We start from the raw sequence: 115343 nt of genomic DNA on the forward strand, positions 1-115343 counted from the left end.
ATGCAGAGACCTGAAGTTGCCGTAGCATTTACAACATTTGATGTGACTTATCCGCAGTTTGAAGTGCTTGTAGATGAAGTGAAAGCAGCGCAGCTTGGTGTGAATGTTTCTGATGTATTAGGAGTGATGCAGGGATATTATGGAAGTATTCAGGCTTCTGATTTCAACAGATTCGGGAAATATTACAGAGTTTTGGTACAATCTACTCCAGAAACAAGACAGGATAAAGAATCCCTGAACGGTATTTTCGTGAAAAATAATTTAGGACAAATGGTTCCTATTAATACTTTGGTGAGCCTAAAGCAGGTAACCGGAGCTGAAGTCGTAGACCGTTTCAATCTTTTCAACTCATCAAATCTTACAGTAATGGCTGCTCCGGGTTACAGTACGGGACAGGCAATGGCTGCTGTAGAAGAAGTGAGCAAGCAGGTACTTCCTCCGGGATATACTTATGATTACAAAGGAATGAGCCGTGAAGAAGCAGGTTCAAGCTCACAGTCAGTAATGATTTTCGGACTGTGTATTGTGTTTGTATTCTTCCTGTTGTCTGCGCAATATGAAAGTTATATTCTCCCATTCGCAGTATTGATCGCTATTCCGGTAGGTTTATCAGGCGTTTTTGTGGGAATTACTTTTGCTGAATTATCCAATAATATTTACGTTCAGATTGCTTTGGTAATGTTGATTGGGCTTTTGGCGAAGAACGGTATTTTGATCGTAGAATTTGCTATTCAGAGACGTAGAGCTGGGAAAAGTCTTATTGCTTCTGCAGTTGAAGGCGCGAAGGCGCGTTTACGCCCGATTTTGATGACCTCTCTCGCATTCATTACCGGTTTGATTCCATTGATTTTTGTAGTAGGACCTTCTGCATTGGGTAACCATTCCATCGGGTATGCAGCGATTTCAGGGATGCTTTTCGGAACAATCTTAGGAATTTTCGTGGTACCTGTACTTTTTGTAATGTTCCAGGCTTTGCATGAAAAAATTAACGGAAGAGTAGTAACGGATGCAGATTGGGAATATTAATTCAAATGATTTTAACAATGAAAATTAAAAATATAGCATATATCATGTTCGTTTCAGGAGCAGCGGTTTCCTGTAAAGTTCAGAAGTATGAACAACCCAAGCTCAACATGCCTGAAGCTTTCAGAAGTGATAGCATTGTGGTGGAACAGAATGAAAATATTGCGAAGATCAGTTATAAAGACTTCTTCAAAGATCCTGTTCTGGTTGGATTGATTGATAAAGCAATGGTACAGAATAATGATCTGCAGGTTGCTTTAAAACAAATAGAATTTGCATCCCTTGCCTATACTCAAAGTAAGTGGGGAAATGTTCCTACTATTAATGCTACAGCAAACGGTAATATCAGCAGACCTTCTGATAACAGTATGAATGGAATGATGGCAGGGCAGTTTATGGGAAAAAGATACATGGAAGATTATACGGCAGCGCTTAATTTTTCATGGGAAGCAGATATCTGGGGAAAGATCAAAGGAAGAAAGGAGCAGGCACTGGCAGATTATCTTAAAACTCAGGAGGCTGCAAAAGCAGTGAAAACACAAGTGGTAGCGGCTGTTGTTCAGGGATATTATAACCTTTTGATGCTGGATACTCAACTGGAAATTACAAAATCGAATCTGACATATGCTGATAATACGTTGAAGTTTCTGGTAAAACAACAAGAGCTTGGATTGGCAACAGCTTTAGCAGTTCAGCAACAGGAAATCGTGAAAGATCAGATCCTGAAAACTATTCCGGCTATTGAAAGTTCTGTTGCTACACAGGAGAATGCTTTAAGTCTGTTAACAGGTTCTATGCCGGGAAAAATTGAAAGAAGTTCAAGTCTGAATAATGTTCAGTCTCCAGATCATATTTCAGCAGGAATTCCATCAGAATTGTTGAGCTACAGACCGGATATTAAAACGACTGAATTAGAAGTGAGAAAAAGTGCAGCGGCAATTCATGTTGCTAAAATGAGCATGTATCCTTCATTGAATATTACAGCTCAGGGTGGTGTGAATGCTTTTCAAATCAGTAAATGGTTCAGTGTTCCGGGGTCTCTTTTCGGAATGGCGGCAGGAGCTATTGCCCAACCAATTTTGAATGGAAAACAACTTAAAACTCAGTATGAACAGTCTAAAGTATTGGCAGATCAGGCTGAAATCAGCTTTAAGCAATCTGTTTTAAAAGCGGTAGGAGAAGTTTCTGATGCGTTGGTGCAGATTCAAAAACTGGAAGAACAGCAGAAAATTGCTGAAGGGTTGGTAGTAAAATCAGGTGAAGCTGTGAAGAAAGCTGATCTATTATTTAAATATAACTCAGCAACTTATGTGGAAGTGATTATGGCTCAAACCAATAAGCTTAATGCTGAATTGGAACTGGCTTCTCTGAAAGCTCAACGATTGAATGCAATAACTGCGCTGTACCGTTCCGTAGGTGGCGGGTGGCAATAAAGTAAAATTAAACCTGCTTCGTCTTTAATGATGCAGCAGGTTTTTAATCTTGATCACTATGAAGAATACAAATATACAGGAGGGTATCATTCTAATTCCGGATTTCAGCGGATTTACCGAATTTGTGTTCAATACCAAACTTTATACAGGAGAATATATTGTAAGACAACTACTATCTACGCTGATTGATGTGAATGATCAGTATTTTGAAATTTCTGAAATTGAAGGTGACGCCATTTTATTTTATCGTTATGATGAAAATCCGTCGTATGAGAGTATTTCAGATATGCTTTGGAAAATGAGAAACGCATTCAACAGAAAAATAAAAGAATTGAGTAAGAGCTTAAGTACAAAGATTGATTTATCTCTGAAGTTTATCGTTCATTATGGAGCATTTTCGCAGTATAATATCGGGAATTTCAGAAAGCTTTACGGGAAAACTATTGTAGAAGCACATCAGATGTTAAAAAATGGGTTGGCAGAACAGCCTTCCTATGCTTTGTACAGCAATTCTTTTTTAGAAAACAGTAATAATCAGGAAACTGAATCAGATAAGGATCAGCATCGTCTGTCGGAAGTAGGCATGATCCATTATTTTGAAAGTTTAAACTAGCATATTTTTTTTTTAATCCTTGTAAATTTGCTTTTTGCTAGCAGCCCGGGTGAGATCCGGGCTTTTTTTGTGAGTAATAGATGGTCTTGATATGTTAAAGTTTGAAAATTGTAAATAACTTTTTCAATTGATTTATTATATATGTTTTGGTTGTAAATGTATTTGTTTAGTTATTTTATCTTAATAATTGTTATATTTTTAAATTATCTCTAAAATTGATTTTTATAAAGTGTTAAAGCCTAATGGATTATTAAATCTTTTTTCTTTTTCCATGTAACAAAAACCAGTGTACAGTGGTCTTATTGGATAAACTATAACTTTCATGAAAATAATATTATTTCCAATAGCAGTATTAACGGGTTCTTTAGCATTTGCCCAGACTCAGGCTGTGAAAGACACTGTAAAAGGGAATACAAAAGAGATAGAAGCGGTTGCCATTGTAGCAAAAAAACCAACCGTAGAATCTAAGGTAGACAGAACTGTTTTTAACGTTGCAAACAGTGCGATTGTAGCTGGGAATACAACCTGGGATGTTTTGAGAATGACCCCATTGGTAAGTATTGATAATAATGATGCTGTAAAAGCAGAAGGGCAGACGGTAACAGTTTATATCAACGATAGAAAGTCTGTTTTTACGGGAAAAGAATTAAAAGAATATCTTAAAACAATCCCAGCCGATAACTTGTTGAAGATAGAGGTGATTACAAGCCCCTCTTCACGTTACGAAACTTCCGGCTCTGTTATTAATATCGTTCTGAAGAAAAGAGATGATGAAGGAATGAAAGGAAGTATCTCTCTGAATAACAGACAAAGTACAAAGAACTCACAATACACAAACTTTAACCTCAACTATCATAAGAAAGGCTTTACCCAGACTTTTATCGGAAGTTATGGGAATAATACCTATGTACAAAAAGGGGCTAAAAATATCAGATCTTATGATAAGTCCAATAAAGACAGCGATATTGAATATGAAACAGTAACAAAAAGTGAGAATCCATCGCTTTCTTCTACTTCAGAATTTGAACTTAATGATAAAAATAATGTAGGGCTTATTCTGGAATATTTCCAAAGCCGAAGTTTATCTTTATCTGAGACCAATTCAACCGAATATAAGAACGGAGGTTTTTTTGATTCATATCTTCAGACTCAGAATGAAGATGGATTTTATCGTAACCTTGGAACGAATGTCTTTTATAAATATTATGACAAGGAAAAAAACAGGATCCTTGATGTCAACCTGGGAACAAACTATTCCGGAAATGACAGCGATCAGCTGATCAATAAAACAACGTTGAAAAACGGGATTAAAGAAGTAGGGGTGACCAGTAATAATCAGATGCGTAATTATTATCTGAAGGTTGATTACACGCAGCCATTGGGGAAATCTGGAGGCACAATTGAAGTGGGAGCAAAAACTGAGTTCAATAATCACGCGATTCCTAATACATTATACGGTTACAGTGTGATTAATGAAGATCTTGATTACAAAGGATTGTCTACTAATGATAAATTTCATTATGAGGACAACATTACTTCGGTGTACGCCAACTATAGTAAAACGTTTTTCAAAAAACTGGAAACCCGTATCGGACTTCGATATGAATATACAGATCTGAGGGTAAGACAAGATGTTGCCGGAACAGAAAGAAAAGACGGCTATGGAACTTTTCTTCCTAATTTATTAATAAAATATAGCTTTTCAGATAAGTATGATGTGAGTTTAACGTACAACAGAAGTATCTGGAGACCATGGTATTCAGAGTTTAATCCTTTTGTAACACCATCTATTGATGGTACATATTCCAGAGGAAATATGGACTTGAATCCAAATCCTAATGACAGATTGTACCTGAAATTCGGAATTCTGAAAAAGTACTTTATCTCTGCAAGATACATGCATACCAATCAGGATTATTGGACCACTTTTGCTACAGAAAACGGACGAAATGTATTTTTACCGGGAAACTTTAACGGAAAAGTTGAAAAATACTACCTTTTTGCAAACACCAATCAGAATTTCCTGAAAAACAAATTGAATGTAAATGTTGGATTTGGATGGTATTATATCGATAATAAAGATTTTAATGAGAAGAATCAAATTGGAGGAAAAAGCTATATCAATTATTGGGGCGGATCTGCAAATGTTTCCTATTCGAATCTGTTCAATAAGAATATAAATATCAGTGCATGGATGGAAATTGCCAATCAGAACAATGGAAACTCCTATGCTAATAACACCAACGTATTTCATAATATTTCTGTGACTAAATTATTCCCTAAAACACAGATGGAAGCAAGCTTACAGCTGATGAACATCTTTAAAAGACCTTATGCTGACAATACAACATACAGTCAGGTGGGAACTTTCAGAGATTATCAGAAATGGGATTGGTACGGAGTAGCTGTTACTTTCGTGAAGCGTTTTGGAAACCAGAAGGTTAAAGAGAATACAAAAACGGATGTTGAGAAAAATGCTGGAGGAGCAAAATAGAAAGAATTTAAATCAGTAAAAAAACAGGTTTCAGGTTGAAGCCTGTTTTTTTGTTTTTGAGCTAAAGATTGGATGATTTTTTTAATAGATCGATCCGTACTGTTTTTTATGTAAGCAAATAAAAAAGCAGATTTCGAATAGAAACCTGCTTATAAATTCTACAAAATTAACGGATAGATTAGCTGATTGTCAAATAGTAATTTGCATCTTCATACTTCCAATTTCATCTTTATTATTTAAGGGTAAACTTCACCTTTGTTTTAATAGCATCAGAAGAATTTCCGATTTGAGCTTCAAAATCTCCCGGCTCTGCTACCCAGTCGTGTTTCTGAGCATCAAAGAAACTTAAAGCAGACTTGTCAATAGTAAATGTTACTTCTTTTGTTTCACCCGGATTTAAATATACTTTTTCAAAACCTTTCAATTCTTTAGAAGGGCGGGGAACAGATGATTTTAAATCACTGATGTAAAGCTGTGCCACTTCAGCTCCTGCTTTCTTTCCTGTATTTTTAACAGTTACCGTGAAAGTAATGGTATCGTTTTGTGATAATGTTGTTTTATCAGCTTTAGCTTTTCCAAATTCAAAAGTTGTATAACTTAATCCATGCCCGAAGCTGAAAAGAGGTTTAATGTTTTTGGTATCATGCCAACGGTAACCTACAAATATTCCTTCATTATAAGTAATATTGATCGGGTTTTTCTGGTCTTTTCCTTTTCCGGCAGCTAATTCATCTTTTTGTCCCGGATATTCACCAAGTTGATGTGCTGAATTATCCTCAAGTTTCACTGGGAACGTAAACGGAAGCTTTCCTGAAGGGTTGGCATCACCTGCTAAAACAGAAGCAATGGAATTTCCTGCTTCAGAACCAAGATACCATGCCTGTACTACAGTTGGAACGTCTTTGATCCAAGGCATTGCAATAGCATTCCCTGAAACTAAAACTACAGCAAGGTTTTTATTAGCTTTCGCAAGAGCAGAGATCACATTGTCCTGATTATATGGCAATCCATAGCTTTTTCTGTCGTTTCCTTCACTGTCCTGGAAGTCTGCTTTATTCAATCCGCCAACGAAGATAACGTAGTCAGATTTTTTTGCCAGTTCTACTGCTTCGTTTAATAGTTCAGCTTCAGAACGGGAGTCTTTTAAGTCCTGCCCGGATTTTACACCATTGTATTCACCGCCAATGTCTCCTACATATCCTCTTGCATATTGTACGTCAGATTGTTTTCCGAATCTGGATTTTATTCCGTCTAAAGGAAGAGTTTCGTATTTTACTTTTAATGAAGATGAACCTCCGCCAACAGTCATAATTTTAATGGCATTCTCTCCAATAACTGCTATTTTTTTAGCTTTATTAATGTCAATTGGAAGTACATTGTCTTGATTTTTCAATAAAACAATTCCTTCTTCACCGATTTGCTTGGCTACAGCTTTATGTTCTTCAGAAGCAATATTCCCAAAAGGTTTATTTCGGTTCATTGTCGTTTTATAAGCAAGACGAAGTAATCGGGTTACTTTGTCATCAAGTTCTTTGGTTCCTACTTTTCCTGCTTTGATCAGATCAAGATAAGGTTTTGCCAGATAATAATTATCATAGGCATTTTTAGTTCCGGCTGAAAGACCATTCGTCCATGATCCGAATTCAAGATCCAATCCGTTATGGATAGCCTGTTCTGTATTATTAACAGCTCCCCAATCGGAAACTACCACTCCTTTATAGTTCCATTCTTTTTTTAGAATATCATTTAAAAGGTATTGATTCTGGCTTGCATATTGTCCTTTATACAGATCGTAAGCTCCCATGATCGTCCATGAATCTCCTTCTGTGACAGCAGCTTTAAATGGGGGAAGATAAATTTCATAAAGAGTTCTGTCATCCACATTTACATTGCTGGTATGACGGAACATTTCCTGATTATTGAGGGCAAAATGTTTAACCGAAGTAGCGACCCCGTTAGATTGTACTCCTTTAATGTAAGGTACCACCATTTTCGAAGTCAGGTAAGGATCTTCGCCCATGTATTCGAAGTTTCTTCCGTTCAATGGAGTTCTGTAGATATTTACACCAGGTCCCAGAAGAATATCTTTCTTTCTGTAGCGTGCCTCTTCTCCTAATGCTTTACCATAATTCCATGACATTTTTTTATTCCATGTTGCAGATAAAGCGGTAAGGGCAGGGTAGGCGATGATAGAATCATTGGTCCATCCAGCTTGGTCCCATTCGTCCCACATTACTTCAGGACGTACCCCATGAGGACCGTCCGTTGTCCAGAATTCTGGGATTCCCAATCTTGGAACACCGGGAGAACTGAATTTTGACTGTGCGTGAAGCATTGCCACTTTCTCTTCCAGTGTCATTCTGGAAAGAGCATCCTGTATACGTTGTTCTACAGGTTTTGATTCATCTAAATAAACGGGAGTATTGGTCTGAGCCATATAAGAAACAGAAATAAGGGTGAATAACCTTACAATGGCGGTTTTCTTTAACATAATGCCTTTTTATTTGATTGAAAGCAAAAATAAGAAAATTTCTTTATTATCTCAAATTGAGAAAATAAATTTTAAAACATAAAAAAACTGCCTGCTAAATTGCTGACAGTTTGTTATTTATTGTTCGGTAGAAATGTGATTTTTAATATTTTAGATAAAAGGCGAAGAGATTTTATATGTTGATAGTCAATTTTACTTCGAAAAGAATTATCAATTTGAAGTGAAGGGATTATAACCCGTATCTCGTATCTCGAATCCCTCAAACTTTAATCCCACCCTTTTACTGCTCCTCCTTTAAACACTTCAAGAGCTTTCTTTTCCACCTCATCAGACTGATAAGCTTTTACGAAATTTTTTACTTTCTGACTGTTCTTATTATCCTGTCTTGATACAACAAGGTTAACGTAAGGAGAATCTTTATCTTCTTTGAAAATTCCCTGTTTTTCAGAATCCAATCCGGCTTGTGCAGCAAAATTATTATTGATAATTCCTACTACAACATCCCGGTCATCCAAAACTCTTGGGATCTGAGCTCCTTCAATTTCCATAATTTTCAGTTGTTTTGGATTTTCAACTATATCAGTCACTTTTGGAAGTAATCCGACTCCTGCTCTTAGTTTCAATAAACCGTTTTTCTGTAACAGAAGTAGGGAACGCCCACCATTGGTAGGGTCATTAGGAATAACAATAGTGCTTTCATTCTGAAGCTGGCTGATGTTCTGAATTTTCTTTGAATAGGCTACAATAGGATAAACGAATGTGTTTCCTACGACAGCAAGATGATAACCTCTTTGTTTGGATTGTTCAGTTAAATAAGGAGCATGTTGGAAAGCATTGACATCAATATCACCATTTACCAAAGCTTCATTAGGTACTACATAGTCATTGAAAGGAATCAGTTCCACTTCAAGGTTATACTTTTCCTTTGCAACTTTTTTGGCAACTTCAGCCACTTCCTGCTCCGGTCCGTATGTAATTCCGACTCTGATGAAATTCGGATCGTCTTTTCTCCCCGAACAGGCATTGAAAAGCAATACTCCGGCAGTTATTAAACCTAAAATCTTTATTTTTTTCATTCTATTCTTTTTAATAATATAGAGGGTACAAAACTCATTTGTTCACAGATTAATTATTCTAAAACTCTCAAACTTATCTATGGTCAAACCTTTTAGACAATCTGTCTCCCATAAACTGGATGATGAAAACCAAAAGAACAAGCAATATCAATACTGTATTCATGATGACAATATCATAACCAATATATCCGTACTGATACCCAACCTGTCCCAATCCGCCGGCACCCACAGCACCTCCCATTGCGGAATATCCAACCAAAGTGATCAGGGTAATAGTAGCATTATTAATTAATGAAGGAAGCGATTCCGGAAGCAATACTTTCCTGATAATCTGGAAAGGTGAAGCACCAAGAGCTCTTGCTGTTTCTATTAATCCGTGAGGGACTTCAATAAGGCTGTTCTCAACTAGTCTTGCAATAAAAGGAGCAGCTCCTACACTTAATGGAACCAATGCTGCATTTACTCCAATGGATGTTCCAGCTAAAACTCTTGTAAAAGGGATCATCCATACAATTAAAATGATGAACGGGATCGCCCGGAAAATATTAACGATAATAGATAATGTTCTGTGGTAGATTACATTTTCCAGCAGTTGTCCTTTTCTTGTTAAAAACAGCAGAATTCCTACCGGAAGCCCGAGGACAAATCCAAAAAATCCAGACACAAATGTCATATAAACCGTTTCCCAGGTTCCTTTTGCCAAAAGGGCAATTACCGTATCACTAAGCATATCCTTTTACTGTATTTTGAATTTTATTTTGATTAAAATAATAGATGGCTTTCTGGTTTTCCTCAGTTTCGCCTTGAAGTTGCAAAAGTAGTTTACCAAAATTAGAATTCCCAAAATATTCTACATCAGCTTTCAAAAGTTTGTATGGGATTTTATGTTCATTATATAACGCTGAAAGAATTTGTTCAACGCTTAAGTTTTCGTTAAGTTCTATTTCGACCAGTGGAAATAAACCATCCTGTGGTTCTTTCTGTAGTCTTTTATTAAGTTCCTGTGGCAGGGTCATGATATCTGAATTTATAAATTGTTGGATCACCGGATTTTCTCTGTCCGAAATGATCTCGCCTAAAGTTCCTTTTGCTAATAATTTTCCTTTGTCTATAACGGCAACATGGTTGCAGACCGCTTTGATGACTTCCATCTCATGGGTGATCAGAAGAATAGTAATACCAAGTCTTTCATTGATATCCTTCAGTAATTGTAAGATGGATTGTGTAGTAACCGGGTCAAGAGCACTCGTTGCTTCATCACAAAGCAGAAGATGAGGATCGTTGGCTAATGCCCTTGCAATGGCTACCCTCTGTTTCTGACCTCCGGAAAGACTTCTTGGATAATCATTGGCTTTATCTTCAAGACCTACAATTTTCAGTAATTCGTTGACCTTTTTATTAATTTGATCTTTGCTGCTATGATCCAGTTCCAGAGGAAGTGCTATATTATCAAAAACAGTACGGGAAGAAAGAAGATTGAAATGCTGGAAGATCATTCCTATTTTTTTACGTTCCTCAGCGAGTTGCTTGGAACTTAATTTGGTGAAATCCTTTCCATTGATAATTACCTGCCCTTCATCCGGTCTTTCCAATAGATTAACGGTACGGATCAAAGTACTTTTTCCTGCTCCTGAAAATCCTATAATTCCTACAATATCACCTTTGTCTATATTGAGACTCACCTGATCCAATGCTTTAAAAGCCTGTTTTTTCTGGTGGAATGTTTTTGATATGTTTCTGATTTCTATCATTCTGATGTTTTATACTATTTAAATAGGCTGATATCGTCTGCCTGTTTTGTTAAAAAATCTTTTCACTCTTCTGATTTTGACCTTAGACCGTTTCGAAAGTTTAAAGTATTTGGTAACATTTGTCAGAAGTACTCCCAGCAATATAACTGCCAAACCATATAGCTGACTACCATTGATACTTTGATTGGCTACAATCCACCCTGCAATAACCGTAACGATAGGGTTAATATAGGTATGGGTGCTTACCAATGCAGCGGGTTTCACGGACAACAGCCAAATGTACGACAAATACGCGACTATAGATCCAAAGAAGATCAAAAACAAGACACCCAGCCATGCTGATAATGGGATTACTGATACTGAAAAACCTGTCCATTCCTTTCTGAATAAAGAGATAAGAAATGATGCCAATCCTGCTACAATAAGCTGTTGTGCAATATTCATAAAAGTAGATTGTGATGCCGGATTTTTCTTGGAATATAAAGATCCTAAAACCCATGCAATAGAACTCAAACCTAATACTATAAAAGCTGTAATACGGAGATGACCGTCAGCAGCTGCATGTGCCGCATGTGAATTTACACTGCCTTTTAAAAATAATATGAGTCCTGTAAAACCAATGGCAAGCCCTATCGGAATAAATTTATCTGAAAAATAATACTTCCAGTTTTTTCTGTCAATAGCAATAAACCAAAAAGGACCGGTTGCTATACAGATAGCGGCTTCGGATGCCATCACATATTGTTCTCCCCACGCCACAAGCCCGGTTCCTCCCGTAAGAATAAGGATCCCTGTAATGGCGTTCTTCTTCCAGTTTATCAAAGAATTTGCTCTTTCTCCTTTAGAAAGAAGATATCCCATCATCAGAATGCCTGCTACCAGAAATCTCAATCCGGAAAGTATAAATGGTGGAAAACCTTTTAAGCCAAATGAAATAGCTAAAAACGTCATCCCCCATATTACATAGATGTTTGTAAATGCTAATGGAACTAACCATTTGTTTTTAGAATTGCTCATTTTTATTTTGTTTAATGTTGTTGGTTTTAATAAAAAAAGGCTCTACAACTTGGTAGGGCCTTATGAAAAGTATGTCATATTAAATGTAAGGTCACCCACAGTATTCTTGATGCACAGGCATACAAATAGCTTTCATCATATGTTTCATGATGTTTTTATTTGTTATATTATTCTTTGTTTCTGTGCTCATTTAGTTTTATTTTCTGAATACGCTTGCAAATATATAATATAATTTCAATTAGTCTACTAAAAACATAGACTTTTTAAAGATTAAATTATTGTTAATCATGTAATGTGTTTGTTTTCAGTAAATTGTGTATTTTGTTTTTTTCTTTTCTAATCAATTTAAAATTGTTACTTTTATTTTTAAGTATATTTTTTAATAAAAAAAGAGTTTTTGCTCTTTTATGAAAAAAAGAAAAAGATTTGAAATTTTTAGGAATTGTTTAATGGGGTGAATAAGGTTAATGTCTTTTGAAGTTTTAATTAAGAAAATATACCTGTTTGTGAATTAGAGATAATAAGGCATCTGAGATAAATCGGCATAAAATGATAGCGTATATTAATTGTCAATCATAAAAAATAAAGATCCCACTAGATAAATCTTTCTCTAATGTTAAAAATCGGGTAAGTATTATTTATTAAACTAGTTAAATGTGCACATTGTTTATGAGTAGTAATTTAGCATTAAAATTAAAGACATGGATAATAGAATATTAGGTCTGCATCATATTACTGCCATTGCAGACAATGCAAAAAGAAATTTAGATTTTTACACTCAGGTTTTAGGAGTGAGATTGGTAAAGAGAACTGTAAATTTTGACGATCCGGGAACCTATCATTTCTATTTTGGGAATGAAAATGGAACACCGGGAACTATTCTTACCTTCTTTCCCTGGGAAGGGATAGGGCAGGGGACTAACGGAAGCGGAATGGCTACTCATATTGGGTATTCAGTTCCTAAAGGAAGCTTAGAATTCTGGAAAAACAGATTAAATGGTTTCAATGTCAATGTAGAAGAAGGAGAGCTTTTTGGTGAGAAAATGATTTCATTTAAAGATCCTGACGGACTTCAGTTACAGTTTATAGAGTCCTCCAATGATGACAACCGAAAAGTATGGACAACCGATGATATCAAGGATGAAAATGCATTAAAAGGATTTCATAATGTAACTCTTACTTTGAGAAAAGCAGAGCCTACTATCAAAGTTCTGACAGATATTTTAGGCTATGATCTTCAAAAACAAGAAGCCGACAGATACAGATTGGCAACCAATGCTATTGATACAGCAAATATTATAGATATCATTGAGAATGATAAAATGCCAGCAGGAAGAAATGCAGCAGGAACCAATCATCACATTGCCTTCAGAGTGAAAGATGATAATATATTAATGGAGTACCGTGAAAAAGTATTATCCGCAGGATTGAATATTACTCCGAAGATCAACAGAGATTATTTCTATTCATTGTATTTCCGTGAACCGGGAGGTGTTTTGTTTGAAATTGCAACGGATAATCCGGGATTCACAGTGGATGAAGATTTGGCAGAATTAGGTGAAAATTTAAAATTACCTGCTCAGTATGAAGGGATGAGAGATAAAATAGAAGGTGTATTGCCGAAGTTATCATAGATCATTACCCTAGATTTAGAAAGATATTAATTTTGAAAAAAATAAAAAGATGGAAAGAACAGAAATCGTTTTAGAAGGAAGAAAAGGAGAAATTCAACTTTTCTCAGATGATCAGAAAGCCGGTAAAATGGATATTTCAGTCATTGGAAAAAAACTGACAGTATACCATACTGAAGTAAGCCCCGAATATGAAGGACAAGGCTTTGCTAAAATATTATTGGAAAGGCTGGTTTCCTATGCAAGAGAAAATGATCTGAAAATAGTACCGTTATGTCCTTTTGTGTATGCACAGTTCAAACATCATCCGGAAGAATATAACGATGTATGGTTAAAAGAATAATGCTAAGCAAATAAAAGTTTAAGGAGTGTAAAGGTAAACACGCTTATTGGTAAATTTACCTTTTCACCCTTTTGCTTTCTTAGTTTTATAACAATACCAATTAATAACAACCCTCATTATGAACCTTATAACAGGACTACATCACGTTACAGCAATCACTGGCAATGCTCAGGAAAATATAGACTTTTATACCGGAGTTTTAGGACTTCGTTTAGTGAAAAAAACGGTAAACTTTGATTATTCGGAAGCGTATCACTTTTATTTCGGAGATGAATATGGAACACCCGGAACAATCATGACAACTTTTCCGTATGGGAAAGATCTGATCAATGGAAGGCACGGGAAAGGAATGTTGAATACTACCGCTTTTTCAGTTTCTATTGATGCATTAGATTATTGGATGAGCCGTCTGGAACAATTTAATATCCCCTATAAACAACCTCAGCAAAGGTTTTCTGAAGATGTTTTCATCTATCTTGAAGATTTTGACGGATTGGGTCTTGAGCTTGTTTTTAATGATAAAGATGGAAGAAAGGGATACTATAACGGATATATTCCAAAAGACTACGCTTTAAAAGGAATCCATCATGTTGAAATTTGGCAGGATGCTTATGAAAGAACAGCAGCTCTTTTAATGACTCAGATGGATCATAAAGTTATTACTGAAAGCTCGGACCGCTTGAGATTAGGTACAGAAAATCTTCCGGGAAAATATGTAGACTTACTTTCTACTCCCAATGTGTTGAAAGGGCTTGCTGGCAGAGGTACCGTACATCATGTGGCTTTTGCAACTCCGGATGCAGAATCTCAGCTTAAAATGATTGAACGGTTAAATGTTTATGGATTGGAGCATACAGGAGTAAAAGACCGTAAATATTTTACTTCAGTATATTTTAAAGAACCAGGAGGTATTTTATTTGAGATTGCAACTTCAGGTCCAGGATTCGATGTAGATGAGGAAGCTGCATTTTTAGGAGAAGACCTGCAATTGCCTCAACAGTTTGAAGAGCAAAGAGAACACTTAATTTCTGTTCTTCCAAAAATAAATTATCCAACAGAAAAATTCAGATAGTAAATGAGTCATACTTTAAATATAAAAACAGCAGGAATACCATTAAAACAGGCAAAAAAAGCTTTGATTATGGTGCACGGACGAGGTGGAAGTGCTCAGGATATTTTGAGCATTTCCCAACATTTGAATGTAAATGATTATGCGGTATTGGCTCCACAAGCCTTGAATCATACCTGGTATCCATTGTCGTTTATGGCACCCGTAGATCAGAACGAACCATGGTTGTCATCAGCTCTTGAAATCATTGGTGAGACGGTTCAGGCTGTTACAGATGCAGGAATAGCTCCGGAGAATATTTATTTTTTCGGGTTTTCTCAAGGGGCATGTCTTGCTTTAGAGTTTTTAGTAAGAAATGCTCAGAAATTTGGTGGGGCAGTAGCTATTATTGGTGGTGTGATCGGTGATAAGATTAACCGTGAGAATTATAAAGGTGATTTTGCCGGAACTTCTGTCTTGTTAGCAACCAGTAATCCTGATTTCCATGTTCCTGTTGAAAGAGTATATGCTACAGCAAATATTCTAAAAGAGATGAACGCTGAGGTAACGGAGAAAGTATATGCCAATTTTGGGCACTTTATCAATGAGGAGGAAATACAACTTGCCAACTCAATCATATTTAAATAAATAGTCTAGCCTTGATCCGGAAAGATGTTACAAAAATAAAATTCTTAAGAAATGACAAAGTGTGCAGATAAATAAATCGTACAGTTTGTCATTCTGTAGAATCTAAAGAATACATTAATTAAAAAACAGAGATCATGAATATTACCCGTATTTTCAGTGATAAAGAAGGAGATACACATTTTGAAAGTATTAATATTCCACTTGTAGATCAAGGAGATATCGGATTTTTATCTGAAACTTTTGATGTTCAAAAACTACAGTTTCGAAAAGTCTCTGCAAATTACAATTATGATTTTCATTGTGCTCCTCAGATACAATATATTGTGCTCCTGGATGGCGGAGTGGAAATAGAAACTTCGTTGGGTATAAAAAAGAAATTCCAAACAGGTGAGATCCTTTTGGTAGAAGACATTACAGGGAAAGGACATAAAACAAAGAATCTGGAGAAAAAGGAAAGAACATCATTGTTTATTTATGTAAAAGATTAAATTTTATTAAACACTAAATATCTATTTTTCAATAATCAACTTTAAAACCATGCATGAGAAATTACTTTTAATTTTAGGATTATTATTAATCGTCATGATGCTGGTCATGCTGGCACAACGAATCAAAATTGCTTATCCTATTTTTCTGGTCCTGGCAGGATTGGGAATCAGTATGATTCCAGGGGTTCCGGTTTTAAAACTGGACCCTGATATTATATTTTTAATCTTTTTACCTCCACTATTATATGAAGCAGCTTGGTATACCTCCTGGAATGATTTCTGGAAATGGAAGCGCCCTATCGGCTTACTTGCTTTTGGATTGGTATTTCTAACGTCTTTAGTTGTAGCATATGTTTCCCAGGCTTTAATCCCGGGTTTTACTTTAGCATTAGGGTTTTTATTAGGTGGGATTGTGTCTCCTCCTGATGCTGTGGCAGCAACAACTGTACTGAAAGGTTTGAAAGTTCCAAAACGAACAATCGCCATATTGGAAGGAGAAAGTTTAATTAATGATGCTTCTTCATTAATTGTTTTCCGTTTTGCTTTAGCAGCTGTGATGACAGGTGTTTTTTCAATGCATGAAGCAACAGGACAGTTCTTTCTGGTAGCAGGAATGGGCATTGTGGTGGGAATTGTCGGAGCACATATTTTCTATGTGATTCATAGGTTTTTACCAACTACCCCGGCTATTGATGCGGCACTTACTGTAATGACACCTTACATTTTATTTCTTTCTGCCGAGCATTTCCACTTTTCAGGAGTAATGGCAGTGGTAAGTGGCGGATTGTTCATGTCTTTCCGTGCTCATGAGATTTTTAAAACAGGAACCACAAGAATCAATATGACAGGAGTCTGGAATACCCTGATATTTGTAATGAATGCTTTAGTATTTGTCTTAATAGGTCTTGAACTTCCTGATATTATCAATGGTTTAGGAGAAACTTCATTAATGCAGGGAATTAAATATGGTTTGATTATAAGCCTGATTGTGATTGTCGTTCGTTTGTTGTGGATTTATCCTGTTGCCCATATTCCAAGATGGATGAGTGCTAAGGCTCGTCGTGATGCTAGTCCGGGGTGGAAAAATCCATTGATTATCGGATGGGCAGGGATGAGAGGAGTAGTTTCTTTAGCAACAGCCCTTTCTATACCGGTTATGATGAATTCACAGACTGAATTTCCTATGAGAAACCTGATTATTTTTATCACATTTATCGTTATTTTTGTAACATTGGTTTTTCAGGGACTTACATTACCTTTGATCATTAAATTAACAAAAATTGGAGAGCTTGATCATGTTCTTCCTTCTCATGAACAACAAGCCGGAATTCAAATAAGACTTGATAAGCTGGCTGTCAACAGACTCAATCATGAATATGAAACCTCCATTACTACAAATAACCTGATAGAAAATCTTAAAAAAGCACTGGAAAATGATATCACACTTCATGAAAATCATTTAAATTCTGTAGAAATGTGTAGCAACAGACAAAGTGATATGAAAGAATATCAGAATATTATGCTTGATATTTTTGCATTGCAAAGAAAAGAACTGTTTAAGATGAAGCGGGAAAAGGTTTTCACTGATGATGAGATTCGTAAGGCAGAGTCGCAACTGGATTTGAATGAATTGAAAATAACAGGGAATAAACACCTGTAGAAAAAGTAAAAGTATATGAGTGCTAGTATTTTATTGAATGTCAGTCGGTCAATAGAAAACTGTACTCATATACTTTAAATATAACGCCTTAATTTTGAGCATAATGAAAACACTACATTTTTTAGTCTTAGGAAAGAATCAGGAAATTTTGGATGTCCTAAAAAGAATTATTGAAAATAATGAAGGCTGGACTGCGGAAATTCAGAGTGATGAAGAACAAAGCTATAGATATATCAAAGAGCAGAAGGTAGATATTGTACTTTTGAGCTCAGGGCTGGATGATCGGTTTGAAATAGACATTAAAGTATTTTGTGCTGATTTCGATAAGGATGTGAAGGTAATTGATCATTACGGAGGCGGAAGTGGACTTTTAAAGAATGAAGTTTACAGTCTTTTTCCTAATTTGCGGGAGTAAATTTTACTCCATGTTTGAAAATATCATTAAAAATATTACAAGGTTCGCCGCCATTACACCAGAAGAAGAAAATGTATTTACAGATTTACTGGTGTGTGAGAAATATCCCAAGAAAACAGTTCTATTAAAAGAAGGCGAAATATGTCAGTTTGAAGGCTATATTCATAAAGGATGTGTGAGAATGTACTGTCTGGACGATAATGGAACTGAAGTGACATTGCTGTTTGCCATTGAAGATTGGTGGATCAGCGATATTGCATCATTCCAGGATCAGAAACCTTCTAAAGTTTATATTGAAACGCTGGAAGACTCAGAAATTTATATGTTGAGCCCATCAACAAAAGAGCAGCTATTACATGAAATTCCCAAATTTGAAAGAGTTTTCAGAATGTTGGTTCAGAGAAACCTTACTACCTTTCAAAGTCGTCTCGTAGATACTATTTCTAAATCTGCCTCAGACCGATACTTAGAGTTCATTAAAGTATATCCTTCCATTCCCCAAAGAGTTGCACAATACTATATAGCTTCCTATTTAGGAGTTTCAAAAGAATTTGTAAGCACTATCAGAAAACGTCTTGCCTCAAAAGAAAAATAAGCTGATCATATTTTCATAGAAAGTAAAGATTCAATAGCATTAATAACTTTTTTAATGAACTGAACTTTTAAAACTCTCACAAAATAAAATCAGCAAAATCTGCGAGAGCAACATTTCGTCATTCATTAACTCCACAGAATAAAATTATTGATGCATCTATAGTCAATCTAAAGCTCATCATACACAATCTTATCGGAGATAAAATCTTTGCGTCTTACATCAGCTGCATTTAAAATAATCTTGCGCCTTCGCGATTTCTAACAACTTCAATTATTCAACATTTATTTTAAAATAAAGCAATTTATTAAACTAGTTAAATGTGTAACCATTCCCGTTGTTCTAAATTTGTCATATCAAAAACAAACAAATAACACTTGATATATGGACAGAAAAGATTTTTTAAAAAAAGGGTTACTCGGAACAGGAATGTTTGTAGCATCTGCTTCTCTGGGAAATACAATGAAAAACGAAATTGACGAGATTGAGCCATTAGAGCCCATTGGATATAATCATTTGCCTAATACAGAATCAAAAATTAAAGACAACTCTGTCATTCATAAAGCAGATTCAAGAGGGAAAGCAGATCATGGTTGGTTACTGAGCCAGCATACTTTTAGCTTTGCTAATTATCATAATCCGGAAAGAATGCATTTTGGAGTACTGAGAGTTTTGAATGATGACAGAGTAGAAGCAGGACGTGGTTTCGGAACCCATCCACATGACAATATGGAGATCATCAGTATTCCTTTGGAAGGTGATCTTGAGCATAAAGACAGCATGGGAAACACTGCCATCATCAAAAGTGGAGATATTCAGGTGATGAGTGCCGGAACAGGAATCATGCATAGTGAATTCAATAAAAACAGTGATCAGTTGGTGAAATTTCTACAGATTTGGGTATATCCGAAAAAAAGAAACGTAACGCCAAGATATGATCAGATTACTTTAGATAAAACAAAAAGCCAAAATAAATTTCTACAGATTCTTTCTCCAAATGCTGACGATGAAGGCGTATGGATTCATCAGGATGCATGGTTTCATCTGGGAACTTTTGATCAGGGACAGGAAATTAATTATCAGATCAGAAAAAAAGGAAATGGAGTTTATGCGTTTATCCTTAAAGGAAGCGCAGAAATCGAAGGTCAGAAAGTAGAAGAGAGAGATGGTTTTGGAGTTTGGGATATTAAAGATTTAAATATAAAAGCTACATCAGAAGGTTCGGAAATACTGTTAATGGAAGTTCCTATGACAATGTAAAATTATAATATCATGAAAAATTCGGTAAATAAACTATTGATAGCTATTGTATTAGTGTTTTCAAACCTGATACTTGCTCAGACTACAAGTGTAGGAACATCCAAAAATTGGGGTTCAGTAGATGGGATTTCCATGATAGGATTAGTACAAGGTCCTTCTTCTGCAAATGCTCAACTTCAGGTAGCGTGTGTTTTCGAATACACGGAAGGGGATATTTTCAACGCTTCGGCTTTACCTGCTAACCTGAACGGATTGGTACATTTAGATGAAGCTTTGAAAGGGGAACTTACCAATATCAGAAAATCAGGACAATTTCTGGGACATTCCTTAGAAACTATTTTAATAGTGCCTCCTGCCGGATCTATGTCTGCAAAAAAACTATTATTGATAGGCTTAGGTGATCGTAATAAATTTACGCCGGATTTAATGATCTCAGTAGGAGAGGTGGCTGCTCGTGAAGCAATGAGATTGGGTGTTTCCAATTTTGCTTTTGCCAGTGATCTGAAAGATGCCGGAATAGACTCTCCCACGGCTTTAGTAGCAGGAAATGTAGTAAGAGGTATTGTGAATGCCAGTCGTTCTGAGAATTATTTAAAAGAACATAAGCTATCAACTACCAAAAAATTAGAAAAAGTATATCTGTTGGCTGGTCCTGCCTTCTTTGAAACTGCAGGCGATGGAATTTCAGAAGCCATTACAGAAGCCAAAAAGAAATAATGAACAGGTTTCATTAATATTGTTGATCCTGCCTCCTTTTTTAAGGGGGCTTTTTGCATAAACACCTTAATAATGATGAAAATAGGAGCAAATAGTCACTATTTATGAGCCCAATAACTTCCTTCTTTCATCTTCAGGCTTCAAACTAAATTAGCTAAAGTCAAAAAAAATCCCGATTTTTGTAGTCTTTCAATAAACCCGAGTTCATGAAATTATGTATTGCCGAAAAACCCAGTGTTGCCAGAGATATCGCCAAAGTATTAGGTGCTACCACGCCTAAACAAGGCTATATGGAAGGGAACGGCTATTGCGTGACATGGACGTTCGGACATCTTTGTACCTTAAAAGAACCTCACGATTACGGTCCGCAGTTCAAATCCTGGAATCTTTTTTCATTACCCATTATTCCGGGTAGTTTTGGGATCAAGCTGATTCCCAATAAAGGAGTTGAAAATCAATTTAAAGTAATTGAAAGACTAGTCGAAGAATGTGATGAGGTCATTAACTGTGGGGATGCCGGGCAAGAGGGAGAATTGATCCAGCGTTGGGTATTACAGAAAGCAAAATGTAATAAACCGATCCAGCGTTTATGGATTTCTTCATTGACGGAAGAAGCGATTAAAGAAGGCTTTGCAACTTTAAAACCAGCCGAAGATTACAAAAACCTTTATCTTGCCGGAAACGCAAGAGCAATTGGAGATTGGCTATTGGGAATCAATGCGACAAGGCTTTTTACAAAGAAATTTGGAGGAAACAAAGCAGTACTTTCCATTGGAAGGGTTCAGACCCCTACATTGGCAATGCTGGTGCAGCGTCAGAAAGAAATTGATGCCTTTACCACAGAAGAATACTGGGAACTTAAAACGAAATACCGTGACGTTATTTTCAATGCTGCGATTGACCGTTTAAAAACCCTGGAGCGTGCAGAAAAAGGATTGGAATACCTTAAAGTAAACCCTTTTGAGATCATTTCATTTGAAATTAAAGAAGGAAAAGAAAAGAATCCAAGACTTTTTGACCTTACCGGATTGCAGGTGGAAGCCAATAAAAAATACGGATATTCTGCAGAAAATACCCTGAATTATATCCAGAGTCTTTATGAAAAGAAACACGTAACCTATCCACGTGTTGATACCACTTATCTATCCGAAAGTTTGTATCCGAAAATTGGCGGAATTCTTCAGAAAATGCATTTTTATCAGGATCTGATTGCTCCATTATTAGAAGCTCCGATTCCAAAATCCAAGGCAGTTTTTGATGATGCAAAAGTAACCGATCACCATGCAATTATACCTACCGAAGTTCCACCTTCTCAAAATCTGAGCAGGGAAGAAAAACTGATCTATGACCTGATTGCAAAACGTTTTATAGCCGTTTTTTATCCTGAATGTAAAATTTCAAATACATTAGTAGAAGGAAAAGTAGGAACCATTCCTTTCAAAACCAGTGGAAGACAAATACTGGAACCGGGATGGAGAGCTGTTTATGCAAAAGAACCTAAAGAAGAATCTACAGATAAAGAAAAAGAAAAGGAAGAAGAACAAACCATTCCTGAGTTTACTGTGGGAGAAACAGGACCTCATGATCCAATGATCCACCAGGGAAAAACATCTCCTCCAAAACCTTATACCGAAGCAACGTTGCTGAGAGCAATGGAAACAGCCGGAAGACAGGTAGAAGATGAAGAACTTCGTGAATTATTGAAAAACAACGGAATCGGAAGACCTTCCACCCGTGCGAATATCATCGAAACTCTTTTCAAAAGAAAATATATCGAGAAGAAAAGAAAGAACCTAATTGCAACCCAAACCGGAATTCAGCTGATCGATACTATTGAGGACGAACTTTTAAAAAGCCCGGAGCTTACCGGAGAATGGGAATCAAAACTTCGTAAAATAGAGAAAGGCGAGTATGAAGCTAATCTTTTCAAAGAAGAACTGATTCAGATGGTGACGGAGCTTACCGATAAAGTGGTATACGGAAAAGGAAAAGTAATTACACTGCAAGAAGAAGAGAAAGAGGAAACTAAAGAAAAGAAAAAAAGAGAACCTGCACAGAAAAAAGAACTTCAGGCATGGGAAGATACCAAGTGCCCGAAATGTAAAGAACACAACCTCATCAAAGGTAAAACCGCTGTAGGCTGTTCGGACTTTAAAAACTGCGGGTTTAAAATCACTTTTGAAATTTTCGGAAAGAAACTGTCTGATAAACAATTGATGGATCTGGTTGTAAAAGGAAAAACCTCAAAGCTGAAAGGCTTCACTACACATCCTGAAAGTCTGTCAGAAGGAGTTTTATCTTTAACAGATGATTTTCAGGTTCAGCTTTCTTAAATAACTGAATCTACTTCAAACAAAAAACAATTTATTGTATAAATACAGAAAAACCCGCCAATATTGGCGGGTTTTCTATGATATAAGTGATATCCTATTAGAATCTGAAAGTTGCAGCCAGAGACCACGTTCTTCCGAAACCTAAGAATCCTGTATTACCATCAGCCACACCTTGATAAACTCTTCCAGCTTCCTGGTAAGTTTTTCCGGCACCCGGACCATTGGCAATTTTATCAGTTGTATGAATATTAGAGCTTAATTCAGAAATATAATATGTATTAAATAAATTATATACGTTAGCTCTTAATGTTAATGATTTTTTAGAATCAATAGTAAACTTATAGCTGGCACCCACATCAAATAAATGGTAGCTAGGTAATTTTACGATTCCTTTTTCCCTTGCTGCTTCAGTAAGGAAGTTGATAGGGTTGAACTGTGCATATAGCTTGTCATAATACTCCCAGTTTGCATCAATGCTGAATGCTTTTGTAATATTATAATCCGCTCCGATGCTTGCTGTTGTTTGTGCAGCGTCACCCACTTTCAGATCTTTAATATTGATGGTTCCTGTTGCTCCGGAAACCTCCTGGTTGTTCTGAACATCAATAATGTTGAAACTTGCATTTCCTTTATACTTCCAGTTTCCAAATGAAACCATCCCTCTCAATCTAAGGTTTGTGAAAGGTCTTGCTTTTGCTTCCAATTCAACTCCCTGGTGAAGTTGTCCTACATTCAGTGCATTATAGAAATAAGAATTTCCAAGTTTTAACTGAGGGAAGTTTGTGATATCTGTAGAAGTCGCGTTGAATGTTCTTGAAATAAATCTGTCATCCCATTGCGTTCTGTACGCGTTGATGTTCACATCGATATAACGGGATTTGAAACCATATCCTAATTCTACAGAGAAAATTCTTTCATTCTTCGCATCGTTGTAGATATTCTGGTTAGATGGGAATAATGCATTGAATAACGGCTGCCTTGAAATGATTCCCGTATTGAAGAATACATTATGGTGATCATCAATATTATAGTTAGCACCTCCTTTTACGATATAGCCCGTTTTGTGGTACCATTTTGTTTCCTGGTTCCCCGGAGTATACAGCATATAATCTCTTCTCTTATAATACTGCTCGGAAACTGATCCCTGAACAGATGCACTTAGCTTTTCAGAGCTATATTCCACCATTCCGTAAATACCAGCCCATTTTACTAAACCTTCATTGTGAACAGAAATTTTCTGAGCATTATTAAGCTTGGTAAGAGGTTCAGGTTTTACCGTACGATCGATAAAATATCCTTTAGGAGAATTCACTGTACTGCCTACAAATAAAGCATCTGATCCTAGCATATCGGTAGCAATATCATAAAGAGCTCCTTTATATGTTTTAAGATCAATACCTCCGTTGAAAGTCCAGTTGTTCTTTTTATAATTTAAATCGGCAATTACTCCGTACCAGTCGTGAGCGTTGATACTTTGCTTTCTGAAAATACCAGTATTTCCGTTTAAGGTAGCTACGTATTGACCATTATGATCGGTAGGAGAACCTGCAGGAGCCGTAAAGGTTGATTTCTGGAAAGTATTTCCATTGTAATCAGTTACCATACCTCCTCTGTTATAACGGTAGATCATATCCCAGTTGATGGTACCATCTCCGCCAGGACCATTGTTGGCAAAGTTCATTACATCTCCGTTAGCATTTTTGATAGAACCATTCAGTCCGGTACCACCGCCACCACGTCCCCAAGAACCATAAAGAACTGTGGAAAGTTTCAGGTTGTCATTAATATTCCAGTCCCAGTTAAGAGAGGCAATTGGCTTATGGTAGAAGTTTGGAGCTAAATTGAATTCAGAACCGTTCAGCATTCCCGTTTGAGGGTTGAATCTTCTTCCGTAAGTATCAAACTGTCTAAGTGTTGCCACATTCGCTCCCGTTGCAGAAGATCTTCTTGTGTCGTGTACCTGTGGTGCACCTGTTGCAATCAAATTGAACGCATGCTTTTCATTAGGCTTAAATCCTGTAGAGAAAAACCATGAATATCCTTCCCCCTTAGTTCCGTTGATGTAACCATCACCTTGCCAACGAGAAAGTAATACTGTAGTTCCCCATTTGTTTTTTAATCCCGAAGAATACATTGCAGATAATCTGGAGTAGTTGTCATTACCCATCTCCGCTTTTACCATTCCTTTTTGCTCAGAATCCGTAGCTTTAGTTACAATATTAATCGTTCCTCCAACAGACGGAACTACAAATTTAGAAGCACCTAAACCTCTCTGAATCTGAATAGAACTTGCAATATCTGCCAATCCGGTCCAGTTAGACCAGTAAACAGTACCTCCCTGCATGTCGTTCACAGGCTGTCCGTTGATGATTACCGCAATATTGGCACCATCAAAACCTCTCATGTTAATTCTACTGTCTCCAAATCCACCACCTACTTTGGTAACGTATACAGATGGTGTAGACTTCATAATCTCAGGGAACTCTCTGTTTCCTAATTTCTCCTGAATTTCAGCTGCCTTAATGTTGGAAACTGCTACAGGCGTTTTTCTTTCTTTGGCTGTCTGGGAAAGGTTTCTTCCCACCAACATCACCTCATCAATAGATTTAGATTTTTCTAAAGAATCCTTCGTACTCTGCCCATAATACAAGGCGGCAGTTGGTAATACAAGCGCTATAAGAAGTCGCTTATTGAAAATAGTGTTCATGAAATAAACTAGCGTGTTTGATTTTAAGGCTGCAAAGATGAATATTTTATTTTGAATAGAGTATTAAATCTTCACGAAGTGATTTTATGAAAAATATCATCTCAAATTATTGACGATTTTTTTGGATATCTCATATTAATTCCACTTTATTGTTTTCAATTTGGTAAGTAAGTATTCTGGCTTAAACATAATTTAATCTGCTTTTTTTATATATGATCCGCAGATTGAGCAAATTAAGCAGATGAAAACCTTGTTTTTTTAAATTTAAATTAACATTATTTATACGAAATATTAAAAAATAACTAAAGTGCTTAAAAAACGCCGTATTATCAATTTTTTAATCTTTTAATCATTCTTTTTTAAATCAATTTTTATATTTACATTCAAATTGAAAGCAATGACCCCAGAAAAAAAGAAACTCATCACAGACAGCTTCAACCGTTCCGAAACTTTGAAATTCTATAAAGCAGAACTTCTGGAAGCAGAAACCGATTTTATATCCATTAAAATTCCTAAAATGGAGCTGATGACCAGAAAAGCAGGAATGTTCAATGGTGCTATGATCGCTTCATTAGTAGATGTTTCCTCAGGATATGCAGCGGTGAGTCATTATCCGGAAGACTGTTATGTGGTAACTGTTGAATTAAAAGTAAATTATCTTCGTCCGGCAATTGGAGATGCTTTGGTGTCAAAATCTTATGTTATTAAAGGAGGAGCGAAAATCAGTGTTATCAGAACGGAAATCTATGTTCAGAGTGAAGGTTCTGATTCACAAAGTCATGTGGCAACTTCACTGGTAACGATGATGAAGATAAAATAACCTATCTATTTCGAAAATGTTCTTTAAACAAAGGGTTTGCTGAATGTTTTTTACTGAAATGGAATGGCTTTTGCTCAACAAAACCAATAAACATTAAAAAATAACGATATGAACTTAATTATCCGATTGTTTGTTACGGCAATAGTTGCCTACCTTTTAACTAAAGTTTTACCGGGAGTACATTTTGAAGGCTTCTCATCTGCTATTATCTTTGCAATAGTACTTGGAGTTTTAAACATATTTGTAAAACCAATTTTAAGTCTGTTCGGACTTCCGCTTACTATCATTACCTTAGGATTCTTTGCATTGGTAATCAACGCAGGGATTATCCTTATTGCTGATTATTTTATAGACAGTATGGTGGTAGACGGCTTCTGGTGGGCGTTTATCTTCAGTATTTTATTATCAATTGTTACTTCACTGGCGAATTCAATGTTCTCGGATGGAGATTAGTAGATTTTATAAGATATAATATAAAAAAGTCCGTTGGTAGGTGCCAGCGGATTTTTTATGCCTTAATGTTTTCCAATTAGAGACGGTTACAGTTAATAAAAATAATAAACTGGACTGTTTTCTTGTCTTCTCTTACTTTTAAACCTTTCTTCTTTTGATATTTTATTGTGTATTGTCAATTTTAATTGTTAATTCTTTCGGTAATTTTTATTTTAAATATTAACTTTGGCAATCTTTGAATTTAATGAAAGGGTTTTATGAGATCACTGTGATTTTGTAAGGTCCGATAAAAATGAATATCAACATATGAAACTTAAGTACAGCCTGCTGGCTTTGGCAGCTCCGCTTTTAATGAATGCACAACAATTAATGACGCCTGAGATTCTTTGGACTTTGAAAAAAGTAGGAGTACAGGCAGTTTCACCAGATCAAGCTTCTCTTATCTATAAAGTAGGACAGGTAGATCTGAAGACAGAAAAAACAAAAAACGAGAACTATTTTCTTAATGTTCTTAATAATCAGTCTTCAAAAATCGATTTCGGTAAAAAATCTCTGATCCAGTGGGATAAAAACGGAATTTATGCTCAGGAAGGAGATAAAATCTATCTTTCAAAAGATGCAGGAAAAACGTGGGCAGAATTTTATACTATCGGTGAAGTAGATAACATCGTGATTTCTCCTGATGGAAAAAGAATTGCTTTCAGTAAGCAGGTTTTGGTAGAAAAATTGATGGGGAAAGACAAATACAGCGATACTCCTAAAACTACCGCTCAGGTATATACAGACCTTAATCACAGACACTGGGATTATTTCAACGAAGGGAAATACAACCATGTATTTGTGGTAAATACTGCCGATAAAGTAGAGGCTGCTAAAGATTTGTTAGAAGGTAAAACCTGGGATTCTCCACAAAGACCTTTCGGAGGTGCTGAAGATTTTATCTGGAGCCCGGATTCTGCACAGCTTTTATATGTCACAAAACCTAAAAGTGGTAAAGAGTATGCAACAAGTACCAATACGGATATCTTCGCATATGATATGGCAACAGGAACAACAAAAAACCTGACGGAAACCAATAAAGGATATGACGTAAACCCAAAATTTAGCCCGGACGGAAAATCTCTGACCTGGCAAAGTATGGCTAGAGATGGGTATGAAGCTGATAAAAATGACGTGAAAATCATGGATTGGAAGTCTGGAAAGACAACTAATCTTACAGCAGCTTGGGATGACAGCGTTTCCGGAGATGTACTTTGGGGTGCAGATTCAAAAACAATTTACTTTACAGCTGCTTACAGAGGAACAAAACAATTGTTCTCTTTAGATTCAAAATCTGCAAAAGTACAACAGATCACCAAAGGAGACTTTGATGTGAATGAAGTTTTCACAGACAATAAGACTTCAGTTTTAGTAGGAAGAACAGATGTAAACCATGCTACGGAATTATTCTCTGTAAACCTTAAAAACGGAGAAATGAAGCAGGTTACCGAGACAAATAAAGATGCTTATGCTAAATTGGCTCAAGGTAAATCTGAACTTAAAATGGTAAAAACTTCAGACGGAAAAGAAATGGGAGTATGGTTCCATTATCCGCCGAATTTTGATCCAAACAAAAAATATCCAACATTAGTATACTGCCAGGGAGGACCACAGTCTGCATTGACGCAATATTTCAGCATCAGATGGAACTTTGCTTTGATGACGGCAAACGATTATATCGTAGTCGCTCCAAACAGAAGAGGTATGCCAGGTTGGGGAACAAAATGGAATGAAGAGATTTCAAAAGACTGGGGCGGACAGCCAATGAGAGATTATCTTGCAGCAACAGATTATGCTAAGACATTACCATACGTAGACGGTGATAGAGTAGCAGCTGTAGGAGCAAGTTACGGAGGTTATAGCGTATTTATGTTGGCTGGAATTCATGAAAACAGATTCAAAACATTTATCGCTCACGATGGATTATTTGATATGAAATCATGGTATCTTACAACAGAAGAACTTTGGTTTGCAAACTGGGATATCGGTTCTCCATGGGAAAAACCGCAGCCAAAAGCTTATACAGAGTTTAATCCAAGCAACTTCGTAGAAAAATGGAACAAACCTATCATGATTGTTCAGGGTGGAATTGATTTCCGTGTACCTTACGAACAAGGACAGGAAGCTTTCCAGGCTGCAAAATTAAGAGGATTGAAATCTAAATTGGTTTACTTCCCGAATGAAAATCACTGGGTACTTCATCCACAAAACGGATTGGTATGGCAGAGAGAATTCTTTGACTGGTTAAAAGAAACATTATAATATATCAATGAAAGCGGGCTAAAGCCCGCTTTTTTTATGTTGAAGAGTTCAATGATTTCACCAGGCGAGGTGATTTTTTGATTTTTATATTATTCATAGCAGGAAATTCAATAGGAGTGAGCTTTAGCCCACTTTACTTATAAAATCAATTCCATTGGCTTTAGCCAAAACCTAAGGAACTATATACTTCAACTTCAACCCGATTAATTGGCAGTAAATAACATAATCAAAATACATATATTTGAATATGCAAAACCGTATTTCTTCATTTTCTCCACTCATTGATGATCAATCTGAAATTCTGATTCTGGGTTCAATTCCGGGAGTGAAATCTTTGGAAAAGCAACAGTATTACGCCCATCCGCAAAACAAATTCTGGAAAATCATCTTTGAACTCCTGTACGAAGAATTTACAGAAAACTATACTGAAAGGTTGAAGATATTAAAGAAACATCACATTGCTCTTTGGGATGTTATTGATACCTGCGAAAGAAAAGGAAGCCTGGATTCCGAAATTAAAAATGAAGAAACCAACCAGATTGCTGAATTATTGGAAGAACATCCGAATGTGAAAGCCATCTTTTGCAATGGTGGGAAATCCTATAAAAGTTTACAAAAACTATTAGGGAAAAATTACAGATTACCAATTTACCAATTACCGTCTACTAGCCCGCTTCATACTGTTTCTTTTGAGAAAAAGTATGAGGAATGGAAAGTGATTTTGGAGTTTTTAGGTGAAGAAGTTTGAGTGTTGTAGAATATTAGACTAGGGTTGGGCTTTAGTTTTTCAATAGTACTATGATTAATAAAAGATAGATTCCTACGGAATGACAAAGTGTGCGGATATTCTAAACGCTCTGTTGGTCATTCTGTAGGAATTTCAATATTGTAATTTTGATAGGGAGATAAAGTTAGCAGCCTAAATATGCTCTCAAACCTTTCAGTAGCTCCAATTGATTCTTTGTACGATCCAGATTATGTTCCGGATATTGGGTAGAATAATAGGTGCTTCCGTTCAGATAATCCGTCAGAAAACGAATTTCCTGAATATAAATAGCGACCTGAGCAGCATAATCAAGACTCAAAATTTCTAGAGGAGTAAGTTTTTCTTTTAAATAAAATAAAAATCCTTCTTTTACAACCTTATACATTTCAGAATTAAAGTTGTTTTTGGCGCTTCCGTCATCTTCGAGTGTAGTATTTGTATAAGATTGGATCATCGTTCCAAAATCATATAGAACAGTAGAAATCATCATCGTATCCAGATCAATAACGGCTAACGGTTTATGATGTTGATCGAAGAGAATATTGCTGATCTTTACATCTGCATGGATAATTCTTTTAGGAATCTGATTGTTCTTCTCCATTTCGATCCATTGATCTGGCAAGGACAGAAGCTGGTTGGTAATCTCTATTTCTGCTTTTGCATTTTCTTTTAACGAAGGAATGGCATTTTCAAGTGCATTTTTATAATCTGAAACCCTTTTCTCAAAATTAAGGAAATTAGGAAGAGAATCTTCAATTGCTGGCAGCTTTTCAGTATTTACGGTGTTCAGAAAATAACTGAAGGCTTTAGCTGCTTCAAAAGCCGTTTGTAAAGATGGAGCCGTAAGAAAAGTAGTGCTGTTTTCTATAAAACTTAACATACGCCATGAATCACCATTGGCATCCTTTACCAGAAACTTGTTCGTTAGAGAAAGAACGGGGTCTATAATTTGAAACTGATAATTATTGGATTGAAGAATTTCATTAATCATTAAATGATTTTTGACAATCACTTCCGGCTGTTTGAAAACATGAGTATTGATTTTTTGTAGGATAAATTTTTTCTCATGATCCTTATCTTCTAAAAGATAGGTGGTATTGATCAAACCATCAGTAATAGGAGTGAGGTCGTAATGATCTGTCCCGATAAATTCAAGTACAATAGTATTTAACTCCATAAATCTTCCGGGTATCTGTTATTTTTAATTTCTGAGATCAGAAAATCTTTAATACTCTTTTTGTCATCAGCATATGTTACTCCCATCCACTGAGAAGGAGAAGCTTTAACCTTTACCTTTACTTTATTTTCATCGATCATCCTCTGTACAGCACTTGGAATATAAAATTCCTGCTTGGATGTGGGATCAGATTCTATAAAATCATAGAAATAAGCTTCCAAAGAACAGAAAATATGAGGATTGAAAATGAAAAAATTCATGGAAACCAAAGTATCAGGATCCAGTTTTATATTTTGACCGTTTTCTGTATAAATAATAGAGCCATTAAGTTTTTGAATAGAAGTTTGTTCTTCCACCCGAATCAGATAATTTTCAGCATCTAAAGTGCATATCCCTCGTGCTACAGTTCCGTGACCACTCAATGTTGTGCTTACAGGATAAGCAATCATACCAAATTCAGAATCGGAAATGTGATGGTGATCAATTTCATTGGCAGCAAGCAAATAAGCTTCTTTTCCATAAAAATCATCTGCATTGATCATAATGAAAGGCTCCTGTATAGCATATTTTGCACATAAAACAGCATGCGCAGTTCCCCATGGTTTTTCACGTTCAGGATAATCAAATCCCTGCAGAGGAATACTGTTCATTTCCTGATATACCCAGTGCAGTTCAAAATTTCTTGCTTGTGAAATAGCATTTAGTCTTTCAATATAACTTTGAGGAATTAATGTATTGACAATGATAACCACTTTTGAGAAACCTGCTTCCAAAGCATCATAGATAGAATACTCCAGAATTGGTGAACCGTTTTCGAGTATTCCATCCACTTGCTTCAATCCTTTATAGCGGCTGCCTAATCCGCCGGCTAATATGAGTAATGTCTTCTTAGAACTCATCAGTCATTCCGAATACAGGTTTACGGGTTTTCCATTTACCGTTGGTGAAATCAGGTATTTCAACCACTTGACCTCCCTTAGCAATAGACTCTTCACTCAATGGAGTAATGGAATACCATAAGGCAAGATCATAAACATCCATCGGGAATTCTATATTTCGTTTGATACATTCAATGAAAGTATTCATCACGAAGAAGTCCATCCCGCCATGTCCGGCTCCTGCAGCTACATTTTCAAACTTCTTCCACATCGGGTGATCATATTCTTTCATCCATTTTTCCGTATTATCCCAACGGTGGCTGTGATTCATTGTTTTTTCAAAATAAATATGTCCCTGATTAAAATCTCCCCATCCGAAATCCTGCCACAATCCATCAGTTCCCTGAACACGGAATCCAAGATCATAAGGTCTCTGTAAGCTGGTATCATGAGTTAAAAGTATTGTTTCTCCGTTTGCACAGGCAATTTGGGTAGTAACAATGTCTCCCTGATTGAATTTTACCTTAGCATTCGGATGGTTTTCTCCTCCTTTAGCATGTTCTACAATATATTTATGCAGTCCTACAGACTTTGATGAAAAAGAAGAAAGTCTTGTTAAACGGTTTCCACGGTTAATATCCATCATCATTGCAATCGGTCCTAAACCATGCGTAGGATAAAGTTCTCCGTTACGTTTTACATAATGTTCTGTTCTCCATTTCGCTTCACTGAATCCTTTTTCTCCGAACTCTGCTCCAGAATTGTAAGGAGTAACTCCGTCATTGAAAAGTACACCTCTCAGATCATGTTGATAACCACCTCTTCCATGTACCAGTTCTCCGAACATTCCTTTACGAACCATATTCAAAATTGCCATAATATCTCTTCGGTAGCATACATTTTCCATCATGAAAATAGGAACTTTCGTTTCCTCATATACTTTCACGAATTCCCAGCAATCCTCAAGCTTGATGGCTCCGGAAACTTCCATTCCCACAATCTTTTTAGCTCGCATTGCCTCTACACCTTGCGTAAGGTGCCACTCCCATGGAGTTGCAATTACAACGGCATCTATTGTTTTTAATTTTAAAAGATTTCGATAGTCATATTCACCGTTAGAAAACTCCTGAGCTGCCGATTTATTATTGTCCTTAAGTATTTTTTGAGACGCAGCCAGCATTCTTTTATCCGGATCAGCAAACGCGACCACTTCTACATCGCTACGTTTTGCAAGTAATTTTACGTGTTCCTGACCACGAAGTCCAACACCGATAAATCCTACACGAACCTTTTTATCTGCTTTAAAATCATTAGAATATGCAAACATGGAATTGGGCAATACCAATGCCCCAAAGCTTGCCAGTGCAGCCGTTTTAATGAAACTTCTGCGGGAAGTGTTATTCTCCATCTATTTTTTTCTTAAATATATTAAATCTTTTGTAAATCACGATAGGGTGGGAGAAAGGAGGGGTAGATAAGAGAGTTTCGGGTAATAGATATGGGGTGCGAGATCCGAGATTGAGAATATTAATGGTTTAGGATAAGGGAGAAATATACTGAATGGCTTATTATAGCTTCTAGAAAAACAATCATCTCATTATATGATCATTCCCATCCTTTGGAGGGGTGGCAAAAATTCAAAAAATTTTTGACGGGGTGGTTAATAAAGGATTAAACTTATATAAAATTCACCATTCACTTGCGGAGCAAAATTGACTATTGATCTCTAAATCAAAAATTAATCACTGCCCATAGTAAGCCTTGATCAGCTTTTCTCTCATTTTGTTCAGGTATTTGATGTCTTTTGTATTGGAAAGAATGATTAAGCTTAGGTTTTTATCAACCAGATGAACCCAGTTTGCACTATGTCCATAACCTTCTCCCTGTCGTTCTGCAAATATTGTATTGATGATGCCAAATTGTTTAGGATATACCCAGAAACCTAATGCTGTATCTTCTAATTTTTTGTCAGCAGTAAGCATGATTTCCAAGGTCTTTTTATTAAATAACAGAGAATTAAATATTGCCTGATCAAAAATTAACAGATCTTTGGGAGTGGAATACATAGCCCCGGCAGAATAGAAATTATCAATATAGGTATTGGTAGGCATATAGAGAGCGAACGGATCGGATGGTTCTGCCGAATATCCTTCATCTATATTCTTGATAATATCATTGTGATGAAGAAAGCCGGTATTGTCCATTTTGAGAGGAATTAATATTTGCTCTTTGAGAACCTCTTCAAAGGGCTTTTTGTATATCTTTTCAATAATTTTTCCCAGCAGAATAAAATCTCCATTATTATAACTGAATTTTGTTCCGGGTGGATCTATTAATTTCTCAGAAAGATAAGTAGTGATAAAATCATCAAGATTCCAGATTGTATTATCATAAGCCTGATGAATAAGTTCCGGCGAGCTGAGATCTTTATTTTCTCTGCCACTGCTGTAAGTGAGTAGATTTCGGATCGTTGCTTTTTGGGCTGCTTCTCCTTTATATTCGGGATAATAGGTGGCGATGGTTGCATTTAAATCAATCTTTCCTTTTTCATAAAGCTGCATGATCAGGACAGCAGTAAAAGTCTTTGTAAGAGAGAAAATATGAAATCGCGTTTCATCCGAAAAAGGAATATTATAATGCTTGTTGGATAGCCCTTTGTAAGTAAGTAGTTCAGTTTTTCCATTTTTGGCTAATAAAACCGAACCGTTGAAATTATCTTTTTTCACACAGGAATCGATGACTTGCTCTACTTTCTGTATCTGTGGGTAGGCTACATTGATGATCATCAAGAATAGCCCTGATAGGATATTTTTCATAGGTTCGTAATATAAGCGTAATGAACTGAATTACTTACTTCAAAGATAGCTATTTATGAATTACTTTTCCATATAATATACCTCCTCATAAGGTTGAATAAGTACCCATCCGTGTCCTGAAAATTTCATTTGAAATTCTTCACCACTTCCTCTTCCTATAAGGCTTTTGAAAGAAACATTCGTCTTCAGCTCCGGGCTAAGGTTTCCGGACCATGCAACCGTAGCATTAGGATCTGTGAAAACAGGAGTGTCAGGTGTTACCAGTAAAGTTAAAGGATCTCCATGAGTAGTAATTGCGATATGTCCCGTTCCTGAAAGCTTTACCTGAAAAAGACCGCCGGACATCATTCCTGCAATACTTTTAAGCATGGTGATATCACTTTTTACACTTTGTTCATGAGCTAAAACATCATTTCCATTCACACAAACAGATTCATTATTCAGGTAAAGGATACGAACTTTCTTTCCGGAATCTGCTACATATAATTTTCCCGTTCCTTCAGCCTTCATCAGTTTGCTCCCTTCACCACTGATTGCCTTCTTCAAAAGGTTTCCGAGCCCGCCAGATAACATGCCCTGTCTTTCAAAATTGATGCTTCCAACATAGCTTACCATGCTTCCTCTTTTTGTCCATACCGCCTGATTATTAAGATTAATTTCCAGAAGATGTTTAGTTTCCAGCTCAAAATAATCTCTCTGTTGTGGATTCTCCTTCGTCTCATTGATAAACGCTTCAATTGAATATTTGCTCATAATTATAATTTTTTAATTTGTTGTTTTTATATTGATAGTGTCTTAAGTTTGTCGAGTTTATATGCTCGTTTGTTACTTAACAACTTCATCGAAATCCAGTTTTTCATTCGGTTTATTAATTCTGATTCTTCTTTTTTTACCCCAATAATTTGACGATAAAATATAGATATGATAGTTTTTCCATATTATTTTGGAGTCTCAATCAGATAGGTCTCCGCCTTCTTTGTAGCTATTTTTATCATCATTTACGTAATAATCTTCAGTTTTTAAATGAAAATCAAATCATATGAAAACACACTCATCAATTCGTCCGCTCTAGCTACATGATTCAATTTTATTTCTGTTAGGAAGCGGATTATCAATGAAATATATTTTACTTTTAGATTCCAAACTTAATTTCAATTTTCCAAAAATACTCTTTTTAACCTTTAAAATTTCCCGTAAAATCACGGTTTTATATTTGATTGAAAAATAATACTTGACAAAGGGGTATTCAATGTCGTATATTTGCACTCCGAAAATTACATCATGTAATTTCAATAATTTTTAAACCGTAATTTAAAAAATGAAAACATCAGATTTTAATTTTGATCTTCCTGCGGAATTATTGGCAGAACACCCATCAGAGCACAGAGACGAAGCTAGATTAATGGTTCTTGATAGAAAAACACAAACTATCGAGCACAAATTATTCAAAGATGTAGTTGATTATTTTGATGAGGAGGATTTGTTTATCTTCAATAATACTAAGGTTTTCCCTGCACGTCTTTATGGAAATAAAGAAAAAACAGGTGCTAAAATCGAGGTTTTCTTATTAAGAGAGCTTGACAAGGAAACAAGAGTTTGGGATGTTTTAGTAGATCCGGCAAGAAAAATCAGAATTGGTAACAAATTATTCTTCACTGAAGACGAATCTTTGGTAGCTGAGGTTATCGATAACACTACTTCAAGAGGAAGAACATTAAGATTCTTATTCGACGGTTCTTACGACGAATTCAGAGCGAAACTTAAGGAATTAGGAGAAACTCCACTTCCTAAATATATCAAAAGAGCAGTAGAACCAGAAGATGCTGAAAGATACCAGACAATCTACGCTAAAGTAGAAGGGGCGGTAGCTGCACCTACAGCAGGTCTTCACTTCTCTAAGCACTTGATGAAGAGATTAGAGATCAAAGGAATTAATTTTGCGGAAGTAACGCTTCACGTAGGATTAGGAACTTTCAACCCGATTGAGGTAGAAGATCTTTCTAAGCACAAAATGGAATCTGAAGAGATCATCATTGATGAGAAAAATGCTCTTATCATCAACAAAGCAGTAGAATCTCACAGAAGAGTTTGTGCAGTAGGTACTACTACCATGAGAGCATTGGAAACTTCTGTTTCTTCAAACAAAAAAATCTCTGCTTTCAACGGTTGGACGAATAAATTCATCTACCCGCCTCACGATTTCGGAGTTGCTAACACTATGATCACAAACTTCCACACACCGAAGTCTACATTGATCATGATGATTGCTGCATTTGCAGGAAGAGATTTCGTAATGCATGCTTATGAAGAAGCCGTAAAAGAAAAGTACAAATTCTATTCTTACGGTGATGCAATGCTTATTTTGTAATTAATTTTAAATTATAGATTATAAATTTTAGATTGGATTCTAACCTTCGGAAGGGATTTTAATCTAAAATTTATAATTTAAAATCTATAATCAACACTATTTTGAAAGATATCCGTACATTATCACTAGATCAGCTTAAAGAATACTTTGTTTCTTTAGGAGAAAAGCCGTTTCGTGCGAAACAGGTCTATGACTGGCTATGGAGCAAAAACCTCCATTCGATCGATGAAATGACGAATCTTTCGAAAAACCTTCGTGAAAGAATTTCCGAAGAATATACCATTAATCCTGTTTCCGTAGACCTTCTTCAAAAAAGTACCGACGGAACCATCAAAAACGGAGTGAAACTTCACGATGGGTTACTGGTAGAATCTGTTCTTATACCAACAGAAACAAGAACCACAGCTTGTGTATCTTCACAGGTAGGCTGCTCATTGAACTGCGAATTCTGTGCTACCGCTAAACTGAAAAGAATGAGAAATCTTGAAGTTGCTGAGATCGTAGACCAGGTTGCTCTTATTGACAGCCAGAGTAGAATGTATTTTGACAGACCTCTTTCCAATATTGTATTCATGGGAATGGGAGAGCCGATGATGAACTACAAAAATGTAGTGGAGGCTATCAGAAAGATTACCCAACCGGAAGGATTAGGAATGTCGCCAAGAAGAATTACTGTTTCTACTTCAGGAATTCCCAAAATGATCAAAATGCTTGCTGATGACGAATTGCGTGTAAAACTTGCACTTTCTCTTCACTCAGCTATCGAGGTAAAACGTAATGAGATCATGCCTTTTTCAGATAAGTTCCCGTTAACAGATATCATGGAATCACTTCAGTATTGGTATGAGAAGACTGGTTCAGTAATCACTTTTGAATACTGTGTTTGGAAAGGAATCAATGATGGAGACGAAGATATCAAAGCTTTGATTAAATACTGCAAACAGGTTCCTTCGAAGGTAAACCTTATTCAATACAACCCAATCGGTGACGGAAAGTATGACCAATGCAACAAGCAGGCTGAAGAGAATTATATCAGACAACTTGAGAATGCAGGAATTACAGTAATGGTCAGAAGAAGCCGTGGAGGAGATATTGATGCTGCTTGCGGGCAGTTGGCAAACAAAAACGCGGATTAAAATTTCCTTAAAAAAAACTTAAAATTCTCTTAAGGCATAGCCTAAAGCCCTACCTTTGCACAAAATTATTTTGTGATGATGGATTTTTTTATGAGTGAGGACGGGCTAGAAAATGTTTATGCGTGGTCTATTCCGTTGCATGCAACTGTTATTTTAGCCGAAATGATTTACAGCCACGTTTCCGAGGCAAAATTATATAGTGGAAAAGACCTTGTAACGAATGTTTATCTTGCTTTGATGAACTTTGGTCTTGACCTTATCATGAAGGCATTTGCGATGGGGGTAATGTTTTTCTTTTACAACCACAAACTTGTTTCATGGGATTTCAGCATCTGGTATTTATTGGCTTGTTTCGTAATTACAGATTTTGCTTACTATGTGCTGCATTATGTAGATCATCGTTCCAGAGCTTTTTGGGCTGTACATATTACACACCATAGTTCAGAGTATTTTAACCTTACTACGGGATTCAGAAGCCCGGTATTACAGCCGCTTTACAGGTATTTATACTTTTCACCATTAGCTTTCTTAGGATTTAATCCTTGGCATATTATGGTAGCTTATGCTATCGGACAGGTATATGGAACATGGGTGCATACACAGACCGTGAAGAGTATGGGATTCCTTGAGTATATTCTGGTAACTCCTTCCCACCACCGTGTGCATCATGCTTGTAACATCAAGTATTTAGATAAAAACATGGGAATGTGTCTGATTATTTGGGACAAAATATTTGGAACTTTCCAAAAAGAAGACCCCAATATTCCTGTGAAATACGGAATCTATCCAAAAATGCCTGATAACAGACCTGATACCGTTCTTTTTTATGAATGGAGAAAAATATGGAAGGATCTGAAACAACCTGGTTTAAAATTTACTGACAGAATCAATTACATTTTCAATTCGCCGGGATGGAGACATGACGGAACCGGAAAAACAGTAAGACAATATCAGAAAGAATACTTTGCAAAACAAGCTAAAAAGAAAGAGCAACAACAAAATCAGGCAGAGCAAAAAACAGCTTAATATCTGATAAATCAATAAAAATTTTTTAAAAAAAACGGGTTTTCAGCCCGTTTTTTCTATTATATGAATCTTATAAAACTTTCAGTTTTCCCATAAATTAAATCTCGCTAGAAATTGTTTTTTCAAGCTAATTTTTGTTTGTAAGCTCCTTATTTTGGTTCTTTTTACAACTCTAAATTATTCATTTTTGAAAAATTGCTTTACAAATGTTTAAATAAACTGAAAATGTATGAAATTTATCCTTTCAAAGTGATATATTTGTATTCAACATAATTTAAATATTTAGAATCATGAAAATTAAATTGTTACCTGTGATGTTGTTAGGTCTTTTTCATTTTGTAAACGCTCAGGTTGGGATTGGAGTTAATACAGCTAACCCGTTGGGCGCATTTCATATTGATGGAGCTAAAGACAATGCAGTTCCTCCTACTGTAGCACAACAAGCTAACGATGTTGTAGTGACAAGTGCTGGTGATGTTGGCATAGGTACAACTACAGTAGATTCTTCTGCAAAACTTCAAATCAATACAACTAACAAAGGATTACTTATTCCCAGGGTAATGATTACCTCTCCTAATGATGGAACTACAATTCCTTCTCCTGCAAAAGGACTTATTGTCTACAATATGAATGCTACAACAAGTATGGTAGAAGGCTTTTACACAAATATAGGTACTCCGGCAGCCCCTCTATGGGTTACTTATCAACAATATGATAAAACAATATGGAAATTTGAAAATTTTTATGATAGTGTTGCTTCTGCCCCTGTAGATCAGGCAGTCACCTCAGGAACAACAATCAATAATATTAACTTAGGATTAAGCATTACTGTAACAGTACCAGCTTTTACTCAAGCAAAACTAGTAACTACTTATAGCGTTCCAATGGGAACAACTTCTTCAAACAATAATCTTAGTGGCTATTATGGAATCCGATTTCTAAAAAATGGTACTGAACTTCCAATAGGATCAAGAAAATCTACTTTATTTGCTAGTTCTTCTGCAGCTAGCCCTAGTTCCAGAATGTTTTCTATAAGTGCAACTGTAGGTGATACTGTTGTTAATAATACTTCTACCCCTGTCAGTGTTACTTACGCTTTAAATGGATATGTTGAGCCTACAGTGGGATCAGACACCATTCGATTTAATATGTGGTCTACTACTGATCCTAATTTCAACTGGGGAAAAGGTTACATGTCTGTACAGGTGTTTACAAAGACCACATTATAAACCCTTATTTTATCTAAGTCTGAAGTTGAAGGTTTATTAGAATTACTTCTTAGTAGAAAATATGTTCAATAATTTTTATATAAGGTTTAAATAGAAAGTCTGTTAGAAAAGAATTATGCTAAATATTACTGTTTTGATAGAAAGTCCTATTTTTGCCTTATGAAAAGAACATTTCTGTTATTGGCTTTTCTTGCCTTTCAAACTGCATTTTCTCAACAAACAGATTTCCTGAAAATCAAAAAATACAGAGTCAGCCGCTTGGATGATAAAATTCAGGAAACTTCTGGGCTGAATTTCTTTGACGGAAAACTGTACACATTCAATGACAGCGGAAATGCACCTGAGCTTTTTGAAATCAATAAAGCAACCGGAGAAGTGATAACGACATTAAAAGTAAATGCTAAAAATACCGATTGGGAAGCACTTACAAATGATGGACAACATTTTTATATTGGTGATTTCGGAAACAATGACGGAAGCAGAAGGCATCTTACCATTTATAAGGTGCCATTCCAGGGAGACAGTTTACAAAATAATCAGATAAAAGAAATTAAATTTCATTATCCTGAGCAGACAGACTATAAATCGAGCTACTTTAATACAGATTTCGATGCTGAAGCAATGATTTATGCCCAAGGAAAAATTCATCTTTTTACCAAAGAATGGGTCTCGAAATCTACTGTACATTATATAATTGATCCTGAGAAAAATGAAAAACAAGATGCTGTAAAAATGGAAGTCTATAAAACGAATTTCATGGTAACGGATGCCGCATACTTTGATAAAAAGCTTTATTTGGTAGGGTATAGCAAGAAAACAGAGGTTTTTATGGATGTTTTCACAGAAACAGAACCAGGTATCTTTTTTAAAGAAAAACCGAAACATTATTATTTAGGGAGCGCTTTGTCAATAGGTCAAATTGAAGGAATTGCAGTGGACGAATCTGGGATTTCCATTTCAGGAGAAAAATTTAAATCTCCACTAGGAAGTACAAAACCGGCACTTTATTTTATCCCAAAAGAACAATTCAAAGATTAATTTTCTCTTAAAATTGAGCGAAAAAAATTATCTTTGTGAGAATTAATAATTATTCACCCAGCATTCGCAGATTTTGGCAAATACAGTAGAAGAGATTAAACGACCGATCAATGAGGAAATGAAACTTTTCGAGCAGAAGTTTTATGAATCGATGCAGAGTAAAGTAGCTTTATTAGATAAAGTAACCCGTTTTATTGTTACCACCAAAGGGAAACAGATGCGTCCTATGTTTGTATTTCTTTGTGCGAAGCTGGTAGGAGATGTTACAGAAAAGACATATCGTGGAGCTTCCATGATTGAGTTGATTCATACAGCCACTCTTGTACATGATGATGTAGTGGATGAAAGCTTTAAACGTCGTAATTTTTTCTCTATTAATGCTTTATGGAAAAATAAAATTGCTGTTTTGGTAGGAGATTATCTCTTGTCAAAATCAGTTTTATTATCTACAGATCATAAAGATTATGACTTGCTTGGAGTAATCTCAAGAACCATCCGTGAAATGTCTGAAGGTGAGCTTCTTCAATTGGAAAAAGCCAGAAAACTGGATATTACCGAAGATGTATATTATGAAATTATCCGTCAGAAAACAGCAACTTTAATTGCAGCTTGCTGTGAAATCGGAGTCTTATCCAATAGTACAGACGAAGCACTTGCCAAAAAAATGCAGGACTTCGGTACCTATACCGGAATGGCTTTCCAGATTAAGGATGATCTTTTTGATTATTTAAGCTCAAATGTGATCGGTAAGCCGGTAGGAATTGATATCAAAGAACAGAAAATGACCCTGCCTTTGATCCATACCCTGAAAATTGCCAGCGAAAAAGACAGAAAATACTATTTCGATACTATCAAACGTTATAATAACAACCCTAAGCGAGTAAAGGAGTTGATAGAATTCGTTAAAAATTCTGGTGGATTAGAATATTCAATTACCGTAATGAAAGAATTCCAACAGAAAGCAAAGGATATTCTGAATGAATTCCCGGAATCTGAAGCAAGAAACTCATTACATATTATGCTGGATTATGTAATTGAGCGAAAATTTTAAATTAAATTATTTTCAGAGTTACAATAATAACGGCAAGAACTATACAAAATAAAGCGATTAAAAATAAATAATCCGCAATACCTTCAAACGTGTATTCCCGTTTTTTATTTTCCGTTCTGATCGCAAGGAACGAAAAGAAACAGCTGCATGCAAATAAGATGCAGGCAAACCCTGCAAATTCATCTAAATACGTGTTGTGGCTGATCTTTGCGATTTTCAAAGAGGTTATGATAATCAATGAAAACCCTAGAAGATTACTTGAAGCATTCAGGATATGAGGTGACTTTTTTTCCATCTTTTACAATTTTTTTCAAAATAAAGCACAATTTTTTTTATTATCAAATTTTTAAAAAAGATTATTAAAAATTAAAATTAATTTAAAAAGTGTATATTAGCAAAATACTTGAAGAATAAAAACTTTTTTACTTAGCTATGCAAACAACCTATATTGAAACACAGCAAATATCCTTTCAAGATTTTAAAAATCAGATACTTGAAGATTACAAGTTAGGAAGGATCTCTCGTGAAATGTCTTATCTCGGAAGGAGAGAAGTACTTACCGGAAAAGCTAAATTCGGAATTTTTGGGGATGGTAAAGAACTTCCTCAGCTGGCAATGGCGAAGGTTTTCAGAAATGGAGACTTCCGTTCAGGATATTATAGAGACCAGACTTTTGCATTGGCAATTAATGCTTTAACGGTTGAAAGTTTCTTTGCACAGATGTATGCTGATACAAGTGTGGAAAGAGAGCCGGCTTCAGCTGGAAGACAGATGAACGGGCACTTTGCGACAAGAAGTTTAAATGAAGACGGAAGCTGGAAAGATTTAACGGCACAGAAGAATATTTCTTCCGATATTTCTCCTACAGCAGGACAGATGCCAAGACTACTGGGACTAGCTCAGGCATCTACAATATATAAGAGTGTGAAATTTGACGGTTCTGAGAAATTCTCAAGAGAAGGAAATGAGATCGCTTTCGGAACAATTGGTGATGCTTCTACAGCTGAAGGACATTTCTGGGAAACGTTAAATGCAGCATGTGCACTTCAGGTTCCTATGATCGTTTCTATCTGGGATGACGGATACGGAATTTCTGTTCCTACCAAAAACCAGAGAGCAAAAGCTGACATCAGTGAAATGCTAAGTGGTTTCCAAAGAAAAGAAGGAGAGAACCAAGGTTGTGAAATTATCCAGGTAAAAGCTTGGGATTATCCTGCATTATTGGATGCTTATGCTAGAGCCGAACATTTTGCAAGAACAGAAAGCGTTCCTGTAGTAGTTCACGTGGTAGATGTAACTCAACCTCAGGGACACTCAACCTCAGGATCTCACGAAAGATATAAAAATGAAGCTCGTTTAGCTTGGGAAGCTGAGTTCGACGGATTGGTAAAATTCAAAGAGTGGATTCTGAATTACTCTATCGAAATTGATGGTAAAGAAGAAGTAATTGCTACAGCTGAAGAATTGGATGCCATTGATGAAGATGCTAAAAAAGCAGCTAAATCAGGACAAAAAACAGCTTGGGATAATTACCAGGGTGCAATTAAGGAATTAATTCAATCTATTGTTCCTTTAGTAGAAAACCTTAAAGGTCAGAATACTGAAGTAGAAACTGCTCTTACTCATTTTAATAAATTAGTTACAAAAGCTAAGAAAGATGTATTCCATTTAGCTAGAAAAACTTTATTGGCAACAAGAGGTACAAACTCTGCGGAGAGAAACCAATTGATGCAGAAATACAATGAAGTATCTGAAATTGAAAAAGACAATTACTCATCACACTTATACTCTCAGTCTGAATGGAAAGCAGAAAACATTCAAGAGATAAAGCCTGTTTACTCAGATAGCTCTGAAGATGTGGACGGAAGAGTAGTGATCAGAAATAACTTTGATAAAATCTTTGAAAAATATCCTGAAACATTAATCTTTGGAGAAGATACCGGAAACATAGGTGACGTAAACCAGGGATTGGAAGGAATGCAGGAAAAATATGGTGCATTACGTATTGCTGATACAGGAATCCGTGAAGCTACGATTCTTGGACAGGGTATTGGGATGGCAATGAGAGGTCTTAGACCAATCGCTGAAATCCAGTATTTAGACTATGTTCTTTACTGTTTACAGGGAATGAGTGATGACTTGGCTACTGTGCAATACAGAACTAAAGGAGGTCAGAAATCTCCATTGATCATCAGAACAAGAGGTCACAGATTAGAAGGAATCTGGCATTCAGGTTCTCCAATGGCGGGAATTCTTAACCTTTCAAAAGGAATCCTGGTATTAGTACCTAGAAACCTTACAAAAGCGGCAGGATTCTACAACACTATGCTTCAGGCTGACGAACCTGCGATCATCGTAGAATGTCTGAACGGATACAGATTAAAAGAAAAACAACCTGATAACTTAGGTGAGTTCACTGTTCCTGTAGGTAAAATTGAGGTTACAAAAGAAGGTAAAGACGTTACTTTGGTAACTTATGGTTCTACATGGAGAATTGTTACGGAAGCAGCTAACGAGTTAGAAAAACTTGGAATATCTGCGGAAGTGATTGATATCCAGTCATTAATTCCTTTCGATTTATCTCACGAAATTGCTGAAAGTGTTAAGAAAACAAACAGATTAGTAGTGATTGACGAAGATGTGGAAGGAGGAACAACAGGATTCATCTTACAACAGATCTTAGAAAAGCAAAAAGCTTTCAGATACTTAGATTCAGATCCGTTAACGATTTCTGCTAATGATCACAGACCAGCTTATGCAAGTGATGGAGACTACTTCAGTAAGCCATCTACAGACGATATGGTAGAGAAAATCTATGCTCTATTTAATGAAACAAATCCTCAGAAATATCCTGCGATATTCTAATTAGGATTAAAAATAAACATAAACCGCTTTCTTATAGGAAGCGGTTTTTTGTTGTGGTATTACGAGATAGGATAAAACAAGATATTATAGCTTATCAATTTATTTTTCGGTTCAATCTTCTTCAGCTAAAGTAATTCTCAGTTTATTCAAAGTACTCATCAGGGTAATACTTGAAGTTAACTCTATAATTTCTCTTTCTGTAAAACTATGCTGTAATTTTTCCTTAATTTGTTGCCAGTCAGTATTGTTGTAAGTGATAGTTTCTGTCCATTCTAAAACAATTTTTTGCTTCGAATCAAAAGCATTCGTATATTTCCAACCAGGTAATCTGTTGATAATATCCTGATCAATCCCAAAATTGAATAACTCTTTAGCATGATAGCTGCAACAGTAGGCACAACCATTGATTTGAGATACACGCAATTCTGCCAATGCAATCAGTTTTTCATCAATACCGGACTTCCGGATGCTGGTGTGGGCTTTATACAGATGTCCAATCGTTTCTTTTGCTATTTCTTTGTAATTCATAATGAAAAATTTTATACAAATTTGCATCAGAAATGGTTTAGAACCTATATACTTACATTTTGGGAATATACTTACCTTTTTGAAAGTAGGAGGTAAAAATAGTAGCATTGAAATTTGTACATTTGAGAAAACGAATATCCTGAAACAGCTATGAAAATTACCAAGTTAGTTCTTCTTTTCAATTATAAAAAAATCCTTTTGGGATGTATCGTTTCCATTCTTCTTTTGATACTTTCTTTTCAAATTGATTCAGATAATTTGAAGTTTTTCTTGAGAGGGTTTTCAGTTCTTATTATTTTAAATATAATAGCGTCATTGGTAGCATCTTATATATTATATGATAAATCAGACCTCTATGAATTGAATGGCTTAAAAGGAATTATTGATTGGGGTAAGATTGAAAATGCAGTACTTATTCACGCAAGTTTTGATCCTTTATCTCAACGTTTAGAAGAAAAATATCCCCAATTAAATTTAACAGTTTGTGATATTTACGGAAATAGGCACGAACATGAGAGTGGAATTGAAGTATCAAAAAAAATGTTTCCACCCAATCCGAAAGAAATTAAAATATCACCTGATAAACTGCCTTTTGATGATGGTTCTCAAGATATTATTCTTGCTGTTACTGCACTTCATGAAGTTTTAGATCACGATAAAAGAGTTTTATTTTTTAAAGAAGCAAAAAGAGTTTTAAAGAAAGGAGGTTTGATTATTGTCTCTGAGCAGTTCAGAGATACTACCAATTTTATTTTTTTTAATATCGGGGCATTCCATTTCTTAAGTTGGAAGCAGTGGAAAAGTTCTATTGCACCATCCGGATTAAAAATTATCGGAAATAAAAAGGTTACATTATTTGCAAATACCTTGATTATAGGAGATGATGCAGGTTAATTAAAAAACAAAATACTCAGAAATCCGTGCATTCGTGGCAAAATAACATTAAGCTGTATAAGAGGTGAAAAATCTTTATATGGCTTTATGAAACATTATACATTCACTGCTTTTTTCTTTTCTTTGATCGATTCTATACAATCTTCCGAATAGGTTCCTTTCACCTGGTATTTCGCCTCCCATTCTTCCAACAGATATAAAATAGGCAACAGCGCCAATCCTTTTTCCGTAAGCGAATATTCAACTCTTGGAGGCAGCTCTTTAAATTCCTCACGGATCACTAAACCGTCAGTTTCCATTTCCCGTAACTGATCCGTCAATACCTTTCTCGAGATCACATTAATACGCACCGCAAGCTCTCCAAAACGTAATTTTCTGTCTTTGATCACCAATACAATGATGGGTTTCCATTTGCTTCCCAATGCAGCCATTGCTTTGCCTAGCGGACAGCTGTATTGCATTAATTCATTCTTTTTCATAGAGATAAACTTGTTTAATTGCTTGATGAGGAACTGGAATTACAAACGTTACTTTAATGTTACTAATGTAAGTTACTGCGAAGTTACCACTATTTTTTTAATAAAAGATACAAAAACAAACTATTATTAGTTACTTTGTGTAACAATTATAAAATACCTATTTAAATATGAGTACATCATCATTATTTAAACCGTTTGAATATAAGAATCTACAGCTTAAAAATAGAATCGTAATGGCTCCTATGACCAGAGCTCAATCTGACAATGGAGTTCCAACGCAGAACATCGCAGACTATTATGGAAGAAGAGCTGCTTCAGAAGTAGGATTGATTCTTTCAGAGGGAACTGTTATCAATAGACCTGGATCAAAAAACTTACAGAATATTCCTGATTTTTATGGAAATGAAGCTTTAAACGGCTGGAAAAACGTAATCGATATCGTACATAAAAACGGTGGAAAAATGGGACCTCAGATCTGGCACGTTGGTGATACAAGAATGTCTGAAGATTATCCTTTGGTTGCAATGGAAAAGGTTTCTACCATGACTATTGAAGACATTCAGGATACCATTGCTCAGTTTGCCGCTTCTGCAAAATCAGCAAAAGATCTTGGTTTCGATTGCCTGGAAATTCATGGAGCTCATGGTTACCTCATCGATCAGTTTTTCTGGGAAGTAACCAATACAAGAACGGATGAATATGGAGGGAAAACTCTAAAGGAAAGAAGCCGATTTGCCGTTGAAGTAGTAAAAGCTATCAGAGAAGCAGTAGGAGAAGATTTTACAATAATTCTTCGTCTGTCACAATGGAAACAACAGGATTATAAAACAAAACTGGCTCTTACACCAAACGAAATGGAAGACTGGTTGTTGCCTTTAAAAGAAGCCGGAGTAGATATTTTTCACTGTTCACAACGTCGTTTCTGGGAACCTGAATTTGAAGGTTCAAGCTTAAACTTTGCAGGTTGGGCAAAGAAAATTACAGGGCAGCCAACCATTACTGTAGGATCTGTAGGATTGAACGGAGATTTCCTGAATGCTTTTGCAGGACAGGGAACAGAGAAAACAGATTTAACTGAATTGATCAAAAGGCTGGATAATGAAGAATTTGATCTTGTAGCGGTAGGACGTGCTATTTTGCAGGATTACGAGTGGGTAAAGAAGATCAAAGATGGCAATACAGCAGATATTTCGGACTTTACAGCAGAAAGTATGAGCGTTTTATTTTAATTTGAATAAAGAAAGTAAATAAGTTTTGTAGTGAATTTTTTAACAGCATATTTTATTCACTAGTGAAGCTAAGTTTATGGTTTATTATTCATGTTAATCATCATAATTCACTTTATTTTATATTTAATTTTCACCTATTTATTAAAGAACCGGCTTTCAGGATTTCCTGAAAGCCGGTTTGTTTTTTTTAATTATCCAGAAATTAGCAAGGGTATTCTATTGCTACGCAGCTCCAATAAGCTGGATATCCATTTTCTGCTTTATAACGGCAAGCTCTTGTTCCAGATTCGCATAAAGGGGCATTCCCACCATTGATTTTCTTTAATTCTGATTTAGCTAATTTTTTTAGATTTTTCATGTTTTAATAATTTGTTGTGGTTTAAAATCAAATGTTTTTTTAAAACTTAAGATCTGCATCCGTATTCTACCGGTTCACATACCCAGTAAGCAGGATTGCCATCTGCAGGAGGATAGCGGCATGCTATTTCTCCATATTCACAGACAGGAGCATTTCCTCCCTGAACTTTTTTTAGTTCAATTCTTACTAATTTTTTTAAATTTTTCATAGCGAAGAATTTGAATGTTGATTGTTTTTAAGAATGTGTCGTTAAGAAATGACAGAGTGCATTAAAAACATTCTTCAGTAGTTAGAATACATCTCCAACGAGCGCGTCCGCCAGAAAAATATAAACAAGGAGTTGTGTCTGCTGGACAGTCCGGAGCATTTCCACCATTGATTTTTTTTAATTCTGACTTTGCTAATTTTCTAATGTTTTTCATGTTGTAGTGATTTGTTAGTGATTACAAATGTAATATTTTTTATGAATACTGCAAGGTTTTTATTTAGATATTGAAATAAGTATAAAATTAATGATATTGTGCTGTCTCATTTTTCCTTTTCTTTGTTAATCAATTTAAAACTAAAACCATTGTATTTAAAATGAAATGTTTGAACCATATTAGCATTATGTCTTTTTCAATTCTGATCAGCACATTTTCCTGTACCAAAACAGACAATAAACCTGTTGTAAAAAAAATACATCAGGATCAGAAAATAAAGGCAGATACAGTGATCACCACATCAGCTGTATTATTGCTGAGTCCTGATGAAAAAGAGATTGAAGAAATAAAAAAGAAACAAGGAGAAGATAATTTCTATACCCTTGCTGATGATGCTAATTATTATTCAGCAGAAATAGATGAAGCAGCTCCCCAAACCATTTATTTAAGTCATAGAACCATTGATTTTCCAAAAGAAAACTATGTATTTAGCAAAGATAAATTTGAAGATAAATGGATAGTGATTGATTATAAGGAAGGTTATCAGCCTAAAGCATACTCTTTGGTAGATTATCATAGCCTTATAACCGAAAAGCAATCTTCTGACAGATAAAATAAACGCGCTCCTTTACTATTGGGAGCGCGTTTTTTAACAGATTTAAATATCTAAAACTGCCACATTAAAAATGACAGAAGTGATTTCTTACAAACCAATGTTTTTTGTTGGTTTTAATTGCTTTAAAATATTCTTTGGAATCGCATTTTTGTGAACCAAAATAGCAGTCGATTTGTACTCTACATACGGTCTTGTTACATAAAGATATCCAGCGAAGTCATTCGTTACTCCCCATGAATTTTTTACCATATAATATTCTTTACCAGTCTGATCTTTTGCCAAACCTACGATGTGCATACCGTGGTCATCTGTTGTAGAAAGGTTATTAAGTCCTTTCTGACGCATATCTTCAGTGATGGTTTTATCTTTTTTAGGCTCAGTAAACAACGTTTGCTTGTTATCAGCATTGATTTGGTCTAAATCCATATCCGGAACATAAGCAACACCGTTTTTGTAAGAGAAATAAGGCTCAGAAACGTCCGTTGCCCAACCTACTGAATATCCTTTATTTACAGCATTATCAATAATCGCTGTAAGATCTTTCATCGGAACATTCCAGTCAGAATCATGGCTCCAGTTATCAGGAATCGGAACTACAAATTTTTGGTAATAAGCATAATCTTTATAAGAAGATAGCTCTACATAATCCTCAGCATTGATTCCTACTACTTCCTTAGCAAAGGTTTTAGGAGTGTAGTTTTTCCCTTCATGAGTGAAGTTTGCAGGTACTTTTCCTAAATATTCATCAAGAATAGCATCTACAGAATCCATCCAGTTGTCAGTAAGCTTTCCTTTAGAAGATGCCTGAACAAGGCTATCAAGAACTGGCTTCAGTTTTCCTTGCATTTCCTTGAAATTGTTGGTGGTTTGCCCAGGTTTTAATCCTGAATAAACATCCTGAGGAACTGCACCATATTTTTTGTACATATTGATTACATCATGTAATTCTCCTCCGTCACCCCAGCTGATTGCTCCGTTATTTAATACATATAACTTCGCTTTATCATGATAAGAGTTTCTTGCAGTAAAGATTTCAGCAAGATCTACAGGTTTTTTGCCCATTCTCTGCATTTCAGATTCAAGGAAAGAATTTCCTGAGTAGCTCCAGCAAGTTCCTGATGAACCCTGGTTCTTTACAGAAGTAGCTCCAACGTCTTTTAACGTTGTGAACTGAAAATTAGCATTTTGTGAGTGGTTGTTTTTTAACTTATTGATTAAGTCATCTTGGGCAAACATCATACTTCCTGCAGACAAAACAAAAAGTAATGATGCAATTTTCGCGTTTTTCATTACTATAAAAAGATTATTTGTATTAATAGTCGTTCATATTACAGATTTGTTACAACACGAAAAGTTAAATTTAAAATGAAAGTTTTTTGTTAATAGGGAAAGAAAACAAATAGAGTTGGCTGTGGCTGATAGTTCATAAAACGGATAAGTTTAAATAACAGATGTTTAAGAACGCATGGATAATAAAAATATTAATATATTCTCTTTGCTTTCTCATTCTTCTCTGCTTTCTTTGTCTTTTACAATTTTATCTCTCATCTTTCAAAAAAAGTTAATCATGTTTCCAACCCTTAAGAAAGTTCCTGCATCTATAATAGTATAACTCCTGACTATGGAAAAAGAATTATTATCAGAATGCCAACGTAACGACCGCAAAGCACAGCGGAAGGTTTACGAGAAAATGGCGGGCAGGCTGTACTCTGTCTGCAAGCGCTATTTAAAAAGCGATGAAGATATAGAAGAGGTATTAGCAGATACGTTCTATAAGATCTTCACGAAGATTGGACAGCTTCAGAATCCCGATACCTTTGAAGTCTGGGCAAAGAAAATTGCGGTGAATGAATGTCTGCAAAAATTAAGATCAGATAAAGCATTATTTATTTCCTTGGAAGAGAATATGATTCATTTTTCGGAAGGAACAACGGATCATATTTCCTTTGAAAAAGATATTCTTAACCTTTTAAATTTTCTTCCCGAAGGCTGTAGAGCAATCTTTAATCTCTTTGCAATAGAAGGCTATCCGCATAAAGAAATTGCAGCAATGCTGTCTATAAGCGAGGGAACTTCAAAATCCCAGCTCAATTTTGCACGGAAAAAATTACAGGAACTTTTGGTGAATCAAAACATTTAAACTTTTACAACAATGGAAAATAATCATATAGATCAACAATTCAATGAAGCTTCCAGGCTTTCAGAAGAACCAACTGTTTTTCCTGGTTTTGAAAAAGTTTGGGAGAACATTGAAGAAAAACTGGATCAAAAAAAAGAGAAAAAGAGAATTATTCCGATTTGGCTTCCTTATGGGATTGCTGCGAGTTTAATGATTGGTATGGGAGCTTTTTATTTTATAAATAAAGAAGAGACGACAAAATCTGTACAACCATCAATAGCAGAAAACAAAACAGTTCAGAAGCCTTCTTCTAATACAAATATTGCAAAAATTGACAGTTTAACCAAGACAAATATTAAGGAAGAAAAAAAGGAAATTCATTCTACAGTTGAAAAATTAGCTACGAATAATTATCAGGCTCCAATTACTGTTAATATTTCCAATCCAAGTCCTGTGGTAGCGGACAGACCTGCTGTAGCATCTGTTGGAGTACCTCCGCCTGTTATTGAACGTCATTTAGAAACATCTGATAAAGCTGTAAATATTGAAGAAGTAGTCCTAATGGGATATAGTTCAAAAGCAAAGAGTGTTTATACCTCATCAAATGTAAGTATAGTATCAAATACATTAAGCGGAACAGCTCCGGGGATATTAGTATCCGGATCGCCAAAAAATGATAAGATCATGATCAGAGGTGTAGCTTCAATTAATCAGGTGAATGCTCCATTATATATTGTGAATGGAGAAGTGAAAGATCAAAGTTATTTAAGTGGATTAGATTCAAATTCTATAGAAAATACGCAAGTATTGAAAGGTGAATCAGCCACAAGTTTGTATGGAAGCAAGGCGTTGAATGGAGTGATTGTAATAACCACTAAAAAACTTTCAAGAAAGGAAAAAAAGAGATTGAAAAAACTTCAGGAAGAAATTAATAAGCAAAAACAAATTACTCCCATATCAAATAATGAAAGTTATGATGCTTTTGTAGAAAACCCTTTTGAACTGGCACAGAGCCAGCCATTGTCTACCTTTTCCATTGATGTTGATAATGCATCATATTCTAACGTAAGAAGAATGATTAATAATGGAGAAAAGATTAATAAGAATGCTGTAAGAATTGAAGAAATGATCAATTACTTTAAATATAACTACCCACAGCCCAAAAATGAAGATCCTTTTTCTATCAATACTGAATATAATGAAGCTCCATGGAATCCGAATCATAAACTGTTGAAAATAGGACTTCAAGGGAAGAATATTTCTACCGAAAAGTTACCGGCATCCAATCTTATTTTTCTGATAGACGTATCCGGTTCTATGAACGAACAAAATAAGCTGCCATTGCTGAAATCTTCTTTCAAAGTGTTGTTGGATCAATTAAGACCAAAAGATAAAGTAGGGATTGTAGTCTACGCAGGAAGTGCCGGAATGGTTTTACCTCCAACGTCTGCTGGGGAAAAAGCTAAAATTATTCAGGCTTTAGATCAATTACAGGCAGGAGGGAGCACAGCAGGAGGAGCAGGTATTGAACTTGCCTATAAACTGGCACAGGAAAACTTTATCAAAAATGGAAATAATCGTGTAATCATTGCTACAGATGGCGATTTTAATGTAGGAACATCTGCTACCACTGATCTTCAGACCCTTATTGAGGAGAAAAGAAAATCAGGTGTATTTTTAACTTGCTTAGGCTTCGGAATGGGCAATTATAAAGACAATACACTTGAAACTTTAGCCAATAAAGGAAATGGAAACTATGCTTACATTGATAATATGCAGGAGGCAAATAAATTTTTGGGAAAAGAGTTTACAGGAAATATGTATGCAATAGCCAAAGACGTGAAAATTCAGATAGAGTTTAATCCCGAATATGTTAAATCTTATCGTTTAATTGGTTATGAAAACAGAAAGCTGAAGAATGAAGACTTTGTGAACGATAAAATTGATGCAGGTGAATTGGGAAGTGGGCATACTGTTACCGCTTTGTATGAAATTATACCTAATGATGTAAAATCAGAGTTTATTCCTAAAAGTACAGATTTGAAATACACTAAAAATACTTATAAAGAGGAATTTGGAGATGAATTGGCTACCATAAAGTTCAGATACAAAAAACCTGATGGAGATAAAAGTAAAGAAATGACTCAGATTATAAAAAATGAAAATAACAGAATATCTTCTGCAAGTCAGGACTTTAAGTTTGCATCATCCGTAGCGTGGTTTGGATTGGTAGCTAGAGAATCTGAACTGATTCAGAAAAAGAGTCTCTCAGAGATTGAAGATCTGGCTAAACAAGGAAAAAATAAAGATGAAGAGGGATATAGATCGGAGTTTATCAGGCTTATAGAGACATATAAAACCACTCAAAAATAATTTTGAATATATCTTAAAACTATTTCCCTTTTTAATGCTAAAGAGGGAAATTTTATTACAATTAAAATTCTTCATTGGGATTAAATAAATTTTAATAATTTTCTTCCCGGAAATTTATAACCATGAAAAAAACTATTATAACCGTTTTAGGGCTTGTCTTATTGGTAAGCTGTAAAACTCAAACTGTTTCAGTATCGTCCCAAAAAACTACAAAATACAGTATCCGAAAAGATAAAGATCAGGATGGTATTCCCAATAAAGAAGATCATTGCCCTGAAGTAGCAGGTTTGCCTGAGTTTCATGGCTGCCCCGATACAGACGGAGATGGGATAGCAGATAAAGATGATACCTGCCCGGATGTAGCTGGACCAATTGAAAATAACGGTTGCCCTTGGCCCGATACCGATGGGGATGGCGTGATTGATAAAGATGACGCGTGTCCAACAGTTACAGGGCCTCCTGAAAATAATGGCTGTCCATGGCCCGATACCGATGGAGATGGAGTTTTAGACAAAGACGATGCATGTCCTACTGTTCCTGGGCTTCCTGAATATAATGGCTGTCCGAAACCAAAATCATTGGTGGCAATGGAGATTTCCAGTTCACCAAAAACGAGTAAACCCACAACTGGAAATAAAACTTCTTTAACAAAAGGTTATAAAACAAAATCCAAAGATGAACTTCCTGAAGCTGGTAAATTAACTGCAGGTGAAATCAATGACTTTTCAAAATGGAACTATTGGGAGGATATGGCACTTCCTGTTTTATCTCAACACAAAGAACAATGGATATTTTTTCCGGATGAAAGAGTATCAGTGCAACTTGTAAATAAAGATAAAATTCCTGTTATTGGTAAGAAACTCGTTTTATTGAATGATAAGAAGGAAATAATTTGGCAAGCTGTTTCTGATAATAAAGGAAGTGCTGAACTTTGGGTTACTTCAAGAATTGATGATAAACTTTCATCAGAAAAGTATTTTATAGGCGATGAGAATAAAAAAATATTGTCAAGTAATGTTACTTTATTCAAAGAAGGACAGAATGTAATTACGATTGATGTTCCCTGTCTTGAAAAAAGAAATTTAGATCTGGCTTTCGTTGTAGATGCTACAGGTTCTATGGGAGATGAAATTACGTATTTACAATCTGAGTTATTAGACGTATTGAAAAAAGTAGAGGAAAAACTAGCTAATACAACTGATGTTCGTTATGGTTCTGTATTTTACAGAGATCACGGGGACGAATATGTGACCAAGGAGTTTGATTTTTCTGATAAAGCTACAAATCTGATTAACTTTATTAAACAACAAAGTGCAGGCGGTGGAGGAGACGCCCCGGAAGCTGTGGTGGAAGCTCTGGATTCATCTATTGATAAATTAAGTTGGAGTACCATGAATTCTACTAAAATTATTTTTTTAATTTTGGATGCACCACCTCATTATTCAAAAGAAAATATTGATAGATTACATAATAAAATAAAATTGGCGGCGCAAAAAGGAATCACAATAATTCCATTAGCAGCAAGTGATATAGATAAGCAGACTGAGTACTTAATGAGAACTTTTGCGCTACTTACAAACGGCACCTATACTTTTCTTACAAATCATAGTGGCATTGGTAATAATCATATAGAACCAACCACAGATTCATATGAAGTTGAAAAATTAAACGACCTGTTATTAAGGTTGATTTTACAACGTTCAATAATACCTTCCTGCCAAACAACTTCTAATAATGAATATATAAATAAAAAAATTGAAACTGAACTGGAAGAAGAGAAGAATCCAAAAATTAAAATTTATCCAAATCCAACTAAAGGAGAAATCAATATTCAGTCAAATAAACAGATTGATGAACTGTATTTATATGATTATAGTGGTAAAATATTAATTAAACAGGAAAAATTACCTGCAGGGACGAATAAGATTGATATTACATCTTATCCTCAGAGTATCTATCTGATGAGATGCAAATATGGTAAACAATGGGATACTTTTAAAATTATCAAAAATTAAATAATAATATGCAACAGGCATTCACAACGGATGTCTGTTTTCTTTTAAAATTAATTTTCAAAAATTATTGAAAATTCAAAAATTATAATTACATTTGTATCAGAAATTTAAAATAAACCAAAATGCAACTTTCAGAAGCCAAAGAAAAATACATTCAAACCTGGGGAACATTTGCTACCAATTGGGGAATCAATCGTACAATGGCACAAGTACATGCATTGCTTTTGGCGAGTGGAAAACCATTGTCTACAGACGAAGTAATGGAGCAGCTGGAAATTTCAAGAGGAAATGCCAATATGAACCTTCGTGCTTTAATCGATTGGGGAATTGTCCGAAAAGAATTTATAAAAGGAGACAGAAAAGAATACTTCGTTGCCGAAAAAGATGTTTGGTATCTTTTCAAACAGATCACCAAAGAACGTAGAAAAAGAGAAATAGAACCGGTAATTTCTTTTTTGGAAGAACTCCGAAATATTGAAGATAATGATACGGAAGAGGCTCAGGAATTTATTAAGCTAATGAATGATTTCAGCTCTGTAACCGGTAAAATCAACAATATCATGGATTTGGCTATAAAAAGTGATGATCACTGGCTGGTAGGGAAGATTACCAACCTGTTAAAATAGAAAAGAAAGGATGAAAATCCTTTTTTATTTCAAATAAACTTTCAAAAATTATTGAAAATATAATATTTTTAAAATGTTTGGAAAATGAAAACATTAATCTTTAAGATCTGGATGTACATTACTTTCCGATCAAAGCATAAAAGAACCAGAGGCGATTTTCTTAACCTTTAAAGTAATAACCATGAAAAATTTTATAAAATATGACTTTTATGTACAGCTATTCTTCCTTATAACCGGATGTTTTGTCACTATCATTAAAGGTTGGGATGGATGGATATTGTTTTACTTTATTGTAGGAATTCCTCAGTTAATCAGTTGTTTAGTCAGAATTTTTTTAAAAATTAAAATTTCGCCACTTTTCCTGATTTATGGAATAACAATACTCCCTGTCTGGCTTTCTATAGTAATCCTGATTACAATCGGAATTGATAATGAAGTTACAGCTATTCCAACATATATTGCAATGGCGGCGTTTTTCTATAGTCCTTTTATGGCGTTATTGTATGCTCTTGAAAGTCATAATCTGTATCAATCTTTAAAACAACTATCATGAAAACACTCAAAAACCACACCTTAATCTACGATAACGAATGCCCAATGTGCGCTCTTTATTCTAAGGGTTTTACAAAATGTGGAATGCTGGATGAAGATGGAAGAGAAGCCTTTACCGAAATATCTGTCAGAAATAAAAATCTGGTAGATTTTAACCGGGCAAAAAACGAAATAGCTTTAGTAGACCATGATCATAATACAGTCATTTATGGTTTGGATAGTTTACTTACCATTATCGGAAGCTCCTTTCCTTTACTGGAAAAAATAGCAAGAATACAGCCTTTGTATTGGTTTTTCAAAAAGCTTTATTCATTTGTGTCTTACAATAGAAAACAGATTATTCCATCTGCAAAAGATAATACAGATCAATCCTGTGTTCCGGACTTTAATTTAAAATACAGATTAGGCTATATTACATTTGTTGTATTATTTTCAGCTTATATTTTAAATCTGTATTCTGCGAAAATGGGACTGAATTTTACTTCCGGTTTTCTAAGAGAACTGACAGTCTGTTTAGGGCAAATTCTTTGGCAAACCTTCTTTTTGAAAGCGTATTTAAAAGATAAGATCTGGGATTACCTTGGAAATATGATGACCGTTTCATTAATAGGAACATTGCTTTTAATTCCAGCTTTATTTACTAATTTCAGTCTGATCTTTTATCTCATTTACTTTGCAATCGTAGTACTGATCATGTTTTTGGAACATTTAAGAAGATGTAAAATATTAAAACTGAATTACTTTCCTACTATTTCATGGATGTTATTTCGAATGACTGCCTTGGCGATCATTATTCTCCTAACTATTTAAAAATAACTCAGATAAAAATTAATAAACCTTGTCATCATGTCTAGAATTTATTTAGAAACCAATATTAATGCAGATATTCAAACTGTTTTTGATCTAGCAAGAAATATTGATTTGCATCAAAAATCTACCTCAAAAACGAATGAAAAAGCAATTGCAGGACGTACATCCGGCTTAATTGAGGAAAATGAAACCGTAACCTGGAGAGCAAAACATTTGGGAGTATATCAAACCCTTACTACAAAGATCATCAGTATGGATAAACCTCATCAGTTTACCGATGAAATGCAGAAAGGAACATTCAAATCCCTTCATCATCAGCATATTTTTAAAAGAATCAAAGGCAAAACCCTGATGATCGACATCTTTGATTTTGAATCTCCACTAGGAATAATAGGCAAAGTCTTCAATAAAATCTTCCTCAAAAATTACATGAAAAAATTCCTCATTGAAAGAAACAAATTAATAAAAGCCACCGCAGAATCCACAACAATGAGTCATAACGTGACGACTTACCCCAGGATAGAATAAAATTCTATCAACCTAATATCAAAACATCACAACATACCACCAAAACCATAAAATAAAAGCATCATGAATTTTTTAAAAGCAGAATGGAGAAAATTAGCCATCATTAATTACGAAATCAATCCTGATATATTACAGGAATACCTTCCTGAAGGAACAGAGTTGGATTTTTATAAAGGAAAATGCTATGTGAGTTTAGTAGGTTTCATGTTTTTAAATACAAAATTATTAGGGTTACCCATTCCTTTCCACCGCAACTTTGAAGAAGTAAATCTCAGATTTTATGTCAAGAAAAATGAAAATGGAATCTGGAAGAGAGGAGTGGTTTTTATCAAAGAAATCGTTCCGAAGCCAGCTTTGAGTTTTGTGGCAAATTCTATTTACAAAGAAAATTACCATACGATGCCAATGAAAAATATAATCCGTGAAAAAGATGATGAATTACTTATCAAATATTCCTGGAAAGATAAAAGCTGGCATTCTATTGAAATAAAAGCAGAAACCCAGACACAACCAATGGAAGAAGATTCAGAATTTGAATTTATTACAGAACATTATTGGGGATTCACTAAAAAAGAAGATAAAACATCTGAATATGAAGTCTGCCATCCAAAATGGGACTGTTATCAGGTAAAACAATACCAGCTTGATATTGATTTTCATAAGATCTATGGTGAAGAATTTGAATGTTTAAATCATCAGATTCCAATTTCAGTAATGCTGGCTGAAGGTTCTGAAATAGAAGTAAAAACGAAAAAATATACAATTAAAAACAATAATCAGATTTAGAGCAAACAACATTTTATTTCTGATTTTAAAAATCAATAAAGATGAAAATAATCATAGCAGGAGGTACAGGATTCCTTGGCGAAAACTTAGAAACATATTTTACGAAGAAAGGAAATCAGGTTTATATTCTGACGCGTAAACCTCAACGTGAAAATGAAATCTATTGGGATGCAAAAACAATAGGAGATTGGAAAAATATACTTGAAAAGGCAGATGTTCTTATTAATCTTACCGGAAAATCTGTTGATTGCCGTTATCATGATAAAAACAAACAGGAAATATACTCTTCAAGAATTGAAAGTACAAAAATATTGCAGGAAGCTATAGATCTTTGTACAGAAAAACCTAAAATTTGGTTGAATGCCAGTTCTGCAACCATTTATGTACATTCAGAAAAACATTTGAATACAGAAGAAGATGGAGTCATTGGTGATGATTTTTCAATGAATATCTGTAAAAGTTGGGAAGAAGAATTTTTTAAAGGTAAAAATGAAGAAACAAGAAAAGTAGCACTTCGAACTTCTATCGTGCTTGGAAATAATGGTGGTGCATTTCCCAAATTGAAAATGATTACAAAATTAGGCTTAGGCGGAAAACAAGGTAGAGGTAATCAAATGGTTAGCTGGATTCATATTGATGACTTCTGTAATGCTGTAGATTGGATCATTCAGAATGAAAATATCAATGGAGCAATAAATATAACAGCTCCGGCTCCGATATCCAATAAAATGATGATGAATGAATTGAGAAAACAATACAAAGTTCCTTTTGGGCTTAACGCTCCAGTATGGCAGCTTGAAATCGCTTCCATATTCATGAAGACAGAAACAGAATTATTACTGAAAAGTCGCAATGTTTACCCTGAAAAATTGGTGGAAAGTGGTTTCAGGTTTTCCTTTCCAACATTCAATGAAGCGATTCTTAATCTGTTAAAAATCTAATGTTTGTAGATGTGTGAAAGGTTAATTATATTAGCAAAAACGACTTTCACATGCTTATTACACAAAAAGCGAAAATTATATTTCTTTCTTTTGCTCTTTCCAGCTCAGCGGTCTTTTCACAGGCACATAATGTTTCTGAAGGATATCAAAAACCTACAGACCCCCTTGTTGTTCAGAACTTAGAAGAGTGGCAGGATTTGAAGTTCGGATTGTTTATGCATTGGGGAACCTATAGCCAATGGGGAATTGTTGAAAGCTGGAGCTTATGTCCCGAAGATGAATCCTGGACCCAAAGAAAACCGGAACATGGAGTGTCTTACAATGAATATGTGAAGAATTATGAAAAACTTCAGACCACTTTCAATCCTGTTCAGTTCAATCCTCAGAAATGGGCAGATGCAGCTAAGAAAGCAGGAATGAAATATGTAGTTTTCACCACGAAGCATCATGACGGTTTTGCTATGTTTGATACAAAACAATCCGACTATAAGATAACATCATCCAAAACACCTTTTTCAGGTAACCCAAAAGCAGATGTAACGAAGGAAATCTTCAATACATTCAGAAAAGAAGGATTCAAAATAGGAGCTTATTTCTCAAAACCAGATTGGCATTCCGATGATTACTGGTGGTCTTACTTTCCACCGAAAGACAGAAACGTCAATTATGATCCAAAGAAATATCCTGAAAAATGGAACAGTTTTAAACAATTTACATTCAATCAACTGAATGAAATTACCTCCAATTACGGGAAAATAGATATTTTATGGTTGGATGGAGGTTGGGTTCGTCCTTTTCATACCATTGATCCAAAAGTAGAATGGCAGCGTACCATCAAAATGGAGCAGGATATTGATATGGATAAAATTGGTACTATGGCAAGGAAGAATCAACCAGGGATAATCATTGTAGATCGTACCGTTCCAGGAAAATGGGAAAATTATGTTACTCCGGAGCAGGCTGTTCCGGAACATACACTTTCTATTCCTTGGGAAAGCTGTATTACAATGGGTGACTCATTTTCGTATGTTCCTAATGACAATTATAAATCCTCCCAGAAAATCATTGAAACGCTGATCAAAATTATCTCAAGAGGCGGAAACTACCTGATGAATATTGCTCCCGGACCTAATGGAGATTATGATGCTGTAGTTTATGAAAGACTGAACGAAATTTCAGAATGGATGAATAAGAATCAATCTAGTGTTTTTGCTACCCGAAGTGTTGCACCTTATCACGAAGGAAATATCTATTATACACAAAGCAAAGATGGAAATACAGTGAATGTTTTCCACCTTAATGAAGATTCAGAATATCATGCACCCGCTGAAATTAACTTTTCACTTCCTGAAAATTTTAATCCAAAATCTTTAACCATTCTTGGAATCTCTTCCAAAATACAATGGAAAAAAAATAATAATATCATCAAAGTAAAATTCCCGGAAAGCAGAAAGAATTTAAAATATGCCACTGTAATCCAGATACAACAATAAAAAAGAGCAGAAAATAAATCCCGCTCTTCAATGAATTATAAAAACTGAAAGCTTTTAATACTTTCTGGCTAAAAGGACGTTCAATAAGAATGTACCTGCCCAGTTACTGTTAGTACCTCCTTCTGTTCCCATAAAGTCTACACGGGCAACTGATACTGTAAGTCTGGTTTTTCCACTTACATTGGCAAGACTTACAAAAGAAGCGGTGAATACATCAGGATAACTAGAATTGTTTCCTGCCGTAAGGATAGGGTACATATTGGTGACATTAAATGCTGGTCCCTGATATTCATAGACAAGAGTCATTCTACTGCTTTTTGTGAAACCACTAATAATAGGCGTAGCATTTAGAGCACCGAATGATGAACTTACAGAAGTTTTACTGATGATCCACCACGCATCTGCCCCCGTTCCGGTATCAAAAGAGGTATTGGCATGATTGGTCCAGTCATTAACTCCCGTACTTGCATTATTATGAGGTGGAATTGTAAGCTGTGCACCATAGATTTCAACATTACTTGGTTTGGGAAGAACAGTGAAAGATAAATCCCAGGTTCCGCCACTGGTATTACTGTTGTTAACCACTTCTGCATAGGCACCCAAAGGAATTACAAACGAAGAAACAGGAGTATTATCTATTCTCAACGTATTACCGCCTGAAGCCTGTAGGGTAATGTTTGACGTTGAAATATTTTTGATCTTATAGATTCTCCCCGTATAGCTGGTAGCCCCACTTCCAATAACAGGAAGAGTGAAGGTTGCGTTACCTGTTCCGTTGTAAGTAATATAATGGTCTGTAGCCAAAATAGTATAGGATGTAGCTGTCACTTGTTTATAACCCGCTCCTAGTGATCCGTTGATGGCTAAAGTACTGTTGGGGGTATCTGTATTAATACCTACCTGCGCATTTAAAAATACTCCTCCAAATAAAAGAATTGAGATGTACCTTTTCATTTTAATTTTATTTAAGTGGTTTCATTATAAAAATATTAAAAAAATACATCATACTATATTTTTTTACTATTAAAAATTAATTAAAAATAGTGTTTAATGATTTTATTCTTTATTGATAGTCTTTTTCATGGTACTGTATAATGAAATAATTCCTGTCATAGTGACGATTTTATTCCTTTTTTCAACTTTTATGCAATGTTGTAGTATGAATATTACATCAGATTTTTATAAATAATGGTATGATATATGTTTATTTATACATAAACCTGAATGAACTTAGCTGGTTAATTAATTAGTTGTATCCATTCAAAAATATTAAACATTATGAAAAAGTTACTTATTTCAACCTTGTTACTATTAGGTTTATCAACGAATGTTTTTGCTCAGAAACATCCGCCTGCTCCGCCACATCCTTCAAAAAGTGAATTAATCAATATTAAGGCGAAGGAACTGGACAAAAAATACAATACAGAAAAGAAATTGATCCTGAATCATCCGCTTGCTACCAAACAGATGAAAAGAGATCAGATGAAGGCTTTAAATAAAAGATATCAGGCAGAAAAACGATTGCTTAGACAAGCGAAATAATACAGATTTCTTGCACTTATTAAAATTTGATGAGTAAAATTATCTTTATTTAATTTTACGAAATTTACAGTTTAAAATAATTTTTATTGAAAGAGAATGCTTTTGTGTTCTCTTTTTTTTGTTTAAAATTAAATAAAAATGGCTTATTGATGGATTTTAAGATCAGTTTGTGGAAACATGAAACATCCAATATTTTTCCTTAAATTCGCATAAAAATTTTTAAAGTAATGAATTACGATATTATTGTCATTGGAAGTGGTCCTGGTGGATATGTTACTGCGATCAGAGCAGCACAATTGGGTTTCAAAACCGCAATTATCGAGAAAGAAAACTTAGGAGGAATTTGCCTTAACTGGGGATGTATTCCAACTAAAGCTTTATTAAAATCTGCTCAGGTTTTTCATTATATCAACCATGCTGAAGACTATGGATTAAATAAAGTGGAAGCAAGCTTCGAATTCCCGAATGTTATTCAGAGAAGCCGTGGTGTTGCCAGCAAAATGAGCAAAGGAATCGAGTTCTTAATGAAAAAGAACAAGATTGACGTAATTCTTGGTACTGCAAAAGTACAGAAAGGTAAAAAAGTTTCTGTTACAGATAAAGACGGTAAAGTAGTAGAGTACACTGCAAACCATATTATTATCGCTACAGGAGCTCGTTCAAGAGAATTACCTAACTTACCGCAAGATGGTAAAAAAGTAATCGGATACAGACAGGCATTATCTCTTCCTGAGCAACCAAAATCTATGATCGTTGTAGGTTCTGGAGCTATCGGGGTAGAATTTGCTGATTTCTATAACACAATGGGAACTAAAGTAACTGTTGTTGAATTTATGCCAAACATCGTTCCTGTGGAAGATGAGGAAGTATCTAAACACTTAGAGAAATCTCTGAAAAAATCTGGAATCGAGATCATGACAAACGCTTCTGTAGAAAGTGTAGATACAACAGGAGAAGGAGTAAAAGCTAACGTTAAGACTGCTAACGGAAACATTACTCTTGAGGCTGATATCTTATTATCTGCTGTAGGCATTGCTGCTAACATCGAAAACATTGGTTTAGAAGAAGTAGGAATCCAAACAGATAAAGGAAGAGTTTTAGTAAACGAATGGTATGAAACTTCAGTACCTGGTTACTATGCAATCGGTGATATCATCCCAACTCAGGCATTAGCTCACGTTGCTTCTGCTGAAGGTATTACTTGTGTAGAGAAAATCAAAGGTATGCACGTTGAGAAAATCGACTATGGCAATATCCCTGGATGTACTTACTGTCACCCTGAAGTAGCTTCTGTAGGTCTTACAGAAAAGCAGGCTAAAGAAAAAGGATACGAAATCAAAGTTGGTAAATTCCCTCTTTCTGCAAGTGGTAAAGCTACTGCAAACGGAAATACAGACGGATTTGTTAAAGTAATCTTTGATGCTAAATACGGTGAGTGGTTAGGATGCCACATGATCGGTGAAGGAGTAACTGATATGGTTGCTGAAGCTGTAGTAGCTAGAAAACTGGAAACTACAGGTCACGAGATCATCAAATCTATCCACCCACACCCAACTGTATCTGAAGCGATCATGGAAGCAGCAGCAGCAGCTTACGGAGAAGTGATCCACATCTAATCTGATATAAAGAAATTATATAGCAAAAGCCCAGAGAAATCTGGGCTTTTTTTCATTCGTAGTATTCCGGGATAATTGTTTGGTAAGAAGTGAAAATTAAACCTCACAGGTTTTCAAAACCTGTGAGGTTTGTCTACATTTATATAAAGAGAACACCGGATAAGAAGCTTATTATTATATATCATAAAACCTTACTGTGCACATATTACTGACTATTAAAGCAATCTTTTTAAGCCGGATTTTATTAAAATAAATTTAAATTAAACATATTTACAAAAATTAATCAGATTATCTCATCATGATTCCTTACATTTATTCAATGAATTTTGAGAAAGTAGGACTTGTTTTGTCAGGCGGCGGTACCAAGGGAATCGCTCATGCAGGGGTATTAAAATTCTTGAATGAAAAAAATATAGACATAGATATTCTTTCGTGTTGTAGTGCAGGATCTATTGTAGGATGTCTGCATGCTGTCGGAAAGACTCCGGAAGAAATTATGGAGTTTTTCAATTCAGTATATTTTTTCAATTGGAAGCACTTTACATTCAATCAGCCGGGATTGGTTTCCTCCGTGATTTTCAGAAACTATCTTAAACCTATTTTTCATGATATGAAACTGGGTGATTTGGATATCGAAGTTAAAATTGTAGCTACAGAGCTGGTTACCGGAACCCAGAAGATTTTTGATAAAGATTTTGAAGTCGTAGATGCTATTATTGCTTCGTGTTCCATTCCGGGAATTACAACACCTTATATTATCGGGGATGAAATGTATTGTGATGGGGGAGTATTGAACAATTTCCCTGCAGATATCATCAGAGACGACTGTGATAAACTTATCGGAGTATTTGTATCACCACCTAATGATGCTAAAATTAAAGACCTGAATTCTATAAAAGCTATTGTTTCCCGTTCTTACGATCTTCTTTCATATAGAATAGAAAAGGTTAAATTCGATTATTGTGACTGGTTTATTTCCTCTCAAAAATTATCTACTTACGGAACTTTTGAGCGCGGTAAAGACAGATTGGAACAAATATTCAATATCGGATATAAAGCAGCAAAGGAAAGCTATGATGACAGTCGTTTTCTTACAGAACTGAGACAAGCAGGAACATAGATAAAAGAAAACTGAAAGAGGGAAGTCCCGGAAAAATCAAATTCTAGCTTTGTAACTGTACATTGATTTAGGAACCTTCTTCTTCCAGCTTTTTGTCTGAACTAAACTTATATTAATTTTTAACGACCACTCCGTCCTGACGTACAATTTCGCGATCATTACCATCATAGACAACCAGTGTATAAGGTGCTTTCGCTACAGAATCAGTCAGATAATTTCTCCAGATCTGATAATTATGTCCTTCATTATTGAAATTGAAGTAATAATTTCCGCCGCTTCCATCAGGAATTAATTCTCCGTCACTGATGATCATACTTGGTTTAGCCGTAATCTTTGTATTCGCATTCCAGGATTGATATAAGTATTTGCCATTGGGCTGTTTATCAATTCTGATCTTAAATTTTTTGGTTTTAATAATTACCGTTTTAGGTACCTGCTGATTCAGCGAGTGGGTAATTGATGTATTGATTTTTAAATCATTTGAAGTTTCCTTAGCATAAACAAAAGAAAGCTGAGCTAAAGTGAAAGTTCCTAATAAGAAATACTTAATCATATTGTAATGGTTATTGGTTAACAGATTAAAACCTCATCAAATATGACGCCATTATTTTATGGATGAAGAACAATCTTATGTTAGGTCTTAGTACTAAGTTTTACAGTGTTATGAAATGATATAACTAAGATTCCTACGTAATAACAAACAGTATGTAACTTTATTATTACGTAGGAATCTATATTGAGTAACACTTATTTCTTATATTCTTTTTTTGAATAAAGAGTGTGTTTTTATTTTGTAACAGAAGTATAGCTTGCAAAAGCTTCCTCTAAACTGTCAAATTTCCCTTTAAATTCATCAATTGGGCAATCCTGAAGAATATTTCCTTTATGAATAAGAATAACGCGTGAACAAAGCGCTTCCACTTCCTGCATAATGTGAGTGGAAAGTAAAACTGTTTTCTGCTGCCCGATCTCCTTCACAACGTTTCTGATTTCCAAAATTTGGTTAGGGTCAAGACCGTTGGTTGGTTCGTCAAGAATTAATAAATCCGGTTGATGAATAATAGCCTGAGCCAGTCCTACACGTTGTTTATAACCTTTTGAAAGCTGTCCTATTTTTTTTGATTTTTCCGGAGTAATTCCTACCAGCTCAATAACTTCATCTACTTTAGATTCAGGAATCTTATGGATGTTGGCAACAAACTGAAGGTATTCTTTTACATACATTTCCAGATAAAGCGGATTGTTTTCGGGAAGGAAACCTATTTTTTTCTTACTTTCAATTTCATGTTTAGAAATATCCAGACCATTAAAGATTATTTCACCTTCATCAATTTTCAATGCGCCTACAATGGATTTCATCAATGTGGATTTTCCTGCACCATTTGGTCCCAGAAGACCAATGATCTCATTGTTATCAATGGATATATTAATGTTATTTAAGGCAGTCTGTTCACCAAATTTCTTGGTTAAATTGATTATCTGAAGCGGCATAATTTTTAATGTCTTTCTGCAAAAATAAAATAAAAAAACTCATTCTATTGAATGAGTTTCGCAATATTTTTAAAATATAATTATTTTCTTGCTTTTTTCTTACTTCCGGAAGCAGGTGTTGCAGTAGAAGCTGTATTTGAGCCCCCTTTTGCAGAACCTCCTTGAATGGCTGTAGGCTTCTCGTACATGGTGTATTTTCCGTTTGTTTTTCCAAAGATTTTATCAACCTGTTTTTGTGTTAAAAACTGGGATTTTCCAACGTATTTTCGGTTTTTATTGATGTATTGGATAAATTGAACGGTTGGCTGCCCATAATTTTTTTCGTAGTGAAGCTCAATAATATCATTAGGAAGTTCCAACACTATATTTTCCTCAGGAGTAGTTACAAAACCATCGCTGATGAGTTTATACAATCCGGAAACATCTCCATTCAGATTTTGAAATGAAAAAGCTCTGATCGTATTCAGGTTGCTTGTGTTCAGGTCTTGGTAGTTGACAGTGAATTTGTCTTCTTTTTTATATAAACCAACGGAATTATCTTTTCCGATTTCCACCAAACTTTCATTTTTCAATACTTTAATCTGAGAGAAAACTGAAATACCGAACATACATGTAATAAGTAGAATTATTTTTCTCATAGAATGAATTTTAATGTTTTATCAATTGGTGCACATAAACTTACGAATAAAAAGGCTAAAAAGCAATTTCGTTCGTTTACACAAAAGTAATACTTTTTTTTAATATCTATAAGGAATCGTAAGGAAGCACACACTTCTTGTTTTGCCTGTATAATGGGTTGTAAATCATTTTTTTATTGATCATTTTAGAAAAATATCTCTACTTTATACCCTATACAGTTTTTAATATTATGATAAATGCAATTCGCTGAAAAACAGGAAGTAAATTATTATTCTATGAATAATAATTAAGAAATATTAGGAATAAATGTTAAAAAATTAATTTTAAAAACTAAAACCGTAAAAAATGGTTGATATTCGTTTGGGTAACTTGTTTATTTACAGTTCTATAATTTAAAGAAGTTTGTTTTTTGATACTTTATTAACGAAATTATCAAATTCCTGTTTATAGCTTCTTCCCACTGGGATTTTATGATTTCCAAGAAGAATTTCGTTAGTATTGAATGCCGTCACATATTCAATATTCATAATAAAAGATCTGTGAATTCTTAAAAAACCTTTTGTAGCCAAAGCAGATTCCATATCTATTATTTTACTTTTTGCAATAAAACTTTCCTGTGTAGATAGAGTAACTTTTATATCATTTCCCTGACTTTCAATATATATTATGTCTGTAAGATGGATTTTCCGGTGCATCCCGTCGGTCTTAAGGATGATAAAATTATCCTTAGTATCAGCAATATTTCTCAGTACACGCTCTACAGCTTTGAAGAAACGTTCGAAGGTGATTGGCTTTAAAATATAATCCACAGCTTCCAATTCGAATCCTTCAATAGCAAATTCCCGGTAAGCGGTAGTAAAAATAGTTCTGGGCTTTTGAGAAAGTGATCTCAGAAAATCAATTCCATTGAAGTGAGGCATTTGGATATCTAGGAACATCAGATCTACGGTTTGGTTCTGAAGAAGTTTGTAAGCCTCCATTGCATTTTCTGCTTTGCCTACCAGCTTTAAATGATCAATTTTGGAAATATGATTTTCCAGTAAGGTTGCTGCCAGAGGTTCGTCATCTACAATTATACAGTTAATCATATTGTGAGGGAGTAATAATTTCAACACTAAAAATATTGTTTTCTCCTGTAATAGTACAGGTAAAATATTCCTGATAATGATATTCCAGTTGTTTTTTTATATTTTGAAGTCCAATTCCCTGATCATTATATTCCAATGGATTACTGTATGTGTTTTCAATTTTAAATACAGAAAATTTTTCATTGGTTTTAAATTTTATCTTAATTTCTGTTTGTCCTGAGTTTTTTCCTGCACCGTGCTTAAAAGCGTTCTCTACAAGTGTAAGATAAAGCAATGGCGGAATTGGATTGGAAGAGTTTCTGTCAATGTCTCTTATTACTTTTAATCTTTGATCTGAATAACGAAGGCTTTCCAGCGCTATATAATGATCAACCACGGTGAGTTCATCTGAAACTGATACCCATTTTTTCTGCCCTTTGTATAAAATATAATCTAAAATATCCGAAAGCTGGCTGATAGATGTAGATGTTTTATCAGAATTACTGAGGGAAAGAGAATAGATATTATTCAATGTATTAAAGAGGAAATGAGGATTAAGCTGTGACTTAAGGGACTTTAGCTCCAGTTCAGCTTTTTCTTTTTCCAGTCGAATATTGTTTTCCTTTTCATCTTTATATCGGATGATAAACATAATTGATATGAAAATAAAAGCTCCACTGATGATAGGGAATGTATAGTGAAACAAAAGGTATTTGAGATCAGTAAAAATGCTGATCAAGCTGTCTTTAGATTCATTGGTGAAAAAAGGTTCAGCAATGTAAACAATGAAGATTCTGTTGATGACGGAAATACTATACAAACTGATGATAAGATAAATTGAAAATCGGAGATATTTTTTTCTGTCAAAGAATTGGCGTATCAGGGTATAATAAATAAAATTGGCTCCCAAAATTTGAAAAATCCAATGACAAAAGTTGTAAATGATAAGCTGTTTAAAGATGCCTCCATTATAATCGTCATAACTTCTTGCTGTTCCAAATAAAAATAAAGCTGACCAGAAAACCAGCTGAAAGTAAATATTTTGTTTGGTATAAGGAGTTGCTTCGGATTTCATCATCATCAAAAATATAAAAACTTAAGACATTCCAGATGGAAGCTGTGTGAAGTGTTATAAAATTTTGACGAATAGCAGCGTTTTGAGTTTCAACAACAGATTTTACCATTGATATTGAATTTAAAGCTATCTAAACTTAGCTGGGAAAAACATTTGGAAGATTGATAACATTTGCAGAAAAAATATGATAACAAAACATTCTGAAAGATTTAACGGATTAGATCATCTGCGGGCATTGGCAATTATATTGGTTTTATTATATCATTACCGAGCCTTTAAACACCCTGTCTGGATTGAGACTGTAGGAAAGTTCGGATGGACAGGTGTGGATCTTTTCTTTGTTTTAAGTGGGTTTTTGATCTCAGGACAACTATTTAAAGAAATGAAAAATACAGGAACGATACATGTGAAAACATTTTATATCAAACGGTTTTTCCGGATTTTTCCGCCTTACTTTTTTACTCTTTTTTTATATTTTACCTTTCCTTTTTTCAGAGAGCGGGAAGCTTTACCACCTTTATGGAAATTTGTCACCTTTACGCAGAATTATAGGTTGGATGTGATCAATCAGGGAACATTTTCTCATGCATGGTCTTTGTGTATTGAAGAGCAATTTTACCTTATTCTTCCATTGTTGCTGTTGGTAATAATGCCGACGAAACTATTTAAATATTTTGTGATCCTGATTATTCTGATTCTGTCTTTTTCTTTGACGATGAGGTTGATAACATGGAGTGATTCAGTGGGTGGAATAGATAACAGTTCTTTGGAATTCTGGCGTTTATGGTACATGGAAATCTATTATCCTACCTACACGAGACTGGATGGTCTTGGTATAGGTGTTTTTACCGGCTATTTGATGCAGCATTCTGAGCGTTTTAAAGAGATTATTAATCGTAATGGAAACCGACTTTTTCTTATTGGAATAGTATTGCTGGGCATTGCATTTTGGATCTGTAATGAACAGTCTTCGGAAGCTGCTTCTACATTTGGTTTTACATGGGTTGCGATAAGCTATGGATTCATCGTGGTATCTGCTGTCTCGGAATCATCCTTTCTTTCACGGACCAGGTTTTATATTACATCTGAGCTGGCTGCATTATCTTATGCTATTTATCTTTCCCACAAGGGAATTATTCACATTGTCCAGAATGTATTTGAATATTTTGGTCTTGAAAATTCTGATACGATATCTTTTATCGTGTGCTTACTGGCATGTATTATAGTAGGATTGTTGTATCGATTTATAATTGAAAAACCATTTGCTATTCTTAAAAATAAAATTTTAAAAGTAAAAGATAAGTCTGTATTATTTTAAAGATTGTTCAGGAATTTCCTCTGGAACAGCATACATATTTCTGCCTCTTTCAAAACCTTGAATGACAAAATAAACCAATAGAGATAGAATGATAAGAACGGAAATGACGGACCATACAATTTTTTTAGCTCTGGACAGCTTTAATCTGGATATAAAGAAAATGATTGCCGCAATAATGATAAAAACTCCTGTAAATATTCCCATTTGAATCACTTTATTTTCAAAAAGGTACAAAAAATAAATGAAAATGTTTTTGAAGTAGAAATAAATTAATAGTCTTAAATCATTAAAAATTAATTTCTTACGTCAAAGATGCACGGATAAACAATCATATATAAAGAACTAAGCATTAAAATCTATGTATCTATGTGGTTATGAATAAATAAACCACATAGATACATAGAATAAAAATTATTTATGGTAAAAAATAATTGAAAAAATCGTGCATCCGTGGCTATAAAAAGACTATTTAGAAGTAATACTTTTCAGTACTATATTTTTAATAGCTGCCTCTTTAAAGCTCCAATAATCACTGTTTCTGGGCATCTGATTTTCAAGAATAATCAAACTGGTATCTTTAGAAGGAAAATATACATTAAGACATGTAAACCCATCACCAAGCCCTGTCACAGCATAATAATCAAGCCCCGCTTCTTTAATGAACCGTATGTTATAACCAAACCCCATGTTTTCCTTTCCAAAAACGTTGTGTTGGGATGAAGTAGAAGGAGTCAGTATCAGTTTCTGGAATTTCGGGGAAAGAAGTTTTCCTTTGAATAATGCCTGATCCCATTTTGCAAGATCTTCCACAGTAGAAATCACTCCGGCTGCAGGGGCTATTTTATCATTTAAAAATGACTCTTCCACTTTTTCGTACTGATTATTTTCACTTCTGAATCCGGGAATTAATGCCTGATTATCTTTGCTGTTGTAGATAAATGTTTTGTCCATTTTCAGCTTTTTGAAAAGAGAATTGGCAAGTTCAGTGAAATTTTTACCCGTGGTGTTCTGAAGAATTTCTCCCAATAGCGTGTATGAGAGATTTCCGTATTTGAACTGTGAACCAGCTTTGAATGCTACAGGTTTATCAAGATCTGTGATTCCGTGAGTATGATTCAATAGGTGGTGTATAGTGACTGTGTCAGCCCAGGATTGTGTAAGTGACGGAAGATATTTTTTTATCGGAGTCTGAAGGTTCAGTTTTCCCTGTTCAGCTGCCTGTAAAACCAAAACAGCAGTTATCTGTTTTGAATTGGACATGATTTCAAACTGGTCATCAGTCTTTACAGGAGTCTTTTTTTCAAAATCTTTATATCCGTGAGCCTTTAAGTATTTTGCTTTTCCATGTTGTGATACCAAAACAACCCCGTTGAATTTCAACGGAGCAGAAGCCGATATAACGCTATCTATTTTTTTTGAATAAGCCTCCGCTTTCTGTGCTTTTGCAGTCACGGACAACAGGATGGAAAGAGTAAGGGTAGAAATTATTTTAATTCTGGACATCGATTTATTTCTTGTTGTAATAATCATAGGTTGCTTTGGAAATATCAGCAATGATTGCTTCTGAGTTTTCAAATGTTTCGTAGGTATCATGAACAAAGACAGCGATGTATATTTTCTTTTTATTTGGAAGTTCAATGATTCCGAAATTGTTGATGGCTCCGGTCATTCCTTTGTCATTCGTAAAAGAAGTTCCTGTGCGGTGAGCAATTTTAATGTTTTGTGGTAGCTTTCCTTTCAGTCTTTTGGCACCAGATGCGATATTCAGCATATGGGTATAAAGCCATTTTGTGTGTTCTTTATTCAGTATTTTTCCATTATAGAATTCTTGTAATAACCTGATGGTTTCATTGGGTGTTGTTTTGTTAATAAATTGAGAATCCCAGTCTTTATGCATGTCTTCTTCATCATTTTTAATGATAACATCTTTGCTGTTAATGAATTTCTCAACATATTGGGGACCACCTATCAATCTAAGGAGAATATCTGTTAAATTATTATCACTATATATAACGATCCATTCTAAAGCCTCTTCAAGAGTCAGCTCGAGATTTCCTTCCGGATATTTTTCTTTAAAAGGACTGTATGTGTTTTCCAAGAGTTCTTCCTTTTTAATGAAGATTTTCTGTTGTAAAGAAAGTTCTCCTTTTTCTACTTTGTGAAGAATGGCTAGAGCAGTGTGAAATTTAAAAGTGCTCAACATAGGGTAGAAATTGTTTCCGTTGATCTGAGTCACTTCTTTTTTCGGAGTACCAGATATGAAAATCGAAACACCTATATCCGCTTTTTTATTGGCAATAATGGATTCGATAATCTTTTTAAATTCCGGATTAGTATTGGTTTGTGAAAAAAGAGGAAGGCTTAAAAACAGAATAAGCAGAGTGAAAGTAATTTTCTTTAATTTCATTTGAGATAAGTTAATGATAATAGTTTTTCGTTTCCAAATATATGTATTTCCTATCTTCTATTTGAACGCAGACTACTATTTTTGATGAATGATGAATGAAAAAGCGTTACAATTTATTATATTCATTCCCGCGGAAAATAAATATTACTATTTTCAAAATAAACTCAAAATCTAATCGCCATGATCAAACACTATCTTTTTCTGATTCTGTTCTTTATGTCTACAGGATATTGGTCTCAGATAAAAGAAAAAAAAACAATCAGGATTGATACTACAGAAGCTGTTTCGATAGGAGGAATAAAGCAATTCATAAGTATAAAAGGGAACAATCGGGAGAAACCTGTACTACTTATTCTACATGGAGGTCCCGGAAAATCATTAATTAGTTTTTCAGATGGTTTTACGGATAAACTACAGAATGAATTTGTTGTAGTGAATTGGGACCAAAGAGAAACGGGCGGAACTTTAAACTTAAATAAAACCAAGGATAGTCTGACAACCGATTTGCTTAAAAAAGACGCTTTGGAAGTCGTGTATTATCTGAAGAAAAAGTTTAATCAGAAGAAAATATTTTTGCTGTCCCATTCATGGGGATCTGTAATGGGGTTTGATATTGCAGCCACGCATCCGGAATTGCTGTACGCATATATTCCTGTAAGTCCTGTGATTGATGCTCATAAAAGTGCCGTTTTATTTGTGAACGATCTTAAAAAATGGGCTTTGAATACCCCAAATAATATAGCTGCTGAAGAGCTGCAAAAAATAAAACTTCCCTTTAAAGATAAAGATGATTTTTTTCTGGCTCAAAAATGGTTGTTTGTTCATAACGGCGTAAAAGGAGCAGATACAGAGGACTTTAAAAAAAGCTACTACCAATGGATGGATACCTGGTTTCCCATTTGGAAAGAAAATGCAGAAACGAATCTGTTTGATACGGTTCCGGAAATTAAATGCCCTGTCTACTTTTTTATAGGAAGTGGTGATAATCAGTCTTATTATACCATTGCCGAAGATTATTATCAATTTTTAAAAACGAAAGACAAAAAAATCTTCTGGTTCAGGGAATCCGGACATACTATCTTCAATACAGAACCTCAAAAGCTTCAGGAAATAATCATTAAAGAAATAAAGCCTAAAGTGTTGAAATAACAGAAATTTCTCCCTTAACATACTTTTTAGAAATAATAAACGTTTAGCTCTCATAGGCTTTATGATTATAAGCATAAAACCTATCAAACATTTGTTTGTATTTTCACTGATCAGATAAGTAATAAGATTAATACTATTGATAATCAAATTGTAGGAATGGCATCATTTAAATAATGGTGTCATTTTTCTTTATAATATTATGCTGGGAGATTCATGCTTTTTTTATAAATTACCCCAATATCTTATGGATGATAAGACTGAAGTTGATTAACAGATTTATAACCGATTTTTTATGAAACATAGAGTAGTGCCTATTGCTTTCGGATTGAATTCATTTTATCTGTCGTTTCTATATTTCCGGCTGTTCTGGCTCTCCAACGGAAAGGTTACGGGAGAGCTTCTGACTTATAAATACATGCTGTATTCTGTATTTATGGTTTATCCTTTATTTATGATTTCTGCAATCATTTTTTCCAAAGAATTTAAAGGGAGCTTTTTTATTAAGTTTCTTGCCTGGGCGTTGATGGCTGCGGTACCTTTGCTGTATTTTTATAGTTTTGATTTATTTGATCAAAAGGAACTCTTTTATGGGTGCATTCTTACACTGATTCAATGTCTTTTTCAGTCAAAAATGATCAAAGATGAAGAAATGGCAGCCAGGGTTGCAGGTGTTTTTGCGGCAAAGCTTCTCCTGTGGTTTGTGACACTCATTCTTTCATTGTCTTTCCTGATATGGTATTCGGACAGGGATATTTTGATGAATATGCTGTTTGGTGGCTTCTACTATCTGTTTGCCGGGATTCTTGATATTGTGATCGTTCGGTATAAATTTCTTACCAAAAAGTAAAATAATTTTAATAAAAAAATAAAAAATAGATAATGCTTACAATTTTCCGTTTAACCGTTTTACCTGTTATGATTTTGGTATCTGCCATAAGTTACGGACAGGTTCATCATTCAACATTTGAAAGTCTCTATGTTCAGATCAAACAGAAGAACTTTTTTAAAGCTCGTGAAATCTTTGTGACCACTAAGAAAAAGCTGCCTTCAGAATATCAGTATTTTACAGAAGCGGTTCTCGATAACGCTTTCAATAAACCCAAAGAGTCCAATCTGAAGATTGAAAAGCTGGAGACTGGAAAATCAAGCTTACCGGATTCTCTTATGCTTAAAATCTGGCGTATTAAAGAAGACAATTGTATGAAACAGTATGATTATGCTGGCGCGAAAAAAGCAGGAAATACCACGTTGGATAAATATGCTCATCTGCTTACGGAAGAAGAAAAAGATGATGTAAAGAATACTTTGAAGATCTGGACAGCGCTCGAAAATGTACCTCAACAAAAAGTTTCCATCAATGGAGATACTCGCTTGAAAATGGAAAAAGATGTTGCCGGGCTTAAAAACTTAAAAATAAACGTTGGGGAAGATTCCATGAATTTTATTTTTGATACCGGTGCTAATATTTCTACGATTTCAGCTTCTGCAGCTCAACGTTTAAAATTGGAAATCATTCCGGCGGATATTGATGTGGATGCCATTACAGGAAAATCCATTAAAGCAAATCTTGCTGTTTGTAAAAAAATGGTTTTGGGAAATATTGTAGTGGAAAATGCTGTATTTCTTGTGTTTGAAGATTCAGCACTCAGCTTTCCGCAGATCAATTACCAGATCAATGGGATTCTTGGTTTTCCGGTGATTGAAGCATTGAAAGAAGTACAGCTTACCCAAGATGATTATTTTATCGTTCCAGAGAAAGAAACTACAATTAACTTCCCTTCCAATATGGCAATTGATGGTTTATCGCCACTTATTTTTATAGATGGAAAACACTTTTCATTTGATACGGGAGCTGATCATACCATTCTTTATGCTCCTTTTTATCTGGAAAATAAAAAAAATATGGATGCAAAATATCAGTTGACAAAGATCGGAATGGGTGGAGCAGGAGGAAAAATAGAACATGACGGCTTTAAAGTAGATCATACTTTTCATATCCTTGGAAAACCGATTTTATTGAAGAATATCAGTGTTTTGAAGACCAAAATTAACAAAGAAACTGTGTATGGAAATATCGGACAGGATGTGATTAAACAATTTAAAAAAATGACGTTGAACTTTGATCATATGTTTATCAAATTTGATTAAAAAACTTTTTAATTATATCTAAATCCATCTCGCGCTGAGGTGGATTTTTCATTTAAAACCGAACAAAAAAGACACCGTTTACTGTTAAACGGCGTCTTGCTTGAAATATATTAAAATTGTTTTTGCTGATGTTTTATTTATTCATTCTGTTTGATTTGTGGGTTATTATTAATCTCTTTATTCGGTATCTGGAATCTGAATTTATCCGTTGTAAGGTTAAACTTTCCAAATGTGTGGTTACTTCCTGTATAGGCTCTTTCCAAAGGAATATTTAATCGTTTCATATCAAACCATGCATATCCTTCACCCCAAAGTTCAATTCTCTTCTGAAGAATGATCTCATTGATCAGTTCATTTCCTGTTTTCGTAGATAAGGTATAAGCCTGATCTCTTTTAGAAGCAATAGCAAATAATACCTGTCTAGCCTCTGCTTCTCTGCCCTGTCTAGCTAATGCTTCAGCTTCCACATAATATAGAGAAGAAGCTCTTATGTAGATATAATCACCTTCAAAAAGACTTGGATCTTTAAACTTCCAGCTTACATAGGCAGGGTAATTTTTTGTTTTTCCGTTAAATGTATACTTTGCACTCTGGCTGCCATTGAATACTTTTTTACGGTAATCCGTATCAGGAATTGCATCATACAGACGTTTGTCAATCTGCTTATAAATTTGAGCCGCTCCTGCATATCCTTCATTGGTATTATCAAACATTGAGAAGAAAGATGCATAATAATTTCCAATACTTATCGTAGAAATTGTGTTATGGAATCCCCAGATCACTTCAGGATTATTAATGCTTGAAAATCCTGTATTGGTATAATCATCTTCAGTCATCAAAGCAATACCTTGTTTTCCTTCACCAGCATATTTTGCAGCTTTTGTATAATCACCCGTTTGTAAAAAGACCTCAGCGGCAATCGCTTTAGCAGTTCTCTGGTCAATTTGTGCTCTGGAAGGACGTGCAAAACCATCCAGCAGGTTGATAGATTCTTCTATGTCCTTAGAAATTTGAGTATATACCTCAGCTACTGTAGACCTTGGAAGTCCCTGACTTGGATTGGCACTGGTAAGAACCAATGGAAGCCCCGGTTCAGATTGATGTGCTTTGAAATCATTAGCGTAAAAACGAACCAAATAGAAATAAGAGTATGCTCTTAACGCTAATAACTGACCTTTAATTGCCTTATTTTTAGCCTCGGAATCATTCTTTAAATCATCAAGAAGCTTATTGATTACAAATATCCTTGAATAAAAAGTAGTCCATACAATTTCCGAAGCGATGTTACTTGCATTGGTAGCTTCATAATTATAAAACATTCCCAAATGCTGGTTTTTCGCCTGAATCACGTCATTAGACATTAAATCTGCTCCCGCTTTTATTCCCATAATTCCGAAGTCTGAGTGAGAAGTAGTTCCTCCCGCACCATTACTTCTAAGGTCAAGATATATTCCACCAAGGATTTTTTCCGGCTTTGATTGATCGTCGTTCAATTGTTCACCGGAAATATTCCCTTCTGGCAAAGTATTAAGATCATTAGCACAGCTACTGGTAAGAAGTCCTACGGCTATAGCTGCTATAAAGTACTTTATCGTTTTCATAATTTCTTTTAAAATGTTAGTTTAAAACCTAGGGAAACACTGGATAATAAAGAGTATTTGTAGGCATCAGATACCCCTGTTAATGAAGCTCTCGGATCATATCCTTTTCTTTTGGACCATAGATAAAGGTTATTTCCTGTTACATATACCTTTAGCCCCGATAAACCAGCCTGTTGCGCAAAGTCATCAGGCAGCTGATAAGACAATGTTACATCCTGAAGACTGATATAATCAGACTTGATCAGATATAGCGTAGAGTTCTCATTCTGGTTGGTTGAGGTAAGGTCTACACGAGGTAGGGCAGCCGATGTATTCTCAGGAGTCCAGGTTTTGTCAAGATCCGTAGAATAGTTGGATGCATAGGTGTCAGAATGGAATAAACTTCTGTAGATATTGTCATATCCATATCCGCCAAACTGATAAGCAAAATTCACAGACAGATTTACTCTTTTGTAAGTAATATCAGTTCCAAATCCACCATATACTTTCGGAATTGCAGATTTTCCTGTATTATAATCAGTAGCCTCCTTAAAATTATTGGTAACGGTTTTTTCTACCTGTTGAGTAGCCTGATTGTAAGAATTTTTATACCATAAAGCATCTCCGTTTAAAGGATTTACCCCTGCAAACTCTTTCAGATAATAGGTATATCGGTCACCACCTTCAGATAGGATAAACAATCCTGAAACCAAACCTGTAGCTCTTTGCTCGGCGGGTAATCTGGTGATTTTGTTTTTGTAGTGAGTTGCATTCGCATAGAAATTCCACTGAATATTTTCATTGCGAAGAATATCTACACTGATATTACCCTGAACCCCTCTGTTATACATATCTCCGATGTTACCATACTTTACATAAGATCCGGAATTCGAGATAGGCAAAGGAAGCGTATAGATCATATCTGATACTTTTCTCTCAAAATAATCTGCATTTACATTCACTCTGTTGTTCAGTAAAGAAAGCTCAAAACCAGCATTGAAATTTTTGGAAGTTTCCCATTTCAGGTCTCTATTTCCTTGTTTTTGAAGTGAAAGTACGGGTTTACCATCACCAAAATTGTTGATTCCATAGATATCCTGATAAGCATAATAATCTCTTGTGAGGTTAGTAAGAAGAATATTGTCATTCCCTTGTTGCCCGTAAGAAGCTTTCAATTTCAAGGCATTAATGACCGTGTTGTCTTTAAGGAAATCTTCTTTGGCAACATTCCATGCAAGCCCTAATCCATAAAAATTACCCCATCTGCTCTCTGGTGCAAAAACCGAAGAACCATCTCTACGAACATTGGCATTAAAGAAATATTTATTTTCATAATTATACAATAACCTTGAGAAATACCCTTCCACAGCATATTCATACCCGTTTCCTGACAGATCTGTGATTTTTACAGCATTATCAAAAGATGGCGATGTAGGCAATAAAAGTTGTTGCTTAGACCCTGAAAAACCTTCATTCTTTGTTTTGTTCAGCTCATGACCTACAAGAATATTGAAGCTATGTTTTCCGAATTTTTTCTGATATGTAAGCAATTGCTGATGGTTCAGAGTGTAATTAAATATAGATTCCTGAGAAATTGTTCCTCCCACAGATGAAGAAGTTCCCCCCACCGTATTTCCGAACTGAAGGTTTCTCAGGTTTTCAAGATAAGCCCCGAAGTTGTAGGTGAAATCTAACCCGTTGATAATTTCATAATTTAATCCCAAATTAGCATTGGTGATATTGCTTACAGTTTGAGACTTATCCTGCTGAAGATTCCCTACAGGATTTTCAAAAACAGCATAAGACCTTGTACCTCCGTTAGGACCTTGCCCGTCTCCATAGTCATACAAAGCGTTTCCATGGGTATCATAAAGTCTTTGGTAATTATCATCCCTCAGGAAAACCGGGTAAAAAGGAGCAATATTTCTGGCAAACTGAAAGGGATTTGAAAAACCTCCCGTTTCCCCAAAATTCTGCTTACTGTACGTATAAGAAAGTGCAGATGTCAACTTTAATTTTGGAGTGATAGAGTAGTCTACATTCGATCTGATCCCGAATCTTTCAAAACCTGAAGAAATAAGATACCCTTTGTCATCAAGGTAATTTAATGAGGTATATGATTTTACTTGATCACCACTGGCATTGATTCCAACAGTAGCTTCCCTCCTTAAAGCGGGCTTAAAAAGTAGTTTTTTCCAATTATCCTGATAAAGTAATTTTGCATTCGGATTAAAAGTACCATCCGCAGCGATGAGTTGATTAAAAGGAACATTATAAACATTATATCCCAATCCGTTAAGTGCAGCGAGCCCTGCTGCGTGAGGCGTTGTTCCGGAAGGTACTGCTCCCGGTTGCGTAGATTTTGCAATTTCCCCGATTCTGGCTCTGTTATAATAAGCTGTATAATAATCCTGAGGCGAAGTATATACCGAATAATCCGCAATAGATCTGAAATTGACCCCGGTTTTTACATCCGCTTCAATAGTAAGTTTCTTATTCTTACCCCTTTTGGTATTAACGATAATTACCCCATTAGCCCCTCTGGAACCATACAAAGCATTAGATGAAGCGTCCTCAAGAAAGGAAATACTCTCAATATCTGCAGAAGAAATACTGTTCAGATCACCATTATACGGAATTCCATCCAGTACAATTAACGGATCACTTGAAGCATTAATGGAGCCTATCCCTCTCATTCTTATCGTAGGTTTGGAACCTGGTTGTCCGGAAGAAATTACCTGTACACCGGCAACCTTACCACCAATTCCCTGAAGAACATTTCCATTTTGAAGATTAGAAAGATCTTTAGCCTTTAAAGACTGTACAGATCCCGTTATTTCTTCCTTTTTTTGTTTTCCGAAAGCTACTACCACCACTTCTTTGATGGAAGTCTCTTGGGAAAGACTGTCTTTTTTCTGTGCAAAGCCATATTCTGCGAATAAGAGTACAGCCAATACACCAAGTTTGCATTGTTTTTTTCTCATTATATTAATCTTAGGTTTAAAAAATTGAATTGAGTTTCACTCCTTATCTTTCCCAATAGGAAAAATAGATCCCCAGCCTCCTTTTTTGAGGAGGTGTCAGAAAGAAAATGTTAAAATAGAGGAGGTGTACCCGGATTAAATTGGCGTTGAGCTTATCGGGCTTTAATTCCTACAATAATGTGCATATTTCTTAGAGGATTTATGGCATCATCATCTTACACATCATAGATCCAAAACACATGTCTTTAGAAAAGGTATTGTGTAATGAAGAGCTTTTCTCTGTACAACTCTTTTGTTGAACAGAAACTACAGCCTTGATAGTGTATTGGTAAGAATTAAAGTCATTCTTATTCATGAGAATAGAGTTTATATTTTTTTTAACTGGGTCAAAATTATTTAATAATTCATAAAGCTTTGTTAAAATAGGATATGAGATAAATCATATTAGTCTACTAATTTAGTGGGGTAATTGAAAAATGTCATAATTTTCCATTTATTAAATGATGTATTTTGTTGATTATTAAATTTTTGCGTGGTTTTAGTGGTTTTGTAAAAATTGTTTAAAAAAGTTTCAATTTATGCCATGAATAAAAATTAATACTATAAGTCTATTGTTTTTATAGACTTTTTGTGTATTTTACGCCCGATTTCCTTTTTTAGGAAGCTTTATCCCGCTATCCACTCATACTCCTCGCGCCAGTGCTATGGCTTACACATGCTGCGGGGTAACCGTTACTATCGGGGCTAGGGATGAAGCATAGAAAATGAAAATACACCGTTAAAAGTTTTATCATTTGTTTTTTTCAGATTGAAACACTTTTACAAAAAAAAATAATTATATTTTTGAAAACTGTATAGACAAAAGTTTTTTTGTCGGATACAGGTTACTAATTATTATGAGAAAATACCTTACCTATATTTTAATGTTGGGATTTCCTCTGTTGGGAGCCCAAAAAAAGATTGAAAAATCTTCATATCAACAGGACTGGACGCAATTAGATAAAGCGAATCAGGCACTCTCTTTTGATGCAGATATAAAGTTGTCCGAGTCTGAACAGATGCTGGATAAAAAATTATTCCAACTCAGAAAACAACTTCTTCACGATACGGAAAGTAAAAGAATATCTATATATAACAGTTCTTTTAATGAATTAAAACCTTTAATAGAAAATAGCAAACTGTTCAATATTCTACAGTTAATGCCTAAAGGAGGTTTATTACACACCCATAGCGGCGGGGTAACCGATGCAAAATGGATCATTGCAAACGCAAGAAAATATAAAGAATGCTACGTCTATGATCAAAAAGATAATGATCAGTTTATTTTCGGACAATTAGCTTTTTTTGAAGCAGGAAAAGTACCGAAAGGATTTGTCAGCCTAGATCAAAAATTAAATTCCAATGCAGGTTTTGAAAAAGAATTATTAGAACTTCTTCTTTTAAAGCGTGACAATCTGTGTACTTATACCGATTACTGGATAGAATTTGAGAAACGTTTTAAACGTATCAATCTGTTATTGCCTTACCGTCCTTTCTTTAAAGAGTATTATTTAAAAGGCTTTCAGGATTTAGCCAAAGATAAAGTACATCATGTGGAGATCAGATACGTCTTTGATGAGCTTTATGATTTTCAGCATGGAAAATATCCTTTGGAAAAGACGATTACAGATTTACAGGATATTGTTAAGCAAATGCGTCAGACTGAACCACAATTTAGCCTGAAATTAATTTATTCAAGCTTTAAATTTTTAGACTCAGATAGTATTGAAAATCAGTTGGAAATAGCTCTTAAGCTTAAAAAAAAATTTCCTGACATGATTTCCGGGTTTGATCTTGTTGCTGATGAAGCAGCTGGAAACAGCATCAATTCTTTCCAGAAAAATTGGACTAAATTGAATGAAATGACCGCGAAATCGGGGTTGGAAATGCCTTTATTCCTTCATGCCGGAGAAAGCAATTCTATTTTCAATAAAAATGTACTCGATGTTACCTTATTGAATAACAAAAGGATTGGTCATGGGCTGAACCTGATTTATTTTCCAAAATCTATGGAGCTGATCAGAGAGAATGGTAAGCTGGTTGAGGTAAGCCCGATCAGTAATCAGGTTTTAGGATATGTAAGCGATTTGAGAAATCACCCTGCAAGAGTTTTATTAAATAACGGAATACAGTGTTCTATCAATAGTGATGATCCTTCCGTATATGGCTATGAAGGATTAAGTTATGATTTTTGGGTCGCTTTTGTATATTGGGAACTGGATGTCAAAGCTTTGAAAAAACTGGTCTTCAATTCAATTAATTATTCTTCTTTAAGTAAAAATGAAAAACAGCAGTCTATACAATATCTCAATACACAATGGAATGATTTTGTACAGAAAGCAAATCAGGAATTAAAGTAATTCTAATTAATAATTCCTTAGAGATAAGATATAATAGCATCATTTTCGAATGGTGCTATTTGTTTTTTATACGATGAATAATTACTTGATTTTCGTAAGATTGACTGTTTTTTAAACGCAAAGGCTTATCTATTGACTGTTTATATATTGAGCGAGCAAAGAGTGAATCAATTTCATTGATTCTATCTAAGCATACTCATATCCGAGCTGCTTGATCATCGACAAAATCGAACTCTTTGCAATATTAAAATATACATTACCCTCAAAAAAAAATTGCGTTAAAAAAAGTATAAATTACCAAACCGTTTCTCCAAAACAGAGATTCTGTTACAACTTTCCTTAATTGAGATACATCATTTGTTTCCATTCTTCAGAACTTTGTCATATTAAAATAACATGATGATTTTTTAATAAAAATAAAATAATATGCAAACAATATTAGGAGCCAACGGGCAGATTGGCGAAGAACTGGCAAGAGAATTAAAACGAAATTTTACATCAGATATTCGTATTGTCAGTAGAAATGCTCAAAAAGTGAATGACACAGATGAAGTGTTTTCAGCAGATTTATCGATTCGTGAAAAAGCTATTGAAGCTGTAAAGGGTAGTAAGATTGCTTATTTCACTTTAGGACTTCCAATAAGTTCAGATCTTTGGGAAAAACAGTTCCCGCTTATACTCCGAAATGTAATTGAGGCATGTAAAATCAATGGGACAAAATTGGTGTTCTTTGATAACACGTATATGTATCCGCAGGATGATAGGGTTTTAACAGAAAAAACAATATTTGATCCGGTAGGAAGAAAGGGTAGAATAAGAAGGAATATGGCAGAAATGGTTTTGAAGGAAATAGAATCAGGAGAATTAGAAGCCGTAATTTGTCGTGCTCCTGAATTTTATGGTCCTGGGAAAACACAGAGCATTACCAATACTTTGGTTTTTAACAATATTAAAGCAGGAAAAAAACTTAAAGTTCCTTTGAGTGATCGTAAAAAAAGAAGTCTGATCTGGACACCGGATGCAAGCCGCGCGACAGCGTTAATTGGAAATACACCTGATGCATACGGACAAACCTGGCATCTCCCCGTTGATAAAAGCCATCCCACATATCATGAATTCATAAGAATAGCTTCCGATATTTATGGTAAAGATCTGAAATATTCCGTGATTCCTAAGTTTTTCTTTAAGATAGGTTCTTTATTTAATCAACGGGTAAAAGAACTGTTGGAATTGCTTCCAAGATATGAACACGATAATATATTTGATGATTCAAAATTCAGAAACAGATTTCCTGAGTTCCAAGTGACCACTTATAAAGAGGGTATTCATCAGATTAAAGATGAACAGTTTTTAGGAAAATAATAAAAACTGTAACTTAGTGATGATTACTAGCTGTTTTATTTTAAACCACATAGATTTTAGTGGAAAAAAAAGAGAAAATTATGAAAACTCCTATCAAAGTTTCATCAATAAGTGCTTTGCATAAATCTTTAGGATTGAAAAAAACATCCAATCCTCTGATCAGCATGTTCAGTTTTGATGATGTGAAACTGGAACCGGAAACTATTTTAAGTTCCATTATAACGGATTTTTATGTTATAGCTCTTAAAAAAGACTGCGCCGGAGGAAAATGTAAATACGGACAGCAGTATTATGATTTTGATGAAGGAATCATGTACTTTATTGCACCTCATCAGGTATTACGGTTTGAGGATATATTGCTGAATAGCGTCAAAGGATTTGTATTGGTTGTGCATCCTGATTTTCTTCAGGGCTATCCTTTAGCATCCATAGTTAAGGATTATGGCTTTTTCTCTTATGCGACAAACGAAGCTCTGCATCTTTCTGAAAAAGAAGAGAAATCCATTATGGATATCATTGAAAATATAGAACAGGAAATAGAAGCGAATATGGATTCTTTTACCCAGGATTTATTGGTGTCTAATCTTGATCTGTTACTGAAATATTGTGATCGTTTTTATAACCGTCAGTTTTTAACCAGAAAAAAGGTTAATAATGATCTTCTTTCAAGGCTGGAAAGTTTGCTGGATGATTATTTTAAAAATGATCAACTGATTATTAACGGGATTCCTACCGTTCACTTTATTGCAGAACAACTGAACCTGAGTGCCAATTATCTGAGTGATATGCTTCGGGTACAAACAGGGCAGACTACGCAGCAGCACGTTCAGAACAGATTGATAGAAAAAGCAAAAGAATTGCTGTCCACAACTGAAATGTCCGTATCTGAAATTGCTTATCATTTAGGATTCGAGCATCCACAGTCTTTCCATCGTTTATTTAAAAACCGTACTTCTGTTTCACCATTAGAGTTCAGAGCTACGTTTAACTAAATTATTTGAGCCCTCAAAGCCTCAAAAAAATTATTAAGAAATACCTTAGAAGCAAAGCTTTAAAATTTTAAATATGAGCACATTGAAGATCTTAATCATTGTCACCAATGTAGGAATGTATGCAAGCGGACATCTGAAAACAGGCTTGTGGCTAAGCGAACTTACATATTCAAAATTTACTGCTTCTGATACTTGAAGTCTCTAAAAAACCTATTATCTCTTCCTTAAATTCATGATATGAAAATAGCTTGATTTTTCGATCCATACTTTGAGAAAGAGAGCATAATGAAAATTTATAACCTTCTATAGAGTCCAATATTTCAAAATAAGCATGAATAGGTTGTTCATTTTTTTTCATACGGATGATGCCGTTGTTCATTGAAATTTCCAAAGTATGCAATCCTTCAGATAAACCTGATCCTGTGGATTTTACATAGCTTTCTTTCAGAGTCCATAATTCGAAAAAAGATAAATTTCTTTCCGATTCATTAAGTGCCTGAAGTTTTTTGTTTTCATTATCTGTTAAAACCATTGAAGAAAGATTCTCCTTCATATGGGTTACTTTTTCAATATCAATTCCCACTAAATCGTTTGAAACTACACCAACAATCCAATCGCCGGAATGAGATATATTAAAATGAATATTCGGATGCTGCACAAGGTAAGGTTTACCAAATTCCAGATAGCCATATTGTATTTCATCATTATGAAAACCATAATGTTTACATAAAATATATCGTATAATCAGATCTCCCAGTAAAGACCTCATCGCATCAATAGGTTTCCGAAATCGTTGGATTTTTACTTTTTTTTCAGGAGAAATATACCGTATTATTTCCTGAAATGGAGTTTCATCTAAAGCTTGGTTAATTTGTACACAGTAGATATACATATCATGACCAGATTAAGGACTTCCAATTGTTTTTTTGAGCAAATACTTCCAATCTTTTGTCAGGGTTGATAACGAAAGGATATTTTACAGAACTCAGCATAGGAATATCATCACTCGAATCTCCGAAAGATGCACACTTTCCCAAATCAAGCTGGTTTTGATGAGCATGTTTATTGATCAAAATAACTTTTTGTTTTCCGGTAACAGCAATGCCTTCAAGATTTCCTGTATAGATTCCGTTTTTAGATTCCAAACGGGATGCAAGTAATTCTGTACCCAATTCTTCTGCCAAAGGTTGTAAAAAGATATCTAAAGAGCCGGATACTAAAACAATCGGAACGCCTTGCTCTTTTAATAAATTAATAGTATCAAGCGCATTCGGGAAAATTTTTTTTCTGTATTTTTCCTGATAACATTGAACTTTTAATACATTCATTTTTTCTATGGTAATACCTTTATACTGTCGGTAGATGGAAGCTGCTGACTTTTCACGGCTGATTTTATCAAGTATCGTCCAGTACACAAAACGAATGGGAAGCATAGCCTTCCAGAAACGGTATCTGAAAGGCGACATGCTTTGTTTTTTTATATACAGCAGGGGTTCTACAATATTGCTTTTGGCTAATGTACCATCCACATCAAAATAAGCGGCTTGTAAATTATCTGGTAAATTTTTCATTTTTTACTGATTTTAAATTTGACCTAAATAACCTGCCAACTTAGGAGCATATTCTTCGCCCACACAACCCAAATGGTCCCCTTCAATGTCTGTGAGATGAAGTTTTCCAAGACTGATTTCAGACCATAATTCAACAATATCATCATTGATTCCCGTAGCCGTTGTGGTACGCTGATCTTTGGCTTTAAAATATCGGATGTCCCCAAAATAAGGCGGAGAAACAAATCGGGAAGCCTTAAAGTTTTGGGCAAACGTACCATAGGTTCTTTCCAACAATTCTTTTGGCATTTCACGTCCGGATAAGCGTTTCATCGCATCAAGATAAGCATCAAATCTCTCGGATTGACTGACTGCTTTCATATTGTTGAAAACTGAACTTACCTGCACCAATTCCTTGCTGCCTTGGAAATTGAAAATAGCCCCTTCCGGAAGCTCATTTTTATTTTCCTGTAATGTATGGGTTACCCAATCCATGAAAAGTTTTCCGTTCATCTCTCCAAAACCGGCATCCGCAGGAGTAATTCCTAAATTCGGCAGGAAACGGAATTCTACAAAAAGATCATCATATACTTTGAACGGAACACGAATGGCATCTATAATACAAAGATCAATGACTTCAATTCCTTTTTCACTCAGTCTTCTTGCCATTTCCACAGCAATCATACTTCCAATGGAATAGCCGATAAGTTGTACCTTTTTTGCCCCATTTTCAATAATGGAAGAACAATAATCATCTGCAATACGCTCCACCAGTTGATCACTTTCTATCGCACAATAAGCATCAAAATCTCCAACTGAAACTCCATATACCGCTCCGGAATTCTGATTCACCATTTCACGGATCAGATGTTTATACCTTTCAAGCGTTCCCCCTCCGGCATGAAGAATAATACGATGTACTTCCGCTGTATTTCCTCCAAAATGGGTAAGCGTTCCGATACGGGTAGTCTTTTTAGTTTCCTTCACTTTCTTCTGAACTTCTGTATTTTGAGACTGTTCGCGGAAGAAGTCTGCAAGATCTGCAATGGTAGGAGCGGTAAGGATCTGTCTTAGAATAAGATCAAAAGTCATATTGTTTTGTCCTTTTTCAGCAAAAATATCACGTAGTTTTCCAGCCATCTGCGCTGATATCAGAGAATCGGCACCAAAATCATTAAGGTTCTGATGAATGTTAATATGGTCAATACCAAGGGAAGCAGCCCATAGATCATGGATCGTTTTTTCAAGTTCATCCTTAAAATCCTGGCTGTCTGAAGTGGTTTTGCCGGTGTCGATAATGCACAGTTCCTCCAACTTTTTGATATCCACTTTACCATTGACGGTCACCGGAATTTTGTCAATGACCTGAATATGGGAAGGAACCATATAAGCAGGTACTTTTTTGCCTAGAAACTGAAGTATTTCGGAACTAACATCGGTTTCAGATTGATTTCCTGAAGGAACGATAAACCCAAATAAGGTTTTTATTTTATTGTTTTCAGTATGAGTTTTTGCAATTACTACTGCATTGGAAACATCAGTATGTAAGGTTAATGCAGATTCAATTTCACCTAATTCAATACGGTGACCTCTTATTTTGACCTGTTTGTCTCTTCTTCCTAAAAATTCAATTTCACCTCCAGGCATATATCTGCCCAGATCTCCGGTTTTGTACATTCTTTCACCATCAGAAGTATGTGAAAAGAAACGTTCATTCGTAAGTTCAGGATCATTGAAATATTCCAAGGCAAGTCCGGAACCTGTGATAAATAAATCTCCTGATTTCCATTCCGGGCAATCTCTCAATTGTTCATCCAGAATACGGAAACCCTGGTTGGAAAGTGGTCTGCCATAGGGTATACTGTTCCAATCCGACTGTAACCCTTTATAAATATGGAAATTAGACCAGATAGAAGCTTCCGTAGCTCCACCAAGGCTGATAAGCTGTACCGAAGGAACCAACTGCTTCAAAGTATCAGGAAGGTTTAAAGGAATCCAGTCTCCTGATAATAAAGCAATTCTGAAATACCTTAAAGAAGCGCTGACCTCCTGTTTCTCCGTTTCAAGGAAATTGACAAACATCTGCATAAGGGCTGGGGCAGTGTTCCAAACTGTTGTCTGGTGGTTTTGCATCAATTCCAGCCAGTGGGAAGGATCACGTTGACGGTCCGGGTGAGGGTAGACAATAGTTCCGCCAAGTCCGAGCAGTCCGAAGATATCATACACAGATAAATCAAAACCGAGTTGTGATAAAGCAAGAACGCTGTCTTTTTCATTAATATTAAAGCGTCTGTTGATATCTTCAATCGTGTTCACTGCTCCTAAATGGGAGATGACCACACCCTTAGGTTCACCCGTAGACCCTGAGGTATAGATTACATAAGCCGGGACATTGCAATCCTGTCTGATGCTTTCAGAAATTTCTTCAAGGTTGGTTTCTTTATAATCTTGTAAAGAATCTACAGTAATAATATGTACAGCGTTTTCTACTCCATATCCTTGCTGATTGATTTCTTCGGAAGTCAGAACATATTTAATATCTGCATTTTTAATAATTTTAGTTCGTCTATCAATAGGTTGGTTGAGGTCTATAGGAACATACACACCACCTAATGCAAGTACTGCCAATACCGAAGCTACCTGATGATGAGATTTGGGAAGGGTAATAGCTACCTTATCCTGTTCTTTACAGCCCAGTTTTTTTAATTGTAAGGCGATAGTAGCTGCTTTTTGTTCTATATCTTTATAGGTAAACGAACCATATTGATCAATGATGGCTGTTTTATCAGCAAATGTTTTGAAGTTTTTGAGGATAGGTTCATGGAGTAATGCTTCCGGTAGTGTTGCAGCCTCATGATTCAGTTGATCTCTTTCCTGTTGATGTCTTACAGGTAACGAAACCAGTTCTTTTTTATGCCATGATTCGGGATGATCTGACAGTTCGTTGAGAAGGGTTTCAAAGGTTGAAAACATATCGTTGATCATATGTTCCGGGAAAATACCATCGCGGGTATCCCAGTTAACAGAAAGTCCTTGTGCTGTATCCACCACCTGGCAGTCAATGAATACCTGTGGGGTCTGGCTGATATTATAATCACCGATTTGTCCTTTTAATCCGGCATCATCACCGGTATCAAGCAATCCGATGGCACTCGTAAGTACAACGGGTAAAAGGACTCTTCCGTTCTGTTGTTTTTTAGTCATTTCACGAAGTACCTCAACACCTGTAAACAATGGGTGATCCAAATCGTCAAACAGCTGAATATTCATATTCTTTGCCATCTCACTGAAGATTTTTGGTTCCCTGTAATCCACCTCGAGCAAGCTTACAGAAGTAAAGTCACCCACAATCTGATGGACTTCAGGGTGAAGAGGCATACGGTTCAGTACTGTAAGATTAAGGCAGAAATGAGCTGTTTCACTCCAGCGTTCCAATACGGAAGCATAGACGGTGGCTACTGCTGAAGTAGGAGTGATCCCATGAGAATTGGCTATTGTTTTAAAGTTTTCCCACTTCTTTCTTTCAATAAGTGTACTGTTCCTGGTAAAGTGATTGGAGGAGGTGTTTTCTCTGCGGGATACAGGAAGAGTAGGACCTGCCGGTAATGTTTCCACACGGTTCAGCCAATAGTTTCGGTCTTTGGCATAAGCCGACGTTTCGCGTATTCCTCTTTCTGCGATGGCATAATCTCTGAAACTAAGGCTTAATGGGGTAAGCTGGGTGTCAGGATTGAAATATAGTTTTTCAAATTCTGCCATCAACATCCACATGCTGATCCAGTCTGCAATCAGAAATTCCATGGAGAAATGAAGAACAGATTCTTTTTTCTGTTTCGGCTGTGTTGTCGTTACCGCAATATCAAATAATGGCCATTGCTCAGTATCATACACCCTATGGCTCATGCGGTCACGTACTTCTTCAAGAGCAGAAACCTGTTCCTGGGCTGCTAATGAAGAAACATCCTTATAGCTTACTTTGAAGCGTGGGGTTTCCTGCTGAATGCTCTGAAAACCTTGATTGCTTACGGTTGCTCTTAACATTTCATGCCTTTGAACCAACCTGTTCCATATGTTTTCTACAAGCTCATGGTCTAATACATTGTATTTTAATTCCATATAAAGATGGCAGGCTACTCCTCCGTATCTGAATCCTGGATTTCTTCCCAGAAGATATGCTGACTGTACATCAGTAAGGGGAAATGGTCTATAGCGGTTTGGTAGGTCATTCTGAATGGTAATGGTCTTATTTTCAGACTCCAGAAAGTTTACGATTTGAGTTTTATTTTCTTTGAGAAGTTCAAGATCACTCGGGTCCATTACTCCTTTCGGAGCTTTGAATTTTAATTTTCCGTCTTCAGTCCAAAGCTGAATTTTCTTTTTTTGCATGGTGTTCATCAGCTCCTGAACATCAACGGATTCTATAGAGGTTGTCATAGGGTTATTCATATTATTTTGATTCTAGGAACGGGTTAAGAGATACTTACTTCTTCCGGTTCTGCTGGAATATTATTCGCAAGTTCTATCAGTTTGTTGATTTCAATCTGTTCATACGATGCGTCCGGTCTTAATGTCGGAGATCCTAAAGCGTGGGTCAGATCGTGCCATAATCGGGTACATAGTAATTCCAGATGAGCTCTCTGCTCCGGTTTCTTTTCACCTGTGATAAAGCTTTTTATGGAGAGCAGGTCCTTTCCAATAGCTCTTGGCCATTGTTTCTGAAGAATTTCCTGATAAGTAGGCGGGAATTCCGGTCCTAAAACCATGGTACTTTTTTCATTCAGGTGATTTCCCGCAGAAACATTTCTCAGCAATTCGTTATGCGGAATATGAAGCTGGGCTTTCCAGACAACAGGTCCGTGTGTATCGGTTAGAGATAAAGTACCTCCGGAGCACCCGAGAGAAATGGTATGCAGTAAATGCTGATGGTTATCAGGATCGTTGGGATTAACTTCATTATGGGCACGAAGAGTAAGAGGCAGACCTCCCCATTCGCCTGTAAGCACCTGAAATGGTCCGGAATCTTTTAAAACATGATGGATGTTTAAAGGTCTTGGATTGGGAAGTAATTCAATCATCATCTGAACGAGAGGAAATGATACCTGAGTGGCTAATGCAATATCGATATAAGCCACCTTTTTCGTTTCAAAAAGATGTTGAGCTACCTCAGCAAACCGTTTAAAAGCCGGCAGATGAACGTAAAGGTTCCCTGTAATGAAGTGTACATGGTTTGATTTAGCTGCCCGTAAACAGGTGGCGAGATCGTTGTGATGAATGGGATGTTCCTGTATCACATGGATTCCTTTTTCCATGCAGTAAAGGGCGAATTCGGTTCCTTTCCCGCCCATAACACCTGAGCGGAGAATGATACATGCCAAGTCAACCTCATCCGGGTTGATTTCTGTGATATTGTTCAAAAGAGGGATTCCGTAAGCTTCTGCACATTTTTTTGATCGTTCACTGCCGCTTGCAATCAGGGCTTTGATCTCAAAATCTTCAGACAGAGTACTGAGGGCTTCCAGATAAAACTGTCCGAAAGTAGAGCCAATGACGACTGTTCTTATTTTTCCTGATGTATATTTTTTGATCGTATTCATTTTTTAGTTTTTATAATGTTCCTTCTTCCTCAACGGATAGTTCTTCAATCGAATGGTCAATGATTTGAATGGTATGATTTGAATCTGTTTTTTCCAGATGATCCATGACATAATCAATATCTTTGATGGAAGCTGTGTGATGCAGCCCGGGTTTTAGTTTGCCGTCCAATACTGCTTTTACGATGATCGCAGCTATTTTTCCACAGAAAGGAATGATTTTGCCCACTTCATACACGGCGGTTTGTGTTTTTTCCTGACTTTCTGATTCTCCGGTCAGTTGAACCATGAGAATAAAATAGGGACTTCTTCCAAGCGTATCCATTTCTACGGCAAAGCATAGTTTTTCAATCATAGTTTTTGGGTTTGCTTTGTACTCAAAGCTGGCACTGTCAAGAGCTGCAATTGATTTTTCGCCTTCCACAGCAGCGTACCATTCTCCGTTTTCCAGTTCAAGTCTTTGGGCTACCAGCTGCGTTTCATCATCGAATAGGGGAAATAAAGTGACTTCTCCCGGGAAAAAGGGAATTTCAACCCCGCTTTTTCGGAATAAAACATTGGGAACGATACCTTTTCTCCATGCAGCACGGGGAACGTTGTTGGAATGTAATGAGCCTTCCAGATAATCTTCCGCACCAGCCTTTGAAAGCTGTCCTGAAGTTCCATAATAGCTAAGCAGTGAATGAACTTTATCAAACTGCTGACCGAACCATACCGGAAATAATCCTGAAAATCCAGGCGTGGCTCCGGCAGCATATACAATGATGTTGTCTCCGGTTTCGAGTGGATTGCTGTGGTAATCATTATCTATTCCTGCATCTACCATATTGACATGATGCTGCAAACATATTTTGGCAATACGCCTTGAATAGCGGTGAGATGGGGCAGCGCAGTTCAGGATAAGATCACAGCCGGCAATAAAACGGGCAATACTTTCGTCATCTTCTACATCTACCAGCTCCCAGATTGCTCCGGGTAATACATCAGACTGTTTTGCTTTTCCTTTCTCGGGATTACGTCCTCCTATTTTTAACGGACCAATGCCATATTGTTGTAGGGTAAGGCAGGCATGATGACCTACTTCTCCGTATCCTCCTATAATTCCTATCATAATTAAATTTCTCCTATTTCCATGGTTTCCAATTCCTGTTGCAGCCTTACGTGTTCTACTTGAACTTTAGCGGCAACATCTTTTAAAGTCGCTCCGAATAATTCTCTCAGGGAAAGATTCACTTCAAACTGTTTCTTTACTTCTGTCAGAAAACGGGTAGCTGATAAACTATCACCACCAATTTCAAAGAATACATCGTTTCTTCCTACGGCTTCCAGTGCAAGAAGTTCTTTCCAGATATCAGCAATACCTTCTTCCATTTCACTGGCTGGCTTTTCAAAATCTTCCGTACTTTTCCGAACATCTGCTTCTATCATGTTTTTTACCAGTTCGGTAAATGATTTTCGGTCTATTTTTCCATTGGCACTCAATGGCATCCATGGAAGAATAACCAATTTTTCGGGCAGCATGTGAGGAGGAAGCAATGTCTGAATGTAAGAAAGGATCTGCGTTTCCTTTAATTGAGGACGGTTTTCCGGACAATATGTATCATATACAATGGAGAAAGAATCCTCTATTTCTTCGGCAAGTACCTTGGTAAAGCCTGTTTTCAGGAAATAATTCTTCCAGGATGCCTTATTTAACATCGGACTGAATATTTCCCTGCGCTGAAGATCAAAGTGCTGGAATCCACGATCAATAACTCCCGAACTGACAAGAGCAATGGGCATTAATAATCCGGCTTCAGCAGCTAAAAGTCTCCCCCCGTTATTTAAAAGCAGATTACTGATAAATATTCCCTGATCGGGTTGAGGGAAACGATGAAGCGTATTGATAGCCACCACAAAATCAAAATGATACCCGTATTCCTCAGGCACCTGATTGTTTTTCAGTTCAATTCCGTTGACCTGATAGCCTGCTTTAGACAATCTGTCGGTGCAGCTGCGAACCATAGCACGACCTTCATCTATTACTGAATATTCAATGGTATTTCCTTCAGTGGCATGAAGTAGTTTTTCTGTTAAAACTCCAGTACGTCCACCCAGAATGGCTACTTTCAATGTTTTTTTCGATTGTTGGGCTACGTGATTGATTTTTTCAGCAATAGATTCAATTGCTTTTAGGGTACTTTTATCGTGGGTACTTAATATTTCAGGAGATAAAAGCTCATCATCAAGTAAAGACACAGCAGGAACAGTATTGGAAAGAATCTGACGAAGCAATGGCTTTCGTTCATCGAGCTTTTCTTTGAACGTGTTCAGGAAAGCGTCATCAGATTCAATGGGATTTACTTCAGTGAATAGAAGCTGACCTTCTTTTTCCGCTACCATATTTTCCTGATACAGCCAGTTTAGCCACATATCAAGTACCGGAACCTGCTCAGCAGCAATACCTGTTTCTTTAATCAATTCAGATTTTAATTGTTTGATCTGAATCGGTAATGGTTGTTTTGGAAGTATGTGATCTGAATCATTAACATGGCCTTTTATTGTATGGTTTGATAGATCTAATAATTCATAAAGGAAATGAGCAACAACCTGCTTTTGACGTTCATATTCAGCTTTGGCAGTAGGAGAGGGAGTTGTAAGCGGATTATCATCTGTTTCATCAACAGCAACCATTTGTTCTCCAACAATTCCTGCTATTAAATGGGCAGATTTGTTAATGGAAACTACCGCTGCTGTAGCCTGAGCTATTCCCGGAAAAGTTTTCAGAGCAGACTCAATTTCTCCCAATTCGATTCTGAAACCGTTTACTTTTACCTGATGATCAATACGACCTAAAAACTCCAGATTACCATCATTCCAATAGCGTCCGAGATCACCTGTGCGGTACCATCTTTCCCCATCAACAGTCACAAAACGGCTATGGGTAAGTTCCTCGTTGTTGGTATATCCAAAAGCGACTCCTTTTCCGCCAATCCATAATTCTCCGGTAACACCATCAGGACAATCCATGCCCAAATAATTAACCACTCTGTATTTTTGGTTAGAAAGAGGTTTTCCGTAGGGAATTGATTTCCAGTTAGGCTGAATTTCGTTCACGGGGAAGAAATTGGACCAGATAGAGGCTTCGGTAGCACCACCCAAAGCGATAAGCTGACCGTTTTCTGACCTCTCCTGCATTCTCTCTTTTAAATCTAATCCTACCCAATCTCCTGATACCAACACCAAACGAAGGCTTGACAAATTGTTTTCTGCTGATGAGCTTAAAAGCAGCATATCAAAAAGTGCAGGAACTGAATTCCAAACTGTTACTTTATATTTTTCAACCAAATTAATCCAAAGAGAAGCTTCTTTTCGTTCTTCCTCACGAATCAGCACCAAAGATCCACCTACTGCCAGCAATCCAAAAATATCATAAACAGACAGGTCAAAATCCAGAGCAGATATGGCTAAAGCACGATCTGAAGCAGTGACGTTAAACTTTGTGTTGATATCCTGAATCGTATTCCACGCAGCGGCATGGGTGATTTCCACTCCTTTGGGCTCTCCTGTGGATCCAGAAGTGAAAATAATATAAGCCAGCTGATCTGCATTTGAATTGACAGGGGCTTCTAAAGGATTTATCTCCGAGATTTCATCCAGATTGATGATGGTGATGTGTTGTTCCTGTGCTAAATTTTTAAGATGAGGAAAATCAGAAAGGGTTGAAGAATCTGTAACGATAAATTGTACTTGCGCCTTTTTAAAGATCTTTTCTTGTCGACCTGCAGGTTGATCCACCCCAACCGGAATATACAACGCACCGCTTCCTAAAATTCCCATCACCGCAATAATTTGAGAGGGTCCTTTAGGTAAGACAACAGCCACCCGGCTATCTGATTGAGCGCCGTTATCAGCCAAAATACGTGATAGCTTTAATGAGTTATCAGCCAGTTCTCCATAGCTCATTTGGGCAGATTGGTCATCCTCCCAATAAAGGGCAATATCTCCCGGATTTTGTAAAGCATGTTGGAAAAAAGCCTGATGAATAAGTTCCGGTTGAATTTCTGTTTCGGTTTGATTGACTTCATTTCTCACGGTTCTTTCCTGTTCACACAAAAGATCTGGTAAAGATTGTTCCCAGTTCTCTTGGGAAGACCAGTCCAGTAAATATTTGTGGGTGTTGGCAAGAGATTTTAGTCTTTCTTGACTTAAAAATTCAGGTTTAGCATACCATTCGATTTGTACATCTTCAGCAATGGTTATGGTGATCAGAACAGAAGAAGTTATTATTGGAATCTTAAAATCTGATGAATCGTGGTGAAGAATCACTGAACATCCATTGGTTAACAAATCTGCCGATGTATTGGGATCTGAAGCCAGAGAATCATTCAAATCCGTACAATATTTCAGGAAGCTTTGATTCCATATCATATTTTCAGGAACAGGATTGAGCAAGAGGGATGAGAAATCATTTTTACTGATGATATTGAGTTGTTCATCTGCATCCTGATCTGCTAGATCAAGCCAGGTTTTTAAAGAAAGTGCCGCTGTAAAAGCCAATAGGATTTCAGGCTTTAGATGATTTTTATTCGATTGCTCCTGAACAGCTTTCCATGTTTCGGGGGAAATATGAATTTTTTCCATATGCCACCACCCGTCATGGATGATCTGGGTTGTTGTTTTATAATGAATTGAATCTGTTGTCATGAGTGAGAAGTAATTTAAGAGAGTGATTTTCTTGTTTTGGTAATGGTATCCAGCAGGGAATTCAGATAGGTGTCACCCAATGCCTGAATAAAAAAGTGGTGTCCTTCAAATTCTTTGATGTGAAATTCATCTGTAGTCACTTCTTTCCAGTACTCCATGATTTCTTTGGTCGCATCGTCCTGTGTTGCACAATGGGCTTCAATAGGGATCTGAAGTTTTTGTCCTGTGTATTGTAAGGATTCGTGGGTGCGTAGATCTCCTCTTAGTTGGGAAAGGGTAAACTGTAACATTTCTGGATGATTCAATATAACATCCGGAGTACCGCCCATTTTTTTTATTTCTTCAATAATTTCTGCATCGGTACTGGCGCTGCTCATAGGATTTGGATCTTTCATATGAGGAGCATGGCGTCCTGCTACAATCAGTTTTTCAGGGAGTTGAAAACCTCTTTCCTGTAAAGTATAAGCTACCTGGAAGGCGACTGCCGCACCAAAACTGTGTCCGTAAATAATATAAGGCGAGCGTACCACCTTTGGAAAAACCGATAAAAAGGCTTCTACCAGTTCATCAATGGAGGCTGCGGCTGGTGATGTAATGTGGTTACCACGCCCAGGGATCTCCACCGGAATGAAGTCTATATCACTCATATTATTGTTGGTGCTGCACCAGGTTCTGTACAAACTGGCGCTACTGCCGGCTGAAGGAAAACAAAATATCTGAATACGCTCTTCTGAAGGGCTGAACGAGTTTATGTTTTCTTGTTCTTCCTGTATTTTTCTATGGTTAAATGGAAACCATCTTTGTAAAATGTTCATATAGTTTTAGTTTTAATCTGTAGTTTTAATTTGTTTTTTATGAATTTGTACTCAGCTGAATCTCCCAGTTTTCTGCTTCTACTATTTGATGTACCCATGCTTCATAGAGAGCCACTATTGTTTCAAGCTGTTGCAGGTCAAAAGCTTCTTCCACCACATCCCAGTTGATCAGGTATTCATCTCCTCTGCGGTAGATCTGATGGTCAATAACCACCTGTGGAGTCTGGCTTACCGCATATACTTCTTTCACTCCCTCAGGGAAGAAATTGTTTTCCATATCTGCGGACTCGCTGCTTAGCAAACTGGTGTATACAACAGGCATTACAGCTTTTCCGGGATTGTTTTTATTTAAAGCACGTAATACTTCTAATCCGTTTTTAGCTCTGTGTTCCACTGCCTGCCATATCTGTTCCTGAATAGTTGTGGCTTCCTGTAAAAAGGAGGCTTTATTTTCAGGGAAATAGGAGATTAAGGCGACATTGGTGAAGTCACCCATGACTTCGTTGATATCGGGATGAAGCCCTAAGCGATTGAAAAGCGTCATATTTAAAGTCAATGCCTTTCCACCACTCCAATGAGACAGGAGTTTTGAAAATATGGTCGCAAATACTGCTGTAGCACTTAAATTATATTGTCCTGCTTTTTGAGTTAATACCTCAATCGCTTTATCAGACACGGTAAACGTATATCTTCTGAATTGTGGATTTTCAATTTCAGAAAGTGCTTTTTTAAACGGTAATGCAGGTCCGGCAGGAATATCTTTTAGTTTGGATTCCCAATAGTCTTCTGCTTTTTGTATAAATTGCTGATGTTCCAGGTGCCATTTTTTTTCATCGGTGATGTATTGCTTAACGGTGTAACCCGGTTTTTTTACTTCCTGCCCCTGATACGCTTTAATGATTTCCCTCATCAGAAGATCAGCGCTCCAGGCATCCAGTAAAAGCAGATCAACGCTTAAATGCAAAATGGTTTCCGCAGAATTAACATTGCTTACTTCAAAATGGAACATTGGCCATTGCCCCAAAGGATATTTATGATGGGAACGTTCAGCCCTGATGTTTTCAGATAATTCTTCGGATATCTTAATCTGATAATAAGGCTGTTGTGGCAAAACAGCTTGGGTGCCATCTTCATAAATGACTGTTCTTAATGCATCATGCAGCCCGATAACGTGATTGACTACTTTTTCTAATTTATCAACATCCAGGTTGGGCCATTTCAGTTCGCTGTAATAGTGTGATCCTACATTTCCCAATTCAAAAGTATTGTCTCTGCCCATTAAAAACGCAGCCTGTATAGGGGTGAGATCAAATCGTTCATATTGCTTTTGATGAAGCTTAAAGGTTTCAGATTGTAAATAAGCGATTAGAAAAGTCTTGTTTGACTTTAATTGTTCAAGCAGTTCCGGGGAAAGTGCACCTTCAGGAGCTTTAAACTTCAGTTTGTCTTCTTCCACCCAAAGTTTTACCTCTTTTTGCTCACATTTGTTAATTAAAGACTGTAGTGAATTCGTATGTTTTTGCCACTCAAAAGATTCAAGATCTGTTTGCATTGCTGCTTTTTCGGATTGAAACTTGATCGCTCCGGCAATAAGGGTATGCAGGTAAAAGTGTTGTACAGAAAGATTGAAATTCGTTCTGATCTGTTCGAAATCATACCCTCCCAGTTGACAGGCTCCGATATTATAATGTACACCATCTGCTTCCAGCAGCTGAGAGATAAATCCGGCTTCCAGCATAGAGAATCGCAGTGACTCTTTATTATAAATAGGATAAACAGCCTTCATATCTGCGATCATATGGATTGCAAAAGCTCCCTGATCCAGCCAATTATGATTAAAATTAAGTTGCGTTGGTGAAATGACATTGTCATGGGAAATTAATACCAGTTCCTGAGTGTACGGATCAAAATAATAATAACCTTCTTTGATATGTTCTACTTTATCTTTAAAAACAGTTACATAAATCTGTACAGGATATATTCCTCCCGACGAAGCATAATTGAACCTTGTATTTTGATCCATAGCCTGTGCGGAACAAAGATTTAAATACCCTTTAAAGTCTTCAAACGAAACTGCTCTGTTGATGAAACTTCGATAGCTTTTTCTCCATTTGCTGTATACATCAGGTGTTTGGACATTAGCTAATGAAATCCTTTGATCTGTACCCAGATCTTTACGCTGTGCGATACGGCTCTTTTTGTAAGACTGTCTTTGTTCCAAATGATCAATGAATGGCAATTCATTAAGATATTTCATCTGTTCAGCGGTATAAAGAAGGAACTGAGGTGGAACAGAATTCGTGTTGACCTCTTCAAATGCTTCAAACTGAATGTTTTTTTCCAGATAATACTCAATAAGCTCTGAAACCGAACTCAATCTAACCATATCACCTACAGTCGGACGATCGAGGAAATGGGTTTCCAGTTGGTTTGCAAGACGGATAATATCCATGGAAGAAACACCAAGCTCACCGAAGAGATCGTGTTCATTCAATTCCGGGAGATCAAATACTTCCCGAACGACTTTCAGTACCGGATGGATGCTTCCGTTTTTTGTCTTTACTGTTTCTTTACTGTTATCAGGTTTTCCGGATTGGGATGAGGTTTGTTCAGTAGCCTGCTGGATCAGTTTATTTCGATCAATTTTTCCATTGGCTGTCACAGGATATTGAGATAAAGCAATAATGCTGTCTGGAATAAAATAGGGTGGAAGGTATTTTCCTAATTGTTTTTTGAATTCAGGTTCTGAAAAAGTATCTGTATCTGATTTCACATAAGCCACCAGCTTTTTATGGGCAGCTTTTTCACCAATGGGCACAATAACAGGGTCAAGGGCTGGATTACATTGCTGAAAAGCCATTTGAATTTCTGCAATTTCAATACGGTATCCATTTATTTTCAGCTGATCATCTTTTCTTCCCAGGAATTCAATCATTCCATCCTCGATATATTGTCCGTAATCTCCGGTGTCATACAATCTGATATTGAGCGTAGGATGTACATAAAATGCTTTTTGCGTTAAATCTTCACGTCCCCAATATTCCAAAGCGAGACCTTTTCCAGCGATATGCAGTTTTCCTTTTACGAATGCCGGACATGGTCGTCCTGATTCATCCAGGATATAAAACTGTTGGTTGGATAGAGGATAACCATAAGGAATGGAAGTCCAGTCTTCTTTAATCTCTTTTACTTCATAATAATTCGACCAGATGGATGCTTCTGTAGCGCCACCCATACTTACCAGATGAGCCTTTGGCAATAGTTTTTTCATCCTTTCAAAAGTAGAAAGCGGAATCCAGTCACCAGATAGAAAGACTTTTTCTAAAGTGATATCATTGTTTTCTGAAACAGCATCCAGTAAAATATTGAATAAAGCCGGAACAGAATTCCATAGGGTAATCTGATGTTGAGCAATAAGTGATTTCCATGCGATAGGATCAATACGCTCTTCTTCTGTAGGAACAATAAGTTTTCCGCCTGTTCCCAGTACTCCGAAGATATCATATACCGATAAATCAAAGCTATAGGCTGATAATCCTAACACGGCATCATTTTCGGTTACCCCAAAGCGTCTGTTCACATCTAGAATGGTGTTAACAGCGGCTTCGTGGGTAATCACGACACCTTTAGGTTTCCCTGTAGATCCGGAAGTAAAAATGATATAAGCAGTGTCTCCCGAGTGGATCTCAGGTTGTTTAAAATCAATAAGGTCCCATGTGATATCAGCATGTTTAAGGTGAAGGAAATGGTTGGTTGGTATTTCCTTAATCTCAAATTCCTGATCCGTGATAAAACCTTGCGCGTCTGCCTGCTGAATAATTTCAAGGGTTCTGGCTTCAGGGTTGTTGTGCGACATCGGAATATAAGCAGCTCCATATTGAACAATACCGAGAATAACAGCAACAGACTCAAAGGATTTTTGCATCTGAACCACAATTCTGGCTCCTTTTTCGATATGATTTTGCTGCAACAATGCCGAAATATGATTGGCTTTTTTGATTAATTCTTTATAAGAGTATGTCTGATCTTTAAAGACAATGGCTTCTCGGTTAGGATCTTTTTGGGCATATTCCAGAATTTGCTCATGGAGTAAAAGGTCCGGATAATCATATTGAGTCTGGTTGACTGATCTTTGAATTTCACTTTGATCATTAGGTCTCAGGTCATTGAATGTCGATTCCCAGAAAGAAGTTTCCTCAACTGCATTTTTAATCAATAGGGTATAGGTTTCAAACATGGCGGCAATCAGACCTTCCGGGAATATGGTGTTTAAGGCATCCCACGCCACTACCATATCTCCGTTTTTGGTCATGACCTGAGAATCCAGCCAAACCTGTGGTGTTTGAGAAGAGGAATATCCAACTTCACCAAACACGGCAGGATCACCCAAATCATTTCCATCTTTGCTTAAGCCTAAAGCACTGGTAAATACAACAGGGTAGAACAGATCCGCAGAAGGGTTGATACGGTTGAGCTCTTTCACAACTTCAACGGCGGAATAGGTTTTGTGTTCCAGATCTTCCTGCATTTGCCATTGCAGTGCCAATGCATTTTCTTCTACACTTTGGTTAAGACAATTGACGCTCAAGAGTGACAGATGGGTAAAATCACCGATGACTTTATCAATATCCGGATGAACAGGATCACGTTCAAAGACGGTAAGCATTAATCCAAATTGTTGTCCGGCTCCCCATGCAGAAAGAACTTCTGAAAAAATACCCATTAAAGCTGCTGTAGGAGTCAGTTTCTTTTGTGCAGCATGTTTACAGAATTTTTCCCATTGATCTTTTTTAAAGGTTTGCTCAAAGTGGGTAAATTCTTTTGCCGCATGACCAAAAGCACTGATCTGTTTTTTTAATGGCAACTTGGGTGGAGGAGATAAACTGTCCATCCTGTTTTGCCAGTAGGCTTTATCTTCTTCGTATCGGTCAGTTTTTTTTCTTAATTCAATATACTTAAGATAGTCACGGAAAGAAGCTTTGATTTCCGGTAGAAGTGTTTTATAGGAAGAGTTTTCTAATCGCTGTGAATATAAAAGGGATAAATCTCTCCAGAACAGGCGAAGACTCAATGCATCACTGGCAATAAAGTCCATTCCGAAGTGAATTCGCCATGCTCCCATCTCCATTTCACTTACCCGAAGGTCAAATAAAGGCTGATCTAAAGGAATAATCTGGCTTTCCATCTCTTCCCGAATATCAGACAGATGTTCCTGTAAGTCCTGATCTGCTTTGATTCTGTAGAGAGGAATGATATAGTTCATTTCCGGAAGAATTTTCTGGAAACCGTTTTCATCAACTCTTACCCGGAGCATTTCGTGCCTTTTGATCAGATCATTGACGGCTAGCTGCAAGGCATTTGTATCCAGATCTTTGGTGTTCATTTCGAAATATCCGTAGCAGCTGATACCGCCCCAGGGTAGTTCTGCATTTCTTCCTACTACATAAGCGTTTTGTATATCGCTGAGTTTAAAACGTTCATATCTGGAATCTTCATCGTTTTTATATAAATTCAAGGTTGTATCCTGAGAAGAAGCAATCTGCTGTTCATTGACTTGTTCAAAAATAAATTCTGCCCAGCTTTGTAATGTGGGTTCTCTCAGAAAATCTGTACTTCTTACTTCTATTCCCAATTCTTTTTTCCAGCGACCGGTGAGATCAGCCATGGCAATGGAGTCTAATCCTATGGTAAACAGGTTTTCGTCGTTTTCAAGCTCTTCCAGCTCATCTTCATCGAGCTTTAATTCTTCCATCAGATTTTTTTGAAGATATTCAAAAGCTTCTGACACACTGTTCAGTGTTACTTGTGGAGATTCTTGTTCTATAGTTATCACAAAATAGTTTTAAATGTTATCTTTTTTCTGAATATTGTTGCTCAGTATCAGGTGGTTTTCAACCCGAATACTTTTTCCCGGAACTGATAATTCGGGACATTCACTTTTCGTATGCTGCATCCTTTGTAATAGGATTTCCAGTCTGTTTTTTTGCCTTTTATCCAATCCGCAAAAACATTTTGTTCCAGATCCGGATTGTGCTGGGTATCTGAGAAGGAAACTCTATCCATACTTTTCTCAGGTATTTCAGGAATCTCACTGCTGTTTCTCCAAAGACCTTTCACAGGAATACTGTCTGATTCGTCAGCAAGGGCTGTTTCTAAAATCTGAAGTATCTCAGTTTTATCGGCTGCCCAAATGACTTGTTTCTCTTTAAAATCAGCTCTGGATACATTTTGGCTGTAGGATAGTTCAGCCATATTCAGATTTTCGTTTTCCTTTAAAAAAGAAGTAAAAGCCATCCATTGATCTCTGATACAGGACTGATTTCTGGCACTGAACCGAAGCGGCCATTTGCGGGAATTATACGCTGGCTTTTCTTCAGGACTCACGGTTGGATTTTCATATTCTTCCAATACGATATGGGCATTGGTACCACTTAAGCCAAAGGAACTGACAGCTGCTGTCCGTGGCTTTCCTGAGGAATTCCAGTCTAAGGTTTTTGTTGGAATTTCGATGCATGATTCATTCCAGTTAATATGAGAAGAAGGCGTATTGAAATGCAGATTTCCCGGAACTTTTTTATTTTCCAGTGCCAATACGGTCTTAATAAATCCTGCTACTCCTGCAGCAGCTTCAAGATGACCAAGATTGGACTTAACGGTACCCACATAGACTGGCGATTGTCTTTCTTTAGGAAGCAAATGAATAATGGAATTCATCTCAATAGGATCACCGATTTCGGTACCGGTACCATGAGCTTCAATATAATCGGGACCATTTTCACTGATGCCGGCTTTCTTCCAGACTTCTTTCAGTAACATTTCCTGTGAAGGACCATGAGGTACGGTAGGACCAGAAGATAATCCACCCTGATTAACACCTGAAGCTTTGATAACGGCGTGAATATGATCACCCGCTTTCAATGCATCCGATAACTTTTTAAGAACTATAACCCCGCATCCTTCACCACGAACGGTTCCATTGGCTTCCGCATCAAATGATTTGCTGCGGCATTCTGGGGAAAGGATGTTCAGCGAAGAAAATAAAGCGGTAGATTCCTGAAAAAGCAGGAGGTTAACTCCACCGGCAAGTGCCATGTCGCAATCGCCCATCCATAAACCCTTACAAGCCTGATCAATACTCACCAGTGATGATGAACATGCTGTATCCGTTGTAATTCCCGGTCCCTGAAAGCCAAAGAAGTAACTGGCTCTGCCGGACATAAATGAAAATCCGTTTCCTGATACATCATATGGCTCAAACTGGGCGGTCAATTTTCTTTCGCTGGCAAGCTGCTGCATATATTCCATGAGCATAACGCCTGCGTAGACGCCTGTTTTGCTTCCCCGTAATGAATCAGGGGCGTATCCTGCGTTTTCTAATGCTTCCCAGCATACTTTCAGAAATAATCTTTGCTGTGGATCGGTACGTTCAGCCTCTCTGGGGGAGAAACGGAATAAACGGTGGTCAAAAGCTTCAATATCTTCTTCGAGATAGCCGGCTTCTTTCAAAAAGGGACTCCCTTCCCATGCTCCGCCTAACGTATTTTCTGCTCTCTTTTCGGGAATAGAACCGATAAGGTCTTCCTGTGATTGAAGGGCTTTCCAGAATTTTGCGGGACTGCTGGCTCCTTTTGGAAACCTACATGCCATTCCTACGATAGCAATGGGTTCAAAAAGTGAATCCTGATTTTGTTCTATTTGTTTTTTCAATCGTCTGATTTCCTCAAGAGCTTTTCTGAGAATATCTGAACGATCTGTGTTATTGTTTTCCATTGAATTCTGTTTTGGTATTTACTGCAGTTCCTGCATTAAAAGCTGTAATAGATCCTCTTCACTTTCTTCTTTTTGATCTTCTGTGGAGGAATCCGAGCCTTTTTTAGTCAATTCTTCAAGATGTTGGCTTAAAAGATCCACGGTATTAAAGTCGTAAATGAGACTTACCGATAATTTGATATCAAGCATTTCCTCCAGATCGGTTCGTATGCCTAATGAGTGAATAGAATCCAGCCCCAATTCAAAAAGTGGGATAGAAGGGTCTACCTCATCGATGTCAATTTCAAGTTCTTCTGCTACCATTTCTCTGATGATTTCTCGTAAAGGTCTGTCTGTATTTTTACCAGGGTTTTGTTCTCTTTTATTCCCTGAGATTGTTTCCTTATGATCAAGCAATGATAAAAGTTGATTATGATTAAGCAATTGATACAGCGGGGTAAACCGTTTCCAATCGATATTCATAATTCCGGGAGTTGTGAGGACTGTTGTTGTAGCCATTTTCAAAGCTTTATCAACCGCAACACTCATAGGAACCGTTAAAATGCCTGAAGTTTCCAGCTCTTTTGCTTCCTCATCCTTCATCAGTCCTTTTTCTGCAAATCTTCCGAAACGTACTGAAAGTGTTCTTTTTCCTTCAAGATTTCTGTTAATAGCAAGACCATCCAACAATAAATTGGCACTTGAATATCCAGATACTCCTTCTCCTGACCAAAGTGAGGCAATAGATGAGGTGTATAAGGTAAATCCTACCTTGAAGTTTTTGAATTGCTTATCCAACTGTAATGCCCCTTCATACTTGGCTTCCCACTCTGATTCCAGTTCTTCGGTATTGGCTTCCGTGATTTTATTTCTGGTAATGGCTCCGGCTGCGTGAATGATATTGATTTCTTCGATCCCCTGTTCTTTTAATAAAGCAGCAATGTTTTTCATATCTTCAGCGGAATCTACTTTTCCTGCAACGGCTGAAATAGAAACACCTTCAGATCTGCATTGCTCCACATATTTGCGGAAATTGAGCTGTGATGAACTTAAATTAAGCTTGATGATCTCGCTATCTTTTGCCAGCAACCATGAAGGATTACGGGACAACAGATAGATTTTTGTACATCCAAGTTTAACCAGTTGTTCGGTAAATACACGACCCATTTGCCCCAATCCGCCTGTAATAAGTACCGGATTTTTCCAATCTCCTTTCGGTAAGATATTATCGGAATGCGTTTCAACTTCTCTTGTAAGAACCGGAGTGTATAAAGCTTTATCTCTTAATACCAACTGATCATCAGTGAAAAGATTTTTTACCTGTGAAAGCAATGCCACTTTTTGAATGGATACTATATCAATAACACCTTTCCATTTTTGTTTCGCTTCTATAGGCATGGTTCGGGCTAATCCCCAAAGTGCTGTATGGAAGGGGTTGACTTTTTCTTCAGAATGGATGGCGATTCCTTTAGTAGTACATAATCTGAAGTTTAGATCTTTAGTTACATTCAACAGCAGATCTTTACATACGGCGAACATTAGGGATAATCCTTTAATGTCATCAATAGGTGGCGCAAAAAGAATGAGTTGTTCATTATCCTCCTTCAAACCTTTAATCAGGCTTGAGATGTCGTTGAATATTGGTATTTTTTGATGGAAACTAGTATCAACTTCTTCTTCTTGAATCAGACTGATTTGAGGAATATTGTCAGTATTCTTTTCAAAAGCGGAAAATGCCTCGTGAGCTTGCAGAGCATCCAGAAAAACCCATACTTCTTTTGAAGGATAATCATTTGTGTTTTCCTGATTGTTTTCTAAGCTGATGTCTAGCTTTTTCCATTTCTCTTCATACACGATTTCTGTTTCTTTTTCGGGTTTTAAAAACTCGGTTAAAATTTTTCGGATTTCCATAGACGTAATTTCCATCATAGGATTTCCTTCCGGATCACAGAAACTGAATTGGGCTTTCATTGCTTCCGGATCTGCTTTTAACAAAATTCCTGAAGCATGAATAGGTCCGTGGAGTGGTTGATAGAAATTAATTTCATCATAACGGGAAGGCACAAAAGGTTCGGAGAACTGCTCAAACGTTTTGGCTGAAAATAAAGCATGCATACAGGCATCCAACAGTTCCGGTGAAGCAAGTAATTCCGTTAGCCTTTCATTCTGTTTTATTACTGCTTTCATGCTCCGTTCATCAGCTTTCACCTGATTAAGCAAACGGAATTCCGGGCCGTATTCTATTCCCCAATGATCCAATTGGTCATAAAATACCAAGGTATCAACAGGAGTTAAAACCGCATCATTAATTGTCACTAATGATTCAGGTAAGATATTTTCATAACGAATTCCAAAACTACCTTTGATATGAAGTATCCAGTCTTCCTGATCTTTTCTGCTCTTGATTTCCCAGGAACCGCTTTCTATAAGCGACTTTTCATTCTTATCGAAATCATAGACCAAATCCAGCTGTACTTCTCTTTTCTCTTCTAAAGAAAGAAAGCTCATCGGTTGGAAGATCTGTACATTTTTTAAAGTGATCTGATGACTTTTTTTAAGATAAAAAAGTGCTTCAACAATCATAGAAAGGTATCCTGAACCTGGGAAAATATAAGTTCCGTTAACGATATGATCTTTAATGAAGACATCCTGTTTCGGGCTAAATGATGAAGTAAATCTTTTTCTTTCATTCTCTTGAGAATCCAGCTGATGATGTAAAATGGAAGCAATGAGGGTCTCTTTTACGGATGTATTAAAATGACCTGCATTCGGATCTTTTCTGCTGTTTATTCTATATGATTCTGAAATATAAGTTGCCACAGCAAGCGGTGCAGGAGGAAGGGGTACTTTTTTTAAGATAGTGCTTCCTAAAAGTGGGTTCCAATCAATTTCAACGCCTTTTGCATAACAGTACATTAGAAAATCAGAGACTTCATCCGTTTTATTTGCCTGTGAAATGGAATAGGTATCATTGAAAATGTTTACTGTGATCTCTTTTACCGAAGCATCATCTTTTTTCTCAAGCCAGAATTCCTTGTTAGCAGCTTTTTCAGCTTTTTCCCAATGATGATTTCCTGAATGAAAGGTAATTTTGTCAAGAAGTTGTGCCCGTTTTGTTCCGTTTTCCAGAATAAAAAGTAATAAGGCTTCCTCAATGGTTACTAATCCGCTGAAAACAACGCCCAGATAATCTCCATCGCCTGATGTATTTAATTCGGCATTGGTTTTTAGTGTGGAAATAATGCTGTCAGTCCATATAAACGTCTGGGCAAAACGGATCGCTTTTTGTTCCAGTTCTGAAGAAGGATTCTTTGAAAGATCATGGAGTGATTTCCCGAATAATTTTGTCAGAATACGATCTGTCTTAGTAATGGATTGAGCGAATAATGCTTCTTTCTGCCAATTTTGAAGGTATTCCGGATTAAAATCGGTAAAGTTTCCAATGTTCAATACAAGTTGGTTTCTTTTTCTCTTTCCTTTCAGTGAAACGGTTTTGAAAACATTCTGAAGTCCGTTTTGAAATTTTTCCAATCCTATAATCAATTCTTTTGTATTGTTAAAAGAAGCATAGATTGATTCTTCAAATACTTCCCGCCCATTCATGAATGTATTGGATAGAGTAGAGATAGGCATGTTTTCATCTATGCTGTATAAAAGTGAAGAAACATACTGATGTAAAGTGGTTTCGTTTTGGGCTGAAATGAGAATCGGGTATGTTTCAGATAATGACTCCGAGGAATTGTTTATCTTTTGCTCAGACGCTTGACCTAATATGGCGTGAACATTAGCCCCAGTCATACTAAAGGCACTGATGCCAATGTATTTTGCTTCGTTTTTCCAATCCTGAGTTTCTTTTACCGGGACGATGTGTTTTTCATTCCATTTAAAACCCGGGTTCAGTTCTTCTAAATGTAATCCAGCTGGGATTGATTTATTTTTAAGGATAAGTAAAGACTTTATCAGGGATGCTACTCCTGCTGCGGGCTCCAGATGTCCTATATTGGATTTTACAGACCCTACAAAAAGAGGATCTGTTTCTGATTTTTCATTCCCGAATACCTGATATAGTGCTTCCAGTTCTACCGGGTCACCCAGGTAAGTTCCTGTTCCATGAGCTTCTATATAGCCTATGTCTCCGGCAGAAAGTCCAGCTTTTTTCAGACAGGTTTCTATGAGTTTTACCTGTGCTTAACCGTTGGGTGCGGTTAATCCGTTGCTTCTTCCGTCATGATTGGTTGCTGTGCCTTCTACAATTCCATAAATATAGTCTCCATCTCTTTCGGCATCTTCCAGACGTTTAAGTAATAGAACTCCTACACCTTCACCACGGATATAGCCATCCGCATGCTTGGAGAAAGCCTGGCATTTTGCAGATTTTGATAAAGCACCCATTTGTGCTAATGCTACTAATGCATGTGGTGACAGAATACAGTTCACTCCGCCGGAAAGAGCATAATCACATTCTTCGTTCAATAAGCTCTGGCAGGCTAAATGAAGGGTCATAAGGGAGGAAGAACAAATTGTATCCAACTGGATAGCAGGTCCGTTTAATCCTAATAAATAAGCCACTCTTCCTGCGGCAATGGCATTACAGTTTCCCAATGGATTGGAGGCTGTATAACCGTTTACACCGTTCGGAGCAATGTCGAAATCGTAATAATCACGGTAGCTCAGCCCAAAGAATACACCTGTTTTTTCTTTGATGGCATCAATTTTATATCCTGCATTCTGAATGCTATTCCATGAGGACTGAATAAGCAAACGTTGCTGAGGGTCAATATCGGCAGCTTCTTTTTCTGGTATCCCAAAGCTGGAAGGAGAAAAATCAAATACGTCAGCAATAAAACCTGCACGATCTACAAAGGTTTTTCCTTTTCCACCTTCTTTATCATAATAAAAAGAATGATCCCAACGATCAGCAGGAATTGGGATTATGCCGTCTTTTTTATCTAAAAGCGATTTCCAAAATTGATCCGGACCATTGGACTGTCCGGGAAATTTGCAATCCAAACCAATGACCGCTATCTTATTTTTTTTGATGGTGTTCATATTTTTGATGTTTGAGATTATGGTTGTATTTCATCATTCAATAGTCCTTTCAGAAAATCGTCGTCCAATCCGTTGTCGTTAATCGCTGTTTTTTCGGAGGATTTGATTTCAAATTCACATAGGTAGGCTGCCAGTTCGTTGACTGTTGAATAGCTCCAGATGATGGATGGTTCCACATGAATTTTATAATGGGCATTAATGTCACTTATGAATCGTATTGATAATGAAGAGTCCAATCCATATTCTGAAAAAGAGGTAAAAGGAGTAAACTGATTGCGTTCGATTCCTGCTTCTTTTTCCAACCAGTTATAGATCCATTTTTCTACTTCCGAAACATTTTTGTTTATTGATTTTGGGTTGATGGAAGAAGAATTGGTTGTCTGAGGTGTTGTTGCTCTAAATATTACCTTCTCAGTAATATCTTGCTTTTCAGATATATTTTGTGTTTCTATCGCGCGCAGATCTCTGAAAGGCGAACGGATAGAAGTTTCATTCAAGATAGACTGAGTGTAGATCGTTTGATGATCTTTCAATACATGGTTGAACTGTTTTTCAAATCGTTGTTTAAGAAGTAAATCTGTATTAAATTCAAGAGCATCCTTTGTAATGGTAGTGATTTTTTTCTCCAGCCAGTTTTTGGCGTGGGATGAAATGTCGTCCTGGCACATCCAGACAATGAGCTGATAGGTAAGTATTTCTCCAAAAGCATATCGAGCAAACTTCCTGTTTTGGCTGTCAGAATCAGTTGGATTCTGTTCAAGTTGCTGTTTAGTAAGCTGTATTTTTTCTGTTTGAGCTTTAGTATTGATGGCTACATGCTGATAGGTTAAAAAGTTTAATGTTTCCATAATATTTTCATCAGTACGTCCTCCCAGATCAGCAATTAACGATTCCGAAGGTCCTTCAAATATTCTCAATACACGGGCATCACGGAAAAGTTGTGCAATACCGTTATGTTCTGAATATCCTCTGGCTGCTGTGAGCTGCATCAGAAAATCAACTCCTTTCCAAGTTTCTTCGGTGGAAAAGATTTTTCCGGCGCTTACCAGCATATCAGGAAGAAGTAGTCCTTCGTCTTTCCATTGTACGAGTTTTGATTGATAGGTTTCGATAATTTCAAGTACCCAAAGGAGTTCGTTAAGTTGTTTAAGAACCATAGGTTGATCAATGAGATATCCTGAGTTTACTTTTCTGTTTTCAGCCCATTGTTTAGATCGGGATAAAACGGTTTTTAAAATTCCAATACACATAGAATTGATTCCTATACGTCCCATGGATACTACTTCATGAAGAACCTCAGCACCTTTGCCAATTTCTCCCAATACATGTGAATCAGGTATTTTTACATCATTCAGGATAAAGTGCCCTTGTACCGTACCTCTCATTCCCATAGTCATACATTCTTCAATATGTTGTAATCCAGGAGTTCCTTGTGGTACTAAAAATGCAGATTGTCCAAGGTATTTACCATTTTCGTCCTGAGTATGAGCGATTAAAGTCAGATAGCTTGCCCATGAAGAAGAACCTACCCAGCACTTTTCACCGTTTAAGATCCAATAACCGTTATTTTTTTGTGCAAAAGTTTTACCAGCATTGGGATTACTTCCGGCACCGGGTTCGCTTAGGGCAAAGCTGGCAGTTCCTTTTCCGGTTGCCAGATCTCTGACAATTTTCTCTTTTATTTCTTCTTTGGCAAATTTTGCAATAGGATGCAGTCCCAGTAAATTATGAAGACTTACAAACAGTCCTAATGTAAGATCAGCGGAGGAAATGGTTTCTATTATAGTTCTTGCCTGATTGAGATTACAGCCTAAGCCACCATCTTCAGGTGAGATCAAAAGCCCCATCAATCCCATTCTGGAAAATTCAGTCATGATATAGGGTGGGATAGAACGTCTTTCATCAATTGTATAACTATCAACTCTTGTTCTCAGAAAATACTGTAAATCATTAATGCTGTTTTTAAGTGTATCTTCCTGAATATGAGATTTAAAATGGGTTGTTTTATTTTTTAATACCTTACTATTTAAAGATGAAATGTGTAAAATATTCTCCCATTCATTAATTTCTGTTGTACGTTTTGCCAATCGTCTTTGAATTTTACCACTGGTTGTTCTGGGAACATGCATGGGAGCTACAAAAAGAATGGTGTCTATTGCTATTCCGTGATCTTGTAATACGGCATTTCGGATTGCTCTTGCATATTCATCAAACTTAGGAGATAGGATGGCGCTTCTGGTCAGTTCCTGTACAAGATAGCAGCATTCGTTTCCATCTTTATTCATGGCAAAAGCAGCAGCTCCGTCTATTCTCAGATCAGGATGTGAATAACAGGAAGTACGTTCAATATCCTGAGGATAATAATTTAAACCTCTGATGATGATAAGATCTTTAATTCTTCCAACAATATAAATCTGCCCGTCCTCATCTTTGAATGCTAAATCGCCTGTCCGTAAATAAGTGGTACTATTAGATACAGAATTAAAATAGGTTTCATCAGTAGCAGCTTCATTTTCATAATATCCGTTGGTAACAGAAGGTCCTGAATACCATAGTTCACCAATAGAATAAGGCTCCAGAA

The 115343-nt window shown here is 36.0% G+C and carries 92 protein-coding genes and 2 pseudogenes (2 of these 94 only partly in view); 51 read left to right on the forward strand and 43 right to left on the reverse strand.

What is annotated here, in order from left to right:
- The 4 genes from BW983_RS01425 to BW983_RS01440 form a co-directional block, all read left to right on the forward strand.
- Window positions 1–1026 carry the 3' end of an efflux RND transporter permease subunit gene (locus tag BW983_RS01425; protein ID WP_076549341.1) on the forward strand. It extends 2115 nt beyond the left edge of the window, so only the last 1026 of its 3141 coding nucleotides appear in the window; its start codon lies off the left edge, out of view; its stop codon occupies window positions 1024–1026.
- Between the two features lie 17 nt (window positions 1027–1043).
- Window positions 1044–2456 carry an efflux transporter outer membrane subunit gene (locus BW983_RS01430; protein WP_076549343.1) on the forward strand — a complete coding sequence of 471 codons (1413 nt, stop codon included), beginning with the start codon at window positions 1044–1046 and terminating at the stop codon, window positions 2454–2456.
- A 58-nt stretch (window positions 2457–2514) separates the two neighbouring features.
- Window positions 2515–3069 carry a DUF2652 domain-containing protein gene (locus BW983_RS01435; RefSeq protein WP_076549344.1) on the forward strand — a complete coding sequence of 185 codons (555 nt, stop codon included), beginning with the start codon at window positions 2515–2517 and terminating at the stop codon, window positions 3067–3069.
- A 322-nt stretch (window positions 3070–3391) separates the two neighbouring features.
- Complete coding sequence (locus tag BW983_RS01440) at window positions 3392–5563, forward strand: outer membrane beta-barrel family protein (protein ID WP_076549346.1); 2172 nt, start codon at window positions 3392–3394, stop codon at window positions 5561–5563.
- 232 nt (window positions 5564–5795) lie between these two features.
- Here BW983_RS01440 and BW983_RS01445 read toward each other — a convergent pair whose 3' ends face one another.
- From BW983_RS01445 to BW983_RS01465, 5 genes are all read right to left on the reverse strand, one after another.
- The gene (locus BW983_RS01445; RefSeq protein WP_076549348.1) at window positions 5796–8054 is read right to left on the reverse strand and encodes a glycoside hydrolase family 3 C-terminal domain-containing protein; all 2259 of its coding nucleotides are present in this window, start codon (window positions 8052–8054) and stop codon (window positions 5796–5798) included.
- A gap of 266 nt (window positions 8055–8320) precedes the next feature.
- The gene (metQ, locus tag BW983_RS01450; protein ID WP_076549350.1) at window positions 8321–9130 is read right to left on the reverse strand and encodes a methionine ABC transporter substrate-binding lipoprotein MetQ; all 810 of its coding nucleotides are present in this window, start codon (window positions 9128–9130) and stop codon (window positions 8321–8323) included.
- A 73-nt stretch (window positions 9131–9203) separates the two neighbouring features.
- Entirely contained in the window at window positions 9204–9860 is a 657-nt protein-coding gene (metI, locus tag BW983_RS01455) for a methionine ABC transporter permease MetI (protein ID WP_076549352.1), read from the reverse strand.
- On the reverse strand, window positions 9853–10881 hold the full coding sequence (locus tag BW983_RS01460) for a methionine ABC transporter ATP-binding protein (RefSeq protein WP_076549354.1): 1029 nt from the start codon (window positions 10879–10881) through the stop codon (window positions 9853–9855). Before BW983_RS01460 ends, metI begins: the two co-directional genes overlap by 8 nt.
- Before the next feature lie 18 nt (window positions 10882–10899).
- Entirely contained in the window at window positions 10900–11898 is a 999-nt protein-coding gene (locus BW983_RS01465; RefSeq protein WP_076549356.1) for an EamA family transporter, read from the reverse strand.
- A 701-nt stretch (window positions 11899–12599) separates the two neighbouring features.
- Here BW983_RS01465 and BW983_RS01470 point away from each other — a divergent pair.
- The 11 genes from BW983_RS01470 (at window position 12600) to BW983_RS01520 (ending at window position 23033) form a co-directional block, all read left to right on the forward strand.
- Window positions 12600–13532 carry a ring-cleaving dioxygenase gene (locus BW983_RS01470; RefSeq protein WP_076549358.1) on the forward strand — a complete coding sequence of 311 codons (933 nt, stop codon included), beginning with the start codon at window positions 12600–12602 and terminating at the stop codon, window positions 13530–13532.
- Between the two features lie 49 nt (window positions 13533–13581).
- Window positions 13582–13872 carry a GNAT family N-acetyltransferase gene (locus tag BW983_RS01475; protein WP_065392932.1) on the forward strand — a complete coding sequence of 97 codons (291 nt, stop codon included), beginning with the start codon at window positions 13582–13584 and terminating at the stop codon, window positions 13870–13872.
- A gap of 118 nt (window positions 13873–13990) precedes the next feature.
- Window positions 13991–14944, forward strand: a complete 954-nt coding sequence (locus BW983_RS01480) for a VOC family protein (protein ID WP_076549360.1) — start codon at window positions 13991–13993, stop codon at window positions 14942–14944.
- 3 nt (window positions 14945–14947) lie between these two features.
- The gene (locus BW983_RS01485) at window positions 14948–15568 is read left to right on the forward strand and encodes an alpha/beta hydrolase (RefSeq protein ID WP_076549361.1); all 621 of its coding nucleotides are present in this window, start codon (window positions 14948–14950) and stop codon (window positions 15566–15568) included.
- Between the two features lie 134 nt (window positions 15569–15702).
- The gene (locus BW983_RS01490; protein WP_076549363.1) at window positions 15703–16056 is read left to right on the forward strand and encodes a cupin domain-containing protein; all 354 of its coding nucleotides are present in this window, start codon (window positions 15703–15705) and stop codon (window positions 16054–16056) included.
- 49 nt (window positions 16057–16105) lie between these two features.
- A complete protein-coding gene (locus BW983_RS01495) occupies window positions 16106–17716 on the forward strand; it encodes a Na+/H+ antiporter (RefSeq protein WP_076549365.1) in 1611 nt (536 codons plus the stop codon).
- 103 nt (window positions 17717–17819) lie between these two features.
- Window positions 17820–18131 (forward strand): hypothetical protein, encoded by a 312-nt coding sequence (locus BW983_RS01500; RefSeq protein WP_076549367.1) that lies wholly within the window; start codon window positions 17820–17822, stop codon window positions 18129–18131.
- Window positions 18132–18141: 10 nt separating this feature from the next.
- Window positions 18142–18726 (forward strand): Crp/Fnr family transcriptional regulator, encoded by a 585-nt coding sequence (locus BW983_RS01505; protein ID WP_076549368.1) that lies wholly within the window; start codon window positions 18142–18144, stop codon window positions 18724–18726.
- Window positions 18727–19107: 381 nt separating this feature from the next.
- Window positions 19108–19983: a pirin family protein gene (locus tag BW983_RS01510; protein ID WP_076549370.1), complete on the forward strand. Its 876-nt coding sequence runs from the start codon at window positions 19108–19110 to the stop codon at window positions 19981–19983.
- A gap of 12 nt (window positions 19984–19995) precedes the next feature.
- A complete protein-coding gene (locus tag BW983_RS01515) occupies window positions 19996–20700 on the forward strand; it encodes a M17 family peptidase N-terminal domain-containing protein (RefSeq protein WP_076549372.1) in 705 nt (234 codons plus the stop codon).
- A gap of 206 nt (window positions 20701–20906) precedes the next feature.
- The gene (locus tag BW983_RS01520) at window positions 20907–23033 is read left to right on the forward strand and encodes a type IA DNA topoisomerase (protein WP_076549374.1); all 2127 of its coding nucleotides are present in this window, start codon (window positions 20907–20909) and stop codon (window positions 23031–23033) included.
- 97 nt (window positions 23034–23130) lie between these two features.
- On the opposite strand, the gene BW983_RS01525 is transcribed toward BW983_RS01520, so the two are convergent.
- Window positions 23131–25740: a TonB-dependent receptor gene (locus BW983_RS01525; RefSeq protein WP_076549375.1), complete on the reverse strand. Its 2610-nt coding sequence runs from the start codon at window positions 25738–25740 to the stop codon at window positions 23131–23133.
- Window positions 25741–26137: 397 nt separating this feature from the next.
- Here BW983_RS01525 and BW983_RS01530 point away from each other — a divergent pair, with 397 nt between their 5' ends.
- The 4 genes from BW983_RS01530 to BW983_RS01545 all read left to right on the forward strand — a co-directional run bounded on the left by BW983_RS01530 (window position 26138) and on the right by BW983_RS01545 (window position 30062).
- On the forward strand, window positions 26138–26560 hold the full coding sequence (locus tag BW983_RS01530; RefSeq protein WP_076549377.1) for a PaaI family thioesterase: 423 nt from the start codon (window positions 26138–26140) through the stop codon (window positions 26558–26560).
- Between the two features lie 108 nt (window positions 26561–26668).
- The gene (locus BW983_RS01535; protein WP_076549379.1) at window positions 26669–27013 is read left to right on the forward strand and encodes a phage holin family protein; all 345 of its coding nucleotides are present in this window, start codon (window positions 26669–26671) and stop codon (window positions 27011–27013) included.
- Between the two features lie 306 nt (window positions 27014–27319).
- On the forward strand, window positions 27320–29314 hold the full coding sequence (locus BW983_RS01540) for a S9 family peptidase (RefSeq protein ID WP_076549381.1): 1995 nt from the start codon (window positions 27320–27322) through the stop codon (window positions 29312–29314).
- Between the two features lie 247 nt (window positions 29315–29561).
- On the forward strand, window positions 29562–30062 hold the full coding sequence (locus BW983_RS01545) for a DNA-deoxyinosine glycosylase (RefSeq protein ID WP_076549383.1): 501 nt from the start codon (window positions 29562–29564) through the stop codon (window positions 30060–30062).
- 163 nt (window positions 30063–30225) lie between these two features.
- Here BW983_RS01545 and BW983_RS01550 read toward each other — a convergent pair whose 3' ends face one another.
- From BW983_RS01550 to BW983_RS01570, 5 genes are all read right to left on the reverse strand, one after another.
- Complete coding sequence (locus BW983_RS01550) at window positions 30226–31257, reverse strand: phosphotransferase enzyme family protein (protein WP_076549384.1); 1032 nt, start codon at window positions 31255–31257, stop codon at window positions 30226–30228.
- Complete coding sequence (locus BW983_RS01555) at window positions 31248–32156, reverse strand: sugar phosphate nucleotidyltransferase (RefSeq protein WP_076549386.1); 909 nt, start codon at window positions 32154–32156, stop codon at window positions 31248–31250. The genes BW983_RS01550 and BW983_RS01555 overlap by 10 nt, the downstream gene beginning before the upstream one ends.
- Window positions 32146–33543, reverse strand: coding sequence for a Gfo/Idh/MocA family protein (locus tag BW983_RS01560; RefSeq protein ID WP_065392949.1), 1398 nt, complete (start codon window positions 33541–33543; stop codon window positions 32146–32148). The genes BW983_RS01555 and BW983_RS01560 overlap by 11 nt, the downstream gene beginning before the upstream one ends.
- A 334-nt stretch (window positions 33544–33877) precedes the next feature.
- Window positions 33878–34951 (reverse strand): serine hydrolase domain-containing protein, encoded by a 1074-nt coding sequence (locus BW983_RS01565; protein WP_185116854.1) that lies wholly within the window; start codon window positions 34949–34951, stop codon window positions 33878–33880.
- A gap of 60 nt (window positions 34952–35011) precedes the next feature.
- Complete coding sequence (locus BW983_RS01570; protein ID WP_076549387.1) at window positions 35012–35704, reverse strand: AIM24 family protein; 693 nt, start codon at window positions 35702–35704, stop codon at window positions 35012–35014.
- A 565-nt stretch (window positions 35705–36269) separates the two neighbouring features.
- On the opposite strand from BW983_RS01570, the gene queA reads away from it, so the two are divergent.
- From queA to BW983_RS01605, 6 genes are all read left to right on the forward strand, one after another.
- Window positions 36270–37319 carry a tRNA preQ1(34) S-adenosylmethionine ribosyltransferase-isomerase QueA gene (gene queA / locus BW983_RS01580; protein WP_076549391.1) on the forward strand — a complete coding sequence of 350 codons (1050 nt, stop codon included), beginning with the start codon at window positions 36270–36272 and terminating at the stop codon, window positions 37317–37319.
- 101 nt (window positions 37320–37420) lie between these two features.
- Window positions 37421–38455, forward strand: a complete 1035-nt coding sequence (gene rlmN, locus BW983_RS01585; protein WP_076549393.1) for a dual-specificity RNA methyltransferase RlmN — start codon at window positions 37421–37423, stop codon at window positions 38453–38455.
- Between the two features lie 75 nt (window positions 38456–38530).
- Window positions 38531–39481, forward strand: coding sequence for a sterol desaturase family protein (locus BW983_RS01590; RefSeq protein WP_076549395.1), 951 nt, complete (start codon window positions 38531–38533; stop codon window positions 39479–39481).
- 290 nt (window positions 39482–39771) lie between these two features.
- On the forward strand, window positions 39772–40710 hold the full coding sequence (locus BW983_RS01595; protein WP_076549397.1) for a hypothetical protein: 939 nt from the start codon (window positions 39772–39774) through the stop codon (window positions 40708–40710).
- Window positions 40711–40869: 159 nt separating this feature from the next.
- Window positions 40870–41748, forward strand: coding sequence for a hypothetical protein (locus tag BW983_RS01600; RefSeq protein WP_076549398.1), 879 nt, complete (start codon window positions 40870–40872; stop codon window positions 41746–41748).
- Between the two features lie 73 nt (window positions 41749–41821).
- The gene (locus BW983_RS01605) at window positions 41822–42799 is read left to right on the forward strand and encodes a polyprenyl synthetase family protein (RefSeq protein WP_076549400.1); all 978 of its coding nucleotides are present in this window, start codon (window positions 41822–41824) and stop codon (window positions 42797–42799) included.
- 1 nt (window position 42800) lies between these two features.
- Here BW983_RS01605 and BW983_RS01610 read toward each other — a convergent pair whose 3' ends face one another.
- Window positions 42801–43094, reverse strand: a complete 294-nt coding sequence (locus tag BW983_RS01610) for a hypothetical protein (RefSeq protein WP_076549401.1) — start codon at window positions 43092–43094, stop codon at window positions 42801–42803.
- A gap of 137 nt (window positions 43095–43231) precedes the next feature.
- Here BW983_RS01610 and BW983_RS01615 point away from each other — a divergent pair, with 137 nt between their 5' ends.
- Window positions 43232–45664 carry an alpha-ketoacid dehydrogenase subunit alpha/beta gene (locus BW983_RS01615; RefSeq protein ID WP_076549402.1) on the forward strand — a complete coding sequence of 811 codons (2433 nt, stop codon included), beginning with the start codon at window positions 43232–43234 and terminating at the stop codon, window positions 45662–45664.
- A 111-nt stretch (window positions 45665–45775) separates the two neighbouring features.
- On the opposite strand, the gene BW983_RS01620 is transcribed toward BW983_RS01615, so the two are convergent.
- Window positions 45776–46192, reverse strand: coding sequence for a carboxymuconolactone decarboxylase family protein (locus BW983_RS01620; RefSeq protein ID WP_076549404.1), 417 nt, complete (start codon window positions 46190–46192; stop codon window positions 45776–45778).
- A gap of 150 nt (window positions 46193–46342) precedes the next feature.
- Here BW983_RS01620 and BW983_RS01625 point away from each other — a divergent pair, with 150 nt between their 5' ends.
- The gene (locus BW983_RS01625) at window positions 46343–47086 is read left to right on the forward strand and encodes a methyltransferase domain-containing protein (RefSeq protein ID WP_076549406.1); all 744 of its coding nucleotides are present in this window, start codon (window positions 46343–46345) and stop codon (window positions 47084–47086) included.
- A 95-nt stretch (window positions 47087–47181) separates the two neighbouring features.
- Here BW983_RS01625 and BW983_RS01630 read toward each other — a convergent pair whose 3' ends face one another.
- Window positions 47182–47565, reverse strand: a complete 384-nt coding sequence (locus BW983_RS01630) for a winged helix-turn-helix transcriptional regulator (protein WP_065392961.1) — start codon at window positions 47563–47565, stop codon at window positions 47182–47184.
- Between the two features lie 167 nt (window positions 47566–47732).
- On the opposite strand from BW983_RS01630, the gene BW983_RS01635 reads away from it, so the two are divergent.
- The gene (locus BW983_RS01635) at window positions 47733–48794 is read left to right on the forward strand and encodes an NADH:flavin oxidoreductase (protein WP_076549409.1); all 1062 of its coding nucleotides are present in this window, start codon (window positions 47733–47735) and stop codon (window positions 48792–48794) included.
- Between the two features lie 202 nt (window positions 48795–48996).
- On the opposite strand, the gene BW983_RS23920 is transcribed toward BW983_RS01635, so the two are convergent.
- From BW983_RS23920 to BW983_RS23930, 3 genes are all read right to left on the reverse strand, one after another.
- Window positions 48997–49152 carry a bacteriocin-like protein gene (locus BW983_RS23920; RefSeq protein ID WP_167369945.1) on the reverse strand — a complete coding sequence of 52 codons (156 nt, stop codon included), beginning with the start codon at window positions 49150–49152 and terminating at the stop codon, window positions 48997–48999.
- A 46-nt stretch (window positions 49153–49198) separates the two neighbouring features.
- On the reverse strand, window positions 49199–49360 hold the full coding sequence (locus BW983_RS23925) for a bacteriocin-like protein (protein ID WP_167369946.1): 162 nt from the start codon (window positions 49358–49360) through the stop codon (window positions 49199–49201).
- Window positions 49361–49421: 61 nt separating this feature from the next.
- Window positions 49422–49574, reverse strand: a complete 153-nt coding sequence (locus BW983_RS23930) for a bacteriocin-like protein (protein WP_167369947.1) — start codon at window positions 49572–49574, stop codon at window positions 49422–49424.
- A gap of 187 nt (window positions 49575–49761) precedes the next feature.
- Here BW983_RS23930 and BW983_RS01640 point away from each other — a divergent pair, with 187 nt between their 5' ends.
- Window positions 49762–50187: a hypothetical protein gene (locus tag BW983_RS01640; protein WP_076549411.1), complete on the forward strand. Its 426-nt coding sequence runs from the start codon at window positions 49762–49764 to the stop codon at window positions 50185–50187.
- A 90-nt stretch (window positions 50188–50277) separates the two neighbouring features.
- On the opposite strand, the gene BW983_RS01645 is transcribed toward BW983_RS01640, so the two are convergent.
- On the reverse strand, window positions 50278–51480 hold the full coding sequence (locus tag BW983_RS01645; protein ID WP_076549413.1) for a C1 family peptidase: 1203 nt from the start codon (window positions 51478–51480) through the stop codon (window positions 50278–50280).
- 331 nt (window positions 51481–51811) lie between these two features.
- On the opposite strand from BW983_RS01645, the gene BW983_RS01650 reads away from it, so the two are divergent.
- The 11 genes and pseudogenes from BW983_RS01650 to BW983_RS01705 all read left to right on the forward strand — a co-directional run bounded on the left by BW983_RS01650 (window position 51812) and on the right by BW983_RS01705 (window position 62433).
- Complete coding sequence (locus tag BW983_RS01650; RefSeq protein ID WP_076549415.1) at window positions 51812–52330, forward strand: RNA polymerase sigma factor; 519 nt, start codon at window positions 51812–51814, stop codon at window positions 52328–52330.
- Window positions 52331–52342: 12 nt separating this feature from the next.
- A complete protein-coding gene (locus BW983_RS01655) occupies window positions 52343–54682 on the forward strand; it encodes a vWA domain-containing protein (RefSeq protein WP_076549417.1) in 2340 nt (779 codons plus the stop codon).
- A gap of 227 nt (window positions 54683–54909) precedes the next feature.
- Window positions 54910–55293, forward strand: a pseudogene (locus tag BW983_RS24270) (thrombospondin type 3 repeat-containing protein); the annotation flags it as partial.
- The gene (locus tag BW983_RS23680; protein ID WP_394333175.1) at window positions 55270–56697 is read left to right on the forward strand and encodes a VWA domain-containing protein; all 1428 of its coding nucleotides are present in this window, start codon (window positions 55270–55272) and stop codon (window positions 56695–56697) included. The pseudogene BW983_RS24270 and the gene BW983_RS23680, both read left to right, overlap by 24 nt.
- A 122-nt stretch (window positions 56698–56819) precedes the next feature.
- Window positions 56820–57323: a GbsR/MarR family transcriptional regulator gene (locus tag BW983_RS01675; RefSeq protein WP_065392968.1), complete on the forward strand. Its 504-nt coding sequence runs from the start codon at window positions 56820–56822 to the stop codon at window positions 57321–57323.
- Window positions 57324–57504: 181 nt separating this feature from the next.
- Window positions 57505–57876: a hypothetical protein gene (locus BW983_RS01680; protein ID WP_076549418.1), complete on the forward strand. Its 372-nt coding sequence runs from the start codon at window positions 57505–57507 to the stop codon at window positions 57874–57876.
- Window positions 57873–58685: a DCC1-like thiol-disulfide oxidoreductase family protein gene (locus tag BW983_RS01685; protein WP_076549420.1), complete on the forward strand. Its 813-nt coding sequence runs from the start codon at window positions 57873–57875 to the stop codon at window positions 58683–58685. The genes BW983_RS01680 and BW983_RS01685 overlap by 4 nt, the downstream gene beginning before the upstream one ends.
- A 36-nt stretch (window positions 58686–58721) precedes the next feature.
- Window positions 58722–59213, forward strand: coding sequence for an SRPBCC family protein (locus tag BW983_RS01690; RefSeq protein ID WP_076549422.1), 492 nt, complete (start codon window positions 58722–58724; stop codon window positions 59211–59213).
- A 63-nt stretch (window positions 59214–59276) separates the two neighbouring features.
- The gene (locus BW983_RS01695; protein WP_076549424.1) at window positions 59277–59999 is read left to right on the forward strand and encodes a YqjF family protein; all 723 of its coding nucleotides are present in this window, start codon (window positions 59277–59279) and stop codon (window positions 59997–59999) included.
- A gap of 41 nt (window positions 60000–60040) precedes the next feature.
- Window positions 60041–60940 carry a TIGR01777 family oxidoreductase gene (locus BW983_RS01700; protein ID WP_076549426.1) on the forward strand — a complete coding sequence of 300 codons (900 nt, stop codon included), beginning with the start codon at window positions 60041–60043 and terminating at the stop codon, window positions 60938–60940.
- A gap of 50 nt (window positions 60941–60990) precedes the next feature.
- Complete coding sequence (locus BW983_RS01705) at window positions 60991–62433, forward strand: alpha-L-fucosidase (RefSeq protein ID WP_076549427.1); 1443 nt, start codon at window positions 60991–60993, stop codon at window positions 62431–62433.
- Window positions 62434–62487: 54 nt separating this feature from the next.
- Here the strand turns inward: BW983_RS01705 and BW983_RS01710 are convergent, their stop codons facing one another.
- The gene (locus tag BW983_RS01710; protein WP_076549429.1) at window positions 62488–63387 is read right to left on the reverse strand and encodes a hypothetical protein; all 900 of its coding nucleotides are present in this window, start codon (window positions 63385–63387) and stop codon (window positions 62488–62490) included.
- A gap of 324 nt (window positions 63388–63711) precedes the next feature.
- Between BW983_RS01710 and BW983_RS01715 the strand changes: the two genes are divergently transcribed.
- The 3 genes from BW983_RS01715 (at window position 63712) to BW983_RS01725 (ending at window position 66711) form a co-directional block, all read left to right on the forward strand.
- On the forward strand, window positions 63712–63975 hold the full coding sequence (locus BW983_RS01715) for a hypothetical protein (RefSeq protein WP_076549430.1): 264 nt from the start codon (window positions 63712–63714) through the stop codon (window positions 63973–63975).
- A 227-nt stretch (window positions 63976–64202) separates the two neighbouring features.
- On the forward strand, window positions 64203–65591 hold the full coding sequence (gene lpdA / locus BW983_RS01720) for a dihydrolipoyl dehydrogenase (RefSeq protein WP_076549432.1): 1389 nt from the start codon (window positions 64203–64205) through the stop codon (window positions 65589–65591).
- A gap of 298 nt (window positions 65592–65889) precedes the next feature.
- Window positions 65890–66711 (forward strand): patatin-like phospholipase family protein, encoded by an 822-nt coding sequence (locus tag BW983_RS01725; RefSeq protein WP_449390983.1) that lies wholly within the window; start codon window positions 65890–65892, stop codon window positions 66709–66711.
- A gap of 112 nt (window positions 66712–66823) precedes the next feature.
- Here the strand turns inward: BW983_RS01725 and BW983_RS01730 are convergent, their stop codons facing one another.
- From BW983_RS01730 to BW983_RS01750, 5 genes are all read right to left on the reverse strand, one after another.
- Window positions 66824–67264: a hypothetical protein gene (locus BW983_RS01730; RefSeq protein ID WP_076549434.1), complete on the reverse strand. Its 441-nt coding sequence runs from the start codon at window positions 67262–67264 to the stop codon at window positions 66824–66826.
- Between the two features lie 233 nt (window positions 67265–67497).
- Entirely contained in the window at window positions 67498–68202 is a 705-nt protein-coding gene (locus BW983_RS01735; protein WP_076549436.1) for an ABC transporter ATP-binding protein, read from the reverse strand.
- A gap of 80 nt (window positions 68203–68282) precedes the next feature.
- Window positions 68283–68840: a hypothetical protein gene (locus tag BW983_RS01740; RefSeq protein WP_076549438.1), complete on the reverse strand. Its 558-nt coding sequence runs from the start codon at window positions 68838–68840 to the stop codon at window positions 68283–68285.
- A 393-nt stretch (window positions 68841–69233) separates the two neighbouring features.
- The gene (locus BW983_RS01745; RefSeq protein ID WP_076549440.1) at window positions 69234–69929 is read right to left on the reverse strand and encodes a LytR/AlgR family response regulator transcription factor; all 696 of its coding nucleotides are present in this window, start codon (window positions 69927–69929) and stop codon (window positions 69234–69236) included.
- Window positions 69922–70986: a sensor histidine kinase gene (locus BW983_RS01750; protein ID WP_076549442.1), complete on the reverse strand. Its 1065-nt coding sequence runs from the start codon at window positions 70984–70986 to the stop codon at window positions 69922–69924. The genes BW983_RS01745 and BW983_RS01750 overlap by 8 nt, the downstream gene beginning before the upstream one ends.
- Before the next feature lie 181 nt (window positions 70987–71167).
- Between BW983_RS01750 and BW983_RS01755 the strand changes: the two genes are divergently transcribed.
- A complete protein-coding gene (locus tag BW983_RS01755) occupies window positions 71168–72301 on the forward strand; it encodes an acyltransferase family protein (protein ID WP_076549444.1) in 1134 nt (377 codons plus the stop codon).
- On the opposite strand, the gene BW983_RS01760 is transcribed toward BW983_RS01755, so the two are convergent.
- The 3 genes from BW983_RS01760 to bla form a co-directional block, all read right to left on the reverse strand.
- Window positions 72293–72505 carry a hypothetical protein gene (locus tag BW983_RS01760; RefSeq protein WP_076549446.1) on the reverse strand — a complete coding sequence of 71 codons (213 nt, stop codon included), beginning with the start codon at window positions 72503–72505 and terminating at the stop codon, window positions 72293–72295. The two genes, BW983_RS01755 and BW983_RS01760, sit on opposite strands and share 9 nt — an antisense overlap.
- Before the next feature lie 261 nt (window positions 72506–72766).
- On the reverse strand, window positions 72767–73831 hold the full coding sequence (locus BW983_RS01765; protein ID WP_228408929.1) for a serine hydrolase domain-containing protein: 1065 nt from the start codon (window positions 73829–73831) through the stop codon (window positions 72767–72769).
- Window positions 73809–74708: a class A beta-lactamase gene (bla, locus tag BW983_RS01770; RefSeq protein WP_076549448.1), complete on the reverse strand. Its 900-nt coding sequence runs from the start codon at window positions 74706–74708 to the stop codon at window positions 73809–73811. Before bla ends, BW983_RS01765 begins: the two co-directional genes overlap by 23 nt.
- A 180-nt stretch (window positions 74709–74888) precedes the next feature.
- On the opposite strand from bla, the gene BW983_RS01775 reads away from it, so the two are divergent.
- The 3 genes from BW983_RS01775 to BW983_RS01785 all read left to right on the forward strand — a co-directional run bounded on the left by BW983_RS01775 (window position 74889) and on the right by BW983_RS01785 (window position 78005).
- Entirely contained in the window at window positions 74889–75857 is a 969-nt protein-coding gene (locus tag BW983_RS01775) for an alpha/beta fold hydrolase (RefSeq protein ID WP_076549450.1), read from the forward strand.
- Window positions 75858–76149: 292 nt separating this feature from the next.
- Complete coding sequence (locus tag BW983_RS01780) at window positions 76150–76704, forward strand: hypothetical protein (protein WP_076549451.1); 555 nt, start codon at window positions 76150–76152, stop codon at window positions 76702–76704.
- A gap of 32 nt (window positions 76705–76736) precedes the next feature.
- Window positions 76737–78005, forward strand: a complete 1269-nt coding sequence (locus tag BW983_RS01785) for a retropepsin-like aspartic protease (RefSeq protein ID WP_076549453.1) — start codon at window positions 76737–76739, stop codon at window positions 78003–78005.
- 137 nt (window positions 78006–78142) lie between these two features.
- Here BW983_RS01785 and BW983_RS01790 read toward each other — a convergent pair whose 3' ends face one another.
- From BW983_RS01790 to BW983_RS23935, 3 genes are all read right to left on the reverse strand, one after another.
- Window positions 78143–79606: a RagB/SusD family nutrient uptake outer membrane protein gene (locus BW983_RS01790; protein ID WP_076549455.1), complete on the reverse strand. Its 1464-nt coding sequence runs from the start codon at window positions 79604–79606 to the stop codon at window positions 78143–78145.
- A gap of 8 nt (window positions 79607–79614) precedes the next feature.
- Window positions 79615–82569 carry a SusC/RagA family TonB-linked outer membrane protein gene (locus tag BW983_RS01795; RefSeq protein WP_076549457.1) on the reverse strand — a complete coding sequence of 985 codons (2955 nt, stop codon included), beginning with the start codon at window positions 82567–82569 and terminating at the stop codon, window positions 79615–79617.
- A gap of 199 nt (window positions 82570–82768) precedes the next feature.
- Window positions 82769–82924 carry a hypothetical protein gene (locus tag BW983_RS23935; RefSeq protein ID WP_167369948.1) on the reverse strand — a complete coding sequence of 52 codons (156 nt, stop codon included), beginning with the start codon at window positions 82922–82924 and terminating at the stop codon, window positions 82769–82771.
- Window positions 82925–83465: 541 nt separating this feature from the next.
- Here BW983_RS23935 and BW983_RS01800 point away from each other — a divergent pair.
- From BW983_RS01800 to BW983_RS24465, 4 genes are all read left to right on the forward strand, one after another.
- A complete protein-coding gene (locus BW983_RS01800; RefSeq protein WP_228408930.1) occupies window positions 83466–84968 on the forward strand; it encodes an amidohydrolase family protein in 1503 nt (500 codons plus the stop codon).
- Window positions 84969–85394: 426 nt separating this feature from the next.
- Window positions 85395–86330 carry an NAD-dependent epimerase/dehydratase family protein gene (locus BW983_RS01805; RefSeq protein ID WP_076549460.1) on the forward strand — a complete coding sequence of 312 codons (936 nt, stop codon included), beginning with the start codon at window positions 85395–85397 and terminating at the stop codon, window positions 86328–86330.
- Window positions 86331–86410: 80 nt separating this feature from the next.
- Window positions 86411–87322, forward strand: a complete 912-nt coding sequence (locus BW983_RS01810; protein ID WP_076550777.1) for a helix-turn-helix domain-containing protein — start codon at window positions 86411–86413, stop codon at window positions 87320–87322.
- Window positions 87323–87395: 73 nt separating this feature from the next.
- Window positions 87396–87518, forward strand: a complete 123-nt coding sequence (locus BW983_RS24465; RefSeq protein WP_262484581.1) for a hypothetical protein — start codon at window positions 87396–87398, stop codon at window positions 87516–87518.
- On the opposite strand, the gene BW983_RS01815 is transcribed toward BW983_RS24465, so the two are convergent.
- From BW983_RS01815 to BW983_RS01875, 13 genes and pseudogenes are all read right to left on the reverse strand, one after another.
- Window positions 87492–88214 (reverse strand): 4'-phosphopantetheinyl transferase family protein, encoded by a 723-nt coding sequence (locus BW983_RS01815; RefSeq protein ID WP_076549462.1) that lies wholly within the window; start codon window positions 88212–88214, stop codon window positions 87492–87494. The two genes, BW983_RS24465 and BW983_RS01815, sit on opposite strands and share 27 nt — an antisense overlap.
- A 1-nt stretch (window position 88215) precedes the next feature.
- Window positions 88216–88893, reverse strand: a complete 678-nt coding sequence (locus BW983_RS01820) for an HAD family hydrolase (protein WP_076549464.1) — start codon at window positions 88891–88893, stop codon at window positions 88216–88218.
- 12 nt (window positions 88894–88905) lie between these two features.
- Window positions 88906–93318: a non-ribosomal peptide synthetase gene (locus BW983_RS01825; RefSeq protein WP_084184265.1), complete on the reverse strand. Its 4413-nt coding sequence runs from the start codon at window positions 93316–93318 to the stop codon at window positions 88906–88908.
- A 23-nt stretch (window positions 93319–93341) separates the two neighbouring features.
- Complete coding sequence (locus tag BW983_RS01830) at window positions 93342–94466, reverse strand: Gfo/Idh/MocA family oxidoreductase (protein ID WP_076549466.1); 1125 nt, start codon at window positions 94464–94466, stop codon at window positions 93342–93344.
- Window positions 94467–94476: 10 nt separating this feature from the next.
- Window positions 94477–95574 carry a saccharopine dehydrogenase NADP-binding domain-containing protein gene (locus BW983_RS01835; RefSeq protein ID WP_076549468.1) on the reverse strand — a complete coding sequence of 366 codons (1098 nt, stop codon included), beginning with the start codon at window positions 95572–95574 and terminating at the stop codon, window positions 94477–94479.
- Window positions 95575–95576: 2 nt separating this feature from the next.
- Window positions 95577–99149, reverse strand: coding sequence for an amino acid adenylation domain-containing protein (locus tag BW983_RS01840; protein ID WP_076549470.1), 3573 nt, complete (start codon window positions 99147–99149; stop codon window positions 95577–95579).
- 14 nt (window positions 99150–99163) lie between these two features.
- Entirely contained in the window at window positions 99164–99964 is an 801-nt protein-coding gene (locus BW983_RS01845) for a thioesterase II family protein (protein WP_076549471.1), read from the reverse strand.
- Window positions 99965–100001: 37 nt separating this feature from the next.
- Window positions 100002–105797 carry a non-ribosomal peptide synthetase gene (locus BW983_RS01850; protein WP_076549473.1) on the reverse strand — a complete coding sequence of 1932 codons (5796 nt, stop codon included), beginning with the start codon at window positions 105795–105797 and terminating at the stop codon, window positions 100002–100004.
- A 47-nt stretch (window positions 105798–105844) separates the two neighbouring features.
- On the reverse strand, window positions 105845–107734 hold the full coding sequence (locus tag BW983_RS01855; RefSeq protein WP_076549474.1) for a type I polyketide synthase: 1890 nt from the start codon (window positions 107732–107734) through the stop codon (window positions 105845–105847).
- A gap of 18 nt (window positions 107735–107752) precedes the next feature.
- Window positions 107753–111346, reverse strand: a complete 3594-nt coding sequence (locus tag BW983_RS01860; RefSeq protein ID WP_394333176.1) for a KR domain-containing protein — start codon at window positions 111344–111346, stop codon at window positions 107753–107755.
- A pseudogene (locus BW983_RS24550) lies at window positions 111326–111889 on the reverse strand (ketoacyl-synthetase C-terminal extension domain-containing protein); the annotation flags it as partial. The pseudogene BW983_RS24550 and the gene BW983_RS01860, both read right to left, overlap by 21 nt.
- A 12-nt stretch (window positions 111890–111901) precedes the next feature.
- Complete coding sequence (locus BW983_RS01870) at window positions 111902–112762, reverse strand: beta-ketoacyl synthase N-terminal-like domain-containing protein (protein WP_076549477.1); 861 nt, start codon at window positions 112760–112762, stop codon at window positions 111902–111904.
- A 17-nt stretch (window positions 112763–112779) separates the two neighbouring features.
- A protein-coding gene (locus BW983_RS01875) for an AMP-binding protein (RefSeq protein WP_076549478.1) crosses the window boundary here: on the reverse strand, window positions 112780–115343 show its 3' portion. 1306 nt of this gene lie beyond the right edge of the window; only the last 2564 of its 3870 coding nucleotides appear in the window; its start codon lies beyond the right edge, outside the window; it ends in the stop codon at window positions 112780–112782.

The organism is Chryseobacterium ureilyticum (assembly GCF_900156735.1).
GTDB classification, from domain to species: Bacteria; Bacteroidota; Bacteroidia; order Flavobacteriales; family Weeksellaceae; genus Chryseobacterium; species Chryseobacterium ureilyticum.

Bases quoted from the DNA above. Each gene is read 5' to 3' on its own strand.
- BW983_RS01625 (WP_076549406.1), top strand. From the start codon at position 46,343: ATGAAAATTACCAAGTTAGTTCTTCTTTTCAATTATAAAAAAATCCTT.
- BW983_RS01535 (WP_076549379.1), top strand. From the start codon at position 26,669: ATGAACTTAATTATCCGATTGTTTGTTACGGCAATAGTTGCCTACCTT.
- BW983_RS01500 (WP_076549367.1), top strand. From the start codon at position 17,820: ATGAAAACACTACATTTTTTAGTCTTAGGAAAGAATCAGGAAATTTTG.
- queA (WP_076549391.1), top strand. From the start codon at position 36,270: ATGAAAACATCAGATTTTAATTTTGATCTTCCTGCGGAATTATTGGCA.
- BW983_RS01810 (WP_076550777.1), top strand. From the start codon at position 86,411: ATGAAAACTCCTATCAAAGTTTCATCAATAAGTGCTTTGCATAAATCT.
- BW983_RS01830 (WP_076549466.1), bottom strand. From the start codon at position 94,466: ATGAATACGATCAAAAAATATACATCAGGAAAAATAAGAACAGTCGTC.
- BW983_RS01820 (WP_076549464.1), bottom strand. From the start codon at position 88,893: ATGAAAAATTTACCAGATAATTTACAAGCCGCTTATTTTGATGTGGAT.
- BW983_RS01755 (WP_076549444.1), top strand. From the start codon at position 71,168: ATGATAACAAAACATTCTGAAAGATTTAACGGATTAGATCATCTGCGG.
- BW983_RS01855 (WP_076549474.1), bottom strand. From the start codon at position 107,734: ATGGAAAACAATAACACAGATCGTTCAGATATTCTCAGAAAAGCTCTT.
- BW983_RS01725 (WP_449390983.1), top strand. From the start codon at position 65,890: ATGATTCCTTACATTTATTCAATGAATTTTGAGAAAGTAGGACTTGTT.
- BW983_RS01805 (WP_076549460.1), top strand. From the start codon at position 85,395: ATGCAAACAATATTAGGAGCCAACGGGCAGATTGGCGAAGAACTGGCA.
- bla (WP_076549448.1), bottom strand. From the start codon at position 74,708: ATGAAATTAAAGAAAATTACTTTCACTCTGCTTATTCTGTTTTTAAGC.
- BW983_RS01655 (WP_076549417.1), top strand. From the start codon at position 52,343: ATGGAAAATAATCATATAGATCAACAATTCAATGAAGCTTCCAGGCTT.
- BW983_RS01765 (WP_228408929.1), bottom strand. From the start codon at position 73,831: ATGATTATTACAACAAGAAATAAATCGATGTCCAGAATTAAAATAATT.
- BW983_RS01870 (WP_076549477.1), bottom strand. From the start codon at position 112,762: ATGAACACCATCAAAAAAAATAAGATAGCGGTCATTGGTTTGGATTGC.
- BW983_RS01695 (WP_076549424.1), top strand. From the start codon at position 59,277: ATGAATTTTTTAAAAGCAGAATGGAGAAAATTAGCCATCATTAATTAC.
- BW983_RS01525 (WP_076549375.1), bottom strand. From the start codon at position 25,740: ATGAACACTATTTTCAATAAGCGACTTCTTATAGCGCTTGTATTACCA.
- lpdA (WP_076549432.1), top strand. From the start codon at position 64,203: ATGAATTACGATATTATTGTCATTGGAAGTGGTCCTGGTGGATATGTT.
- BW983_RS01620 (WP_076549404.1), bottom strand. From the start codon at position 46,192: ATGAATTACAAAGAAATAGCAAAAGAAACGATTGGACATCTGTATAAA.
- BW983_RS01430 (WP_076549343.1), top strand. From the start codon at position 1,044: ATGAAAATTAAAAATATAGCATATATCATGTTCGTTTCAGGAGCAGCG.
- BW983_RS01690 (WP_076549422.1), top strand. From the start codon at position 58,722: ATGTCTAGAATTTATTTAGAAACCAATATTAATGCAGATATTCAAACT.
- BW983_RS01545 (WP_076549383.1), top strand. From the start codon at position 29,562: ATGCAAAACCGTATTTCTTCATTTTCTCCACTCATTGATGATCAATCT.
- BW983_RS01640 (WP_076549411.1), top strand. From the start codon at position 49,762: ATGTCTTTTTCAATTCTGATCAGCACATTTTCCTGTACCAAAACAGAC.
- BW983_RS01465 (WP_076549356.1), bottom strand. From the start codon at position 11,898: ATGAGCAATTCTAAAAACAAATGGTTAGTTCCATTAGCATTTACAAAC.
- BW983_RS01570 (WP_076549387.1), bottom strand. From the start codon at position 35,704: ATGAGCAAATATTCAATTGAAGCGTTTATCAATGAGACGAAGGAGAAT.
- BW983_RS01480 (WP_076549360.1), top strand. From the start codon at position 13,991: ATGAACCTTATAACAGGACTACATCACGTTACAGCAATCACTGGCAAT.
- BW983_RS01540 (WP_076549381.1), top strand. From the start codon at position 27,320: ATGAAACTTAAGTACAGCCTGCTGGCTTTGGCAGCTCCGCTTTTAATG.
- BW983_RS01705 (WP_076549427.1), top strand. From the start codon at position 60,991: ATGCTTATTACACAAAAAGCGAAAATTATATTTCTTTCTTTTGCTCTT.
- BW983_RS01550 (WP_076549384.1), bottom strand. From the start codon at position 31,257: ATGGAGTTAAATACTATTGTACTTGAATTTATCGGGACAGATCATTAC.
- BW983_RS01520 (WP_076549374.1), top strand. From the start codon at position 20,907: ATGAAATTATGTATTGCCGAAAAACCCAGTGTTGCCAGAGATATCGCC.
- BW983_RS01470 (WP_076549358.1), top strand. From the start codon at position 12,600: ATGGATAATAGAATATTAGGTCTGCATCATATTACTGCCATTGCAGAC.
- BW983_RS01685 (WP_076549420.1), top strand. From the start codon at position 57,873: ATGAAAACACTCAAAAACCACACCTTAATCTACGATAACGAATGCCCA.
- BW983_RS01700 (WP_076549426.1), top strand. From the start codon at position 60,041: ATGAAAATAATCATAGCAGGAGGTACAGGATTCCTTGGCGAAAACTTA.
- BW983_RS01460 (WP_076549354.1), bottom strand. From the start codon at position 10,881: ATGATAGAAATCAGAAACATATCAAAAACATTCCACCAGAAAAAACAG.
- BW983_RS01505 (WP_076549368.1), top strand. From the start codon at position 18,142: ATGTTTGAAAATATCATTAAAAATATTACAAGGTTCGCCGCCATTACA.
- BW983_RS01740 (WP_076549438.1), bottom strand. From the start codon at position 68,840: ATGAGAAAAATAATTCTACTTATTACATGTATGTTCGGTATTTCAGTT.
- BW983_RS01490 (WP_076549363.1), top strand. From the start codon at position 15,703: ATGAATATTACCCGTATTTTCAGTGATAAAGAAGGAGATACACATTTT.
- BW983_RS23930 (WP_167369947.1), bottom strand. From the start codon at position 49,574: ATGAAAAACATTAGAAAATTAGCAAAGTCAGAATTAAAAAAAATCAAT.
- BW983_RS01555 (WP_076549386.1), bottom strand. From the start codon at position 32,156: ATGAGTTCTAAGAAGACATTACTCATATTAGCCGGCGGATTAGGCAGC.
- BW983_RS01590 (WP_076549395.1), top strand. From the start codon at position 38,531: ATGATGGATTTTTTTATGAGTGAGGACGGGCTAGAAAATGTTTATGCG.
- BW983_RS01645 (WP_076549413.1), bottom strand. From the start codon at position 51,480: ATGAAAAACGCGAAAATTGCATCATTACTTTTTGTTTTGTCTGCAGGA.
- BW983_RS01565 (WP_185116854.1), bottom strand. From the start codon at position 34,951: ATGAAAAATATCCTATCAGGGCTATTCTTGATGATCATCAATGTAGCC.
- BW983_RS01435 (WP_076549344.1), top strand. From the start codon at position 2,515: ATGAAGAATACAAATATACAGGAGGGTATCATTCTAATTCCGGATTTC.
- BW983_RS01745 (WP_076549440.1), bottom strand. From the start codon at position 69,929: ATGATTAACTGTATAATTGTAGATGACGAACCTCTGGCAGCAACCTTA.
- BW983_RS01630 (WP_065392961.1), bottom strand. From the start codon at position 47,565: ATGAAAAAGAATGAATTAATGCAATACAGCTGTCCGCTAGGCAAAGCA.
- BW983_RS01445 (WP_076549348.1), bottom strand. From the start codon at position 8,054: ATGTTAAAGAAAACCGCCATTGTAAGGTTATTCACCCTTATTTCTGTT.
- BW983_RS01560 (WP_065392949.1), bottom strand. From the start codon at position 33,543: ATGGAGAATAACACTTCCCGCAGAAGTTTCATTAAAACGGCTGCACTG.
- BW983_RS24465 (WP_262484581.1), top strand. From the start codon at position 87,396: ATGAGCACATTGAAGATCTTAATCATTGTCACCAATGTAGGAATGTAT.
- BW983_RS01775 (WP_076549450.1), top strand. From the start codon at position 74,889: ATGATCAAACACTATCTTTTTCTGATTCTGTTCTTTATGTCTACAGGA.
- metI (WP_076549352.1), bottom strand. From the start codon at position 9,860: ATGCTTAGTGATACGGTAATTGCCCTTTTGGCAAAAGGAACCTGGGAA.
- BW983_RS01840 (WP_076549470.1), bottom strand. From the start codon at position 99,149: ATGACAACAGATTCAATTCATTATAAAACAACAACCCAGATCATCCAT.
- BW983_RS01750 (WP_076549442.1), bottom strand. From the start codon at position 70,986: ATGATGAAATCCGAAGCAACTCCTTATACCAAACAAAATATTTACTTT.
- BW983_RS01730 (WP_076549434.1), bottom strand. From the start codon at position 67,264: ATGATTAAGTATTTCTTATTAGGAACTTTCACTTTAGCTCAGCTTTCT.
- BW983_RS01785 (WP_076549453.1), top strand. From the start codon at position 76,737: ATGCTTACAATTTTCCGTTTAACCGTTTTACCTGTTATGATTTTGGTA.
- BW983_RS01600 (WP_076549398.1), top strand. From the start codon at position 40,870: ATGAAAAGAACATTTCTGTTATTGGCTTTTCTTGCCTTTCAAACTGCA.
- BW983_RS01860 (WP_394333176.1), bottom strand. From the start codon at position 111,346: ATGCCTATCTCTACTCTATCCAATACATTCATGAATGGGCGGGAAGTA.
- BW983_RS01515 (WP_076549372.1), top strand. From the start codon at position 19,996: ATGAAAAATTCGGTAAATAAACTATTGATAGCTATTGTATTAGTGTTT.
- BW983_RS23920 (WP_167369945.1), bottom strand. From the start codon at position 49,152: ATGAAAAATCTAAAAAAATTAGCTAAATCAGAATTAAAGAAAATCAAT.
- BW983_RS01485 (WP_076549361.1), top strand. From the start codon at position 14,948: ATGAGTCATACTTTAAATATAAAAACAGCAGGAATACCATTAAAACAG.
- BW983_RS01610 (WP_076549401.1), bottom strand. From the start codon at position 43,094: ATGGAAAAAAAGTCACCTCATATCCTGAATGCTTCAAGTAATCTTCTA.
- BW983_RS01790 (WP_076549455.1), bottom strand. From the start codon at position 79,606: ATGAAAACGATAAAGTACTTTATAGCAGCTATAGCCGTAGGACTTCTT.
- BW983_RS01635 (WP_076549409.1), top strand. From the start codon at position 47,733: ATGAGTACATCATCATTATTTAAACCGTTTGAATATAAGAATCTACAG.
- BW983_RS01760 (WP_076549446.1), bottom strand. From the start codon at position 72,505: ATGGGAATATTTACAGGAGTTTTTATCATTATTGCGGCAATCATTTTC.
- BW983_RS01780 (WP_076549451.1), top strand. From the start codon at position 76,150: ATGAAACATAGAGTAGTGCCTATTGCTTTCGGATTGAATTCATTTTAT.
- BW983_RS01800 (WP_228408930.1), top strand. From the start codon at position 83,466: ATGAGAAAATACCTTACCTATATTTTAATGTTGGGATTTCCTCTGTTG.
- metQ (WP_076549350.1), bottom strand. From the start codon at position 9,130: ATGAAAAAAATAAAGATTTTAGGTTTAATAACTGCCGGAGTATTGCTT.
- BW983_RS01495 (WP_076549365.1), top strand. From the start codon at position 16,106: ATGCATGAGAAATTACTTTTAATTTTAGGATTATTATTAATCGTCATG.
- BW983_RS01440 (WP_076549346.1), top strand. From the start codon at position 3,392: ATGAAAATAATATTATTTCCAATAGCAGTATTAACGGGTTCTTTAGCA.
- BW983_RS01710 (WP_076549429.1), bottom strand. From the start codon at position 63,387: ATGAAAAGGTACATCTCAATTCTTTTATTTGGAGGAGTATTTTTAAAT.
- BW983_RS01680 (WP_076549418.1), top strand. From the start codon at position 57,505: ATGAAAAATTTTATAAAATATGACTTTTATGTACAGCTATTCTTCCTT.
- BW983_RS01650 (WP_076549415.1), top strand. From the start codon at position 51,812: ATGGAAAAAGAATTATTATCAGAATGCCAACGTAACGACCGCAAAGCA.
- BW983_RS01510 (WP_076549370.1), top strand. From the start codon at position 19,108: ATGGACAGAAAAGATTTTTTAAAAAAAGGGTTACTCGGAACAGGAATG.
- BW983_RS01825 (WP_084184265.1), bottom strand. From the start codon at position 93,318: ATGAATAACCCTATGACAACCTCTATAGAATCCGTTGATGTTCAGGAG.
- BW983_RS23935 (WP_167369948.1), bottom strand. From the start codon at position 82,924: ATGAATAAGAATGACTTTAATTCTTACCAATACACTATCAAGGCTGTA.
- BW983_RS01735 (WP_076549436.1), bottom strand. From the start codon at position 68,202: ATGCCGCTTCAGATAATCAATTTAACCAAGAAATTTGGTGAACAGACT.
- BW983_RS01675 (WP_065392968.1), top strand. From the start codon at position 56,820: ATGCAACTTTCAGAAGCCAAAGAAAAATACATTCAAACCTGGGGAACA.
- BW983_RS01835 (WP_076549468.1), bottom strand. From the start codon at position 95,574: ATGATAGGAATTATAGGAGGATACGGAGAAGTAGGTCATCATGCCTGC.
- BW983_RS01845 (WP_076549471.1), bottom strand. From the start codon at position 99,964: ATGAACATTTTACAAAGATGGTTTCCATTTAACCATAGAAAAATACAG.
- BW983_RS01475 (WP_065392932.1), top strand. From the start codon at position 13,582: ATGGAAAGAACAGAAATCGTTTTAGAAGGAAGAAAAGGAGAAATTCAA.
- BW983_RS01595 (WP_076549397.1), top strand. From the start codon at position 39,772: ATGAAAATTAAATTGTTACCTGTGATGTTGTTAGGTCTTTTTCATTTT.
- BW983_RS01815 (WP_076549462.1), bottom strand. From the start codon at position 88,214: ATGTATATCTACTGTGTACAAATTAACCAAGCTTTAGATGAAACTCCA.
- BW983_RS01615 (WP_076549402.1), top strand. From the start codon at position 43,232: ATGCAAACAACCTATATTGAAACACAGCAAATATCCTTTCAAGATTTT.
- BW983_RS23925 (WP_167369946.1), bottom strand. From the start codon at position 49,360: ATGAAAAATTTAAAAAAATTAGTAAGAATTGAACTAAAAAAAGTTCAG.
- BW983_RS01795 (WP_076549457.1), bottom strand. From the start codon at position 82,569: ATGAGAAAAAAACAATGCAAACTTGGTGTATTGGCTGTACTCTTATTC.
- BW983_RS23680 (WP_394333175.1), top strand. From the start codon at position 55,270: ATGGAGATTTCCAGTTCACCAAAAACGAGTAAACCCACAACTGGAAAT.
- BW983_RS01530 (WP_076549377.1), top strand. From the start codon at position 26,138: ATGACCCCAGAAAAAAAGAAACTCATCACAGACAGCTTCAACCGTTCC.
- BW983_RS01715 (WP_076549430.1), top strand. From the start codon at position 63,712: ATGAAAAAGTTACTTATTTCAACCTTGTTACTATTAGGTTTATCAACG.